Annotated in this window: 88 protein-coding genes, 1 other RNA gene and 1 pseudogene; 45 read left to right on the top strand and 45 right to left on the bottom strand. The window is 40.0% G+C overall.

Annotated elements, in window-relative coordinates; translation table 11 throughout:
• From J2746_RS10685 to J2746_RS10605, 17 genes and pseudogenes are all read right to left on the bottom strand, one after another.
• Positions 1-797: pseudogene (locus J2746_RS10685) on the bottom strand (hypothetical protein); the annotation flags it as partial.
• Between the two features lie 142 nt (positions 798-939).
• Positions 940-7,209 (bottom strand): cobaltochelatase subunit CobN, encoded by a 6,270-nt coding sequence (locus J2746_RS10680; RefSeq protein ID WP_209620431.1) that lies wholly within the window; start codon positions 7,207-7,209, stop codon positions 940-942.
• Positions 7,210-7,321: 112 nt separating this feature from the next.
• Positions 7,322-7,696 carry a DUF2149 domain-containing protein gene (locus J2746_RS10675; RefSeq protein WP_209620428.1) on the bottom strand — a complete coding sequence of 125 codons (375 nt, stop codon included), beginning with the start codon at positions 7,694-7,696 and terminating at the stop codon, positions 7,322-7,324.
• On the bottom strand, positions 7,693-8,316 hold the full coding sequence (locus tag J2746_RS10670; protein ID WP_209620426.1) for a MotA/TolQ/ExbB proton channel family protein: 624 nt from the start codon (positions 8,314-8,316) through the stop codon (positions 7,693-7,695). The genes J2746_RS10675 and J2746_RS10670 overlap by 4 nt, the downstream gene beginning before the upstream one ends.
• Before the next feature lie 2 nt (positions 8,317-8,318).
• Positions 8,319-8,993, bottom strand: coding sequence for a DUF2162 domain-containing protein (locus J2746_RS10665; protein ID WP_209620423.1), 675 nt, complete (start codon positions 8,991-8,993; stop codon positions 8,319-8,321).
• A 405-nt stretch (positions 8,994-9,398) separates the two neighbouring features.
• On the bottom strand, positions 9,399-9,548 hold the full coding sequence (locus J2746_RS10660; RefSeq protein ID WP_209620420.1) for a 30S ribosomal protein S27ae: 150 nt from the start codon (positions 9,546-9,548) through the stop codon (positions 9,399-9,401).
• Between the two features lie 2 nt (positions 9,549-9,550).
• Positions 9,551-9,883 (bottom strand): 30S ribosomal protein S24e, encoded by a 333-nt coding sequence (locus J2746_RS10655; RefSeq protein ID WP_209620417.1) that lies wholly within the window; start codon positions 9,881-9,883, stop codon positions 9,551-9,553.
• On the bottom strand, positions 9,864-10,457 hold the full coding sequence (locus tag J2746_RS10650) for a GTP-dependent dephospho-CoA kinase family protein (protein ID WP_209620416.1): 594 nt from the start codon (positions 10,455-10,457) through the stop codon (positions 9,864-9,866). The genes J2746_RS10655 and J2746_RS10650 overlap by 20 nt, the downstream gene beginning before the upstream one ends.
• A complete protein-coding gene (gene spt4 / locus J2746_RS10645; RefSeq protein ID WP_209620414.1) occupies positions 10,458-10,643 on the bottom strand; it encodes a transcription elongation factor subunit Spt4 in 186 nt (61 codons plus the stop codon).
• A 20-nt stretch (positions 10,644-10,663) separates the two neighbouring features.
• Entirely contained in the window at positions 10,664-11,230 is a 567-nt protein-coding gene (locus J2746_RS10640) for a DNA-directed RNA polymerase (RefSeq protein ID WP_209620412.1), read from the bottom strand.
• A 75-nt stretch (positions 11,231-11,305) separates the two neighbouring features.
• Entirely contained in the window at positions 11,306-11,674 is a 369-nt protein-coding gene (locus J2746_RS10635; protein WP_209620410.1) for a PIN domain-containing protein, read from the bottom strand.
• The gene (locus tag J2746_RS10630) at positions 11,671-12,897 is read right to left on the bottom strand and encodes a translation initiation factor IF-2 subunit gamma (protein ID WP_209620408.1); all 1,227 of its coding nucleotides are present in this window, start codon (positions 12,895-12,897) and stop codon (positions 11,671-11,673) included. The genes J2746_RS10635 and J2746_RS10630 overlap by 4 nt, the downstream gene beginning before the upstream one ends.
• 238 nt (positions 12,898-13,135) lie before the next feature.
• Entirely contained in the window at positions 13,136-13,891 is a 756-nt protein-coding gene (locus tag J2746_RS10625; RefSeq protein ID WP_209620406.1) for an RAD55 family ATPase, read from the bottom strand.
• A 172-nt stretch (positions 13,892-14,063) separates the two neighbouring features.
• Complete coding sequence (gene tnpB / locus J2746_RS10620; RefSeq protein ID WP_209620404.1) at positions 14,064-15,176, bottom strand: IS200/IS605 family element RNA-guided endonuclease TnpB; 1,113 nt, start codon at positions 15,174-15,176, stop codon at positions 14,064-14,066.
• Positions 15,177-15,360: 184 nt separating this feature from the next.
• The gene (locus J2746_RS10615) at positions 15,361-16,518 is read right to left on the bottom strand and encodes a formate--phosphoribosylaminoimidazolecarboxamide ligase family protein (RefSeq protein WP_209620401.1); all 1,158 of its coding nucleotides are present in this window, start codon (positions 16,516-16,518) and stop codon (positions 15,361-15,363) included.
• Positions 16,519-16,601: 83 nt separating this feature from the next.
• Positions 16,602-17,207, bottom strand: a complete 606-nt coding sequence (locus J2746_RS10610; RefSeq protein WP_209620398.1) for a stage II sporulation protein M — start codon at positions 17,205-17,207, stop codon at positions 16,602-16,604.
• Positions 17,208-17,210: 3 nt separating this feature from the next.
• Positions 17,211-18,059, bottom strand: a complete 849-nt coding sequence (locus tag J2746_RS10605) for a DUF63 family protein (RefSeq protein ID WP_245250102.1) — start codon at positions 18,057-18,059, stop codon at positions 17,211-17,213.
• Between the two features lie 236 nt (positions 18,060-18,295).
• Here J2746_RS10605 and J2746_RS10600 point away from each other — a divergent pair, with 236 nt between their 5' ends.
• The 8 genes from J2746_RS10600 to mpgP all read left to right on the top strand — a co-directional run bounded on the left by J2746_RS10600 (position 18,296) and on the right by mpgP (position 26,501).
• Positions 18,296-19,330: an NAD(P)-dependent glycerol-1-phosphate dehydrogenase gene (locus tag J2746_RS10600; protein WP_209620451.1), complete on the top strand. Its 1,035-nt coding sequence runs from the start codon at positions 18,296-18,298 to the stop codon at positions 19,328-19,330.
• Between the two features lie 43 nt (positions 19,331-19,373).
• On the top strand, positions 19,374-19,820 hold the full coding sequence (locus J2746_RS10595; RefSeq protein WP_209620395.1) for a UPF0179 family protein: 447 nt from the start codon (positions 19,374-19,376) through the stop codon (positions 19,818-19,820).
• 101 nt (positions 19,821-19,921) lie between these two features.
• On the top strand, positions 19,922-20,545 hold the full coding sequence (locus tag J2746_RS10590) for a DUF2150 family protein (RefSeq protein ID WP_209620394.1): 624 nt from the start codon (positions 19,922-19,924) through the stop codon (positions 20,543-20,545).
• A gap of 136 nt (positions 20,546-20,681) precedes the next feature.
• Entirely contained in the window at positions 20,682-22,058 is a 1,377-nt protein-coding gene (cfbE, locus tag J2746_RS10585) for a coenzyme F430 synthase (RefSeq protein ID WP_209620391.1), read from the top strand.
• A 158-nt stretch (positions 22,059-22,216) separates the two neighbouring features.
• Positions 22,217-23,347, top strand: a complete 1,131-nt coding sequence (gene cfbD / locus J2746_RS10580) for a Ni-sirohydrochlorin a,c-diamide reductive cyclase catalytic subunit (RefSeq protein WP_209620388.1) — start codon at positions 22,217-22,219, stop codon at positions 23,345-23,347.
• Positions 23,344-24,138: a Ni-sirohydrochlorin a,c-diamide reductive cyclase ATP-dependent reductase subunit gene (gene cfbC, locus J2746_RS10575; RefSeq protein ID WP_209620448.1), complete on the top strand. Its 795-nt coding sequence runs from the start codon at positions 23,344-23,346 to the stop codon at positions 24,136-24,138. The genes cfbD and cfbC overlap by 4 nt, the downstream gene beginning before the upstream one ends.
• A gap of 6 nt (positions 24,139-24,144) precedes the next feature.
• The gene (cfbB, locus tag J2746_RS10570; RefSeq protein WP_425342648.1) at positions 24,145-25,614 is read left to right on the top strand and encodes a Ni-sirohydrochlorin a,c-diamide synthase; all 1,470 of its coding nucleotides are present in this window, start codon (positions 24,145-24,147) and stop codon (positions 25,612-25,614) included.
• Positions 25,615-25,697: 83 nt separating this feature from the next.
• On the top strand, positions 25,698-26,501 hold the full coding sequence (gene mpgP / locus J2746_RS10565; RefSeq protein ID WP_209620382.1) for a mannosyl-3-phosphoglycerate phosphatase: 804 nt from the start codon (positions 25,698-25,700) through the stop codon (positions 26,499-26,501).
• Positions 26,502-26,620: 119 nt separating this feature from the next.
• On the opposite strand, the gene J2746_RS10560 is transcribed toward mpgP, so the two are convergent.
• On the bottom strand, positions 26,621-27,223 hold the full coding sequence (locus J2746_RS10560) for a nitroreductase family protein (protein WP_209620379.1): 603 nt from the start codon (positions 27,221-27,223) through the stop codon (positions 26,621-26,623).
• 301 nt (positions 27,224-27,524) lie between these two features.
• Between J2746_RS10560 and J2746_RS10555 the strand changes: the two genes are divergently transcribed.
• The 4 genes from J2746_RS10555 to glgP all read left to right on the top strand — a co-directional run bounded on the left by J2746_RS10555 (position 27,525) and on the right by glgP (position 32,386).
• Positions 27,525-28,055, top strand: coding sequence for a hypothetical protein (locus J2746_RS10555; RefSeq protein WP_209620376.1), 531 nt, complete (start codon positions 27,525-27,527; stop codon positions 28,053-28,055).
• Positions 28,056-28,078: 23 nt separating this feature from the next.
• Positions 28,079-29,320, top strand: coding sequence for a glycoside hydrolase family 15 protein (locus tag J2746_RS10550; RefSeq protein ID WP_209620373.1), 1,242 nt, complete (start codon positions 28,079-28,081; stop codon positions 29,318-29,320).
• Positions 29,321-29,393: 73 nt separating this feature from the next.
• Complete coding sequence (locus J2746_RS10545) at positions 29,394-30,605, top strand: glycosyltransferase family protein (RefSeq protein WP_209620370.1); 1,212 nt, start codon at positions 29,394-29,396, stop codon at positions 30,603-30,605.
• A gap of 107 nt (positions 30,606-30,712) precedes the next feature.
• Positions 30,713-32,386 (top strand): alpha-glucan family phosphorylase, encoded by a 1,674-nt coding sequence (gene glgP / locus J2746_RS10540; RefSeq protein ID WP_209620367.1) that lies wholly within the window; start codon positions 30,713-30,715, stop codon positions 32,384-32,386.
• A 60-nt stretch (positions 32,387-32,446) separates the two neighbouring features.
• Here the strand turns inward: glgP and J2746_RS10535 are convergent, their stop codons facing one another.
• From J2746_RS10535 to J2746_RS10525, 3 genes are all read right to left on the bottom strand, one after another.
• Positions 32,447-33,655, bottom strand: coding sequence for a glycosyltransferase family 2 protein (locus J2746_RS10535; protein ID WP_245250101.1), 1,209 nt, complete (start codon positions 33,653-33,655; stop codon positions 32,447-32,449).
• Between the two features lie 2 nt (positions 33,656-33,657).
• Positions 33,658-33,876: a DUF5652 family protein gene (locus J2746_RS10530; protein WP_209620363.1), complete on the bottom strand. Its 219-nt coding sequence runs from the start codon at positions 33,874-33,876 to the stop codon at positions 33,658-33,660.
• Positions 33,877-34,047: 171 nt separating this feature from the next.
• The gene (locus J2746_RS10525) at positions 34,048-34,431 is read right to left on the bottom strand and encodes a VOC family protein (RefSeq protein WP_209620361.1); all 384 of its coding nucleotides are present in this window, start codon (positions 34,429-34,431) and stop codon (positions 34,048-34,050) included.
• 95 nt (positions 34,432-34,526) lie between these two features.
• Here J2746_RS10525 and J2746_RS10520 point away from each other — a divergent pair, with 95 nt between their 5' ends.
• From J2746_RS10520 to J2746_RS10500, 5 genes are all read left to right on the top strand, one after another.
• The gene (locus J2746_RS10520) at positions 34,527-35,603 is read left to right on the top strand and encodes an RNA-guided endonuclease InsQ/TnpB family protein (protein ID WP_209620357.1); all 1,077 of its coding nucleotides are present in this window, start codon (positions 34,527-34,529) and stop codon (positions 35,601-35,603) included.
• Between the two features lie 141 nt (positions 35,604-35,744).
• Positions 35,745-36,803 carry a tRNA-intron lyase gene (gene endA / locus J2746_RS10515; protein ID WP_209620354.1) on the top strand — a complete coding sequence of 353 codons (1,059 nt, stop codon included), beginning with the start codon at positions 35,745-35,747 and terminating at the stop codon, positions 36,801-36,803.
• Between the two features lie 67 nt (positions 36,804-36,870).
• Positions 36,871-37,263: a DUF2209 domain-containing protein gene (locus tag J2746_RS10510; RefSeq protein WP_209620350.1), complete on the top strand. Its 393-nt coding sequence runs from the start codon at positions 36,871-36,873 to the stop codon at positions 37,261-37,263.
• 24 nt (positions 37,264-37,287) lie between these two features.
• Positions 37,288-38,538 carry a GTPase HflX gene (hflX, locus tag J2746_RS10505; protein WP_209620347.1) on the top strand — a complete coding sequence of 417 codons (1,251 nt, stop codon included), beginning with the start codon at positions 37,288-37,290 and terminating at the stop codon, positions 38,536-38,538.
• Between the two features lie 253 nt (positions 38,539-38,791).
• Entirely contained in the window at positions 38,792-39,463 is a 672-nt protein-coding gene (locus J2746_RS10500; RefSeq protein ID WP_209620341.1) for a CehA/McbA family metallohydrolase, read from the top strand.
• Positions 39,464-39,547: 84 nt separating this feature from the next.
• Here the strand turns inward: J2746_RS10500 and J2746_RS10495 are convergent, their stop codons facing one another.
• The 4 genes from J2746_RS10495 to J2746_RS10480 are packed head-to-tail and all read right to left on the bottom strand — an operon-like array spanning position 39,548 to position 43,031.
• Complete coding sequence (locus J2746_RS10495) at positions 39,548-40,252, bottom strand: dihydromethanopterin reductase (acceptor) (RefSeq protein ID WP_209620338.1); 705 nt, start codon at positions 40,250-40,252, stop codon at positions 39,548-39,550.
• Positions 40,253-40,298: 46 nt separating this feature from the next.
• Positions 40,299-40,886, bottom strand: a complete 588-nt coding sequence (locus tag J2746_RS10490; RefSeq protein WP_209620335.1) for a DUF447 domain-containing protein — start codon at positions 40,884-40,886, stop codon at positions 40,299-40,301.
• Positions 40,886-41,842, bottom strand: a complete 957-nt coding sequence (locus J2746_RS10485) for a triphosphoribosyl-dephospho-CoA synthase (protein WP_209620332.1) — start codon at positions 41,840-41,842, stop codon at positions 40,886-40,888. Before J2746_RS10485 ends, J2746_RS10490 begins: the two co-directional genes overlap by 1 nt.
• 46 nt (positions 41,843-41,888) lie before the next feature.
• Positions 41,889-43,031, bottom strand: a complete 1,143-nt coding sequence (locus J2746_RS10480; RefSeq protein ID WP_209620329.1) for a methanogenesis marker 9 domain-containing protein — start codon at positions 43,029-43,031, stop codon at positions 41,889-41,891.
• Positions 43,032-43,278: 247 nt separating this feature from the next.
• Between J2746_RS10480 and J2746_RS10475 the strand changes: the two genes are divergently transcribed.
• Positions 43,279-43,485 (top strand): hypothetical protein, encoded by a 207-nt coding sequence (locus tag J2746_RS10475; RefSeq protein WP_023846116.1) that lies wholly within the window; start codon positions 43,279-43,281, stop codon positions 43,483-43,485.
• Positions 43,486-43,552: 67 nt separating this feature from the next.
• Here J2746_RS10475 and J2746_RS10470 read toward each other — a convergent pair whose 3' ends face one another.
• The 4 genes from J2746_RS10470 to J2746_RS10455 all read right to left on the bottom strand — a co-directional run bounded on the left by J2746_RS10470 (position 43,553) and on the right by J2746_RS10455 (position 47,073).
• The gene (locus J2746_RS10470; RefSeq protein ID WP_245250100.1) at positions 43,553-45,073 is read right to left on the bottom strand and encodes a glutamate synthase-related protein; all 1,521 of its coding nucleotides are present in this window, start codon (positions 45,071-45,073) and stop codon (positions 43,553-43,555) included.
• A gap of 427 nt (positions 45,074-45,500) precedes the next feature.
• Entirely contained in the window at positions 45,501-45,941 is a 441-nt protein-coding gene (locus J2746_RS10465) for a universal stress protein (RefSeq protein WP_209620324.1), read from the bottom strand.
• A 63-nt stretch (positions 45,942-46,004) separates the two neighbouring features.
• Positions 46,005-46,376 carry a branched-chain amino acid transporter permease gene (locus J2746_RS10460; RefSeq protein WP_209620321.1) on the bottom strand — a complete coding sequence of 124 codons (372 nt, stop codon included), beginning with the start codon at positions 46,374-46,376 and terminating at the stop codon, positions 46,005-46,007.
• Positions 46,366-47,073, bottom strand: a complete 708-nt coding sequence (locus J2746_RS10455) for an AzlC family ABC transporter permease (RefSeq protein WP_209620318.1) — start codon at positions 47,071-47,073, stop codon at positions 46,366-46,368. The genes J2746_RS10460 and J2746_RS10455 overlap by 11 nt, the downstream gene beginning before the upstream one ends.
• Positions 47,074-47,162: 89 nt before the next feature.
• Between J2746_RS10455 and J2746_RS10450 the strand changes: the two genes are divergently transcribed.
• Together J2746_RS10450 and J2746_RS14895 are read left to right on the top strand one after the other, a co-directional pair.
• The gene (locus tag J2746_RS10450; protein WP_209620315.1) at positions 47,163-47,714 is read left to right on the top strand and encodes a TMEM165/GDT1 family protein; all 552 of its coding nucleotides are present in this window, start codon (positions 47,163-47,165) and stop codon (positions 47,712-47,714) included.
• A gap of 173 nt (positions 47,715-47,887) precedes the next feature.
• Positions 47,888-48,019, top strand: a complete 132-nt coding sequence (locus J2746_RS14895; RefSeq protein WP_280921234.1) for a hypothetical protein — start codon at positions 47,888-47,890, stop codon at positions 48,017-48,019.
• Between the two features lie 26 nt (positions 48,020-48,045).
• Here the strand turns inward: J2746_RS14895 and J2746_RS10440 are convergent, their stop codons facing one another.
• Entirely contained in the window at positions 48,046-48,270 is a 225-nt protein-coding gene (locus tag J2746_RS10440) for a hypothetical protein (RefSeq protein WP_209620312.1), read from the bottom strand.
• Positions 48,271-48,437: 167 nt separating this feature from the next.
• Here J2746_RS10440 and rnpB point away from each other — a divergent pair.
• Positions 48,438-48,820: RNase P RNA component (gene rnpB / locus J2746_RS10435), an RNA gene on the top strand.
• Between the two features lie 166 nt (positions 48,821-48,986).
• Complete coding sequence (locus tag J2746_RS10430; protein WP_209620309.1) at positions 48,987-50,198, top strand: RNA-guided endonuclease TnpB family protein; 1,212 nt, start codon at positions 48,987-48,989, stop codon at positions 50,196-50,198.
• A 69-nt stretch (positions 50,199-50,267) separates the two neighbouring features.
• On the opposite strand, the gene J2746_RS10425 is transcribed toward J2746_RS10430, so the two are convergent.
• The 4 genes from J2746_RS10425 to J2746_RS10410 all read right to left on the bottom strand — a co-directional run bounded on the left by J2746_RS10425 (position 50,268) and on the right by J2746_RS10410 (position 53,626).
• A complete protein-coding gene (locus J2746_RS10425) occupies positions 50,268-50,888 on the bottom strand; it encodes a DUF116 domain-containing protein (protein WP_209620306.1) in 621 nt (206 codons plus the stop codon).
• Positions 50,881-51,519 carry a DUF116 domain-containing protein gene (locus J2746_RS10420; protein ID WP_209620303.1) on the bottom strand — a complete coding sequence of 213 codons (639 nt, stop codon included), beginning with the start codon at positions 51,517-51,519 and terminating at the stop codon, positions 50,881-50,883. The genes J2746_RS10425 and J2746_RS10420 overlap by 8 nt, the downstream gene beginning before the upstream one ends.
• Positions 51,520-51,588: 69 nt before the next feature.
• Positions 51,589-52,833: a (Fe-S)-binding protein gene (locus tag J2746_RS10415; protein WP_209620300.1), complete on the bottom strand. Its 1,245-nt coding sequence runs from the start codon at positions 52,831-52,833 to the stop codon at positions 51,589-51,591.
• A 1-nt stretch (position 52,834) separates the two neighbouring features.
• Complete coding sequence (locus J2746_RS10410) at positions 52,835-53,626, bottom strand: disulfide reductase (protein ID WP_209620297.1); 792 nt, start codon at positions 53,624-53,626, stop codon at positions 52,835-52,837.
• Positions 53,627-53,885: 259 nt separating this feature from the next.
• Here J2746_RS10410 and J2746_RS10405 point away from each other — a divergent pair, with 259 nt between their 5' ends.
• The 6 genes from J2746_RS10405 to J2746_RS10380 all read left to right on the top strand — a co-directional run bounded on the left by J2746_RS10405 (position 53,886) and on the right by J2746_RS10380 (position 60,091).
• The gene (locus tag J2746_RS10405) at positions 53,886-54,617 is read left to right on the top strand and encodes an RNA methyltransferase (RefSeq protein WP_209620295.1); all 732 of its coding nucleotides are present in this window, start codon (positions 53,886-53,888) and stop codon (positions 54,615-54,617) included.
• Between the two features lie 84 nt (positions 54,618-54,701).
• The gene (locus J2746_RS10400) at positions 54,702-56,792 is read left to right on the top strand and encodes a minichromosome maintenance protein MCM (protein WP_209620292.1); all 2,091 of its coding nucleotides are present in this window, start codon (positions 54,702-54,704) and stop codon (positions 56,790-56,792) included.
• Between the two features lie 19 nt (positions 56,793-56,811).
• Entirely contained in the window at positions 56,812-57,102 is a 291-nt protein-coding gene (locus tag J2746_RS10395) for a DUF424 domain-containing protein (protein ID WP_209620289.1), read from the top strand.
• 18 nt (positions 57,103-57,120) lie between these two features.
• Complete coding sequence (locus J2746_RS10390; RefSeq protein WP_209620286.1) at positions 57,121-57,795, top strand: hypothetical protein; 675 nt, start codon at positions 57,121-57,123, stop codon at positions 57,793-57,795.
• Positions 57,792-58,715, top strand: a complete 924-nt coding sequence (locus J2746_RS10385) for a coiled-coil protein (protein WP_209620283.1) — start codon at positions 57,792-57,794, stop codon at positions 58,713-58,715. The genes J2746_RS10390 and J2746_RS10385 overlap by 4 nt, the downstream gene beginning before the upstream one ends.
• 164 nt (positions 58,716-58,879) lie before the next feature.
• Entirely contained in the window at positions 58,880-60,091 is a 1,212-nt protein-coding gene (locus tag J2746_RS10380; protein ID WP_209620279.1) for an RNA-guided endonuclease InsQ/TnpB family protein, read from the top strand.
• Positions 60,092-60,153: 62 nt separating this feature from the next.
• Here J2746_RS10380 and J2746_RS10375 read toward each other — a convergent pair whose 3' ends face one another.
• From J2746_RS10375 to J2746_RS10355, 5 genes are all read right to left on the bottom strand, one after another.
• A complete protein-coding gene (locus tag J2746_RS10375) occupies positions 60,154-60,738 on the bottom strand; it encodes an S-layer protein domain-containing protein (RefSeq protein ID WP_209620277.1) in 585 nt (194 codons plus the stop codon).
• Between the two features lie 6 nt (positions 60,739-60,744).
• Positions 60,745-61,728: a biotin--[acetyl-CoA-carboxylase] ligase gene (locus J2746_RS10370; RefSeq protein WP_209620267.1), complete on the bottom strand. Its 984-nt coding sequence runs from the start codon at positions 61,726-61,728 to the stop codon at positions 60,745-60,747.
• 56 nt (positions 61,729-61,784) lie between these two features.
• Complete coding sequence (locus J2746_RS10365) at positions 61,785-63,266, bottom strand: acetyl-CoA carboxylase biotin carboxylase subunit (RefSeq protein ID WP_209620264.1); 1,482 nt, start codon at positions 63,264-63,266, stop codon at positions 61,785-61,787.
• Between the two features lie 10 nt (positions 63,267-63,276).
• Complete coding sequence (gene oadA / locus J2746_RS10360) at positions 63,277-65,004, bottom strand: sodium-extruding oxaloacetate decarboxylase subunit alpha (RefSeq protein ID WP_209620262.1); 1,728 nt, start codon at positions 65,002-65,004, stop codon at positions 63,277-63,279.
• A 254-nt stretch (positions 65,005-65,258) separates the two neighbouring features.
• A complete protein-coding gene (locus J2746_RS10355) occupies positions 65,259-66,692 on the bottom strand; it encodes a PAS domain S-box protein (RefSeq protein ID WP_209620259.1) in 1,434 nt (477 codons plus the stop codon).
• A 93-nt stretch (positions 66,693-66,785) separates the two neighbouring features.
• On the opposite strand from J2746_RS10355, the gene J2746_RS10350 reads away from it, so the two are divergent.
• The 6 genes from J2746_RS10350 (at position 66,786) to J2746_RS10325 (ending at position 76,564) form a co-directional block, all read left to right on the top strand.
• Positions 66,786-70,397, top strand: coding sequence for a methyl-accepting chemotaxis protein (locus J2746_RS10350; protein WP_209620254.1), 3,612 nt, complete (start codon positions 66,786-66,788; stop codon positions 70,395-70,397).
• A 15-nt stretch (positions 70,398-70,412) separates the two neighbouring features.
• Positions 70,413-70,925, top strand: a complete 513-nt coding sequence (locus J2746_RS10345) for a chemotaxis protein CheW (RefSeq protein WP_342451835.1) — start codon at positions 70,413-70,415, stop codon at positions 70,923-70,925.
• 207 nt (positions 70,926-71,132) lie between these two features.
• Positions 71,133-74,888: a methyl-accepting chemotaxis protein gene (locus J2746_RS10340; protein WP_209620251.1), complete on the top strand. Its 3,756-nt coding sequence runs from the start codon at positions 71,133-71,135 to the stop codon at positions 74,886-74,888.
• 12 nt (positions 74,889-74,900) lie between these two features.
• On the top strand, positions 74,901-75,392 hold the full coding sequence (locus J2746_RS10335) for a chemotaxis protein CheW (protein WP_209620248.1): 492 nt from the start codon (positions 74,901-74,903) through the stop codon (positions 75,390-75,392).
• 198 nt (positions 75,393-75,590) lie between these two features.
• A complete protein-coding gene (locus tag J2746_RS10330) occupies positions 75,591-76,190 on the top strand; it encodes a CheR family methyltransferase (protein WP_209620245.1) in 600 nt (199 codons plus the stop codon).
• Between the two features lie 35 nt (positions 76,191-76,225).
• Entirely contained in the window at positions 76,226-76,564 is a 339-nt protein-coding gene (locus J2746_RS10325; protein ID WP_209620242.1) for a GNAT family protein, read from the top strand.
• A gap of 59 nt (positions 76,565-76,623) precedes the next feature.
• Here the strand turns inward: J2746_RS10325 and tnpA are convergent, their stop codons facing one another.
• Complete coding sequence (gene tnpA, locus J2746_RS10320) at positions 76,624-77,040, bottom strand: IS200/IS605 family transposase (RefSeq protein ID WP_209620239.1); 417 nt, start codon at positions 77,038-77,040, stop codon at positions 76,624-76,626.
• A 53-nt stretch (positions 77,041-77,093) separates the two neighbouring features.
• On the opposite strand from tnpA, the gene J2746_RS10315 reads away from it, so the two are divergent.
• Positions 77,094-78,230, top strand: a complete 1,137-nt coding sequence (locus tag J2746_RS10315) for an RNA-guided endonuclease InsQ/TnpB family protein (protein ID WP_209620237.1) — start codon at positions 77,094-77,096, stop codon at positions 78,228-78,230.
• 72 nt (positions 78,231-78,302) lie between these two features.
• Positions 78,303-79,556, top strand: a complete 1,254-nt coding sequence (locus J2746_RS10310) for a CYTH domain-containing protein (RefSeq protein ID WP_209620234.1) — start codon at positions 78,303-78,305, stop codon at positions 79,554-79,556.
• Here the strand turns inward: J2746_RS10310 and pap are convergent.
• Positions 79,550-81,052, bottom strand: coding sequence for a polyphosphate:AMP phosphotransferase (gene pap / locus J2746_RS10305; protein ID WP_209620231.1), 1,503 nt, complete (start codon positions 81,050-81,052; stop codon positions 79,550-79,552). The two genes, J2746_RS10310 and pap, sit on opposite strands and share 7 nt — an antisense overlap.
• A gap of 63 nt (positions 81,053-81,115) precedes the next feature.
• Positions 81,116-82,393, bottom strand: a complete 1,278-nt coding sequence (locus tag J2746_RS10300; protein WP_245250099.1) for an MgtC/SapB family protein — start codon at positions 82,391-82,393, stop codon at positions 81,116-81,118.
• 160 nt (positions 82,394-82,553) lie between these two features.
• Between J2746_RS10300 and J2746_RS10295 the strand changes: the two genes are divergently transcribed.
• The 6 genes from J2746_RS10295 to J2746_RS10270 all read left to right on the top strand — a co-directional run bounded on the left by J2746_RS10295 (position 82,554) and on the right by J2746_RS10270 (position 90,883).
• The gene (locus J2746_RS10295; protein WP_209620228.1) at positions 82,554-82,898 is read left to right on the top strand and encodes a 4Fe-4S binding protein; all 345 of its coding nucleotides are present in this window, start codon (positions 82,554-82,556) and stop codon (positions 82,896-82,898) included.
• 86 nt (positions 82,899-82,984) lie between these two features.
• The gene (locus tag J2746_RS10290) at positions 82,985-84,898 is read left to right on the top strand and encodes a CHAD domain-containing protein (protein ID WP_209620225.1); all 1,914 of its coding nucleotides are present in this window, start codon (positions 82,985-82,987) and stop codon (positions 84,896-84,898) included.
• A gap of 169 nt (positions 84,899-85,067) precedes the next feature.
• A complete protein-coding gene (ppk1, locus tag J2746_RS10285) occupies positions 85,068-87,122 on the top strand; it encodes a polyphosphate kinase 1 (protein WP_209620222.1) in 2,055 nt (684 codons plus the stop codon).
• 14 nt (positions 87,123-87,136) lie between these two features.
• Positions 87,137-88,030 (top strand): Ppx/GppA phosphatase family protein, encoded by an 894-nt coding sequence (locus tag J2746_RS10280; RefSeq protein WP_209620219.1) that lies wholly within the window; start codon positions 87,137-87,139, stop codon positions 88,028-88,030.
• A gap of 205 nt (positions 88,031-88,235) precedes the next feature.
• Entirely contained in the window at positions 88,236-89,297 is a 1,062-nt protein-coding gene (locus J2746_RS10275) for a rod shape-determining protein (protein WP_209620216.1), read from the top strand.
• Positions 89,297-90,883, top strand: coding sequence for a coiled-coil domain-containing protein (locus tag J2746_RS10270; protein WP_209620213.1), 1,587 nt, complete (start codon positions 89,297-89,299; stop codon positions 90,881-90,883). The genes J2746_RS10275 and J2746_RS10270 overlap by 1 nt, the downstream gene beginning before the upstream one ends.
• 116 nt (positions 90,884-90,999) lie before the next feature.
• Here J2746_RS10270 and pyrF read toward each other — a convergent pair whose 3' ends face one another.
• Positions 91,000-91,653, bottom strand: coding sequence for an orotidine-5'-phosphate decarboxylase (gene pyrF, locus J2746_RS10265; RefSeq protein WP_209620210.1), 654 nt, complete (start codon positions 91,651-91,653; stop codon positions 91,000-91,002).
• A 70-nt stretch (positions 91,654-91,723) separates the two neighbouring features.
• Complete coding sequence (locus tag J2746_RS10260) at positions 91,724-92,677, bottom strand: deoxyhypusine synthase (protein ID WP_209620207.1); 954 nt, start codon at positions 92,675-92,677, stop codon at positions 91,724-91,726.
• 373 nt (positions 92,678-93,050) lie between these two features.
• On the opposite strand from J2746_RS10260, the gene J2746_RS10255 reads away from it, so the two are divergent.
• The 3 genes from J2746_RS10255 (at position 93,051) to J2746_RS10245 (ending at position 94,920) form a co-directional block, all read left to right on the top strand.
• Entirely contained in the window at positions 93,051-93,527 is a 477-nt protein-coding gene (locus tag J2746_RS10255; RefSeq protein WP_209620204.1) for a DUF2798 domain-containing protein, read from the top strand.
• A gap of 239 nt (positions 93,528-93,766) precedes the next feature.
• Complete coding sequence (fpoB, locus tag J2746_RS10250) at positions 93,767-94,312, top strand: F(420)H(2) dehydrogenase subunit B (protein ID WP_209620201.1); 546 nt, start codon at positions 93,767-93,769, stop codon at positions 94,310-94,312.
• A gap of 113 nt (positions 94,313-94,425) precedes the next feature.
• On the top strand, positions 94,426-94,920 hold the full coding sequence (locus J2746_RS10245) for a MarR family winged helix-turn-helix transcriptional regulator (protein WP_209620198.1): 495 nt from the start codon (positions 94,426-94,428) through the stop codon (positions 94,918-94,920).
• A gap of 152 nt (positions 94,921-95,072) precedes the next feature.
• On the opposite strand, the gene J2746_RS10240 is transcribed toward J2746_RS10245, so the two are convergent.
• The coding region (locus tag J2746_RS10240; protein WP_209620195.1) for a helix-turn-helix transcriptional regulator at positions 95,073-95,557 on the bottom strand (485 nt) is incomplete at its 5' end.

Genomic DNA, 95,557 nt, shown 5'->3' with positions numbered 1-95,557 from the left:
TCCTGTGCAGACTTGAAACTATCATTTATGGTACCGTTATAGGCGTTGAATGTCTTGCTGCCCATCATATCACAGAAGATGACATCCTGTGTTTCAAGGAAACCACTCTCAGCAGACATCAGCAACTCCTGACTTGCACCATAGGTTGAGTTACCGTATTCAATAAAAGTGTATTCGATCATGTCACTTTCATCGGAAGACTGCATTGCAAGCTCAAAAGCCTCGTTCTCAGAATACGCATCAGAATATGCTATGTAAGTAATCCTCTTTTTCATTGTGAGGTACATCAGAAAGTTTTCAGCATTCTCGATTCCTTCCTCTGTAGTGTCGATTGCCTGATAGTATGTACAGATTGGATCAGGATAGGCAGCGCCTGAGATGATATAATCGAAGTAGGATGGAGTACTGCTAGTACGGATACTGTAAAGTTCAGCCCCATTATCCTGTGCAGACTTGAAACTATCATTTATGGTACCGTTATAGGCGTTGAATGTCTTGCTGCCCATCATATCACAGAAGATGACATCCTGTGTTTCAAGGAAACCACTCTCTGCAGCCATCAGCAACTCCTGACTTGCACCATAGGTTGAATTTCCATATTCAATAAAAGTGTATTCGATAAGATCACTGTGATCACAGCTCTGACTTGCAATCTCCAGTGCCTCGTTCTCAGAATAAGCATCAGAATATGCTATGTAAGTGATCTTTGTTTTCTGTTCAGAACCTGCAGCAACACCTGTTAGTGCTACCATTAACAATATACTTAATACTAATATCGATTTCATTTTTGTTTGCATGTTATCCCCCGATAACGTGTTGTGACACTCCCATTTTTTGCTTGGCGGCTTTCTGGGAGTGTCTAAATATTTCTCGTTCTATACTCTGTTCATTATTTCGTAAATGTAAAAAAAGGCGTAAAAATACGCCTAATTGTTGTCTTTAGAATTTTCTTCTCCTCCAGAATCCCATATAAATAGCTCCAACAGTTCCCAGCACGAATACTGATGCAAGAATATCAGAACTTGAGAATGTCGGAGTGTTCGCACTATTGGCATCATTTACCGTCTCTTGTGTCATCTCATAGCCTTCAACATAGCTGTCCTGGGTTGACCTTGATGAATCATCAACAGGTTTTGCAGAATTTACCCCGGCTCCTCCGGATTCAGACATCGTAGTCTGGTTAGATGTACCACTAGCCATGGCTCTCTGGACTGAGTTTAGAGAGTCATCTGTTGTTTTTAATGAACTGGAATCAGCCTGTTGCTGTTGCACAAAGTTGTCCTGAAGAGTTGCTTCGTACATCAATTCATTGTATTGTCTCTGCACTTCCGGATTGATTCCTGCCACCTGCATCTGTCCTTGTACAAATTCAGCAAGCTGCATATTACCACAAGTGTGATGACAGCATGTAACACCGTTATTTACAACTGATTCGACATAGTCCTTCACAAGGTTCTGAATCACCTCATCAGAGACATCCCAGTAATCTTTTCTTGCAGATTCCAGCATCCTTGCGGCCATGGATTGTTTGGCCCATGGGTTTTCCTGATCGAACCATTCATCCAGACCAAGGTCATATTTATCCTGGACGTAGACATCATAGAATTCATTCCACATATCATCCGTTACTTCGTCAGGAAGCATCACCGTCAGTCCCCAGAAATCCTCAAGCATCCTGTCAAGCTCACCAGCACCTGTGTAACCGTGGCCCATCATACCTTTGATATATTCCGGATTCCAGTACTGTGAACGCAGTTCTCGTGAAAGATACTTCCCAAGGGTCTCGGTAACAGCCAGATTAGGATCCTTCAAGTTAACAATAAACATTTCAGGTGTATATCCGGATATGTTTCTCACAGCCATACCGAATCCTCCGAAGAATTCATATGTGTGATCAAAAATTACACTGCTGCTTCCCCTTCCGGAATTACCGCTTCGGCTAAACAGGACTGCTTCTGTATTTGCAAGAACATTCCTGAAAATTTCAGTATTCTTCAATGCCCATATATTATCACCGTATGCGTACCCAAGAGAGTCGATATAGAGATTTGCAAGTTTCTCTTCATCGTCCCAGCTGCCACTGGCATCTACAGCGTTAGTTAGCCCGCCGACTCCCCAGCTTCCGTCATCCGGACCGAAAAGCCTGCACATGGAAAGTTCTCTGGCTTCTGCAGGACCATAGTTGCCTGTATCCATAAGAGCATCGTATATTTGGTCAGAATGATCTTTGACAAAGTTCTCATATGAAGAACTCTCTTCCCGGGCGGCCAGCCTCACAGCCCTGTCCATGAGTTGTACCTGCCATTTCCAGTTGTCACGGTACACACCTGTCATGGTGACCACAACATCTATTCTGGGCCTGCCAAGAATTTCTTCATCAATAATTTCGACATCCTCTACCTTGCCGGATGAACCCCATACAGGCTTGACTCCCAGCAGGTACATAATTTCAGATTCCATTACACCCTTGTGTCTCATGGATTCTGAGGACCAGAGAACAAAACCTACCTTTTCAGGATACTTACCATCATTGTTTTCCTTCCATTCTTCAAGGAACTCTTCAGCAAGCTCTTTACCCATTTCCCAGGATTCCTTTGTTGGAACAATATTCGGGTTGAATGCGTAGAAATTCTTTCCTGTAGGTAATACCTCATCGGGACTTCTGGTTGGGTCGTCTCCAAGTGCCGGTGTTATGTATTTACCATCCAATGCATTGATCATGCTTTCCAGTTCTGCATCCGTAGACTCATGAATACCATCGGAATATTCTATTGCATTGTAAAGGTCCTCTACAACTGTAAGCTGGTCATCTGACATGCGTCTGATCAAAACAACATTACAATTCGCTGCAAAATTCAGGCTTTCATCCAGACAAACCCCGGAAACTTCACCAAGAAGAGAGTTAAGAGCTGCTCCTGCATTGTTATCTTTGTTCATACCAAAGTCTATATTGAAACTGACCGATCCGGCTGAACTGATCTCAATATGTTCGGTTTTAAGATACCAGTTTCCACTACTGCTACGATACAACGCTGTAATGTCATATTCTCCCTCGGGTATTCCTGTAAATGAGTAGTTGTACGCTGAATCAGATAATTGAACATCTATAACATCATCATCCTGCTGGAGTATGACAGTTACATTGTCTTTAAAAATAGGATATCCCATTGGTGAATAATAGGTCTGCCCATAAATCTCTCCAGGACCCGATAGCTCTACTGATGGATTTGCCTCCAGAAGATCAAGAACATACTCCAATTCAGGGTTTGCTGTTCCTGTCATATTCTTTATGAGATTCAACTGGACTCCGGAAATAACCTCACCATTTTCGACTGTGATGTATTCTTTTCCTGTAAGCCACCCGTCATTTTCCTCTTTCAGCGCATAGACAGCATATTTTCCATCTTTAACAGTTGATAGCCCATATTCGCCCACTACACTACTTGTGGTGTTTGCATAATACTGGCCGGAAGAATAGTCGATATTGAAATTTTCAATAACAACATCCATTGGGTCCGTTCCATTTACAAGAACATCTGCCAGTAATTCATCAAGAACATTGGGTGAATGTGCCGGACTCAGTTCGTCAGGATCTTTACAAAGCCCGGTTGCATTGACATGCTCTCTGAAATCATTACCAAGCATTGACTTGACCATTGCAATAAGTCCCTCGGCACTCATATCTTCACCGAGAATGTGAAGACCATAAGGCATGTAGGAATCTGCTATCTCATGTAAATAGTCATGCACAGGACCATAAAGTATGAAATTGTCAAATGATTCATTGTCCATTGCATACAAATCTTCTGAAGAGTTACCAAGCTCTTGTTCGAGATTCAGGTCTTCGTAATAAGATATTATGGAGTCCTTGTACTTTAGTTTCAGAGAACCTTCTGCCTCTTCATAATTATGCATTGTATCATGAAGCAGAGTAAAGTTACCGTAAAGGCCGGAATTAACAATAGGAGCTGTAAGATGGTCTACCATTACAGCATTGCCTCTTCTTTTTGCAGTAATACCTTCTCCTATGCCACCAACATCATAGAGATAAACCACTGGTATATCCTGTATAAGGATAGCAGGCCAGCACTCTTTGACTGAAAGACCTACACCTTTACCTTCAAGCCATTCCTGCGTACCGTGACGTCCGAAGTGAACAATGGCATCTGTACCGTATCCTTCATCTTCAACTTCTTCGTTCAGCCAGAGATAAAATGCAATGTAATTATGTGATGGCGGAACTGACTGATTATGATACAACATGCTGTCATCGTTGGATAGACCCCTTGTGGGCTGTGGTGCAATAAGCACATTACCAACCTCTATCTTCGGAAAAACGAAGTATTGTCCTGATTCATTTTCATAAACCATTCCTTCCCCCGGAGCTTCACCCCAGGTTTCAATTACACTCTGGCTTGCATCAGGTTCCAGTTCAGCGAACCACTCGAGATAGGTTCCAACAGGAAGAAGTTCAACTTCATAGTTTTCGACCATCTTTTCCAGTTCCCCAGGAGCCCATGTTCCTATGTTTCGTCCCTGCTGAAGAACAAGTTCAGTGAACTCGGACCTGTTAAGCTGCATTCCATCCAGATTATAACCGCTTTCGTTCATGGCAGTCAAAAAGTTCGGAATACTTGGTGCGACATCAAGGTTTGCTGCTACCATAGCTTCCTGCTTTCCATGATTGTAATAGATAATTGCAACTTTCTTATCCTTATTTTCAATGCGTTGAAGATCCATCCATCGAACAGTACGGTCCACCAGCCATTCCATCTGATAGTCAATGGGCTGGAAAGTCCAGGCATCCATTTCTTCGTTGTATACTTTTCCACCAATAACAATGGATTCGATCTCACCACCAATCTCCATGATAGGGATCTGATACTGGAATCTGCCATCCTGACCACTCACAGATTCTTCCCATTCTTCAACAGTTCCCTGATACTGGATACCGTTTATTACCGGAACATTCATTTCCTGCAGAGCCTCTGTGTGGAATACGGAAGATGACATGCTTGAAACTCCCATTCCAATATCAATGAATGCATCTGCTTTCCATTCATCATCAGCCTGGAAATACAATTCAGCGTCTTCCATTTCATATATGGTTCCCGGCCGGAATGCAGGAATGACATTTATTCCCCTGGATTCCAGTTCTGTTATCAGCCCTTCGGTAACACCATCACACATATCACCATCATGGCTTGCAAAGAAAGTTATTCCTACAGTATAGTTTTCAGGGTTGTACACATGGTGTGTTCCAGCATCATCCGAATACCATTCAAGATATGACTCAAGATTTTCAAAAATCTCATATCCGGCATCAGGATGAACAATTCCATTCGTTGGAGTCATAGACGGTTCTTCTATTCTGACGGAACCATCGTATTCTTCGAAAGTTCTGGAAAGATCGACTACTGACAAGTAGGTTATCAGACGGACAATGTTGTTGTCATATTGTTCCATCCAGTAATCTTCAAGATACGGATGTTCCGTATGGTTAACATAATTTATGTTATCAAAATCTTCCAGATCATAATTGTGATCGTAAACAAAAGTTCCCGGATTAGTCTCATTTATCATTTCATGTACCTGGGACCTGAGATTCGCACCGAGGAAACTCATTCCACCTTTCCATGTGATAAAAACAGTGTCATACTTGCTCATTGTGATGTTTTCATCAAAAGGTGTGTACAGAATTTCCACGTTGTTCTCACGCCCACTGCCATAGACATCCACCCAGTCATCCATACCCATATCTTCTACAGCCTTCTTTACCATGAATGTCTCTTCATCTCCAATAACAAGGAAAAGTATTTGTTGAGTCCTGTTATCTTCCGGCAGATTACTTGTAATAAGATGGATGCGTCTTTCAACATCACTTCCTTGCGAATTACTTGCTTTGAGTTTCACATTGAAGAAACCGACACTATCATATGTATGAACAGGATTCTGCTCTGTTGAATTTGTCCCGTCACCAAAGTCCCAGTACCATGAAGTTGCATTCTCTGACATATCATTGAATTGCACTGTTAAAGGACAATCTCCGTTAGTAGTATCAACTGAAAAGTTGGCAAACGGAGGATACAGACTGGATTTTTCTTTAAGCAGGAAAACCATCGTGTCGTTGATAACACTGTTACTGTATTTTCCTTTCTTGAATGTAGTACCTGAAATATCACTTATTTCCAGTAAGTAGAGAACTGAATCTGTATCTACAGATGTATCTTTGCTGCTGATAATAGGATTTATTGACACATCATCATTGTTAATCTCTACATAGCTTGTATTGGTGTACCATACATGTTTTGTACTCATTGAAGAATACAGGTTATTGAGTGAGGCAAGAGTATAATTCCCTTGTGGGATCTCACTGAAGCTGAAGTGCCCATTCACATCACTAGTTGTATTAGCAATTAATTCTCCTCTCTCGTTCATCAAAATAAGAGTGGTGTTGTCAATTACAGTATTGGTAGTTCTTCCTTTCTTAAAAGTCGTGCCTGAAATATTATTTTTAATAGTTAAACCGAGAACTGAATCTATATTTACTGATGTATCCTTGCCGCTAATAACAGGGTTTACAGAAACATCAGATCCTGAGACCAAAACCTGACTTGTGTTGGTATACCAAACAAAGGTTTTACTCATTGCAGAATAAAGATTATTCAGAGAAGCAAGACTGTAAACTCCATTTGGAACTTCATGGAAACTGAAATTTCCATTTTCATCGCTTATTGTACTGGCAACTAATTCTCCTGTCTGACTCATCAAAACAAGAGTAGTATTGCTTATAATAGTGTTAGTGCTTCTTCCCTTTTTGAAAGTCAGACCTGATATTTTATTTCTATCAAGTAATGCAAGAACTGAATCAACATCTACCGAAGTATCAAGTCTACTTATGAGAGGATCTATTAGATGGTCAGAACCTTCTATTTCCAGAGTACTGGTATTCGTATACCAGGTATAACTTTTAGTCATTGGAGAATACAGATTATTTATGGAAATAACTGTGTATTCACCATTCGGAACATCTGTGAAAACAAAATTACCGTCCACGTCACTCGTAGTATTGGCAACGAGTTCCATGTTGTCATAACTTCCAGCCGATACTACTGTTGTTAATAATGCAAACAACAGCATACATCCTATAAATGTTAGTATTTTCACTAAACTTGTATTATTCATACCAATTGATTCTTTTTCGATCACATCGACCACCATCTAGTATGTCCGATTTGTTTTGCGCACACCACTCATATAACACATAAACAAATATAATTGGATTTAAAACAACTATACTTGATTAATCGTAAGAAAAAAATTAACCTGAAGTCGTATTACCTCCTTCTTCGTCTTCAGGTACGTAAACAACCCTTCCGTCAGCTAGTTTGTAGGCAGTTCCCAGAGCTTCACCCTGGCCGCCACCGATCTGGTCGGTCATGTTCAGGACTTCAAGGGGTTTGCCTTCTTCCTTTATGATAATCTGCATATCTTTCTGACCGGGGTTTTTCACAAGAGTTATGTCCTCCGTAGGATTGAGAAGCTCAGGCATCTGGTAGGACATAACAAGTGCTACAAGTAATGCAACTGAGAAAACCATGGCAATATCAAAAAGGTTGGCAACCCCGGTTAAGGGGTTCTGTTCATCCTCATTGTTTATGAGTCCGGTTCGCCTGTACCTTCTCCTCCCTTTCACTCTCCAACCTCCAGCGTGTCAAGGATATAATCGATGTCAGCCATGTCCTGCCAATACCATCTTTTTCTGACCTGGGTAAGAACATAACCGATGCTTCCTGCGAAAAGACCGATAACGGTTGTAGCAAAAGCAATCATAAGATTGTTTGCAAGCTGCTCGATGTTACCCTGGGAAAGACCGATAAGTGCAGGACCCAGTGGGATAAGTGTACCCATAAGACCAAGCATTGGTGAGATCGTTGCAACGATCCTTGTCTGTTCCAGCCTTTTGGCCATCCTGATCTCGTATTCCTGGGAAAGCCATTCAATGGCTGGTAACATGTTCTTTTCCAGATGGCCGGCCGCAGATTCTGCAAAGCTCATGACCATGAAGTTCTGTTTTAGATTTCGAAGTGAACCTGCTGCTTTTCCAAATTCCTGAGAACTTATATGTTCCCCTACATCATTGCAGCAAAGTTCAAGGTTTTCAATATCTCTATGTCTTTTTGCATACTCTGAAAGGAATTCCCCTATCAGCATCAAAGAAAATACCACCAGTAATATGAGAATAATAATTACCGGGTACAGCAATGAAGCTGAAAACGTGTATAAAATACCAAACAACGTAGAAGTAGCATCCATTTTTATTGACCTCTTATGCTATTAAGTGCATAGCCTCCAATTATGAATAATGATAATATCAACAGAGGAACTATCTCAAGCTCTCCACCAGTGTTCAATGCCATGCTGAGTTTCTTTGCTTTAATGTAAGCAGGAACTATCATTGCTCCGAGCAGGTAGAAAAGTCCGAGGAACATCATTGCAGTTCCAAGATCCTCAGGAGTTCTTTTCATTTTCCTGAAGACAAATGTTGATGATATTACTGAAATGAAGAATACAAGTCCTACAATAACCCCAACCTTCCAACCGCTTATTTCAAGGGTTGAGGCAAGTATCATACATGATACGAAAAGAGCTGTAAGACATACCGGACAGGGAACTGATATTACAAGAAAGGTCTTTTTAGAGACATCGAGACCACAATTCCATTTTTTCTGTGTGTAGATTCCTGCACCAATAAGAACCAGTGCTATAAACACGTGCAAAGTCATTCCAAGATCTGCAATGCTTTCCAGATATGACTGGTCAACCATTTCAACTAAGCTACCAAGTATTATGGAAATAAGGAAATAACCGCCTGCGAGTACCAGTACTTCTTTTTTCTTTACCGTTGAAAAGCCACATCCAACTCCTGTCTTTAATCCGAATATGAAGATTCCTATAAGTATGCCGGTTACGGCAGCATATACATAGCTCATTGTATCCCCCTATGATCAGGTATTATGTATCAACAAATAACTAATTATCATATATTATTCAATAAATCACATATTTAATTCATTCATGCAAGTTATGATTTGATTTATTTATATTTGTTTAAACACTAATATATGCAAACATGGTACCTCCTATTAAACCTTTCGGATTATATTTGTATAAAATACGCATCAGAAGCTGCAAGAATTTACGAGGTGTCCACTAATAATGTATAAATTTAATAAAATAAATTCATACTAATTATTTAAATGAAAAGATTAAATAAGAACAAAAAATGATGATCTTTTAAAATATGAGAAGAAAACCATTATATCCCAAGCTTACAGCTAACAGATATTTACTGTTAAAAGAAAAAAGACAACCCAATGGGTTGTATAAAAATGAGATTATTTCTTGAACTCTGTGTATCCACACTTACCACATGAACGTCTGTCCTTGTGTTCTGCAAGGAAAACTCCCTCACCACAGCGTGGGCAGGACTGGTGCGTGCGCTCAATGGAATCGCCATTTACTTTATAGAAGTCTTTTACTGCCATAATTATTCCTCTACAGCTTCTTCTGCGGCTTCCTCTTCCTCTTCTACCACTTCTGGCTCAGGGAGCTTGTTCCTTTCAAGAACGTATGATTCCTCAACCTGCTTCATGCGGGCTTCGTCTTCATAGATCTTTACGTATACTTCAAGTTCCTGTTTACCAAACTCGTTCTTGATCTTCTGTATGATCACAAGTTCCAGTGGTACATTAAGCATAGCTGCAAGTTTTGATCTTACATCGTTTCTTGATGGTGTTGCACCATCGTATGTAACTATGAGGTTTAATTCACGCCTGTTAAGAAGCGCATTATTTTTGTCTTTAATGATTTTGATATCCATTCAGTTTCCTCCGAATAGTCTCTAATTCGTGATTACTACAGGCCTGTGAGTCGAGAATCTCTGTCAACAGGTCCTTCATTTGTTCCTTCTTATCTGATGTTATCTTGACAAGTACAACACCTTCATCCGGCTGTCCGTAAAGAACAGCTGAACCTTCTGGTGCCATTAGTATTGCAGGTACAGCCGCAAGGTCCTCCTCGCCGCGCACAAATATCCTGACATGTTCATCTGTTTTCAACGCATTTCCTACAGCGTCTATCAGATCTTCGGTTATGACCCCTGCTGGATTGTCAACGGATATTTCGGTGAACCCTTTATGCTTGGTACCCACCACGACCCGATCTGATGCCGGACCGCGTTTTGTACGGTCATCCACTACCAGGATGTCCGGAATAATTTCATGATTGAGCAAGTGGAAGGTAGTAACATCACCCACGGATATAAGTTTTGTGGGACTGCCAAGGTCTACGGAAAGTTTTTCAATTGTATCGTCCCCCTTACCTCTGTAAAGGCACCCAAAAATTTCCCGAAAACGCGGGCGTAGTGTCTCTGGCAAAGTAAGCTGAAGGCCCAATTAGCGCACCTTCAATGCATACTTGTCCGCTACTTTCACATCGATTTTCTTTGCAATTTCAGAGCGCTCCGGATCAATAATAATAACCATACCACTCCAGTCAGCACTGAGATTGCTTGAACCGCAAATAGGACATGTCTGGCCGTTGATGATCCTGTGGCATTCCCTGCAAACCTGTTCACTCATCTAATGCACTCCGGTATATCTTACTCTTCTTTCTCGGCGGATGGCTTTCTTGCCTCTTCCAGCCACTCGAACCTACCCAGGGAATGCTGACGCATTGTAAGTCCAATCTTACTTTCCCGTGGTTCTCTCTCATTGATGCTCACAGCAACGATACGTGCCCTGACCTTGTCACCCTCTGAAAGAGATCTTCCGCCATTCTTACTGACAAGTCTGCCATTCTTCCCATCGTATGACATGAAATCATCAGTTACCTGACTTACGTGAAGAAGTCCATCCATTGCTCCGATACTTACAAAAGCACCAAAATCAACGGTCTCCACAACTTCTCCCTCGATTACTTCCTGGATTGTTGGCACGAATACAATTGCCTCAAAAACAACATCATAGTAAACTGCACCGTCACCTACAAGGATATGGCCTTCACCAACTTCATTGATCTGGGTGATAGCAACAATAGCACCAATTTCCTTGTCTATCCTACCCTCGAGTTTATGCTTCAGAGCATTATTGACATTTTGATTAACATCCTTGCCTAAAAGATCGGGCGCAACACGAATAGTATCGGCAAGCTTCATCTTTTTATACATATGACAAACTCCAATAATCCTGTATAGTATAATTATATAACAACTTATATGATTTTAAAGTGATCTATGATCGACCTATGATACAATTTCAAGCCTGTTCCTTTGCCTCAGACAGATCACCGGAATATTCATTTCTTCCAGCCTCTTTCTAAGCCCTGCATCATTTGTCAGTACAGCCGCTTGAATATCAGTAGCCAGTTCAAGAATAACGTCATCAGCATGTCCATCTGCACAAATGGTTTCGCACCTCTGAGCCATTGACTTTGCAACTTTTGCCGCAATCCTGTCCTGTCCTTTTAGATTTTTGATCAGGTTGTCCAGTTCAGTGATAACAGCTGTAGGGACAAGGTAAATATCAAACCCAAGTCTCCTTAGCTCTTCAAAAATATCAACATTGAACTGAACAGGTATCATCAATGCGTTAGTATCAATAATTACCTTCAATCCTTGATAACTCCTACACCGATAAGTCTCCAGCGTGAGCCCACACGTCTGCTTATCGCTACCATGGAATCTCCTTCCGCACAGACCGGTCTCTTCAACTTAACCTCGGCAATATTCTTACGGGCACTTGTAACAACACCGACAGTAGTTGCAGTACCTACATTCAACATCAGTGGTTCACTGGTCTTTATAGCTCCGATCTCTTCTTCATCGGAAACTCCTACTACTCTTTCCAGCAAATGAAGCTCAAGTTTGAGATCATCACGTGTTGGTGGCAGGGTTCCGGGAAGGCCTGCAACCTGGCCTGTCAGAGAATCACTCTTGGTAAGTGTCGGATCAAGAGTAGTACCAACTGCAAGAAGTCCACCAGGCGTTGCTTCCTCAACATTGTCCTTTCCTGCAACGATCTTTGAGACTTTGGTAACAATAGGTTCCCATCTGGTCATTCCATCGCTTTCAACCTTTCTGCCCGGCTTGACCTCAAGTTCTTCTCCGGAATGCAATACACCTTCTGTCAGTGTACCACCAATTACACCACCTGTGATTCCTTTAATTGGTGTTCCCGGCTTGTTGATATCAAATGACCTTGCAATAAGCATGTGAGGTGGTTTATCCATTTTATGATCTGGTGTCGGGATCATCTCCTCCATTGTCATAATAAGAGCATCAACATTTATGTTCTGCTGTGCGGATATTGGCACAATAGGAGCATTTTCAGCAACTGTACCTTTCACGAATTCCTTAATCTGATGGTAATGCTCAATGACCTTCTCTTTTGGTACGAGGTCAATTTTGTTCTGCACGATAACAATGTTCTCGATTCCGATAATATTCAGTGCCATCAGGTGTTCCTTTGTCTGTGGCTGCGGACATTCTTCATTTGCCGCAATAACAAGAATAGCACCGTCCATAATAGCTGCACCGGACAACATAGTAGCCATCAGTGTTTCGTGGCCCGGAGCATCTACAAATGAAACTGTCCTGAGCTCTTCGGATGGTTCGCCACATTCTGGGCATTTCTTCTCTACTGTATAACACTGAGGTTCCGGACAATTCGGACACTTCCTGAAAGTAGTGTCCGCATAGCCCAGTCTGATAGATATTCCACGCTTCATCTCTTCGCTGTGTGTATCTGTCCATGTTCCTGACAGTGCGCTGACAAGTGTGGTTTTTCCGTGGTCGACATGTCCTACCATGCCGATATTAACACAAGGTTGACTCAATTTTTGATTTCCCTCCCGGTTGGGCAATATTCTAAAAGCGTAATAAGTTCAAGTATAAGTTTTAACGGTTTACATGTTTAGATTTGTGGTCTATCATTCGATTAATCATATTTAAATGATTTCGAACAAACCAGAAAATGCAAATACCTGTTGGTATCGCAAACCATGCCTTATTCTTTTAATAAGGTATATAATTAACTGTAAGAAGGAGTTAAAAATAAGAACGCTGATCCCATATTTAAATTATTGAACTTACAGCATCATTTACAATCTCATCCCTCTGGAAGATCTTCTCTATATTAATGCCCTGTTTGCTTATCTTAAAATTAAGAGGTTCAAGGGAAAGATAAGTGCATCGCATCTTTGGAATATACATTTGTCTCATTCCCCTGCCTGTTACGCTATCCTTAATAACACTCATTTCAATGTTACCAAAAGAAGTATGCTGCGCGATTGCAAGTTTCTCCCCGCTTTCTTCCTGTCCAATCAAAAAGAGAGTGGTACATTTCTTGTCAAAAAGGATATCATTTATAGTAAAGAACTTGTCAGCAAACTCTTCCATGTTATGATAGAGAGAAAGCATATCCAGATTGTCGATCACTACAACTTCCACGTCATCAGGAATATCCTGTACACTCTGAACACAGTCCTTTTCCAGAAATCCGATTCCTGTACCATGTCTTGCAGCATTGTAGATCTTGTTTGTTCTTGTCTCAAAAGATTTGGTAATCTCCAGGGTTCCTTTTTCTATGCATGAAGTGAAATCTATACCTATACTCAAAGCCTGCTCAAGAAAACTTTCTACATTGACCTGAGTAAGCATAAGTACACACTTCTTTCCATCCAGACATGATCTGTGGAGAAAATGCGTTGCAAGAATACTTTTTCCTGACCCTGGCGGGCCACTCACAAGAATACCCTGTTGTGCAGGATAACCGCCTTCGAGTATTTCGTCCAGTTCTTTGATTCCCGTAGGAACTCTGTCGATCTGCATGTTAATTGTATTATGCAGCCAATTATATAAAAAGACTATTATTGCACAGGAGATATGATATTAGTGAGATCAGATTAAGTGAACTACACCACGCTTACGCATGGTGCTTCTTGCTTCATTCTTTTCTCTTTTGAGAACAAGTCCACAAGCTCTTCCCGTAGTTCCTACGGTGCTAAATACCTATTAAGTTCTGCTTATCTAAAGCAAACTTTTTGATATTAATAGCGGCATTAATATCTCTGTCGTGATTGGTTTTACAATCAGGACATTGCCATTTTCTATCTGCAAGTGTTAACTTTCCGTTGTGGTAGCCACAAACATTACAGATTTTTGTACTTGGCTCGAATCTTCCGATACGGAGGATGATTTTTCCGTACCATTCGGCTTTATATTCGAGTTTTTTTACGAAAGAACTCCATGATGCATCTGCTATACTTTGTGCAAGACAGTGGTTTTTCAACATACCGCTAACATTCAAAGTTTCCAATGCTACCGCTTGATTCTCGCTTATGAGCTTAGAGGATAACTTATGTTGAAAATCATTTCTTTGATTGTTTATTTTTTCATGGAGTTTTGCTACTGCTAATTTTGCCCTTTGTCTATTAGCTGAACCTTTTTTCTTTTTGGAAAATCTTTTCTGCAAAACTTTCATTCTTTTCATCGAGTTTTTAAGATATTTCGGATTATCAATTTTCTCACCAATTGAAGTAATGGCAAAGTCTTTGATTCCAACATCAACACCAACCGTTGTATCAATATTAAATGATTTATTTACAGGATTTTCTTTTTCATCATCGATGAGAATACTAATATAGTATTTTCCAGTAGATATTCTACTTACTGTTGCTGTTTTCTCTTTACCTTCATATCTACGATGTAGTTTCGCATTTATCCATCCAATCTTAGGTAATTTAATTTTATTATTTTCAAAATCTATTTTATAGTGTTGAGGAACAGAAAATGATTGAACTGGATTTTTCTTTGATTTAAATTTAGGAAAACCTTTCTTTTCCCTGAAAAATTTTGTAAAAGCATTATCGAGATTGAGAGTAGCACCCTGTAATGATTGAGAATTAATATCCTTCAACCATTCGTGTTCTATTTTCAATTCAGGTATCATTTTGTTCAATGCAAACCTTGATATTGATTTACCTTCTGCTTCATATGATTTTATCTTATTTTCCAAAGCCCAATTATAGATGAATCTACTAGCACCAATATGTTGTGATAATATTTCTTCATGTTTTTTATTCGGATACAATCTATATTTGTAGGCTTTCAACATACACTTTATCTTATGTCTTTAACGTTATTAATAACTTATGTTAAAAAGATGATACTTTTTCATTATTACGCATTCATCTCCTAGCTTACGCAAGGAGTCTTCTGCTAATTAAGAAAAAAGAGATCCGGCCAATAAGCCGGAAATCCATCAGATAAAAACCTGATGAAGTTTTGAAAATAGAAATTTATGTGATGATCTTATCAAGCTGATCGGTCTCAATTGCTCTTCTGATCTCAAAGGCAACACGGCGACCTGTGCTCATTGGTTTTCTCCATGTGGTATTTCCATATGGATGACCAACTGACATGTGAACATTTGTTCCACCACCAACACGTGGTGCTACATCATATATATAGAAGTTAAGGTCTTTGTCAACACAGGTCTGCAGACAGAACGGACCGATTACTCCTGGGTCATAATGTTTCTTTGCGGCCTTTATGTATTTCTCGGAAAGCTCGAAGACCTTCTCAAGAAGTGATTCTCTAAGTGTTGCAGAGTTGTGACCGCAAACAGTGTATTCAGGTGTAAGCTGATGTTCTGCAAGTGTTATCTGCTGTGGTGCAGGAAGACGTACGTGTCCGTCCAGACTTGTCTCAAAGCGCCAGTCGATACCAAGGATCTCAAGTTTATTCATTTCAGTTTCGATTGGTGAGTAGAACATATCAAAATTGAAAACCGGACCAATGACATAGCGTTCGATCCTTGCGTTATCAAGTGCATCCTGTGTGATAACACCCTGTTTGAGCAGTGACTGTGCTTTCTCCTGATATTCCTCGTAAGTTCCTGCTGTGAAGAAACCTCTTTCCAGTTTCTTAACTGCGTGAGGAAGCTTTACCATTACAAGTTCATCGATGTCCTGCGGATCATTGATCCTTTCAGGGAATGGCAATCCTGCTTTCTCAAGGAGCCAGTAATAATCCTGGTCCATACCTCTCTCTTCACTGCGGAGCATGTTCCTGCTTCCTACAAGAGGTACTTTAAAGTCATTCTCTACTTCATCGATACCACAGTATGATGTGAATGAACGGTTAGGAATGAAAAGAACGTTCTCTTCTACGAGCTTTTTCTGGACATCTGCACTTGTAGTTTCGCTGAACTTGTTAAGCATTATGTGCTCATCCACAATTCCACGGACAACGTTACCATTGCTATCTCTCTGTGACTTGAAATAATCCGTATAGGTTTTTTCACGGCCCTGCTGGCAAACAGCAAAGGTCCTGAAATCTTCTTCAATTGCACCGTCAAAGACATCAAGTGCTGAGTGTGACGCCACTGCACCGATCTTGACCTTATCTAAATCATAATCTTCAATGATCTCTGAGATCTCGTTTCTGTCAATCATTATTTACCCTCGATTTTGCCCAGACATTGTATTTACTATTAATAAACCTGTTTACGTCTGTAGTATATAAAAATAATTTAAGTTCAAACCCCGCTTACAATATAGATAATAACAGGTGTTACAAATGTCTCTATTAATGCTGCCAGGAATATGAGAGGGAGCAACCAGTGAAGATAAAATTTAATCCCCCTGATTATTTCAGTTTTTAGATCAACGGGTTGCGAACGAAGTGCCTGCAATGCAACGTATCCTATTTTCATCCCCACAGCAGAGGAGATGATAAGCATGGGAACCTCAATAATTCCATGAGGGGTAAGGCCGGCAATCACAAAAAGAGCTCCGCTTTCAACACTCTGATAATGTGCAAAAATACCGATTACAAATCCGTTCAACACAAGAAAACCCAGGGGAATTATACCAAGGGCAACTCCCAGAAGAACCGAGAAGAACATTTTCACAGCATTGTTCACAAAGATAAGCAACATTATTTCAACGGCAGAAAGACCCTGGAGCATTTCTGCGAGTTCTTCCAGTCCTCCAAGCGAGTTCAATGCATAAGACGGATTGGTAGCATAATACGCATAACCTGTAATTGCTGATAATAAAAACATCACAAGGCTAAAAATTATAAAAGGTTTTAGCTCACTGATATATGTCCTGAATATCTCTTTTACATTTTCATCGTGCATTGATCAGACTCCAAATGCCATTCTGATAGTGTTCCTGCATGCTGGTGATAATCCAAGTACTATGATTACCAGTTTAAGGAATGTCTTTAATGTATCTGATTCCTCATCCTCATCAAAATGATTATCCAGTATATATAACACCGGAATGAATATAAATAGTTTTAAAGGATACATCACAAAAGCAGTTCCTGTAAGCTCGATCAGATATGAAGGAACTACATGTTTTTCATAGTATCCCAGAAAATCAATTCCTGCAATCGTAGAGGATGCATCCATCAGGTGAACCCATAGAATAGCCATGTTAACCTTGCTTTTGAGAAGATCGAAACCGATATGGTCAAATATTGCCTTTAGCAAGATAAGTATCAGACTGGACGCACCCAATACAAAGACCGGAACCCATGGAAGCGTCAGATCTTCAAGATAGAATAATAATGAAAGGTTCAGGACAAACCAGGCAAGTCCGAATCCTGCAAACATTTTTCTGTAGTCACCCGTTCCTTTTAACCTGACTATCCATCTGGAAAGTACAAGGAAGAATACTGTGATGAGAAATACCACAAAGTAAATGTTTGGAGTTATGAGAAGATAACTAAGAGGATGAGTAAGGAAACCCGTATCCTCCAGAACCCTCATTGATGAGCCTGCAAGGATAAATGGAACCACAGATATTGTAAATCTGTCATCTATCTCGATATCCAGTTTTTTCAATAGCTTCACAACGCCGAAAATACAGATTCCCAGCACGATTGCCCATGTGATAGTATTAACGATATTGTAGCCACTATCATGTAATATGGGGTCTATATAATATTCGTTAATGAATTGGGTAACTTTATCTATGAATGGCATTATAATCACAGCAGTAACATAATATAGGAATATCCTAATACGATTAACATTTAATAGTTTATGGGAAATGCAGAGGGTATCAAAAGAATTTTACTGCTTCAAGGGCAGGTCATCTGAGACCTTTACTCATTTGATATGATTTATTACCCCTATACCGATTTCCACATACAAAAAACAAACTATCCAGTTTCTGGCAGGTATATTAAGTGATTCCCACACAAGGCAAAAAAAAATGGATGCAGCTACCAAGAGATGTTGTTGTCGGTCCTGATGTCATCTATGATCTAAAGGATATCTGTAATGACCTGAAACTTAATGAAGGGGCTTTTATTGTCACGGGATACAACACTAAAAAGATAGCCGGAGATATTGTATACAATATACTCAATGACTGTGATTATAATCCGGCAATTGCTTCTTCAAAAGAAGCTTCCATGACAGAGGTCAATAAGGTTGTTACCCAGGCAAAGGAAGCAAACTCCAGATATTTGATAGGTGTTGGAAGTGGTAAATCCATTGATGTGGCAAAACTTGCAGCCACACAACTGGATCTGCCTTTTATAAGTGTTCCAACAGCTGCATCGCATGATGGCATTGTATCTTCAAGGGCTTCAATACACGACAAAGGAAAAAAATCATCCATAGAGGTTAATACCCCAATTGCTGTGGTGGCAGATACCAGCATCATAGCAAAGGCACCTTACCGTTTGCTCGCTGCAGGATGCGGAGATATTATTTCAAATTATACAGCAGTTCTTGACTGGGAACTGGCTCACAGACTGAGAAATGAATCATTCAGCGAGTATGCCGCAGCTCTTTCCAGAATGACAGCGCAGATTCTCATGGATTGTCCGGAGGATATCAAACCGGAACTGGAAAGTTCAGTCAGGATCGTCGTGAAGGCACTGGTATCCAGTGGGGTTGCCATGAGCATAGCAGGTTCTTCCAGACCTGCGTCAGGTTCCGAGCATATGTTCAGCCATGCACTGGACAAAGTCGCACCAAATTCTGCACTACACGGCGAACAATGTGGCGTGGGAACTATCATGATGATGTACCTGCATGGTGGTGACTGGAAGAAGATAAAAGAATGCCTGGAAATAATCGGAGCACCTACAACTGCCAGTGAGCTGGGAATAGAAGATAAATATATATTAGAGGCGCTTCTTGTTGCACATGAGATACGTCCTGAAAGATATACGATACTTGGTGCGGGTCTGACACCCGAAGCTGCCGAGAAAGTGGCCCGTTTAACAAAAGTTATTTCATGATTATTGGAAAAATATTCAATATATGTTAGATCAAGGTGATTATATGACAAATGATACTACCATTACACTTATTGGCTCAAAGCTTGCAAAAGAAGGCGAAGACTTTGTATTCATGGGTGAGTCCAGGGAATGTAAGAAATGCAAGCTGAGGAAGACATGCCTGAACCTCGATCCCGGCAGAAAGTATCGTGTTGCGAAGATCAGGAATAATACTGTTCATGATTGTTTCATACATGACGATGGAGTACTGACAGTTGAGGTTGAAACTGCTCCGATACTTGCAGCCATTGAATCACGTAAAGCTGTTGTAGGTTCAAAAGTAAGCTATGAACTTCCCAAGTGTAAAGAATTCGATGACAATGTCTATGATATCCTTTTTCCGGAAGGACTTAAGGAAGGCGACAAATGTACTGTCGTGAAAGTGCTCGGTCCAATGGATGACGAAATGGTATCAGGGTGTTCTCTGAAGAAAGTTGAATTAAAACTATAGTTTCATTGCGAACATCTTTTATATAAAAAGGAAATCGTAAGTGTAAGTAAAAATATCAAATTAACTATTTAACTATAATACTATCACATAGAGGTAATTGAATGTCAGGGACGGAAGGTGATGTATTCCATCATGATTTTTATACAGCAGAACGCTGGAATAACTGGGTAAACCAGGTAAAAGAAAGTGATTTCAAGTTCGACGAATCCGATGAGCCACAGGGAAAGGAAGGTGCTATCTTCGTAAATATGGAAGATGATATCATCCTTGCATGTCTGAAGATCATAGCAAAGTGTGAAAATGGCCAGATAAACCCGGAAACTGCAATGCAGTATATTGGTGATATAAGGGATATTGCACTTGCTGAGATCGATCCCATATCAGATGATGCAGATATGATGATACTCTCACTCCAGACTTCCCTTATGGGCAGCTTTGCAGCATGTGAAGCATATCTGAGTGGAAATTACGATGAAAATGCTGATGTAGGGGACCTTATAAAGGTAGCTCTTGAAGCTGAAGCTTCAGAAGATATCGAAATAGCACTTGGCACTGTAGCGGAAATTGGTGCTCTGGTCATTAGCGGAAAGGAACTTCCTGACAAAGCAATGGAAGATGTCCCATTTGGTCTTGTTGCGGAATGGCTCGATGGAATTGATTCCATAGCAGCTGCAATGGTAGGTTCTGACAGTTACAAGGATGATGAAGAAGACGATGAGATGTAAGGGAAATTAATCCCATTCTCATTTCTGACCTCACATTCCTGATCTATCCTAAAAACAGTCTTTTTTTCTAATTCTGATATTTACCATGTCGTCTAAACATGATTATATGAATATTTCCCTGATTAGCTTTCAGGACATGTCAGAAATTATTGTTCTTGACCTTACACACGCCGGAATTGTCATTGCCACAAAACTTTCAGAGCTTGGATTTTCGGTAACCGCTGTGGATGTTTACGGAACTGTTGATGAAAAAGTTCTGTTGGAAATGGAAGAAATTCACGGAATAAAGACATCAAAGAAGCCTGTGCAGATTGATAAGCATGACATTGTAATAAGTCCTGCACATCTTGACCCTGAATACCCTGTACTTGCAGAAGCAAGGGATAAAGAAGTCAGGATAATTACTCATCATCAGGCAGTTGGAAATATATTATCCATGATGAACTGGCCTGGAAAAGGAACAATTATTGAGATCACTGGTTCAAAAGCTAAAACAAGTTCTGCGTCACTTCTGGCTGAAATGCTTTCACAAAAGATGAAAGTCGTACTGCATACATCCAGAGGTCTGGAACTCTGGGTAAATGGACATGCAAGAGTACTAAATCTGGGACTTAGCATTGCCCCTGGAAGCATACTGCTTGCAGTTGACAAACTGACCGAACTTGATGTTATAGCGGATTGCTGCATATTTGAGGTTTCCATCGGCCTGACAGGTTTTGCAGATATAGGAATTATTACCACACTGGAACCTGACTACGGAATAGCTGCATCTACATCAAATGCCAGTGATGCGAAAATAAGGGTTTTATCCTATGCTAAACCGCAAGAGGTCTTTTTCCTTAATGTAAAAGACAGAAAAGCTCAGGATATGGCAAAAGAATACGGAAAGACATTTTTCACATTTGGAGATTCTGAATATTCCGGTGCTGATCACAATAATGCAGATGTAGTTGCTGATATTGAAAACAAAAATGTCATTTTCAAACATCAAGATGGAACCTTCTCATCCGGGTTGTCTGAAAATTATAACTCAAAGTCATATTCAACAGCTTTTGCAGTATCAGCTGCAGTTGCTTTGAATATGGGAATTCCTGAACAGGACATCATTGAAGTTATTGGTTCTTTTGAAGGACTTCAGGGAAGGATGCAGGAAAAAGAACTCTCTGGCAGAATACTCATTGATAATTCCAACTCGGGAATGGATATTAGATCAGCAGAGCGTTCACTGGACTATGCTCTTAACAGAATTGAAGAGGAGAATTCATGCATAATTATGGTGCTGGGTGAAGAAGCTGAACAGGTATGCGAAGGACTTCCACCGGAACAGGTCTCTGAGTTTGTGATGAGACGAAGCGATGAACTTTCAGGACTAATACTTGTTGGAGAAAGGATGCAGAATATTGGAAATGGAAGATTCATTTATGCCGGTGGACTTGAAGAAGGAATGGAAATAGCTACAGCAATTGCATCTGAAAAAGACATAATTCTATCATGTGTTAAATGCTTCAGATGAGAGTCATCCATTCTTAGTTCAATCACTATGATTAGTCCTTTTATACAATAAAGATATAGATAGTGCAGAAAAACTGACTTGTAATAAGTATACTATTTATTACGAAATTACAAAATTATAATAATCTACCAGAATCAACCAAGTTTATCGGGATAAATATGGCTGAAAAAGATATTTCTATAATACACCCACGGCCCAGTTCTATTGTGGCTGCTTTATACACACTTCGTGACCTGAATGTAGATGTTGCAATACTCCACGGTCCGCCAGGTTGCTCATTCAAACATGCAAGACTGCTTGAGGAAGATGGAATTCATGTTGTAACAACAGCCCTTGATGAGAACGGTTTTGTTTTCGGAGGGCGTGAGGAACTGTCAACTCTGCTCTGCAAGGTCAATGAGATGTTCAATCCAAAGCTTATCGGCGTTGTCGGAACCTGTGCCAGTATGATCATTGGTGAGGAACTCAGCGAACCTGTACAGGATGCAAATCTTGATGTACCGGTGATAGGCGTGGAAGTACATGCAGGATACCCAAACAACACCAAAGGTGTCCTAATTGCACTGGAATCCGCATGTGATGCCGGTGTTATTGACGATGAGGAACTTGAGAGGCAGAAAGTCTTGCTTGAGGAAGCAACCAATGTTGAGAAACGCCATGGTGCAGCAAGTAAGGAATACCTTGTTCCATCCCGCGGTGACCTGAAGTACAAGGTTGCTGAAAAGGTGATCAATTATCTGAAAGAAGGCAAGAAATGTCTTACCATCATGAATGCCAAGAAGGAAACGGGTTACATGTTTGCAGACATCACCGTTGCCATCAACGAAGTAGCTGAACAGCTTGGTGTTTCTGACAATGTGATAAACATGGCAAATGTGGATGATACTCTTGGCCTGCCACGTGTTCGTCACCACGCAACAAGCATCATGAATGATTTCAGGGAAAAAGGAATTGAGATCCATGAAATAATCGGCGGCATGGACGAGTATCCAATAACTGGTGAAAAGGTCAGCGAGCTTATAGCCGAAAAGTACAACGATTTTGACTTTGCTGTAATTACCGGTGTGCCACATGCCATACCAATGGATAATCTTCAGAACATGGATGTTATTTCCGTAACAAACGGCCCAAGGCAGGTATACCCACTCAAGGACATGGGTCACTCAAATGTTATTGTGGAAATTGACCTGCATCCGAAAACACTTGGCGTAAGCAACATCGTTGAATCCGAATTCGGTGCAACAATGCGTGAACTTACAAAGGATATGCAAGACGCGGAGGAAGCCTGATGGAACAGAAAAGAATAGCTATCTATGGTAAAGGCGGGATTGGAAAATCCAGCACTGCTTCCAATGTTGCAGCAGCCTGTGCAGACGAAGGTTACAAAGTTATGATCATCGGATGTGATCCGAAGAGTGATTCATCCATTACACTTCTTGGAGGCAAGAGGATACAAACGATCCTTGATCTGCTGAGGCAGAAGATCGATGTCAAGGAAGAAGATATCGTCCATGAAGGTTACAAAGGAGTAAAATGCGTGGAAGTCGGTGGGCCGGAGCCTGGAATCGGCTGTGCAGGACGCGGAATCATCGTTGCCATACAGAGATTAAGAAAGGTATGCAAGTCCATTGATGATATGGATCTCATTATTTACGATGTGCCGGGAGATATCGTATGTGGTGGTTTCGTTGCACCAATACGCAAAGGGCTTGTTAATGAAGCCTATATTCTGACGTCCGGTGAATACATGCCACTTTATGCTGCAAACAATATCTGTAAAGGACTTGCCAAGATCGATACCCCGCTTTCCGGCATAATCTGCAATTCCAGAAGTGTCACAAGAGAAGAAGAGATTGTTAAGAAGTTCTCAGAAGAGATAGGTAGCAAGCTAATGGCCTTCATTCCAAAGGAACAGATAGTCCAGGACTGTGAAAGGGATGGATTCTCTGTCCTTGAAAAAGCCCCGGATTCATCAGTTGCAGGTGTCTATCGCGAGCTTGCACATGCTATTATGTCCAACGACAGTTCCGTATTACCTTCATCACTTGAAGATGAAAGACTTCGTGAGCTTACACGTTAAGGTTTGATGAAAATGTCAGACACTCCTCAACATTCAGAAAAGAAGGAGATTCCAAGGATACTTCTGTCAGCAGGAAGTTCGTCATCGGGTAAGACCACAATTACTATTGGCTTGCTTTCGGCACTTACCGAATCCGGCTATAAAGTTCAACCATACAAGGTGGGACTTGATTACATCGATCCGAGTTACTATTCTGAGATTACCGGCCGAAGGGCTCGCAATATAGATGGTTTCCTTATGGATGAGGAAAGTGTGCGGGACGTTTTTATTCATGGTGCAGAAGTTGATGAAGATGCCGATATCGCAATCATCGAAGGTGTACGTGGCCTCTATGAAGGTTTTGACAGCTTTACAGACACAGGCAGCACTGCACAGATTGCAAAAATCCTGAAATGTTCTGTTATCCTTATTGTCAATGCAAGAAGTATTACACGCTCGGCTGCCGCCCTTGTAAATGGTTTCAAGGATTTTGATAAGGATGTGAATATCGTCGGTGTTATTCTCAACAACATTGGTGGTCCAAGACATACAAAGAAGGCAACTGAAGCAATTGAGCACTACACAGGCATTCCGGTTATCGGTGTAGTCCACCGCAATAACTCAATGAAGATATCAATGAGGCATCTAGGTCTTGTTCCTGCAATTGAGGAACGTCGCCGTGCCGATAATTACGATGAGAGAATTGATTTTATCAAGAACAAGATCAAGGATGGCATACAGATAGACCGGCTTCTGGAAATGGCACACGCAGCTCCGGCTCTGGAGCGTCCTTCAAAGACCGTTTTCACTCCACGTGAAATCGAAGGGGAGAATCCTGTAATTGGTGTGGCCCTTGACGAGGCTTTTAATTTCTATTATCATGATAACCTTGAACTACTCCAAATGGCAGGAGCAGAGATCAAATACTTCAGCCCTATACATGACAGTAAACTGCCCCGTGTTGACGGACTCTACCTCGGCGGCGGCTATCCCGAACTTTTCGCCACCGAACTTGAGGAAAATGTCTCAATGCGTGAGGATATCCTTGATGTATCACGCTCCGGCATGCCAATCTATGCAGAATGCGGCGGGCTGATGTACCTTACCGAAAAACTCAGTACAGGAGTAAAAGGCAAAGGAGCACACAATATGGCAGAGATGCCTGAATCAACCCATGAAATGGTTGGCGCACTTCCAGGACATACACTTATGGGTCACAAGCGTGTTGTCAGTTACAACATTGGTGAACTTGCAGTGGATTCTGTTATTGGCAAAACAGGAAACTCTTTCCGTGGCCATGAATTCCATCATTCCGAAGTTACAGAACTTCCCAAGGATGCAAAGTTTGCTATCAAGCTCTCCCGCGGCACCGGTATAATCGATGGCTGGGACGGGCTTACTGTTGATAACACACTTGGATGCTATGCACATCTGGTTGCAAGCTCTTACAGGGAATTTGCAGGTAGTTTTGTGGATTTTGTGATGGAAAACAGATGATATATATCCTTTTTTTCCACACCCAATAATTTAACAATCATTTCCTACAAATTACTACTACCATCATTTCAGGGAGTAGTACAATGCAATACATCGTTTTTACAGATCTTGACGGAACACTTGTAGATCATGACACATACTCATATGAAGCTGCAATGCCGGCTATCAATATGCTGAAAGAGAAGGAAATACCACTCGTATTCTGTACCAGCAAGACCAGGGCTGAGATCGAGGTCTATGTGGATGAACTGAATACAGGCCATCCTTTCATATCTGAGAACGGCGGTGCCATTTTTATCCCGCATGACTATTTTGATGTTGACTATGTATCTTCCAGATCAACCAAAGAATATGATATAATTGAGCTTGGTACGGATTATAATCTGCTGAGAAATGTCCTTCTGAACATTGCAGCATCAGAAAACCTTTCAATAACCGGCTTTGGAGATATGACAAACGAAGGGGTAAGTAAAGATACCGGCCTTGATATTGAATCCGCCTGTCTTGCAAAACAAAGGGAATATGATGAGGCGTTCAAATTGGATGGTGACGAAAAGGACGCTGAAACACTTATTGATCAGATCCAGGCAAACGGCTTGAACTACACCCGTGGTGGCAGATACTGGCACATCATCGGGGAGAACGACAAAGGTAAAGCCGTGAACATCCTCACACAAATTTATCGCAAGCAATACGGAGAAGTGAAAACAGTAGGTCTTGGAGATAGCCTTAATGATTACCCAATGCTTAAAACAGTTGATGTTCCATTCCTCGTTCAGAAGCATAACGGGAAGCATGATCAAAAAATAACAGATGCGAAAGTCAACAAGATTGAAGGCATTGGTCCTGTTGGGTGGAACATGGCAATTTCAGGGCTGCTGAAATAAGAATTTCATATTCATTTTATTTTTATCCTTATTTTTCAGAAACGACCTGGTTATTATTCTAAATAAAAAATGATTCAGTAGAGCAAACTCAAAATAAAAAAAGGAGATCAGCAGTTTATTCAGAAGAATATTGCATCTTCAGGGAGTCTGCTCTTTGGTGTCGGACTGTCTGCGGCATAACCCAGAGTTACTATCAATGTTGGTGTAATATTTGATGGCAGATCAAAGATACTGATTATCTTATCCACATCAAATCCCTGTATTATGCATGAGTCAATACCCAGTGATTTAGCTCCGAATGCAGCAGATGCTGCTGCAATATAAACATTCTTTTCCGATTCTGCAAGTTTTTCATCAGCAGAGATACGACCGAACATACCATCAACTGCCATCTGATAATATTTTATGTTCTGTTCCGGCACTTGTGCCTGCTTCATGTACTCTATATTTGCTTCAATATGGCTGTCCCAGTCAGTATTTGCACATAAGATCATCAAGTGTGAACAACTTGGGACCTGTGTCTGTCCGCCAAATACGTATGGAGCAATTTTGCCTTTGAGTTCACCATCATTTATGATTTTGATTTTCCATGGCTGGACATTAACAGCAGATGGACTGTTCCTAATCATTTCTTTTATGAGTTCTATAGACTCATCATCTATCTTTCTGTCACTGTATTTTCTGCTGGCATACCTTGCTGTTGTCAGTTCTTTGAACTCCATTTTCATACCTCTTTTAATTAACCCACATTCTCATAGAATGATTTTGTATTAACTGAAGTTAATAAAAGTATTGCATGTAATCCTGAATTAAGATTACTATTTCAGGACTGTATAAATTAGTGATGGCCACAACGTATTTTTTACCGGGACTTAAAACTATTAACTTAAAATTATTTATACCCTCAAAACCAACTATGTAGTTGGGAGACGCAAAAAAACTGGACATGGAATAAGTATCATGTTATTGCTTTAACTTTAGAAAAACATCGCGTCACAATCATCAAGGAGTGTGGGATGAGACATGATCCGATTAAAGAATATACTGCCAAAAGCATTTTTATTTGGAATAGTTGAAATGGTGGACATCTCAGGGGTTGAAAAGACCTATGAATGGATCACTACCCTTGGAACAAAACTGGCTGAGATAGAAGGCCCGGGATTTGAAGGAGCATGGGAAGATGATGTCAACTATTTGCCCATCTGTCCTTTTGGCAACGAGTTAATAGATTTCATTCACATCCATGGTAGTGAGATTCCATCCCAATTCACCGAACTGATGAATTACGTCAACAGACAGAAAGATGAATCAGATGAACCGTGGAATTATCCAGCCCTTGTAAGTGTTCTAGGTATACTGCGGCATAGTTATGTCACACGCCGGGCTAAGATGGCAAAAGCACAGGTTTACAATGTAGGCAGTAAATCAGTGGTCAACAACATCAAGGTTTATAATGAAGAAGCAATAGAAAAAGCAAGGATGACAAAAGAACAGGTCAGCAAAATACTGGACCGCGCCTTCTGTGTATACAAAGTGGAATACCTTGAAGATTAAGACCCAAAAATGGAGTGATTTTTTTGAATTTCCCGGAAGCGGCTAAAATTTATGAGAATAGTGTCAAGATCTTAAAAGAGAACCAGCATGAAAAAGGAGGATATTATGCAAGTCCTCCCGGCACCCGTTATCCTTTCATATATCCGAGAGATCATTCTGTGGACATTCTTGGTGCTATTGATGCAGGACTGCTTGATGAGGCTAAAAAAGGACTTGAATTCGTTCTCAATGCCCAGAAGCCCCTTGGTGAATTTTCCCAGAGATACGACGTAGATGGAAATGATGCAAGCTACAAGGATCTTCAGATAGATGGAAACGGTCTTGTGCTCTTTGCAATGGGTAAATATTTTGAAGCCACTGGAGCCTCTTTTTTTGATGAAATGGCAGACAGGGAATTCGTAGAGAAATACTGGGAGCAGGTCAGTAAGGCTGTGGACTTCATACTCATGAACAAGAATGAGGAAGTGGATCTCATTCACACCATTAACAGTATTCATGAATATCCGGCATACGAGCATGGTTTTGAGATCTATGCAAACTGTGCATGTTGTGCAGGAATCCTTGCAGCAGTAAAAATGGGCGAGTCAATTGGCAAGGATGTCTCTGAATGGAAAGTGGAAGCAGAAAAGATAAAAGAATCCATCCTAACCCGTCTTTACAGTCCTAGAAGAAGATCTTTCATAAAATGTATTAGAGTAAAGGACCGTAACAGCAAACCAATAGGTTATGATGCATTTGCTTCTACTGTTATTGATGTAGACGTGGTTGAATACTCACCGGCATATTTCGAACTTCTGAGTGACCACGACGTTAAGATCAGGTCCACAGTGAAAAGAATACATGAAAAACTCTGGGATAAAGAGATTGGTGGACTTAACAGGTACCCGGAGTACTGGGGAAGGAACAATGGAGGATACGGACCATGGTGCCATTTCACATGTCAGCTGGCCAATCACTATGCTGAGGTTGACAATCTGGATATGGCCGAAATGTATCTTGGGTGGGTTGTGGACATGGCTCACAACCAAATGTTGCCTGAACACGTTTCAACCATTGAGAGGTTTGAACTCTGGCTGGAGGACTATTCCAATGCTAAGATACTCAGGGACAGTAAACTGACCATGATAGAAAATGTTCGTTCCCATTCTAAATGGAAAGACGGGCTGGCATATGTGACAATACCTCTTATATGGCCACATGCGGAATATATCAGGGCCTACAGGAATTTTGTCAATAAGTTCGATAACGAATATTCATTCAAGTGATATAAAATCACAAAAGAATTTACAATATCATTTATTTTACTTTCTGATCAAGATACTCAAAGGGTGAGGATTTATGGATTTCTATCAGGAGAAAATAACTACTATACATGACTTTGCAACCGATGATGGTGAGGTTGTACGGCATTTAACTGAACTTTCCAGGTTCAGACCAACAGCTCTGATCATCCCTATGTTATACAAGGAAATAAAAAGCCCAAGCCTTGCAAACATAGTCAATGAACTAAACAAATGTGAATTCATAAATGAAGTCATCATTTCACTGGCTGCGGATAACAAGGATGAATATGAAGATGTTATTAATTTTTTCGGAGAACTAAAACTTAATCACCTGGTAGTTTGGTGCAATGGTCCAAATGTTACAAAAGTTGTTTGTGATATGAGGGATAAAGACCTTGATATCACCCAATTCAAGGGTAAGGGAAAGGATGTGTGGCTTGCCATTGGTATTGCAAGCCTGAATTCATTTGCTATTGCACTGCATGATGCAGATGTAAAAACATATTCCATGGATTTCCCTGCAAAATTATTATACCCGATACTTAATCCCAGACTCAATTTCCTTTTTAACAAGGGATTTTATGCCCGCATCAACAAGGAAGAAAAAACAATGCATGGAAGAGTATTCCGTCTTTTTGTACGACCTTTCCTTGCAGCTTTACAAAGGGATGTTAAGTATGAATCCTACGTACTTGACTATTTAAGTGCTTTCAGATATGCACTTGCAGGTGAATTTGCCCTTACATCCGATATTGCATTGCATCTGAGAATTCCTTCAGACTGGGGACTTGAAGTGGGTCTTCTTGCTGAGGTTTACAGGAACAGCTCCCTGAAGCGGACATGTCAGACAGATCTTGGTATTTATGACCATAAACACAAAGATACAAGAGAAAATGTTTCTGAGGGTCTCTGCAAAATGGTAAATGATATAGTACTGACCTTGCTGCGCATAGCCAATGAGACAACCAGTGTTCATATATCACAGTCCTTTGTTCAGGGAGTGTATGTAAAATACATAAGATTCGCCCAGGATCTCATCAGACAGCACCACGCCGACGCCATATGTAATAACCTGAAATACGACAGGCATGCAGAAGAAAGATACGTTGAAGTCTTCTCCCAGATCCTGTTGAATACAGGTAACTCATATCTTGAAATACCTTTAAGTATTCAGATGCCTGACTGGAAAAGAGCATTATCGGCAATACCTGATCTTCGAGAACAGTTAAAAAGCGCAGCATTAAAAGACCTTGATGCTTTGCAATAACAACTAAACTGCAAGTCCAAGATCCTATCAAAAAGTCTTTTTACTTCTTAAAAGCAATTATATATAAACTTTTAAATGATATATATGATGCAAAGGTGTTAATCAACATGGACAATGTTATTGGTACAAGTGGGCGCAGGATTGCCTATTTTTCAATGGAGATAGGATTGAAAAATGAAATGCCAACATACAGTGGCGGTCTGGGTATACTGGCCGGAGACACCATAAGAGCAAGTGCTGATCTTGGTCTTCCTTTAATAGGTGTCACCCTCCTTAACAAAAAAGGTTATTTCATGCAGAAACTGGATGATGAAGGCAGGCAGACCGAGCATCAGCATGAATGGGCACCTTCAGATTATATGCAGCTTTTGCCTTATGAAGTGAAGGTAAGGATACAGGGAAGAGACGTAAGGATAAGGGCATGGATTTATGAACACCACAGCCTGACCAAGGAAAAAGTTCCTGTAATTTTCCTGGATACGGATATTGAAGAAAATGCCCCGGTGGACAGGCAAATTACTTACAGTCTTTACGGAGGAGACAGCAAATACCGCCTGAAGCAGGAAATGGTTCTTGGGATCGGTGGTGTAAGAATGTTGAACAGCCTTGGTTGTTCAATCAGTAAATATCATATGAACGAAGGGCATTCCAGCCTTCTGGCTATTGAATTGCTACGCCAGAACAATATGAATGAATTATATGTAAAGGAACATTGTGTTTTTACCACACACACACCAATTGAAAGCGGACATGATGTCTTTCCTTACGAGATTGTTTTTGAATTGATGGGAGATTATGTTGATTCGGAGACTCTCAAAAAATACGGTGGAGAGCATGAGCTTAACATGACCCTTCTTGGATTGAATTTATCACATTACATCAATGGAGTTGCAAAGAGACACAGGGAAATTTCTGAGAAAATGTTTCCCGGTTATAAGTTCAATTCCATTACCAACGGAGTACATTCTTATACATGGGTCTGTCAGCATTTCAGGGAACTTTATGACAAGTATCTTCGTGGTTGGGCTAATGAACCTGAACTCCTTGTGAGGGTCAGAAGCATTCCGGATAATGAGATATGGGATGCACACCAACTTGCCAAAAAAGAGCTTCTTGATTATGTTAACAGCAAGTGCGGAACAAATATGGACCCCGATACGTTGACAATCGGTTTTGCAAGACGTATTACTGAATATAAGAGGCCTACGTTCATTTTTTCTGATCTCAAAAGACTGAGAAAAGTAAATGAAGCCGGAAAGATCCAGTTGATCTTCGCAGGAAAGGCCCATCCCAGGGACATACAGGGAAAGCAGTTCATTGAAAGAATTTTCCAGTACAAAGAAGAACTTAAGGGTGAAATAGAAATTGCCTATCTTGAAAACTATGGTATAGACCTTGCGATGAAGATCGTTTCAGGTGTTGATATCTGGCTGAACAATCCTAAGAAACCTCTTGAAGCTTCAGGTACAAGCGGAATGAAAGCAGCCCACAATGGTGTTGTGAATTTCAGTGTGCTTGACGGATGGTGGCTTGAGGGTTGTGTGGAAGGTGTTACCGGCTATGCAATCGGCCCTATGCCTCATGTGGAAAAATCACCTGAGGAAATTGAAATGATGGAGCTTGATGATCTGTACAATAAACTGGAATATATCATGATCCCTAAATACTATTGCAGAAAAGATGAGTGGATAGGTCTCATGAACAATTCAATTGAAATGATAGCTTATTATTTCAACAGCCACAGAATGATGCATCGTTATGTTACCGAAGCTTACCTTTAAAGTAAGCTTTGGTATTTTACATTTTTGAGATTCAGGAAATATTTTGTCTGTACTTCACTCTTATTTTTGCCTTAATATCTCACATTTGAGGTCTTCAAATACCTCTGCATTTTCACGAATGGCTGTTTCTGCCTCAATAAAGTTCATATCCTTGCATTCGTTATAAAACTCTACAAATCTGGCAAGCCACAACACACGCAGTGCATCTATTAATGTACCATCCTTTGTTTTAGAATATTCTAAAAACATATACCAGACACATTTTGCCCAGTTATTTGCATCAAGGGAAGCATGGCCTTGCGGGAATTTCTGTGTTATCTTCAATATATCCGCAGGTAATACCTTTTCAAATATATCATGATATTCTTCGTAACGTGTTGCCACGGTTTCAAGCATCTTATCTCTGTTAACTTCAACAGGAATAGGTATTGGACCGTAGTAATCAGATAATATAATATTTGTTTTTGCAGGTCGTTCATTTTTGTGTGAGTAATATACTGCAAGGTCAAACATAGTTTGTACAACCTGCCTGAACATGGGTATAAGTGATGATTCCGGATCCAGATACTTAGTTGTTGATTCATGGAGTTTTAATCCAAGCATTGCTTCCCTTATTCTTGTCCTTTCAGCTGCAGCTACAGTAGTAATGAATATATCTATGCCAAAGTTAGACGGGAAGAGAGGGTGGTCCCGGAGTATTTCCATCAATTTTCGGGAAATACAGAACTCTCCACCAATCGGCTGTCTTATATCACTTCCATAGTAAGCTTTTGTAAACGGATATGCCAGGTTGTTTGTGATAACACCGTCAAACTTGTCCCGTACGTAAAAAGGAACTACAAGGTCAGTTCTTCCGTAAAGTACAGGCATGGCCATTTCCTGTATCCATTCTTCCTTTATGGATAGAAGATCCCCATCAACAAAAGCAACTGCTTTTGAATTTAATTCGTGGGCAATTTCCATAACAGTGTGTATGCCATCTCCTTTTCCCGGAACCCCCATCTGCTCGACAACCAACTTCTGCACAGGTTTAATTTCAAACATACTTGCAAGTTCTGCCGTCCTGTCTGTAGAAAAACCATCAGAAACAACGATCAATGTCCTGTACTGAGAAAGGTATTGTAATATTCCCTCCCTTACAACGTTCATTACATGAAGTATAGTAGGTTCTACATTTTTGGTCAATATACCTACAACAACATCCACTTCACCTATTTCCTCAAGTTTATCCAATATTCCGTGACTTAGTTCCATCTTATCCGCTCCCATGATTAGATCCTCTTCTTACTTTTCCGGAAAAAATAGATATACAGTATGGGCAGAATTCCCAGTGAATTGATTAGTAATATAGCAATAAACCAGTATCTATCATCATTTCTTGCAGCTTTCCATAATCCGACACCTTTCCAGAGAATTTGCCACAGGACCAGTACTATAACAAAAGCCATGAATGCCGGACTTTGATATGATAATGATTCTATCCCTATCATATTTTACACTCCCATACAAAATGGTGTCCTTGGCCTATAAAAGGTTGTTCATAATTATAGATAAATTGTTTATTAATATGATATGGAATTCATACCCAGCTTCTTCTCTTGATTTCTTTTTGGAACTTATTAAATTTAATTTACTCTTTGAACAAGCTGGATGCAATTACCCTAGGGATCATACAAAACCACCATATAGTCTCCGGGTCTACTAAGCGGACATTTTTCTATTAGAGTTGCTCCCTTGTCTACAAGGTATTCAATATCTTCATCAATATCATTACTTTTAGCAGCAATATGCAACTGCAAATGATGATCGGTTCGCGTGGTTAATGCTTTTACATCGGGTATCTGTGCCAGCTCCAGCATTACCCTGTCGACCGGATCAGTAACAAAAGCCACTGACTTTTCATCATCCTTTGCCTTGAACTTGATGTTGAAACCCATTACATCATGATACCACTTTGCCATTTCAAGCGGTTTCTCTACAATGAGACCTATGTGCTCTATATCAAATCTCTTAATGGCCAGCCCTCCTTTGTCACATTTGTTCACCTAATTAGAGCAAGATGCCACCGTATTCATACGGTGGAGGAATGCGTCAAACCCCATAATACCCTTTTTATATCAATGAATCTTATGTTCAATAGATGCTTTTAACTATCAAAGTAAAACTGTACCCAAATGAGCAACAAGAAAAAGCTCTTTTAGAAACGATAGAACGCTTCAATGAAGCATGTGACTATATTTCTAAAATTGCATGGAGTACACGTACTTTCGGAAAGGTTGGTATTCAAAAAATCGTATATTATGACGTTAGAGAAAAATACAATCTTTCCGCACAAATGGTAGTTAGAGCCATAGGAAAAGTAGCAGAATCATACAGAGTAGATAAAACTTGCCAACATGAATTCAATAAACACGGTGCAATAGTCTATGACCAGAGAATTCTAACTTTCAAAGCATCCGATGAAGTTTCAATCCTAACACTCGAAGGCAGAGAACGTATTACCATAAAATACGGAGAATACTGTCCTCTTGACATGGAACGAGTAAAAGGACAAGCAGACCTCATCTACCATAATAATACCTTCTATCTCATGGTAGTTGTAGATGTTCCCGATGCAGACCCAATAGACCCTGATGGAGTCATGGGTGTGGATATGGGAATAGTCAACATAGCCACGACCTCAGACGGTGAAGTATTCTCAGGAAAGAAATGCACCGAAGTAAGACAACGCTATTCTGCTCTAAAAGCAAGACTTCAAAGTGTGGGAACCTACTCCGCTAAGAAGCATCTCAAGAAAATAAGTGGTAAGGAAAGACGTTTTAAAAAAGATACCAATCACTGTATAGCTAAAGCAATTGTTCAAACTGCAAAAGACACAAACAGAGCTATTGCCATTGAAAATCTCAAAGGCATTAGAACTAACAGCACGGTTAACAAAGCAGTAAGAACAGCTATCGGTAAATGGGCTTTCGATGAATTAGGAAACTTCCTCAAATACAAAGCTACCCTTGCAGGCATTCCAGTATTTGAGATAGACCCTAAGAACACATCAAGAGAATGCTCAGTATGTGGACATATAGATAAGAAGAACAGGAAAACTCAAGCAGAGTTTTGTTGTGTTAAGTGTGGCCACCAAGAAAATGCCGATATTAACGCTTCAAAGAACATATCATTAAGGGGCATCTGTCAACTGTCCCATCGTCCTCTGGCCTATTAAAAGGAACATAGAAGGACAAGCCACCCTATTTATAGGGTGGTAGTTGACTCCAGTCCACCATGATTAAATATATAATACAATATCTGAATCACTATTATTGTAAAATTGTAAATACATTCTTATTTATTCCAGGTGAATTTTTTGATCGGAAAACTTGTCAAAGAAAAGGTAAAATCCGGGAAGCAGGCAATCAACGAGCTCTACAATACCGGATACTATGGTCGTCCAAAGGGCGATGTTCTTGAGCTTACGCTGGTTGAAGCGGCATATCTGCTTTATAAGAACAAACTAGAGATAAGTCTGGATGAAAAGACCCTTGAATTTGAAGAGTTTTTCACAGAAGCATCAAAAAGACAGCAATTTTTTGAGCTGAAGTATATCGTATATAAGGACCTCCGTGAAAGAGGTTATTATGTCCAGCCCAGTGTGACGGATTTCAGGGTATATCCAAGAGGTGGACATCCAGGCAAAACACAGGCAAAGATGTTCGTCTATGTCAGGTCTGAACGTGTACCAATGTTACTGAAAGATCTGCTCAGCCAGCATAATGCCGCACTGAATGTGCGAAAACAAATGATACTTGCCATTGTTGACGAGGAAAGTGACATCACATACTATGAAGTAAAGAGATTGGATATTAAAGGCAATATGGATGAAGCTCTTTCCCTGGCTCAGCCTGCACCAGTAACAATGCTTGAAGATCGTGTTCTTGTCTGGGATGAAGGAACCTCAAAACTTCTTTATGAAAATGGATTCTACGGCAAACCCCTTGATAACGAACGCCTTCAACTGTCTCTTGTGGAATCCGCATATTTACTTGATAAGGGAATAATAGAGATAAAAGACAGCAATAACAGGATAATTCCTGATATCTCTGCATTTTCCGAAATTGCAGCTTCAATTGATCCTGACTTCCCACTGAAGTACATAACTTATGTTGACCTTCGAAGCAGGGGATTTATTCCCAAGACCGGATTTAAGTTCGGTACGCATTTCAGGGTTTACAATGAGATACAATCACTCAAAAAACTGCCCCATTCTAGCTATCTTATTCATGCAATATCCCATGAGCACAAATTCTTACTGCCGGTTATGTCCAGGGCCATAAGACTTGCGAACAGTGTAAGAAAACAAATGCTCTATGCAGTTGAGATTGCAGGGAAGATCGAATATGTTGATGTTGGCAGAATAAAGATGTAATGCTATTATGAAATGACTATCATGAACTACTCAGACTTATATAATATACCCTACTTTGCTTTAGCAGATGTTCGATATTATTGCAGTTGATATTTCCGGAAGACACAAAACAAATGATGGATACCTTATGGTATGCGCAGCAGTTGCTGCTTCTGTCACTGCAGATCACATAGAGAAGGTCAATCAGATAGTTGTCAGGTCATTCAGAGATAGTTCTGCACCTGATGTTCAGGATGTTGTTAAGATTGTAGAAGAGACGGTTTCAGAACTGAAATTTAGTGGCACAATTGTTACAGAAGCAGGTGATTTCTATAATAAACCCCAATGGTTAATTGACAGTATGTTCTCTTGTGATCTCAAATATCAGGAATCACTGAGTGAAAGAAGGTGTATTGAGATTGCCCATCATGTTTCACTCAGTTCAAGAAAGCTTCTACTCAAAGAACTGGATATCCGCTGAAAGCCCGGAAAGCAAGGAATTCACATGATGCGTGCAATTTTAGTTAAAAGGAACGATCCAAGATCAGATGATGACAGAAATGAGCTTCAGATGAATGAGCTCAGGGAACTTGCCGGAGCTGCAGGTTATAATATCATTGCCGAAATGACCCAGATGCGACATCCAGACCGCAAATATCACCTTGGAAGAGGAAAAGTGGAAGAACTTTCACAGATAGTCACTGACCTGAAGCCTGATAAGATTATATTTCACAACCCACTCAGCACAATGCAGATATACAATATCTCAGAAACATGCCGCTGTGAGACCATTGACAAGTTCCAACTTATCCTTGAGATATTTGCAACAAGGGCAACAACTCACCGTTCCAAACTACAGGTAGAGCTGGCAAGACTGGAATACGAACTGCCCCGTGCCAGAGCTGTTGTATCTATCCTGAAAAAAGATGAAAGACCCGGTTTTATGGGACTTGGTGGTTATGAGGATTCCTACGCCCAGGATATTAAGAACAGGATGGCTCGAATCAAAAACGAGCTTGAGACCATACAAAAGGATAATGAATCCCTGAGAGCACACCGTCATTCAAGAGGCTTCTCGCTGGCAGCACTCGCAGGTTATACCAATGCAGGAAAAAGCACTCTTTTCAATGCACTTGTAGATGAGAACGTAGAATCAAAAGATATGCTTTTTACAACATTGCTACCTACAACCAGATCACTCAAAGTGAAAGGACGAGACATTCTTGTGACAGATACTGTAGGATTTATAGAAGATCTTCCGCACTGGATGGTGGATGCTTTCAAGTCAACTCTTGATGAGATATTCCTTGCAGACGTCGTCCTCCTTGTTGTTGATTCTTCAGAGCAGATGGAACTTATACGTAAAAAGTTACTCGTTTGCCACGAAACGATGTGGGACCAGTTACAGGAAGTTGCCATTGTAACGGTGTTCAACAAGATCGACCTGATAACAGATGATGAATTGCAGGAAAAAATGGCGACTCTTGCATATCTTGCTCCACATTCTGTTACTGTATCTGCAAAAACCGGTTTCGGATTTGAAAAATTGAAAGAACAGATTCAAAGCCTTCTGCCGGAGTGGAAACGAATAAAACTTTCAATACCACAATCAGAAGAAGGTATGGCACTAGTAGCCTGGATATACGACGAAGGGCTTGTACACAGCATAAACTACACAAATACTATTTCAATTGATTTTGAAGCAAGGGATAAAGTTATAAATAAAGCCATATCTCTAGCAAATGGACTATCATGACATGTATATACAGCCGTATAAAATAAATTATTTTATTCACAGCGTTATATATATATGCGATAAGGTAGTTAGTATGTATGCGAACGGGTAAACACTCTAATGTACCACCAATCCTATCCAACCACCCAACCACCATTTTTATCCCGTTCGCATAACATTCTGTTTTTTAGCTGATTTCTGGTTGGTTCTCAATACAATATTAGAAAAGTGATTTTAAAATATCTTTATAAACTCTGAAAACCAAGGTACATCTATGAAGTTCGATCTTCACGTTCATTCCTGTTATTCAAAAGACAGCAACGCCAGTCTGGATGATATTATTAAACATGCTGAAGCTAACGGACTGGATGGATTTGCAATATGTGACCATGACCGCATAGAAGGTGGATTCGAATGTGTTAAAAGAGCACAGGAACTTGGCTCGAAAATCATAGTTATACCTGGTGTGGAAGTGAGTTCCTCGAAAGGACACATCCTTGCACTTGGTATTCGCAAACCCATAGAACCGGGATTAAGCCCTGAAGAAACAATAAAGATTGCACGTCAGCAGGGGGCAGTTGTTATCATTCCTCATCCATTCAAACTGACATCCCATGGAATAGGTTATATTGAAGGACTTGATGCTGATGCGATAGAGGTGTTAAACTCAAGATGTGTGACCGACGGTCCTAATAACAAAGCCAGAAAAGCTGCACAGGAACATGGATATCCTATGGCAGGAGGAAGCGACGCACACGAAGCGGAAATGGTTGGGCGGTCTTATACTGAGATAGACACCGATGCCACAAAGGCAGAAGACGTACTTGATGCCATCAGGGAAGGAAAGACAAGTCCTGGTGGTGAAAAAACACCGGTTTCATTTGTAGTAAAACAAATGTTCATAGGACATATCAATAAACTTAGCAGACGTTTTGGAATGAGATAATTGTGAGCTACCACTGATTAAAACCAGTGGCTTTTTGCTTTAAACCGATAAAACGTAAACCAGTTAAATCTGATGACACGGGATTTATATTTCATCCAGAATTAAAGGTATATCTTCCGGTTTTTCCAGTATGGTGATGCCTTCAAGCTCTCTGACAAGCTCTACATTCCTGGAGTCAATATCCCTTACTTTCAGCTCCACTGGACCACCTTTTATCGCATTGAAATTGCAGAGTTCCTTGCATATACCGCAACCGCTACATTTGAGAAGATCTATCTGATCAGTTATTGCCTCATTAGGGCAATTATCCCTTGGAGGACATGGGTCACATTTCTGACATTTTTCCCTGGCAATACCATAGGGAAGTTCAGATACAACTACACCTGCAATATCAACAGGAACCACATATACCGGCACACTTCCTTTTACTGCCTGGGCAACAGCGTTGCTCACCAGAGTATCGGCTGTGCCGTATGCTATCTTTGAAACAGTATTGGATGTGGCAGGTGTGACAACAAGAGCATCATATTTGTCAAGCAGAAAACGTCCTGTTTTTGGCCAGCTCTTTCCCTGTTGTGTTTCAAGAAATATCTCTTCAAGGTATTCACCGCAGGATATGTTTTCCAGTTCCTTCTCGAGTCCATACATCCTGACAACTTCTTCGGCAGCACTGGAAAGGAAAGAGTTCACTCTGATATCATGTTCACTTTTTATCTGCCCGAATATGCTGAAACTGGAAGACAGGAAATGTCCGGCACCTGTAATTCCCCATGCTATCGTTTTTGTCATAGGGAGAAAATAGTCGTTTTCTTATTATATTCTTTGCATTGAATGGTCAAAGATAACCATAAAGCAGCTTCATAGCTTCCTTTTCAGTTTCACCGCCACACTTGTCAACGATGTCCCCGTAGGCCTTGATGAGCTTGAGGTATTTTTCATCTCCTGTTAATTGATATCTGGTTCCGTGGATGCATGCTTCAATTACACCTAAAAAACCACGATTTGGTGCCCTGATAAGACATTTGTTGACATGGGTCCTGATTGGTATAAGTTCAGCAACAAGAGCATCCGAAGTAAGTTTTGTATTGGTGCATTCAAAAGCCACCCAGCTTTGGGCTTCTTTGAGGGAAACAATAGTCCTTCCGTTGCAGTTTTCGGATTCGAATTCGGAATCATTAAGATCAGAAAAAGTAGAATTTACAAATGTGATTGCATTCCATGTGGTATTTGCAACAAGGATTTTTTCAGACAACACATTATCATAGGTTGTAGAACCCTTGAACAGGCGCAAAAATAGCTTGTCCTTACGGCGAATTATCCCCATAGGTGCAGCATTTATAGACCAGCCCCTGCTAGTTGTAACAATGGTTTCAGAAATGCCTTCATATATCCCGTAATCCTCAAGATCTAATTTCATTTTCATTAAAATCGGACTCCGGCAAGCAATGAAATAAACAGGCCTGCAATGGTTATGTCTGCTGTTGAACCCGGATTTATCTTCTTTTCAAGGAGTTCCTGGTCCAGTTTATTGATCAAAGGTAATATACTATTAAAATCCTCACCAGACTTATACATTTCCTCAATTATCCCTCTGGCTTTACCTGATACATAAGCAGCCGTATCAGTATCATACTTGGTACTTATGAAAGTGTCTTCATTATCAGAAAGAATCTTCATAAATGCATAAACAGTAACATTATTGATGTCAGCATTCAGTTTCGGAGCCTCCAGACCATTCATACCATCGATTATCAGTTCTGCACAAAGGGCACATCTTTTAAAACCGGTTACCCATTCATTGGCTATTATGTCATAACCTCTGGCAATATCCATGAGCTTGTAAAGGCTCATATCCTTTTCATGGAGCTCATCAATAGCAGCACTACTCTTGAGATCGAACTCATCAACTGAATTGACCTTGACACCTGCTGCGTCAAAACAACTGTAAAAGTTCACGGAATCCTCAGTTGTAGTATTCTTGACAATCCTGTAAGCAGATTCTATGAGCTGCTGGATTGTAAAAGTCTCATCTTCCTGAAATATCTCACCAGCAGCCATTGCAAATGGTACCAATAACAGGAAGGCTCCAAAATGAGTGTTGCCGCCTTTCTGCCAGCGTACACTTTCACTAACTGCATTATAGATAAGTCGCCCCACACCATTTTCACAGGAAACAGCTTCTTCAATAACAGGATAGACAGCACTTGCAGATGCAAGAAAATGCTCATAGCGTGTGTCATGGTAATCACTGTACCTGTCAATATTCCCCGGTTTAGGAGAAGAGGAAACTTCAAGGCACATTGCAAGCTGTGCACATCTTGCAATGTGTGCCGGGAGAGGATAATTACCCCGGTCAACATTGTATAGTGAATCGATCATCTGTATCTTTTTAGTTTTAGTGAAGATAGGATATTACTTTTCCCGGTCATGCTTTAGCATTTACAGGTTTTTTGGCCTGGTCAATTATGTAGTCTGCAAGTTCCTTTTTAAGACGCATGTATTCTGAATCCGAAAGACCAAGGGTCTCCAGGACACCATCTCTCAGGAAGCATGGTTTTGATATCTTACAACACCAGACAAGGCTTCCAAAACATGTACTGTCACCATATTCAAGCATTGTGCCCTTTGCAAACTCGTTCTTTATATCTGCAAATTCCTGCGCAGAGTAACCAAGTTTGCCTATCACGTTATGAACAGGACATGGTTTTACAGGCAGGCAGCAGAATGCAAGTCCTCTGAGGTCACCTTCTCCTCTGCAAACATGCTTTGGTGCGTTGTACCAGCCCATATCTTCCTGCTGCATTGATATCCTGTTGACAAGCTGGCTTATTATTTCCGGTTCATCCATAACAGCACGTGCTACAGAAACCATTTCTGCTCCTCTTGAGAACATGTTCTTTGCAGTTTCCACATCCGTAACAGAATTATTGCAAATAAGGAACATTCTGGTTGAGTCACGCACCTCTTTTATTAGTTTGAGATCTGCTCCCGAACCTTCTTTCATTGCATCAAGATGAAGGATATCCGCACCAGCAGCTTCAATGACCTGAACAAGCTCGATGTCATCCACAACATTTGCACGTACTTTTACAGAAAGTACCACACCTGTTTCCTTGATCCTGGAGATCCATTCGCTGAGTTTTGGCAGATCACTTAGTAATGCCTGTCCTGCGCCTACGTCAGTTATTTCCTGCTGTCTGCAATGGGCATCGAGTTCAAGGATTGCTCCTGCATTTTTTACAAGCTCTGCTGTTTTAATAAGAGGGGCGATCTTTGAACTTCTTACATTAATACCAATAACAGGTCCTTTATTAACAGCCTTGATCTCATTTTCTATAATTTTGAAGGGTTCATGGGTTTCAAACTCCTTCCTGCCACGGGTGACCATTTCCGCCGCAGCTTTCTGGGTTGCGGAATCCAGATTGTATCCTCCAAGGATCACAAGTCCGGCATCATTTGCCCTTTCGTTTGCAAAAGTACTGTTTGTAATTCCCCCCATGGGTGCAAGCGCAATTGGATTTCTAAAACTGAAATTTCCTACATTAATATCAAAAAGATTATCAGACACGTTTTTACCTCAGGTAAATTTAACATCTATTTTAGATTGATTTTAATTTATCTTTTATGCCGCTGAATAATGAGAGTTTCTGATATTAATATAACGCTATTTTGAGATTTATTCCATAAATTTAGTAATATAAATCAAATGAAAATAAGATGCTCAAAACCTATATACTATCAGCACACACATTTAAAATAACCATAGATTCACTTAGATAGGAGTCTATGAATAATGTAAATGTGGAGGTAAATTTATGAACTGTATTGTTTGTGGTATTGAAAGTGATACAAAATATTGTAATGAGTGTGGAAAAGTAATGGATGAGGTAATCAGGACTGTAGGTGAAAAGCGCTGGAATGCAATTGATGATTGTTCTTTCATATATCCAATGGTACTCAGGGTTGCACGGGGAGAACTTACTGTGCACGATATAATTCAGGCCCTGGAAGTTGAAGACTGATCAACTTCTTTTTAAAAAAAACAGAACTTAAATAAAAAAATAAAAGTAAGCATTACGCTTACTTTGTTTATCCGTCAAGTATCTCTTCTGCAATGTCCCTGTATGCATCCATTACATAATCGATGCCTGAAACCTTTGCTGCCTCTTCTGTAAGTGCCATAAGGTCCTTACGTGCGAGCGTGGAAGTGTTGAACCTTCTGGAACCAGCCATCAACTGCTGAAGTCCGACCTTTGTCTTTTGAGCGTAGGAATAAATACCGATGGCTCCCAGTGGAATCTCGTCAATGTCGCTTCCATAGCGCTCTTCAAGTTCCTCATAGTGAACAAATATCTCTTCCTTCCTGTGGCCAAATTCGGAAACAGTCTTTGGTAGGTTTTCTTCCTCAAGCCATTTTCCGATATTCTTACCAACCATTCCGGGAATCATAAGGCCACGACCCATGCATACTGCCTTAAAGTAAGGTGCACCCATTGCAAGTACCTTGTAGATGCCGTCCTCTGTTGAGAATCCACCAGCCATTGCAAGGTCAGGTACTCTCTTGCCCTTGGAGTTCAATTTTTCTGCAAATTCATATACCAATGACTGTAGATAGAATGTCGGTGTACCCCATTCTTCCATCATTGGCCATGGGCTCATTCCAGTACCACCTGGTGCACCGTCATATGTGAGCAGGTCTATTTTTGCATCTGAACTGTATTTGAGTGCCATTGCAGTTTCGGCCATGGAATAAGCACCGGTCTTTAAGGTTATACGCTTAAATCCGAGATCTCTGAGCCTGTCACACTCTGCATGGAACCCTTCCTCTGTAACAAAACCAAGCCTTGAGTGTCTCTCGAATTCTCTTATGGCTCCAACCTTGAAGGCTTCCTGCACAGATGCAAGTTCCGGATCAGGAGTTACAATGTATCCTCTTTTCTTAAGTTCGATAGCGCGGTCAAGGTCTCTTACCTTGATCTCTCCACCAATACATTTTGCACCCTGTCCCCATTTGAGCTCGATGGTATCCATTTCATGCTTACTGGAGAGATATTCCGCAACACCAAGGTTAGTGTCTTCTACGTTCATCTGAACCAGCATTTCACCATAACCATCATAGAATTTCCTGTAAAGCTCAATCCTGCGGTCCATTTCCGGGGATTCTGTTACAAGTCCGTCACTACCTCTTTTAAGTTCAGGATCCACACCACAAACATTCTCACCACAGACAATGGTGACACCTGAGATGGCTGCACCAATTGCGAAGTGCTCCCAGTTCTTTCTTGCAATATCTGTAGAGCCAAGTGCTCCTGTAAAGATAGGTACTCTCATCTTTACTTTCTTGTCCCAGCCGTATTCTGTTTCAGTGCTTACATTCGGGAATCTTGCAGTTTCAGGACCAGGTACCATATCATCCGGCATTCCGACGGCTCCAACGGCATATCCCTGAATATTCAGATGTGAATAGTCGATAGGATAGTCTTTGTCTGCACCGGCTGTGACCTCTCCGAAAGGTCCGGGATAAAGTACTTCTCGTCCTCTGAATGTAGACTTGAATATTTCACAATTTCCACGACATCCGTCCACGCAACGTGTACAGATTCCTGACATCGGTACCACGCTCTTTGACCTATTAAAGGTCTGAGTAGCGTCATTTGAGTTTGGTTGCCTAAGGTTACCCATTTTTAGTCACTTCCTCTATTAATACTATTATTTTACAGATAGGTCTTCCTAGCTCCTACCTGTACTAACCATGCGGAAAGTAATAGTAGGCTAACGGTTGGCTTATGCTTATATATAAAACTTATTGTCTATCCCTGAATTTTGATATGTTATACCCCTATAAAGCAACCTTGTGCCTATTTTTCATACTTAAGGATATTTAGATATTTAATAAAGAATAGAATTAATCAATTAATAATTAAAAATATGATGAAATCATGTCAATAGCGATAAAAAAGAATAAAAAGATGGAATGAAAGTGGTTTTTGCTAAAAATCAAATTATGCATGCCTGTTAATTCCAGTTCTCCATATCTTCAAGGAACAACAAGTACCTGCCTCTTTGCGTGGCGCACAACATTCTCTGCAACACTTCCAAGAAGGATGTGGCTGAGCCCTGTTCTTCCCTGTGTTCCCATCACTATCAGATCTGCATTGTTATCTTTGGCAAAATCCACAATCGCATCTGCTGGATTTTTGTCCTCTATAATCATTCTGTCTACCTTAACTCCTTCATTTTCACCGGTATCAACAACATATTGAATAGCATCCTTACCTTCTTCTTTAAGATGCTCATGGAGTCCCTTTACCCAGTTTTCCCCGCGCATTGCAAGTGTGACACCCGGATTCGGTAGCACATAAAGAGCAATAATTTCTGCATCATTGGTTTTTGCTATCTCTATACTCCAATCTATTGCATTCTTTACATTTTCAGAACCATCGGTAGCCAGAACTATCTTATTTATTTCCACACTCATTTTATTTCCCCAATTCATTATTGATGTTCAAAGGTAAATCATTTTTGGATGGTTTTAACTCAATTAAATCCTTATGATTTCTGTTAATAAAACCGTAATAATGCCTGAATTGGTGAAGTACATATAAATTATAGTTCCGGTAAAGATACTCAAAAGGGCATTACCCTTCCATATATGGAGACATGCCACTACAAAAATGCACAGTAATTCAGGAAGGCCGTATGGCACCATTCCCCATGATACACTGTTCAGACAATAGAAAACAAGAAGGAGCATTATCATTGCCGGGAAATCCCTTTCTATTACTTTTAGACACTCTGGTTGTTTCCTCCTCCTGAAAAAGATAAAAGGCAAAGCTCTTGTAAATGCTGTTATAAGAGCAGTAATCACTATGATCCATATAATATCTATTGAAGATACGTCCTCAGCGATCATCTGTTTGCACCCCATTATTTATTTTTTCATATACCAACAAAAGGAAAGTACCAATTATTATCGACACAAGAAGCATGTTCTGACTTCCTGCAAATAACATGGCAATTATCCCTGATACTATAGCCGCTATAAATGGGAATCTCGTTTTTGCTGAACGGTATTTCTCTATACTGAGAACAACAAAAAGTGCGGTCAGTGAAAATTCCAGGCCGTTGAGGTTCATATTCAGAACCTTTCCAAGAAGAGCACCCATAGCTGTTCCGGTTACCCAGTACAGGTGATCAAGCCCTGTAACATATGCATAAAAACGGGATGATGAAACTCTTTCAGGAACATTATGACCTGTAATGAGTGCATACGTTTCATCAGTAAGTGCAAGAACCAGATAAGCTTTGATCCTGCCGATACCTTCAAACTTGTTTAGGAGTGAAAGTCCGAAAAAAGAATGCCTGAGATTCAGGAACAACATTGTCAGCACAATTTCTATAGCTCCTGCGCCACTTACTGCCAGAGCTACAGCAATGAATTGCGCTGCACCGGAAAATACCACAATGCTCATTAACACCGAATATAGCCAGTTAAATCCATAATGTGTGACCAGCAAACCGAAAGCTATTCCTATCGGAACATAACCGAACATCACGGGCATTGTAATTCTGATAGCTTCCAGTAATGGATCTGTTTTCTGACTTTCCATTGATTAATAAAATGCACTTTAATACTTTAGTTTTTTTACAGCATTGATTTGTGAAAACTTATTATAGAGAAGGTGCTTTTCCTATCTGTATGATACAGGATATTCTTATACCATTTCTGCTTGTAGGCCTTGCAGAACTTGGAGACAAAACACAGATAGCCGTTCTTGTACTATCTACAAAAACAAAAGAATATGCCCGCTTACTTGCCGGTGTCATGCTGGCCTTTATCTTGACTGATGGTCTGGCAATTCTTCTTGGAAATTTAATAGCAAATAGAGTCCCTATGGACTATGTGCGTATTGGTGCCGGAGTCATGTTCATTCTTTTCGGTTTAATGACATTATTGAACAAAGGCGACGACGATGAAGAAGGATCATATGAATTGAAAAGTCCTTTTATATCTGGTTTCGCGCTTATACTGGTATCTGAAATGGGAGACAAGACCCAGCTTGCTTCTGCACTTTTTGCAACCCAGTACAATCCAATACTGGTATTTGCTGGCGTTATACTTGCATTGTTCCTGCTATCTTCAATGGCAATATATGTTGGTAAGATCCTGATGCAGAAAATAGATAAGAATACTATTTCCAGAGCTGCAGGAATACTTTTCATTGTAATCGGCATTTCATTTTTCTTTTGAGGTACGATTATAATTACCTTATTTTTAGCAGTCAAAACAAAAATTAATAAGGCAGGAGTTTTAATTTTAAGAAGGGAGGTTTTAAAATAGTACATATACTCAGATGCAGAGACCTTGGTTTTAATGATGATTTCATAGTCGTTGACAATGACCCTAAAAAGGCAAAGGAAAAAATGATAGAACATGTCAAAACAGAGCATAAGGACGAGTTTGAAGGGCTGTCTGACTTTCATCAGGAAGAGATCATTTCCAAGGTGGATTACCTTCTGAACCGTGGCTGTGGCTGTGGTGTGCTTAAACTTTAAGCCATCGTTTTTTACACTATTTTATTTCATTGATGGATTTCTTTTTTCATTCTGGATGCCACGTATATGAGTGCAAACACAAGAGGAACTACCATGCCTATTAATAATACACCGTAACCATCCTCCTCAACATTGAATCCATTTGCACTGAACAGGTTAGTCTCAGTTTCAGAAACCGCTCCTGAGAACATGAACAAAAATAGCACCGTCAACAGTGTAATACCTACTATGAGATATCTGTTATATTTCATACCAACCATCTTAGTTGTTTAATTAGATTGTAAATAAATGTTATGATTTACACCTAATTATTTTAAGATGGTTTGTAAAATTGTAATGTCATATGAAATTAAAAAGGCATTTAAAGATTTCAGTATTTATCATAAGCTATATATTATTTGATTTCATCTCAATCACTGAGAGAGGAAGGACGGCCGCCGGGTCATTTGACCTGAGGAAAGTCTCCCCACCTTCTAAACACACGAATACCTGTAAAGGGTATCGGGCGAGAGCCCGGGCAGTTGCTTTGCAACTCATGTGCTCTGCACATGCTGGCACAGAAACGATATCGCACCATGTTAATGCAATGATGCTGAAAAGTTGAGATCGCATGGAATGCGGATGGAACGGCGAATCCTCGTGGGTGCAAGTCAGAAGTAGGGGGCAATGGTTGTTTAGACCATTCCCGAAGTTTATGGACGCGTAGCCGAATGCCGTCAATGCAGCTCTAATGAGCACATCATCCTGCCAGATCGGGATGAATGTATTGCATCAACAGAAGGGAGCTTACTCTCCTCACTCAATTCCATAGAGAACAATAAAAAAAGTACAAAAACTTTATCCTTAAGGAGCAAGAAGACCACCCATTTCAAGGGGTGGATGAATTGCGTCCACAACAAAAAAAGGCATATATTCTATGCAAACATACAACATCTTGCTAAACTAACTGTTTTGAATAGTGATTACAATGAAAAGAGGTTATAGATACCGAATCTATCCAAACAAAGAGCAATGTTCTCTTTTAGAGCAACATTTCGGAGGAACTCGATTCATCTACAATCGGTCACTTTTCATCAAGAATCTTATGTATTCTAAGTTCAAGATCAACATTAGTGAGATTGACCTGAACAACAATCTGACATCTCTTAAAGAGCTTCATCCATGGATGAAAGATCTAAACTCACAATCATTGCAACAGGCTAACAGGAACTTGTTAACTGGATTCAAGAACTTCTTTGAAGGAAATGGAGCATATCCTACAAGGAAAAGTAAGAAGGACAACATTTTCTCATTTCAAGTTCCTCAGAATTATCAAATCAATTTAACCTCATCGAAAATATATCTTCCAAAAATAGGATGGATAAAGATAGTTCTTCATAGGGATTTCTTAGACAAAGAGTTCATTGAGAATGAACTTGTTACAAAGGAAGTCAACGGAGAACTTATCCTTGACCAGAAACTTAACAAGAAGTTCGATATCCTTAAGACCTTAACTGTTTCCAGAACATCAGCTGGAAGGTATCATGTAAGCATCCTGATAGATGACCATGTACTCAATCCAAAACGTGTTGAATTCGATGAAAACACAACAATTGGAATAGATATAGGTCTCAAATCATTTGCTGTTCTCTCAACCGGAGAGATAATTGAAAATCCAAGGTTTCTGAAGACATCTCTTGATAGATTGAAGAAACTGCAGAAAGATGTTAGCAGGATGAAGAAAGGTTCTAAAAACAGAAAAAAAGCAGTAATGAAATTAGCAAAACAACATCAATTAATATCAAACCAAAGAAATGACTTCCAGCATAAGATATCCATGAAGATAATTAGCGAAAACCAAGCAATCGGAATTGAGGATCTTAATGTCAAAGGAATGGTCAAAAATCATAATCTAGCTCAAGCAATCAGCGATGTTGGATGGTCTGAATTCATAAGGAAACTTACTTACAAAGCAGAATGGTATGGTAAGACCATTCTTCAAATAGGTAGGTTTCACGCATCATCAAAACTCTGTAATGTTTGTGGATATAAGAAGGATGATCTTACTCTTGACATAAGAGAGTGGAAATGTCCTTCATGCAAGACATTACATGATAGAGACATAAACGCAAGTCTCAATATCAAACAAATTGCATTGAATAACTTAAGCACTGCAGGAACTGCAGGAAGAGCCTGTTGATACTTAGTAGACAACTACTATTGAGCAGGAAGCCACCGGATTTATCTGGTGGTAGTTCACCTTTTGCAATTAGCTTGAGAGCATTTCCAGCGTTTCGAGTACTTTCTCATAATCGACTTCTGTATTAAAACATCCATCATTAAGCATTGGGACACCATATGTCACAATATTCTTGCCTTTAAGCCCCATCATAACCTTATTTAACTCGTAATCACATGCAACTAACAAAGCTGCATCATAATTCTTTTCTTTAATAACATGTTTCACGAAAGATGAACCCGTGACAATGTAAAGATCATATCCGTATTTTGGAGCATCTTTTTTCAATTTACTGAAAACACATTTACCACAAGCAACACATTGGATTCCCGTTCTTTTGGAAGAAGCCGGGCAATCCATGGAACGCATGCAATGAGGAGCTATGATCATACGTCTTTTAGACTTTTTGAAAGCGTTCCTGTTAGCTATGTTTTTCAGGGAAACCATCCATTTGTCAAGTATCCTCGGATCGGAAAATTTGAAGAAGAAATATTTCAGAGGCATGTAAAAAAAATCAAGTACACCTGCAAAGAATCCTGCCAGCCACACATGCCTGTTAAGACTTATACGGCTTACAGCCAATGCAAGAACTGCAAGTATAAAGGATACTAGTAAAACAATGGTTACCAATAATCCGATTGTCCTATACATCACATTCCTCCATCTTTCTTATGACCTCATCCACATCTACTTTAGTATTGTAGCATCCATCCTGGAGCAGTGAAACGCCCTGTACAACCATAAAAGGTGATGCACCTTGCATGGATTCTGCGAGTTCGGGATAACAAGCTACACCGATACAACTTTCAGGCCGGTGTGCTTTGATGATCTTCTTTACAAAACTACCACCGGGAATAACATAAACTTCAAATCCCCGCTCTTTGGCAGCTTTACATATAGTTCCGATATCACACAGGCCACACAATTTGCATTCATATCCTATTAATGGGTCACAACGAGCTTTGCAATTTGGATGTCTGAGACATTGAGGAAGGAATACGACCCTTCCATTCTTAATCTCTTTGAATTGTTCGAGCATCACTGCATTACGAACCTCTACGAGAATCTCATCTACAAGTGTATCTTTTATACCGAACACCCTGCAAATCCATTTTGCAGGCCCATAGAACAGATAAAGAATGAAAAGAACAAAATTTGGAAATAATATTTTGTGATTCTTAAAACTGTAAGCTCCAACCAATAATGCTATTGATAACACTACAAGTGCAGTCACAAATATAAGAATAAAGACTTTTCCAAGTAATTCATAAGGGATTTGCATGAGAGAAGTAAATTGTACGAATAAGTATATTCAGTTTACCCTAAAAATAAAAAAAGAAGAGTGATTTAATCACTCTGGTGTGTCACTTAGGTCGATTCCCATTGCTTCTGCTGTCAAAACAATGACATCCTCAACCTCAAGTTCCTTTGCACCAATTGCGTCTCTTCCATCACTTAGGTTCCTCTTACAGAACGGGCATGCACTTGAAAGAAGATCTGCATTTGTTGCCAGTGCATCTTCAACACGGGTTGAAGCAACACCGAGTGCAAGGTCAGGAATACCTGCTTTCACACCACCACCTGCTCCACAGCAGCGTTGATTATCTTTTATTCTATCCATCTCTATGAACTCGATTCCAGGAATTGCCTCAAGGACAGCCCTTGGTGGTTCGAAGACACCTACGTGACGTCCCATGTGGCATGGGTCATGGTATGTGACCTTCTTGTCTATGGACTTCTCCCACTTGATCTCACCTTTCTCTATAAGATCCTGCAGGAACTCAGTAATATGAACAACCTTGAAAGGAAGTTCTTTTCCTGTGAGTCGGGGCCAGTCAATGATCGAAGCTCTGTAACATCCTGCACATGCGTAAAGCACGGTCTTTGCACCCTTTGCTACAATGTTGTCGATGTTCTTCTGTGCATTTACCTTTGCAACGTCATTTACATAATACTGACCTGTTCTGATAAGTGCTGAACCACAGCAGATCTCATCTTCACCAAGCATTGTGAACTTAATTCCAAGCTTGTTGAGTACACGTGCAGTTGCAAGTGCAAGTTTTCTCTGCCTGAGTTCTGCGGTACATCCTCCGAAGTAAAGAACTTCTGCTTTATCCTCGATCTTAACATCTTCAGGGAACCAGTTGGTCCTGTCTTTGTTGTCAGCCATGTATGGGTTCTTGTATTCGCCGATGAGTTTAAGGAATGCCCCTTGCTTACCAAATGGACCATTTCCACGCTTTACAAGGTTTGCACGCATGGATTCCCAGAGTTCCACAGTATTGATCGCGGATTCACAGACCGTTGCACACATACCACAGGTTGTACAGCCGTATACATCATCCTTGAACTGCTCGATTTCTTCCTCAGGAATCTCTTTTGGACCGAAGAGTTTTGCACGAAGTCCGTAGGACTTGTTCATGTATTCCCTCCATCTGAGGATCTTATCTCTTGGTGCAAGTCCCGGATCTTTTCCTGATGCATCATATGTCGGACACCAGTCCACACATTCGCCACAGCGACTACATGAGTCAAGTTCCATAAGCTGGACTGCTGTAAAGTTCTCTGTATTAATAGAAGGTTCACGTTTTGCCATTTTATTCTCCTCCCTTGTTTGCAAGGAGTGCAAGTGGAATTGCTATCACATGTATATACTTACTGAACGGGATATATGCTATACAGAACAGAAGTGAGATAACTACGTGGAAAAGCGCCATTGGTGGTGCGATTTCAGCGTCAATTCCGAATCCCCAGAACCTTCCTGTTCTGATACCATCAGCAACAAATCCTGAGATTGTAATGATAGTAAGTCCGATAAGAAGAATAGAATCGTATGCTATAGTTGCTTCTCTTACCTTTGCAACAAAGAGCCTTCTGTAGATTGCAATAATGATACCTACGAGCAAAATGTAACTGAATATGTCGTTTGGTACTGCAAGGAGCTCTCTGAAGATTTCGGGATACATGAATTCCGGAAGGGAATGTGCATATCCTACCTTCTCACCGATCATGTGGACCATTTCAACAAAGAACATTGCAAATGAAAGCGCAAAAAGGGTCATCCAGCCAACAAAAATGGTGAAGTGCATAAACCATCTGAGGGGACTTCTTCTCAGAATCCTTCTCTGGAAAAGGATGTCAAGAACGAATGTTTCAAGAACGGACTGATTGTGAACGTGTGCATGCTCATTCATCTGGTACATAAGCATTTTAGGGAATGCTAATATACTTTTAGAAGGAGTGTCTCCATATCCTGTGGAGCCCATACCCCATTTCTTTAAGTTCATGTACATTCCTACAACGAAAATACCCATGGCAAGAGCGGAAATGAGCATCATCTGCACAAAGGTCACCCTTAGTGCATCGGTTACACCTGCAAAATAATCCATATTTTTCTTCTCCTGATATTATTATAAACTCATAATTATTATAAAGATAAACTGTTCTTTACTCTAAAGTAACCAGTTTGGTTTGCATGATTGTAGCGCCGATATTATTTAAAGATTGTCATCAACAAAATCTATATCAGTAGGCGTATTGTTGTGCCAAATTCCCACACAATTGATGAGCAATAATTAATTAACCTTATATGCCGTCACATGCTTTAGAACCTAAAAAACAAAAAGAAGCAATAGGTTGTCTTGATAAATGAACCTAAGAATAGTACTCGTAGAACCTCTATATCAGGGAAATGTAGGTTCTGTTACAAGAGCAATGAAGAATTTTGGTTTCTCTGACCTTGTACTTGTTAATCCCTGTAAGCTTGAGGGAGAGGCAAGGGCAATGTCTTCTCATGCAAGGGATCTGCTGGAAAACGCAAAGATAGTCTCCACTTTAGAAGAAGCTATTGAAGACTGCAGTATTATAATAGGTACAACAGGTATAGCAGGTTCTAGATTTGATCTGCATCTGCGTGTACCTGGTTATACCCCTGAGGAGATGAAAGAACGTCTTAGCGGGGTAGATGGAAAAGTAGCAGTTCTCTTTGGCAGGGAAGACAACGGCTTTACCAGAGAGGAACTCAAAAAATGTGACATGATCATGACAATCCCTACATCTGAAGTTTATCCGGTCATGAACCTTTCTCACGCAGTTACGGTTGTTCTCTACGAATTCAGTTCAATCAAATCCGGAGAAACACCATTAGCTGATCCATTTGACATCAGGCTCCTGTATGGCCATTTGTCAGAACTTCTGGATGATATTGATTATCCCGAACACAAAAAAGAAAAGACAGATCTTATGCTAAAAAGGATATTCGGAAGAGCATGTCTTATGCCCCGTGAAGTCCAGACACTTAGAGGAATTATCAGAAAGATCCAGAGAAACTGCAATAATGAAAACGGAAACTCTAATGTTTTTGAAAATGAAGAGAAATGACAGTGAGGGATGTTTCGAAATGTTCATATCATTTGAAACCCATGTTGCATTCCTAAACGATTTTTAATTAATTATTGTGTAAACATGACTGAAGGTAAATGGGACGAAAAATTCATAGTGTTCCTTAAAAAGTACTATTGGGATGATATTCTACAGCTTGCTAATAACTATCCCGATCAGCGTAGTCTTGAAGTTGATTTCTATGACCTTGATGTTTTTGACAGGGAGATTGCAAACGAGCTGCTTGTAAACCCTGATGAGGTATTGCCAAGTTCTGATAATGCACTTCAACAGATCGATCTTCCGGTTGAAAAGACCCTTATTGACGCAAAAGTTCGCTTCGTAAAGATACCAAATAAGATACCGAACCGTGATCTACGCAGCAAACATCTCCTGCAGTTCGTTGCAATTGAAGGTATGATACGTAAGGCAACGGAGGTTCGCCCGAAAGTTCTTAATGCTGCTTTCCAGTGTCTTCGTTGTGAACATGTAACTATGGTTCCCCAAAATGAAATAAAATTTGTAGAACCCGTGGAATGTGAAAACGAGACATGTGGAAGGAAGGGGCCATTTAAGATAGTTGTAAATCAATCTGTTTTTGTTGATGCCCAGAAACTTCAGATACAGGAATCACCTGAGAACCTCAAAGGTGGTTCACAGCCACAGAGTCTTGATGTTGATATTGAAGATGACCTTGCAGGTATAGTGAAACCCGGTGACCGCGTGATTATCAATGGAGTGCTCCGCTCTCACCAGAGAACCACAAGGGAAGGAAAATCTCCTTTCTATGATCTTGTCCTGCACGCAAATTCTATCGAATATATGGATCTGGAGTTCGACGAGCTTGAGATTAGTCCTGAAGAAGAGGAAGAGATACTTACTCTTGGAAAGGATCCTGAGATATACCAGAAAGTTATCGGATCCATAGCTCCTTCAATTTATGGTTATGATGATGTGAAAGAAGCACTTTCACTTCAGTTGTTCTCCGGTGTTGCCAAGCACCTGCCGGATGGCTCAAGAGTACGCGGTGACATTCATATGCTCTTTATGGGTGACCCGGGTGTTGCTAAAAGTCAGTTGCTGAGGTACATGGTCAAACTATCACCAAGAGGTGTTTTCGCATCCGGTAAAAGCGCATCATCAAGTGGTCTTACCGCTGCAGCCGTGCGTGATGAACTGGGAGACGGCCGCTGGACACTGGAAGCCGGTGCACTTGTAATGGCAGATATGGGTATTGCCGCGGTGGATGAAATGGATAAGATGAGCACTGAAGATAAGAGTGCACTCCACGAAGCAATGGAACAGCAGACCATCAGTGTTGCAAAAGCAGGTATTCTTGCCACACTAAAATCCCGTTGTGCCCTGCTTGGTGCTGCCAACCCGAAATACGGACGTTTTGACAGATATGAAGGCATAGCTCAACAAATTAACATGCCACCAGCCCTCATTTCAAGGTTTGATATGATATTCGTTCTTCTTGATACTCCAAATGAGGACATGGACTCTAAAATAGCAAAGCACATCCTCAAATCACACTATGCAGGTGAACTTTCAGAACAGCGTAAGAATCTGCCAACCAGTAATGTCACTCAGGAACAGGTCGAAAATCATATGGAAGTTATCAGACCTGTGATAAATCCGGATTTCTTAAGAAAATATGTTGCATATTCCAGGAGAAATATTTTCCCTGTCATGGAAGACGATGCACGTGACCATCTTGTAAAATTCTACATGGACATGAGAAGAATGGGAGATGGAAAAGATGCACCGGTCCCTGTTACAGCACGTCAGCTTGAAGCCCTTGTAAGACTTGCGGAAGCCAGTGCACGACTGAGGCTCAGTAACGTTGCAACCCTTGACGATGCTAAAAGGACAACAAGAATTGTATATTCCTGCCTGAGACAGGTTGGAGTTGATCCGGACACAGGTGCATTTGATGTTGATGTTATTGCCTCCGGTACAAGTAAGAGTCAGAGAGACAGGATAAAAATCATAAAAGATATCATAAAATCAGTCGGAGAAAAACATCCCGGTGGAAAAGCCCCACTTGAGGAAGTCTATGCAGAAGCTCAGAACCAACAGATAGACAGGCAACATGCAGAGGATCTGATTGCACGCATGAGACGCTCCGGTGACCTCATTAAACCCGACAAAGAACATGTTAAAGTAGTATAGAACCAAATGGAATGGTCCCATGTATCTGAAGATTCATAAATCCGGTGATAATACCATTGTTGCTCTCTGTGACAAAGAATTAATTGGAAAGACACTTAAAGAAGGTAACATAAATGTTACTATATCTGAAGAATTCTACAAAGGAGAACTGATATCCAGAGAAGAGGCAATTGATATCCTTTCAACAGCTGGCAACGTTAATATCTTTGGTGAAAAGTCAGTATCCTGTGCCATTGAATGTGGGGTTGTAGATAAAGAAAATGTAAAGATCATTAATGAAGTAGCACATGCCCAGATATTCCGGATATAATTGCTACGAGGTATAGTTATGAATAACGATACGGTGGATCAGGGTGCGAGTAACAATGCACCACATACCTATGACAGGAAAGAGCTTATTGAAGGAGTTGTGCAGAAACACAAAAAATACATTGCTGAATATACTGCCGAATTCAATGAGCTGGACAATAAAATGAAAGAACTTCAGGAGAATATAGATACTTCAAACAAGAACAAAGTTGAAGCTCAGGAAAAAATAGAGATACTTGCTGAAAAGAGACAATTGTTCTATCATCAGGCTGAAAAGTTGCTTGATGAGCTCGTAGATTCAGCATCTGACAGTGATATTTCCAGGGAAGTTACCCAGATAAAAGAAAGGCTTGGAAAGGTCAAGGGTTCACTGGCTCCTGAAGATGAGCAAAAGCAAGTAGATGAGATTGTGCAGAACATTACTTCACTTGGTTCAAAAGTATCGGGAATTGAAGACCGTCTTGCAAATATCTCTAACAGGATAAAAGATGCAATAAATTCAAAAATAGAACTTAGTTCCATTGACAGCTCAGAAGAAGTTTACAGTGACAAAGTATCTTCAAGTGAAGAAAATATCAAAGAGATCGAGCCCAGGTACAAATGGCTGGAAAACAGGATCAAAAGTCATCAGGATGCTCTTGAATACTGGGAAAAGCAACCACTTGAAAGTGATAAGCAGGGGGCTGAGGCATGAGTGATATAGACATATCCTCTATGAGTGAAAAAGATCTCAAAAACAAAGTTAATGAACTTCGTACCCAGATAGGACATCATGACCGTGAGCTTAAGGGAATTTATCGTGAGCTGAAACTTCATCGTACAAATACCGATGAACTGAAAAAGAAAAGAGACAAACTTAACGCCGAAGTTCGGGAACTGGTTTCAAAAGCACGTGAAGCAAAGGCCAAAAGAGATGATATAAATGCAAAGATCGCATCACTTAAATCGGCCCGTAATGCTGCCAGTGAAAAGAGCAAAGAGTTCTCAGACAATATAAGTGACCTTAAAGCTAAAAGGGACAACCTTAACAAATTATCCAAGGGAAGTGTTGAAACTCTCTCTAAAGCCTATGCCGCTGACCTTGAACTTTTCCTTAATGCTGATATTCCTCTGAAACACGAGATTGATCTTTTCAGCAGACTTCTCAGTCTTAAAGAACGCCTTGGAGCTGCTTTTGACGCAAATTCAATGCATGAAAAACTCATGGAAACATATGAAGAATCAAAAGATGTATTTGAATCCAGGGAAGATTTCAACAGCGAGATCACCAAACTCGCAGAAGAGTCACAGAAGTACCATCTTGAGATGATAGACCTGTACAACCAGGCAGATGAACCAAGAAAAGCAGCAGACACTGCTCATTCACAAATATCTGAAAATTATGCAGTAACTGCCCCTATCAGAGAGAAAATAGATCCTCTTAAAAAGAAGATAACACTTCTCAGGGAAGAACTTGATGTCTACCTTAGTAAGCTCAATGATATACAGGTTGAAAAGGATGACAAAAAGAAAGAAGAACATCTTGTTGTTGCTAAAGAGAAACTTGAGAAGAGCGGCCGTCTGAGCCTTGAAGATCTTAAAGTTCTTATGGACAAGGGAGACCTGAAGTTCTGATACTTCAAATCTTCCTGATCATACTTTTTTTATTTTATCCTTAAGGAGCAAGAAGACCACCCATTTCAAGGGGTGGATGAATTGCGTCCACAACAAAAAAAGGCATATATTCTATGCAAACATACAACACCTTGTTAAACTAGCTGTTTTGAATAGTGATTACAATGAAAAGAGGTTATAGATACCGAATCTATCCAAACAAAGAGCAATGTTCTCTTTTAGAGCAACATTTCGGAGGAACTCGATTCATCTACAATCGGTCACTTTTCATCAAGAATCTTATGTATTCTAAGTTCAAGATCAACATTAGTGAGATTGACTTGAACAACAATCTGACATCTCTTAAAGAGCTTCATCCATGGATGAAAGATCTAAACTCACAATCATTGCAACAGGCTAACAGGAACTTGTTAACTGGATTCAAGAACTTCTTTGAAGGAAATGGAGCATATCCTACCAGGAAAAGTAAGAAAGACAACATTTTCTCATTTCAAGTTCCTCAGAATTATCAAATCAATTTGACCTCATCGAAAATATATCTTCCAAAAATAGGATGGATAAAGATAGTTTTTCATAGGGATTTCTTAGACAAAGAGTTCATTGAGAATAAACTTGTTACAAAGGAAGTCAACGGAGAACTTATCCTTGACCAGAAACTTAACAGGAAGCTTGATATCCTTAAGACTTTAACTGTTTCCAGGACATCAGCTGGAAGATATCATGTGAGCATTCTGATAGATGATCATATTCCTGAACCAATACCAGTTGAATTTAATGAGAATACAACAGTTGGAATTGATGTAGGAATTAAATCATTTGCTATTCTTTCATCCGGAGAAGTTATTGAAAATCCCAAGTTCCTGAAGAAGTCTCTTATGAAGTTGAAGAAACTACAAAAAGCAGTTAGCAGGAAACAAAAAGGTTCTAAAAACAGGAAAAAAGCAATTGCTAAATTGGCAAAACAACATCAATTAATATCAAACCAAAGAAATGACTTCCAGCATAAGATATCCATGAAGATAATTAGCGAAAACCAAGCAATCGGAATTGAGAATCTTAATGTCAAAGGAATGGTCAAAAATCACAATCTAGCTCAAGCCATCAGCGATGTTGGATGGTCTGAATTCATAAGGAAACTTACTTACAAAGCAGAATGGTATGGTAAGACCATTCTTCAAATAGGTAGGTTTGAGGTATCATCAAAACTCTGTAATTTTTGTGGATATAAGAAGGATGATCTTACTCTTGACATAAGAGAGTGGAAATGTCCTTCATGCAAGACATTACATGATAGAGACATAAACGCAAGTCTCAATATCAAACAAATTGCATTGAATAACTTAAGCACTGCAGGAACTGCAGGAAGAGCCTGTTGATACTTAGTAGACAACTACTATTGAGCAGGAAGCCACCGGATTTATCCGGTGGTAGTTCACTCTCATCTACTTTTCCTTATGAACGATCTGCATAGTATAACTGCAGTGAAACATGATAGTACCTGGAATATTGTAAATCCTTCTGTCTGTGAAGGGGAATTATCACCCGATACTGCATCCTCATTTTCCTGACTGGAGTTACCAGCAGTTTCTTCAATCTCAGGTTCAGGATACTCGTCGTCCAGATACTGATACACAGGTTTGAAAGTGATCAGCTCACCACCCGGACTTATGTATATTGTATCTACAGTAATATTGAGTATCTCAGTATTTTTGGAAAATACTATGACCTCGCCTTCACCCAGTATGCCATCCTTGAGAAGATCACCATCATGATAAAGCTTTACCCATACCTGTTTATTATCCTGGTTGACACTCATGACATGCAATGAATAATTCTGGTAGAAATCCCAGGAATCACCTGTTGTAAGAAATATCCCGGTGCCATTGATCAATACAGAATCCCTGTCATTATTCATGCCCAGAGCCTGATCTATATGCAGAGATTCAGCATTAACTGTCATCAGCATGAAAAAAGAAAAAAAGAAGATGCAGAACGCATAAAAGGTTCTTTTCTGAAAGTTCATGAAAGGTCACTTCAGTAACTGATCACTGTAGCGGCAATTACCGGCAATAATCTCATGTTTTTTGTTATTTTTGTCAAGAACCACAAGTGCACCTTTTTCAGTAATACCTACTGCCTTTCCTTCAATGATAACATTAGGTGTTGTAACACGAACATCTTTTCCAATGGTGTCTGAAAGACTTATCCATTCATCCAGAATCTCAGTAAATTGTCGGGTCTTAAACCTTATGTATTCCTGTTCCATTTCATAGAGAAGTGAAGCAAGGAAAACTGTTCTATTAACAGACTTTCCAACTTCATTTGCAATACTGGTAGAGTTTTTCCTGATTCCATCTTTCAGTTCGGAAAGCTTGATATTTGCATTAATACCAATACCAAGAATAACGTGATCAACTTTTTCAACTTCAGCACTGACTTCCGTAAGGATTCCACATATCTTTTTGCCTTTCACAAGTACATCATTAGGCCATTTTATATGTGCATCCACACCTATTCCCCTAAGTGCATTCGCTACTGCAATACCTGCAATAAGAGTTATTTTTGAAAGATTTTCAAGAGGAATAGAAGGTTTAAGAATCAGGGAAAACCATATTCCTCCGGGAACTGACTGCCATTCTGTTCCCATCCGGCCCCTTCCGCTTCTCTGGGTTTCTGCCACTATGACCGTGCCTTCAGGCACCCTCGGAGCAATTTCCCTTGCAGTATTATTAGTAGAGTCCAGATCCAGATGATAACGAATATCATTCCCTATCAGACTGGTTTTTAAAATACCTCTCAGTTCATCAGGATCTATCTTGTCAGGACAGGAATCCAGAATATATCCGGTTTTGGGTGAAGAACGAATATCATATCCTTCTCTCCTGAGAGCCCTGACGTATTTCCATACCATTGCCCTTGTAATGCCGAGCTTTTCCCCTATCTCCTGCCCGGATACAGGGTTCCCTTCTGAGTTTTTTAATATCTTTATAATTGATTTCTTATTATCATTCACAGGTATTCCACCGTACGAATGTTTGCTCCCAATTAAAGATACGCTGCCAAAGTTTATTACCTTGTCTGTTTTTTAGCAGCTTCCACATATGAGTTGACAGCAGCAGTAACAGCAGCAACCTTCTGATCCTTATTAGCAAGAGCAGATGCCAGTGTGGATCCTTTAGTGGATTCTTCTTTTACAACCTTTTTAACATCTTCTATGATGTCATAGTCATCAATGAAATGGGTTGTAAGCTTTCCTTCCCTGAATGCAGGATGACGCAGGACAGCCTTATGGAAAGGTATGTTAGTGGTTACTCCCACAACAACATACTCGTAAAGCGCACGTCGCATCCTGTCAATCGCTTCATTCCTGTCACTTCCCCAGGCACAAAGCTTTGAGATCATTGAATCATAATATGGTGATATCGTGTATCCCATGTGAACTCCGCTGTCAACCCTGATGCCAGGTCCGCCTGCAGAGCGATATCTTCTGATCTTACCAGGCGAAGGTGCAAAGTCATTCAATGGGTCCTCAGCATTGATACGGCACTCAATTGCCCATCCTCTGATGCTGATATCTTCCTGTTTGAATGGTAGCGGTTCTCCACACGCAATGTGAAGTTGTTGTTTTGCAAGGTCGATACCTGTTATCATTTCACTGATGGTGTGTTCTACCTGAAGTCTGGTGTTAACCTCGAGGAAATAGAAATCTCCCTTGGAATAAAGGAATTCAACAGTACCGGCATTTTCGTACCCAATTGCCTTAGCAGCCTTAACAGCGGCCTCGCCCATCTGTTTACGTAATTCCGGAGTCATTACCGGGGAAGGAGCTTCTTCTATGAGTTTCTGGTGTCTGCGCTGGATGGAACATTCCCTTTCCATGACATACACAGCATCCCCATATTTATCAGCCAGTATCTGGAACTCTATGTGTCTTGGTTCCTCAACATATTTCTCGATAAATACCGTAGAGTCACCAAAAGCCGATTCTGCAACAGACTGTATGGAACTGAGAGAATGCTGAAAATCATCCCTGGAATGAACGATCTTCATACCTATTCCGCCGCCACCGGCTGAAGCCTTTATCATTACAGGATACCCAATGCCATCTGCAATATTCATAGCTTCTTCCGGATCGGATATTGCCTCGTTGGTTCCGGGGACGACAGGAACACCGGCCTCTATCATTGTATTTCTGGCAGCGATCTTACTTCCCATCTGCTCAATGGCCTTACTTGAAGGACCGATAAAGGTTATACCAGCTTCTTCGCACTTGCGGGCAAATTTTGCATTTTCAGAAAGGAAACCATATCCAGGATGAATTCCCTCAGCACCACATTCAAGTGCGACTTCTATGATCCTGTCAATATTCAGATAGCTCTGACTGGAAGGAGCAGGACCTATATTGTAGGCTTCATCTGCATACTTTGCAAAAAGAGCATTCTGGTCAGCTTCGGAGTAAACTGCAACAGTCTGAACGCCAAGTTCACGACATGCACGCATAGCGCGTATTGCGATCTCACCCCTGTTGGCTACAAGTACTTTCTTGAACATTCCTGTTCACCTACTCAACACTCAACAGCACATCACCTGATTTCACAGCATCGCCCTCTGAAATCAGAATAGCTTTAACAGTTCCGCCATGTGGTGCATGGATTGCATTCTCCATCTTCATGGCCTCAATGACACAAACAGTGTCTCCTTCTTCAATGGAGTCACCCACATTTACTTTAATGGAGAGAACCATTCCCTGCATGTGACTTGTAACAGCCCCGGCAACGGAGTCAGAACTTGTTTTCTCTGCTGTTTCAACAACCTGTACCGCACCTACGGCAGGATTCACCTTTACATTGAAAACCTCACCATCGACTTCAACATTATATTCTGTTGGTATACCTGTCACATCAGCAGTTGCACATGGATTTTTCTTTTCCATAATTGGCGTAAGCTGTTCCTCTTCAAGCTCACCCTTGAGGAATGCAGGAGCAATAGCAGGATATAGCGCATATGTCAGAATATCCTCTTCCTTTTTGACAAGTCCCATTTCCTCTGCTTCCTTTTTAGCTTTCTCGTATTCAGGATCGATAAGGTCAGCCGGTCTGCATGTGATAGGTTCTTCATCACCAATGATCTTTGCAATGATCTCATCACTGATCTTCTGAGGTGGTCTTCCATAGAGACCACGTACATAATCCTTTACCTCTTTTGGAATGACCTTGTATCTCTCACCCATAAGTACATTGAGAACCGCCTGAGTACCTACTATCTGGCTGGTCGGGGTTACAAGAGGCGGATAACCGAGTTCTGCACGTACGTGTGGCATTTCCTTTAGCACATCGTCAAATTTGTCAAGTGCATCCTGCTCTTTAAGCTGTGAAACAAGGTTTGAAAGCATACCACCCGGAATCTGATAGAGCAGGACATTGGTATCGATCTGTTCTGATATCGGATCGAGTATACAGCGATATTCCTCCTTGATATCCTTGAAGTATTTTGATATCTCGGAAATAAGCTCAAGATCAAGTCCTGTAGCCCTTTTTGTTTCTGAAAGTGATGCTACAATGGACTCTGTTGGTGGCTGTGATGTTCCCCATGCAAATGGAGAAAGTGCAGTATCCAGTATGTCCACACCTGCTCTGCATGCAGCCATATAACTCATTGGAGCCATACCTGATGTACAGTGGGCATGCAGGTCAACTGGCAGATTGACCTCTGTTTTAAGAGCTTTTACAAGATCATATGCCTGCTGTGGTGAGATAAGACCTGCCATATCTTTTATACAAATAGAATCGCATTCAAGTTCGGCAAGTTCGGTTGCCAGCTCCACATATTTTTCAATGGTATGTACAGGACTGATGGTATATGCAATTGTACCCTGTACATGTGCCCCTTCCTTTTTAGCCACAGTGATGGCTTTTTCCATATTGCGGATATCGTTAACAGCATCAAATACTCTGAAAATGTCGATACCGTTCTCATAAGCTTTCTTTACGAACTTTTCCACAACATCATCAGAGTAATGCCTGTATCCTACCAGGTTCTGTCCCCTGAGCAGCATCTGTGCAGGAGTTTCCTTCATGTGTTTCTTGAGTTCTTTTAGTCTTTCCCATGGGTCTTCATTAAGATATCTGATAGAGCTGTCGAATGTTGCCCCTCCCCACATCTCGAGTGAATAGTATCCGACTTCATCAAGTTTGTCAACTATCGGGAGCATGTTGCGTGTGCGCATCCTGGTAGCAATGAGGGATTGATGCGCATCTCGAAGAATAGTTTCAGTTATTTTTACTTTCATGTGAATCCTCCGGGAATTTCCTAATAATGATAAAATGCCGTAGCATTTCTGGTATTATAATAGTGAAGCATCTAACTTCATGTCATATGAAATGAAATTGTAGTCTATATATCATGTTCTTTTATGTAGTTTCTGGTGAGCATTTATATATCACCTAAAAAAACCAAACGTTTTGAAAAAAAACAACTAAGGACTAATAATATTGTGTAACATATAATTACTATGAAATATAATATTCAAAGGTCTATTTACTTTTAAGCCTTGTTTGAATTGACTCTTTTTGTCGTTCCCTGAAAACCGGAAAAAGTCCCTTCTTCGTCAAATAGCATTTTAGCATAGATCTCTATGGGAACAAGATTTTTGCTTTTGTCATAAATAACTGTCTCTATCTTAGTGTATTCATCATCGGACCCATTCTTTAATCGATAGCTCATAATCTTCATCATCTTTTCAATTTCGCTATCCGGGAAATGGTCCTGAATATTTGTCCCGATAAAATCATCAGCTTCCAGATCAGTTATGTTAACTGAGGCAGGATTGGCATAGGTGAATACTAAATCTTTATCCAATTGCCAAATGCTGTCAAAGGTATTGTCGGCAAGCAAACGATATTTCTTCTCGCTTTCTTTTAATTCCCTTTCAATTTTTCTCTGTTCGGTGATGTCCTGTCCGGATGCTACAATTCCTACAACGTTTCCATCTTTGTCCTTAAAGCTCACATTTGTCCATTTAATTAGCTTTTTTTTGCCACCTGGTGTGACAATATAGCTTTCGAAGTTGGCCTCTCCTTCCTCATTTAAAATCTGTGCACATAGGTTCTTTGCATCTTTTCTATCGGATTCGAATATGAAGGCATCTACAAGGTTCTTTCCAACAGCTTCTTCATTCGTACAGCCGAGAATCTCAAGACCTTTTCTGTTAATGTTTTTTATATTATTATGTTTATCAGTTACTGTAATCAGAACACCCGCAATATCAAGGTATTTTTGCGCTTTTTCATGCTCTTCATGGAGTTTTTCTTCGATCTGCTTTCTTTCCATTATCTTCTTTTTGAGCATTTCATTTGCTTTTTCAAGTTCAGAGGTTCTTTCAGAAACCAGTCTTTCCAGTTTTTCCTGTTCTTCTCTTAAAGAATTCTGTTTTCGGATCTCTTCTGTTATATTCTCCATAATGAGAGTTACACCAGGCTGACCGTCATCAAATCTTGAAGGAATTATCTTTGTTTTCAGGAACCACAATTCGTTATTGATAATAATATCCAGCATTTCAACAAATGATTTTCCTGTAAGCTCCTCATCGATTTTTTCCATTAATGTTTTATTGGATATCATCGGAGGCAGGATATCAGCTATTTGACTGCCAATGAGGTCCTCTTTTGTAGTTTTTGCAATATCGGAGAACTTGTTGTTCACCTGAACGACCTTAAGATCAGTGTCTATTACTAATATATAGTCAGAGGAAAAGTCGAGTAGAGTGGAAACTGGAATTCTTTGTGAAAGGAAATAAACTTTTGCGGTACCGACATTCTCCATCTCTACATGGCCACTGATTCTTAGAAGTTCCAGATATTTTGCGACAGTATTCCTGTTCACACCTATTTTTTTAGAAATATCCGTTACACTAAGTCCCCGGGGATTTTTTTTCAGGATTGCTTTGATCCTGGAAGCTTCTTCCTTGTATAATTCCATTAATATAAACTAATATGATTTGCTCTAAAAAACGAACTTACGCAAAAAAGCAGCATCATTGATTTAAAAGAAGCAGAGGACTTCCACAATCAAATGCTTGCAGAGCAGGTCCTTGATCTTATAGATTCTGTTGTTGAGGGAAAACTTGATGCCCGTGGTGACACTTCTGAGCTGACAGGAAATTGTAAAAATGTTCTGGAAGGTGTTAACCAGCTGCTTGATGCTGTAATGGGACCACTTAACGTTTCTGCGGAATATATAGACCGCATATCCAAAGGAGATATTCCTGAAAAAATTACAGATGAATACAAAGGGGATTTCAATGAGATTAAAAACAATCTCAATATGTGCATTGATGCCATAAACGCCCTGGTTGAAGATTCTATAATGCTGGCTCAGGCAGGTGTTGAAGGCCAGCTTGACAGACGTGCCGATACCAGCAGACACAATGGAGATTACCGTAAGGTTGTGGAAGGTGTCAATGGATGCCTGGACGCATTCATCGGCCCACTGAATGTTGCAGCTGAGTACATCGATCGCATATCTAAAGGAGACATACCCGAAAAGATCACAGATTCTTACAGTGGGGACTTCAACGAAATAAAGAACAATCTCAACCTTTGTATCGATTCTATCAATTCACTACTAGAAGAGGCTGAGTTCCTTACTGACGCTGCAATCGAAGGAAAGCTGAACACAAGAGCAGACAGTTCCAGGTTCAGCGGAGAGTATGCAAGACTTGTAGAAGGTATGAACGATGTAGTGGAAACACTTGTCGGACATATAGATAGTATCCCTGTTCCTTTCATGATCATTGACAGGGAATACAATATTAATTATGTTAACAGCAAGGCTGCAGAAACTGCAGGTCTTACAACCGATCACATGGTTGGAACTAAATGCTACGATCATTACAAGACAAATGTCTGTAAGACTGACAATTGTGTATGTACAAAATCAATGATTACAAATAATATCGAACACGGTGAAGCCGTGGCAAACCTGAATCAGGATGTATCTATTAAGTGCAGTGGTGTTCCACTGAAAAACAGAGAAGGTAAAATAATAGGTTCACTTGAGATATTCATGGACCAGACCGAGATCAGGAATGCTCTTGAAGATTCCGGATCCAAAGTAGAACTCCTAAACAGGATTCCGGCACCTGTAATGGCTGTAGATAAAGAATTCAATGTATCATTCATTAATCCTGCCGGTGCTAATGCAGTAGGGAAAACTGCCACAGAATGTAAAGGTATGAAATGTTACGAGCTGTTCAATACCCCACACTGTAACACCGCAGAATGCCGTGTTGCCAGAGCCATGAAAGAAGGTAACACTTCTTCTGCCGATACTGTTGCAAATCTTCCTGCAGGAGAACTTCCGATCCGTTATACTGCAACCCCGCTAAAGAACAGTGAAGGGGAGATAATCGGAGGTCTTGAATATGTTATGGATATGACCTCTGAGATAAATGTCACAAAGGAAGTACTCAAACTTGCGGATGCAGCAGTTAACGGAAGACTGGATGCACGTGCAGATATAAATCAGTTTGAAGGTAACCCGAAGGATATTGTCAATGCGGTGAACGAAACCCTTGATGCATTTATTGGTCCGTTGAACGTAGCAGCAGAGTATATTGATCGTATCTCAAAGGGCGACATACCGGAAAAGATCACCGACGAATACAGAGGAGATTTCAATGAGATCAAGAACAACCTCAATATGTGTATTGATGGATTGGGAGCCCTTATTGAATGTAACGAAGTGTTACATAAAATGTCAGTTAACGACCTCACAACCCGGGTTTCCGATGAGTACCAGGGAATCTACGCTGAGATTTCCGAAGGTACAAACAAAGCTCTTGACCACAACAAAGTGGTGCTGAGTACAACTCAGGAAATTGCCAGTGGAAATCTGAGAATGCTTGAAACATACAGGGAAATTGGAAAGAGATCAGAAAATGATGAATTCATTCCTGCATACATAAAAATGATGGAAAGTATACAGGGTCTTGTGGACCAGTTCGTTGAACTTGGATCTGCAGTTGAAGAAGGAAAGCTCGATTACAGAGCGAGCCCTGATGGTTTCGAAGGTGTCTACAATGAAGCAATACAGGATGTTAACGTTGCTTTTGATGCGGTAATATCACCACTGAACGTAGCAGCAGAATATATTGACAGAATATCAAAAGGTGACATTCCGGAACCTATTACAGATACATATTATGGTGACTTCAATGAGATAAAGAATAATATCAATGTCTGTATTGATGCCATTAATTTACTAATAAGGGATTCACAGCTACTTGCACAGGCAGGAGTTGATGGCCAGCTGGAAACACGTGCTGATGTATCACAACATGGAGGCGATTTCTCCAGGATAATCGAAGGCTTTAACAATACACTGGATGCGATTGTCACACCACTGAAAGTAAGCTCTGATGTTATCACAGCATATGCAGAAGGTGACCTTGATGCCAGGATCACCATGAAGATGAATGGTGATTTTAACGATCTGGCAAACACATTGAACTCTTTTGGAGACAACCTCCAGAAAATGATGGGAGATGCATGTGAAGTATTATCAGAAATGTCCAATGATAATCTCACCCGGGCAATATCCGTGGAATCTGTGGGAGAGTTCAGGAAACTCACCGATGGTATTGAAAGTGCCCGTTTATCCCTTAATGAAGTAGTATCGAATGTGATAAATGTTGCTGACATGGTAGTCAGAACTGCCGAAGACATGTCCGCATCAACCACACAACTAAATTCTTCAGCAGTAGAAGTTTCAGGAACTGTTGAGGAAATTTCCAGAGGATCACAGGATCAATCAACCAAGACCGAGGAAGTTTCCAGAACCATGCAGCATATGACCCAGAGCATACAGGAAGTGGCCTGCAATTCACAGAATGCTGCAACCCATGCACGCGAATCCAATGAGAAAATGACCGAATTGGGTAAAACAAGTAAGGAATTGCTCAGAATGATGGACAGCATAAAGGAAGCTGTATCGGGCTCTGCTACTGTAATCAATGACCTGGAAGAAAAATCAAACCGTATTGATGAGATAGTCAATCTTATCACAAATATTGCTGACCAGACAAACCTGCTTGCTCTTAACGCTGCTATTGAAGCAGCACGTGCAGGAGAACACGGACGTGGTTTTGCAGTTGTTGCAGATGAGGTCAGAAAACTTGCGGAAGATTCAGGAAATGCTGCAAAACAGATCGCAGACCTTATACATGAAATACAGGATGGAACCTCAGAAGCTGTTACTTCTATGGAAATGGGTACAACTGAAGTTTCAAAGGGTGCTGAATCACTTGGTGCCGGTGTTGAGGAGATCGATCAAGTAATAATTGCTGTTGATGACATTACAAAAATGGTTGTAGACATTGCTGCTGCGGCAGAAGAACAGTCTGCTTCGATTGAGGAGGCAGCATCGTCCATTCAGGAAGTTGCAGCAATTTCAGAAGAAACTGCAGCAGGTACTGAACAGACAGCTGCTGCCGTTCAGGAACAAACTTCTTCAACACATGAAATTGCAAATTCTGCAGATGAATTATCATATATTGCCCAGGATATGAAAAAGGCTGTAAGCAGATTCAAGACGTTCTGTTCGGAAAACAGGCAGACTAATAACAAAGGCACAGGAAATCCGGAGATTGCCGAATCTGCAACTGAAAATTCTGCACTGGTGTAAATAGGAGGAATTTAAGTGGAAGAAACTTTTTCAAACTCAGCTACAAGTGCAGAAGATGTTCTTCAGGTAGTTGTTTTTCAACTGGCAGGTGAGGAGTTCGGAATGGATATCATGAATGTAAAAGAGATAATTAGAATTCCTGAAATGACACACATGCCGCAAGCACCCGATTACGTTGAAGGTATTGTCAATATCCGAGGTGATGTAATAGTTGCAATAAATATGGCAAAGCTCTTTAACGTGCAATTCAGAGAACAGGACCACAATTCTCGTATTATTGTCACAGAACTTGATGATATTATAGTGGGTCTTATGGTTGAATCAGTAACTGAGGTTCTCCGAATTCAGAAATCTGAAATTGATCCTGCTCCCGACATGTTAGTATCTCGCAATGAATCAGAGGCTGTAAAGGGTGTAGGGAAACTGGATGAGCGTCTCCTTCTTCTGATTGATTCTAAGAAAGTGTTGGGAAAGGATGAGCAATTGAATATTGTAGAATCCGGCTATAAGGAAGCAGTTTCTTCCTGATCGATTTTTAAAAACCAACAGTATTTAACATAGATGTGCATTTGTGTACATCAATCTTTTTTCAAAGATATATTTTTATATAATTATCTACATCTTTAAAGTTGCATAAATATAATTATATAGATGTGTTTATATTTTATAAATAGGCAGCAGATATGCAACAGTTGAACTTGGTTGGTTTAGCTTTTGTTACTGCAGGGTGAAAACATGTTAGGGAAAAACACTAAATTATATACAGAGATAATCGATGTTCTGGATTCATTTAATGAAGGAAATTCAGATGTCAGACTCAGTACAGAATTAACTGGAACTGAGAAAGAGATGACAGAAGCACTGAACGCTTTTCTTGAAAAAGCTTCTGGATGGAAAAATGAAGCTGAGCAGCAGCATGAACTATCAAAGCAGGTCAACAAGATGGTGAATGCAACAGTTGAAGGTCAGCTTGATGTGAGAATGCAACCTGAAGACTTTGAAGGTGAATTCAGGGAACTTGCGACCGGAATTAACCAAATGATCGACGCAATAGTTACTCCATTCATGGCTGCGTCAAAATATGTAACTCGCCTATCTAACGGAGATATTCCACCAAAAATAACAAAAGAATTCAAAGGCAGTTACAATGATTTCAAAAATAAACTCAACGTTTGTGTCGATGCGATCAATGCTCTTATTGAAGATTCTGAAATGCTGGCAGAAGCAGGTTCTGAAGGAAAAGTGGATATTCGTGCAGATGCCACAAGACATGGCGGAGAATTCAGAACCATAATAGAGAACCTGAACCATACACTTGATTCGATTTCAAAACCTTTGAACGAAAGTACCGATATTCTGCTAAAACTGGCTGTCAATGATTTTGAGAATGGTGTCGAAGGAGAGTATGACGGAATTTTCAAAGACAATGCATATGCAGTTAACGAAGTCCGCAACAGGCTCCTTAATATCCAGCGTACGTTCGAGTTTATGGCCAGAGGTGACTTCAGTGACCTTCCAAGGTACAAACAGGCAGGAAAACGGTCAGATAATGACAAACTATTACCATACACAATCAGGCTCATGGAAACAGTCAAGGGAATGGCTGATGAGTTCATTGAACTCGGACAGGCCGCCGAAGCCGGAAATCTGGACTACAGGGTAGATTCTTCAGAGTTCGATGGTCTTTTCCAGGAAGCGGTTGGTACCGTAAACGGTGCATTTGATGCTTTGATCGCTCCACTCAATGTAACTGCAGAATACGTTGATCGAATCTCCAAAGGTGATATTCCTGAAAAGATCACTGATGACTATAACGGTGATTTCAACGAGATCAAGAACAACCTCAACCAGTGTATAGATGCAGTAGGGGCGCTTATTGAAGATGCAGAGATGCTGGCAGAAGCAGCCACAAACGAGCACTTTGATACCCGTGCTGATGCGAGCAGGCACAACGGTGACTTCCGTAAGGTTGTAGACGGAGTGAACAATACTCTTGATACTGTTGTGAATAAAGTATATTGGTATAATTCAATTCTTGACAGCATTCCTTTCCCAGTATCAGTAACAGATAATGATCTTAACTGGACCTTCCTTAACAAACCAGCTGAAGAAGCAACAGGTCTGAAGCGTGAGGAGGTCATCGGTCATCAATGCAGTGAATGGGGAGCCAACATATGCGGCACAGAAAAATGTGGTGTCTGCAGGTTAGAGAATGGTAATCCAATTACGTTCTTCGAACAACCCGGGGAAGATGGAGAGAAGAGCCACTTGCAGGTAGATACCTCATACATATATGACTCCAAGGGTAAACAGATCGGTCATATCGAGGTAGTTCAGGATGTCTCAGCTTCAAAGGTGAACGCAATTTACACTTCAAAAGAGATTACGCGCCTGGTTGCTAACCTGGAGAATATTGCATCTGGTAATCTGGAGATCGACTCGAACATAACCGCTGCCAGTGAACACACTGCTGTTCAGTATGAGAATTTCTCAAAAATATATGAATCGCTTGATGATGTGGCAACAGCAGTTTCCAGTCTTATCACAGATGCTAACATGCTTGAAACAGCGGCAGTTGAGGGGCGTCTCGATACCCGTGCAGATGCTTCAAGACATGAAGGCGACTTCCGTAAAGTCGTGGAAGGTGTAAATAACACACTTGATGCTGTAATCGATCCGCTCAATGTCGCCGCAGATTATGTAGAGCAGATATCTAAAGGAGAAATACCTGAAAAGATAACTGATGAATACCAGGGTGATTTCAACATTCTCAAGAACAACATCAATGATTGTATTGATGGTCTTGGTGGTCTTGTAGAGGCAAATGAAGTCCTGCAGCTCATGGTTGACAACGACCACACAAGAGCTGTTGAAGGCGATTATCAGGGAATCTATGAAGAAGTGGCAAATGCTACAAACGGAATCCGACAGAGAATCCTTACAGTTATGGGTGTCAATAAAAGAATCGCAGTAGGCGACCTTAGTGACCTTGAAGGACTCAAGAAAACCGGTAAACGTTCAGAGAATGACGAACTGATTCCATGTTACATTACCATGATGAGCAATATAGAGAGCCTTGGTAATGAATTCGTTAAACTTGGTAACGCTGCAAAGAGCGGTAATCTTGACTATAAGGCCGATTCATCACAATTTGAAGGGGCATACAGAGATGCAATGGATGCTGTTTCAGAGGCAATCGAAGCACTTGTAACACCTATGAATGAGGCAATGCGCATGGTCAATGAGTTCTCTGGAGGTCATCTCGATGCAAGGTTCAGCTTTGAAACAGAAGGTGACTTTAAGGTATTTGCCGATACTGTCGATGCATTTGGTAACGACCTGCAATCAATTATTGAAGATTCCGCAAATGTTCTTGAAGCAATTGCAAATAATGATCTCAGTCAGGCAGTCTCAGTCCATGGTGTTGGAGAGTTCAAAGTACTAACTGATGGTATAGAGAACACCAGAAGATCACTTAATGAAGTTGTATCCATGGTACATGACAGTTCAAGAAATGTTGCATCAACAGCCGAAGAAATGTCTGCTTCAGTTGAGCAAATGTCATCATCATCATATCAGGTAGCAGACACTGTTTCTGAAATATCAAGAGGTGCACAGAGCCAGGCTTCTAAGACAGAAGAGGTATCTCGTGCAATGGTTGATATGACCATGACAGTCCAGGAAGTTGCAACTAACTCACAAAAGGCAGCAGAGAACGCTAAGGATTCAAATGAGATGATCAATAGTCTTGGTGTTAATGCCAAGGACCTCCTTTTAAAGATGGATTCAATCAAAAAGGCAACAGGAGAATCATCAAACGTTATCATGGAGCTTGATGGTAAATCCAAGCAGATCGGTGAGATAGTAAACCTCATTACTAATATTGCAGACCAGACAAACCTTCTTGCACTAAATGCAGCAATTGAAGCAGCACGTGCAGGGGAACATGGTCGGGGATTCGCTGTGGTTGCAGATGAAGTCAGGAAACTTGCAGAGGATTCTGGTAATGCAGCTAAGCAGATTTCCACACTTATCAGTGAGATACAGGAAGGAACACAGAATGCTGTAACATCAATGCAGCAGGGTTCAGAGGAAGTAGAATCTGGAGCAACTGCCCTTCATGAAGCTGTATCAAGTATTGAGCAGGTGGTTGAGTCAGGAAACCTCATAGCAAATATGGTTCAGGATATTGCTGCTGCTGCCCAGGAGCAGTCCGCTTCTATCGAAGAGGTCACTTCCTCGATCGAAGAAGTTAGTGCCATTTCAGAAGAATCCGCAGCAGGAACTGAGGAAGCATCAGCAGCTGTTGAAGAGCAGAGTGCAACAATGCAGGAACTTTCAAGGTCTGCAGAAGACCTGTCAACTCTTGCAGCAGATATGAAAGTTGTAGTTGACAAGTTTATATTAGACTCCATTTCCATGGCAAGTGGAAATACTTCTGGCCCCGGGAAAAGGGAAGATTCAGACAAAGAGGAGCAGCTCCTCGTATAATGAGATGAGAATATGAAAGATGTTTCAATAGCCGGAAATGGACCGACTGAGGAATTATTACAGATGGTAGTCTTCCAGTTGGGAGGCGAGGAGTTTGGCGTAGAGATCATGAAAGTTCAGGAGATCATCAGGATGCCTGAGATCACCCAGATCCCCCAATCTCCTGACTTTGTTGAAGGTGTAATCAATCTTCGTGGCAGGATAATTGTTGTCATCAACCTTGACAAACGCTTCAATCTTGCTTCCAAGGAAGCAGATGCACATTCCCGTATCATTGTAGTTGAGATAGGTGACAATGTTGTGGGAATGATCGTAGATTCTGTCAATGAGGTACTCAGAATTCCGGAATCAAGTGTAGATCCGGCACCGGATCTGGTAATGTCCAACATTAGTAAAGAATATATTACAGGTGTTGGAAAGCTCGATGAGCGTCTACTGATATTCCTCGACCTTGCAAAGATCATGGATAAAAAAGAAGTTGAAGAAATAGCAGAACTTGCCTGAGAATACAGACATCTGCTCTTTTCTTTTTTTGATTTTTATCCATCCAAAATTTGTATTATATATTTATTTATTTATTTATTTATTTATTTGTTCTTTATATTAGTATAATCAGTAAGCATGTACATGAATTACCTACTTTTGAACATTATATATATATTTATGTACATTGAATTCTTTTCAATACAGGAGAGGAAAATTATGGCATTCACTTATTTCTTCAGAGACATGCAGACACTGGAAATGATCAGAGACTACGTAATTCCTGAGCTCAGAAGCAGAAGGTACATCCACATATGGGACGCAGGATGTGCAATGGGTCCTGAACCATATTCACTGGCTATTGTGTTAAGAGAGAACATGGGAATGATCTTCAGGAACGTGAAGATACACGCAACTGACATTGATAACAGTAATCTTTTCGGTGATATCATCAAAGAAGGCATCTATCCCAGAGAAATGGTGCAGAGAATACCAAAACCAATATTTGAGAAATACTTCTCACCTGCTGACGAGCCTGATCACTTTAAAATAGACGATGAAATAAGAAGAAGTGTCGAGTTCACCAAGCACAATCTTCTGGACATGAAACCGATCAGAACAGGGCTGAACCTTGTTCTCTGCAAAAATGTTCTCCTGCATTTTAATGAAGCTGAAAGGGTTGAAGTAATGCGGATGTTCCATGATTCTCTTGATGGTGGTTATTTTGCAACCGAACAAACCCAGAAAATGCCTGATGAACTTCGGGGTCATTTCGAACCGGTAGTTGCAAATGCACAATTATATCGCAAGCTGAATTAATAATACAGTGCATACAAAAAAGAGAGATTATAAATATGCCCCAGGAACTTAAATTCACCTTGCTCCCTCCTGCACAGGGTTCTGAGTGCAGGTGGATGAATATAGACAGAAGAGGTATCAGGGTGGGAAAAGCCAGAGGAAAGGCAGATGGCAATGTTCTTACAATCTACTCAATTAACATCTTCCCGGAATTTGAAGGAAAGAATTATGGCAGAAGGACAGTTGACCTGTTCAAATCCCAATTCAATACCATTATTGCCGACAGGGTAAGACCCACTGCAAAAGGTTTCTGGGAAAAGATGGGCTTTGTAAGCATGGAAGACGGTTCTTACATATTCAAAAAGAAAGGATCAATTCCAAGATACTGCCATTGATGAAACTACATGGCACTCTTTTTTATTTTATCACCGTTGGAGTAAGAAGCCCACCGTTTTCAAACGGTGGATGAATTACGTCCCTTATTGGAACTACCGTCAATGTATTTCTTAATCGTTTCAGCAGATACTTGACCATGAGTACCAATATAATAGCTTGGTGACCAAAGATGATTTCCCAAAAATTCCTTTTTTCGTAATTCGGGAAACTTCTGGAAAACCCTCTTAGCAGTAACTCCTTTCATAATTTTAACAATATCAGTCGGTGCTATGAATGGTGGTGCAGATATGAAAAGGTGGATGTGTTCAGGCATAACTTCAAGTTCAAGTATTTCCCATTCCTTAGAATCAGCAATTGTTCTTATCTGGTCATCAAGAAACTCCTTCAATTCATCATTCATAACCTGTTTCCGGTATTTAGTACACCATACAATATGATAATTAATTTCATACACAGCAGAACTTGAATATGACATGTTATCCTATAGGTACGAAAGGTATTTAAACATTGTGAACCTATAGGTATTTAATGCAGAAATCTTATAAGTTTAGATTGTATCCTACCAAACAACAGGAAGTAACTTTAATCAGGACAATTGATGTTTGTAGACATATCTATAACGAATTTCTTACAGACCGTAGAAATGCCTATGATAGATGTAATCAAGGATTATCTACTATGGAACAGTTGTATCAGGTTCAGTATCTTGAATTTGATACAGACGTACATTCTCAGGTAAAACAGGATGTAATCAGGAGATTAGGTAAATCATTTGATGCTTTTTTCAGACGATGTAAGAACGGAGAAGCAAAAGTAGGTTATCCTCGGTTCAAAGGAAAGAGACGATATAACAGTTTTACCTATCCCCAATCTGGTTTTAGTATCTCTGGAAAGAAGTTGAAGCTATCGAAGATTGGAGAGATCAAGATAGTTCAGCATCGAGAGATTGAAGGCAAGATCAAGACCTGTACTATTCGCAAAGATGGGAAACAATGGTATGTTACATTCTCTGTAGTCGTTGAGAACAATGTTACACCTGTTGAACCTGTTACCTTTGTAGGTATTGACGTAGGACTCAATTCTCTGGTTACTTTGAGTGATGGTACTCAGATAGATCCTCCGAAATATTATCGCAATACTGAAGGCGAATTAAAAAGACAACAACGTAACCTTAGTCGTAAAAAGAAATTCTCTAACAATTGGAAGAAACAATGTGATAAGGTAAACACCTTGCATCGTAAAATTCGCAATCAGAGAACCGATTTTAACCATAAACTAAGCAGGGAACTCATTAATGCTTACGATTACATAGCTTTTGAAGATCTGAATGTAAAGAACATGGTTAAAAATTCAAGACTATCAAAGTCAATACATGATGCATCATGGAGTGATCTAATTCAGATTACAAAATACAAAGCGGAAGAAGCTGGTAAGTTTGTAGAATTAGTTAATCCATATAACACATCTCAACTATGTAGCAACTGTGGTCAAAAGGTAGAAAAATCATTAGCGGTAAGGACACACAACTGTCCTCACTGTGGATTAGTTCTTGACCGTGACCATAATGCTGCTATCAATATTCTCAATCGTGCTGTAGGAACTACAGTTAAAGCCTGTGGAATTGAGTCGTTGGATTCGATAATGAAGCAGGAAACCACCCTATGAATAGGGTGGTAGTTCACTTTGTTCTACTTTCAGTGGTGAAAGACTTTTTACTCTTAAAACATATCTTCCATTATGGAGATTGAAGCTAAATTCCTCATATCAGAACCTGACATCTTTGAAAAACTTAAAGGTGTAGCCGCTATTAACGGATTCAGTGTAGGAGACAGAAAAGACAAAGTTTTCACAGACACCTATCTTGATACACTTGATATGGCAATTTATGCTTCAGGTTTTTCATTCCGCTGCCGTGAGAAAGCTGACAAGGTGACATATACACTAAAATCACTCTCAAGTTCTGATTCTCTTGTACACATGAGAGAAGAAGTTGAGTTCACACTTGACGAGAAACTGCCTGTAAAAAAGTGGAATAATTGTGTTCTCAGGCACAGAGTGCTTTCAATTATAGGCGAAGGTGAACTATTCCCTCTTTTTACTGTAATGCATAAAAGAGCGGATGTTCAGATAGATAGCAACCAGAGAAATATTGCAGAGATGAGTTTTGATGATGTAGTCATTGTATGTGAAGACAACAAAAAAAGCTATCTTGAACTGGAAGTTGAACTTGCGGGAGATGGAACTGAATCAGAACTGCACCAGATAGTCTCAAATCTGAAAGACATGGAAGGACTGGTTCCTGGAACTAGTTCAAAGTTCGATAACGGTCTGGAACTCTTCAGAGAAAATATGCAAAAGGACGCCAGCATATTAAACTACGGCATAAAAACAGGATATGATGATATTTCATTTGTTCCTCTCAGTGACATGATAGATGAATATGGGATAGAGGTTGAACATTCACGAAATGTTGCTGAAAATTCCTTCCACCTTTTTGATGAACTGAAAAGTATACATCTTCTGCCGGATGAGCTTCGTCAAACACTTAGAGTAGCTGCGGTTGTTCACGATATAGGCGTTATGACAGATGCAAAAAACCATCATAAAGTGGGCCGTGATATACTCTTGGAGACATGCCCCGATGAACTTCCATATCCTCTTTGCACCTTTCTGCCATGGATGACTTTTCTGCACAAAAAAAGAATAGACAGGAAGAAACTCCACAAATTATCCCTGAAAAAGAAATTCTTTGAGCTGCCGAGCCAGATGCAGGAAGATATTCTCAAGCTCTCAGCATTGCTGAGACTTGCCGATGCACTGGACTATAGCAGAATGGATAGCGAAATCTCCGAAGTTGATCTTGCAAAAGAAGATATCATAATTAAAATTAAAGGCCCTGGAGCCAGTATCGATGCAGATAGAGCAGACACCAAAGCCGATCTCTGGCGCTTGCTGTTTGAACGGGATATCTACTTCAGGGAAGATTACTGAAGCCCGCGTTCTCTCAGTTCTTTTTCGATACTGTCGACGACAGTGTTCATTATTTTGATCCTGGAATAGTACTTGTCATTGGATTCAACAATTGTCCAGGGAGCCCATGAAGTACTTGTTTTCGTCAGCATTTCATCGGCAGCGTCAAGATAGAGGTTCCATTTTTCACGGTTCCTCCAGTCGTCAGGAGTTATCTTCCATTGCTTGTGTTCGGTCTTTTCACGCTGCTTGAATCTTTTCAGCTGCTCATCCTTATCAATATGCAGCCAGAACTTAATGATTATAGTACCATAGTTGGAAAGAGTCTCTTCGAATTCATTGATCTCCCTGTATGCGCGTTTCCACTCTTCAACATTACAGAGATTCTCCACTCTTTCTACCAGCACTCTTCCATACCAGCTCCTGTCAAATATTCCAATATGGCCTGCTTCAGGGATCTGATTGTAGAATCGCCAGAGATAATGGTGTTCAAGTTCATTCTGATTGGGCACACCCACAGAAGTTACCTGATATAGCCTTGGATTCAGATCTTTAACAAGTCTTCTGATACCGCCACCTTTCCCGGAGGCATCCCATCCTTCAAAAACAATAATAACTGGTATCCTGTTTCTGAAAAGATCATACTGGAGTCGTTTCAGTTTTTTCTGATACTTTTTTTTCTCTTTTTTGTATGTGTCATGTGTGAGACTCTTATCAGGGTTGACTTTTTCAAGTATTGAAGAATCTATATTAGGAATTATACAATCATCTTTTTCCTGATTTTTTTCCATCAATGTTTTATTTTCGATATCCTGTATCTTGTATTCAATAGACTCCATCACCTTTGCAAGAATTTTAACCGTTGCGAAATTCTTATCATCGGATTCTATGATAGTCCATGGAGCAGAAGAACGATCTGTTTTTTCAAGTATTCCCTCAATAAGAGGCAAATATTTGTCATAACCTTTCAGATAATCCCTTTCTTCCTCTTCAATGATGAACTGGGGTATTCCCGTTTTTTTCATTTCAAGATATCTATTATCCTGTTCCTCCTTACTTATATGAAGAAACAGTTTGATCATCAGATAGCCACCGTCTGTTAGTTGTCTTTCAAAATAGGTCAGATTTGAAAGGCACCTTTGCATATCCTTATCAGTTTTACCTTTCTTGTTATTTTCAATAATTATCCTGCGATACCAGCTTCTGTCGAAGATGGCAATTCTGCCATTCTGAGGGATCTTTGTCCAGAAACGCCATAAAAGAGGTTTCTGTTCTTCCTGATAACAGGGTCTTCCGGTTGTATAAAGATTAAAGCCCATAGGACTTAATGTCAAAAGAAAACGATTTATGATCTCTGACATACCTGAAGCATGCCAGCCCTCAAAAACAATAATAATAGGAATGTTCATTTTCCAGGCTTTTCGCTGCAGTTCTCCCATTCGTATCTTCAGGTCATCCATTATTTTCTTGTACTCATCTTTGGGAAGACTCTTGGAAAGGTCTACATTTTCAAGCATGATATCCCGTTAAATATAGTTAATCTTTGTATATATAGTTATATTGATACAAATATTTAATAATCAATTAATGTAGAAGTTCCAGATAAGCAAGGTTATTGAACCTGAAAATACTATTGCCAGAAATGAGAGAAGGGATGTTTTGAAAAATTCAGGAGAGCCACTTATTTTTATATAAAACGGTTTGCTGAGAGTGCTGACAAGACCCGCAAGTATAGCTGTTTCTGCAGCAGTATGTGCAGAAAGGTTACCTGAAAAAGCAAGGGCTGCAACTGAAGCAGTTACAGCAGAACTGCTGACGATACCACCAAGTGCAGTGATATATGCACCCTCAGCTCCTCCATATTCGTTAGCAAAATTTGCAACAATAAGCAGGATCGTAAATACTGCACCGAACTTAAAAGCAGGACCAAGGGCAAAGGGAGATCCTATTTCTATGTTCTCTTTCGGAGTGATGGTCTTTTTCCATTTAAAAGCAACAACTACCAGTGCCACTGCTCCCATTACAAGGAACGCAGGAGCCATCAGAGTTACGGTCTGCATTGTAGGGTCTGCTATGAATGCAATAATACTGTTGCTTATTATCATGGACACCACTGCAAGTATGGAACCTATGTGAACGGAATCTTTTAACAATGGTCCCTTTTTAGAGAGACCTGCAAGGGCTGCAACTGTGGCTTCACTGCTTATGAATCCTCCAAAGAAACCGGAATATGGAATGCCACCTTTTGGACCCATTTTTTTCAGTGATACATAACTCACAAAAGTTATGAAAGAAACAAGTACCACAATAAGTATAGCTTGTTTAAGCCTGATTATTCCGTAAATGGGTTCTTCAGGCACTATTGGATATAACACAAAAGCAACTGCAAGGAATTTGAGTGCACTGCTTATATCATCTTCAGAGAGATTTTCTGCAAAAGAGTGAAGAGGTTTTTTCTCAATGAGCAGGAAGGTCATTAGCAGTCCGGTAACTATTGCTATCAGGTACAGACCTTCAGCCACGATGATTCCCAGAAGATAAGTACAAAACAATGCGATTGAAGTGGTTAGTCCGGATTTTTCCTTAATGATATTTACCAGATATATCAGGGATGCAGAAGCAAAAAGAACAAGCAATGTACTTAATATTAGTATCCACATACCAATGTAGTCTGCAAGAAAGGTTGCAAGGGTACCTGCAATACAGGTAATGGAAAAAGTTCTCACACCTGCGAATATCTTCTTATCCGAACGCCAGTGTTCTCTTTCAAGACCTATCAGTATACCTATCATCATTGAAAGTACTATTTTTTCCAGAATTGAAGTGTACAAAGGGTCAATACCCAGTTGAATATCCATATATCTTCATCCTTTCCGAGGAAATAATCCTGATGAATATCTGTTCAGCAAATGGTAAATTATACCATCTGTACAAATAGTAACATTGGTGTTATCTAATACATATATTGCTATATATTTTTATATCTGCTTGACCGATTAGTAATGAGGATTGATTATCATGCCGTGGGTTAATAAAAAAAAATGTGTGTCATGCAAGAAATGTGTTAAGAAATGCCCGGTTGATGCAATTGATATGGTAAAAGGTAAAGCCCTTATCAAGGAAGATAAATGTATCAACTGCGGAAAATGCATTAAGATCTGTCCTGTAAAAGCAATCCTCAAAGACAAAGAAATTGTAAAATCCGGTATTGCTTCAAATATTAAGGATGCAAAGAAATCACTCTCGGAATATAAGAGTAAGAAAGCTAAGAAACGTGTCATCAAGAGTCAGATGAGACAGCTAAAGCGCCAGCAAAAGATCCTTTGGGGAACTATGAAGGAACTGAAACACATTAAGCTTTAATTTCCAGAGAGAATAACAATCGTAAATATAGATAAGTGTAATTGAAGCAATTATTGAACAGGGCAAAAGTTGTCAAAGGGAGAATAATGTCATCTAGTGTATTTATCAGAAAATATTCCTTAGTAGCATCACTTGGTTTTCTCACAGGCCTGGTATTTTGCATGACAGGTCTGCTTTTTGCCATAGTCAGCAGACTGAACCGCGGTTCCGGCCCTGAAGTTATTCTGACGGTTTGTATGCTCCTTGCTTCCGGCATAGTGTTCATTCTTGCTGGCATTAATATTGCAGGAATAAGCCAGAGACTTTCACGCAGCTATTCTTTCCTTGCAGGTTTGCTGTTGTCTGTTTCAGGACTTCTTGTGTTCATGTTCTCTTTTCCCGATAACTGGATATATCCCATAGTAAGTTATGCAATTATTTCATATTCTCTTGGAATATTCCTGCTATTGATCAACATTTTTGTAAACTACTTCCTTCAGGCACAGGGAGAAAATGAGCTCTGTGAAGACAGGGATATTGATTCTGACACATTGCAAAATGAAACAAAGCAACAAGAATGCTCTGTTCTGACAACTTTTGCAGGCATAATGATGACAAATATCACATCAGGTTCCTATGAACCTGCCATTATTACAGGCACAGGTACCAGTGATGGTGAGAACAATTATATTGTAAATAATACAGTTTCCGAAGAAAAATTACCGGAGACCCTGATCATGGAATCCTATGAAGAAAAAAGAGAAACGGAAGAAGATGCTGAAAATGTAACTGAATCTTTCAGCATTGAAAATACTAAAGTTTGCAATACAGATGAAACTCATGAAGAGCCCATTGCTCTTGAAACTACACAATTCCCGGAAATCGTCGATGTTCCTGAGCCGGAAATTACCGAGTCTCCTGAAAATGACTTAGATGAAAAAAAGACAGAGGAACCGGAACAGAAAGAAGCTGAATATCAGGATAAAACTGAAGAAAAAGCATTGATAACTCCTTACTCAGAGTTCCGGTCAATCAAAAAGACGGACATAAAGGCTGATGATACAATGCGTGGGGCTGCACGTAAGATACTCATGTATCATTTTGGTCAGATGATAGAGCATGAAAGGGGCACAAAAGTTGGAAAAGATATTGAAGAGCTCCATGACATGCGTGTTGCTGCTATGCGTATGCGTTCAATCATCGAAGTTCTGGAAGACTATCTTAACATGAAGGAAATGTCTTCCCATTACAAAGATATAAAATCCATAAGGAAGACGCTAGGAACCGTGCGTGACCTGGATGTGTTCCTTGAGAAGATAGATCATTATCTTGAGGCACAAGCACCGGAAAGTGTTCCTGAAATGGATCCACTTACAGATTCCATTCTTATAGAAAGGGCAAAACATCGTGGTACGATGCTTGTGTACCTTGATGATCCACGTTATAATAAGTTCAAGAAGAAATTTGCAGACTATTTGCTGCATAAGAAATCATGGAAGATGAAATCATCAAAGAAAAACGGCGAGCCTGTTCCTGCCAGAGTTGTGGATGTATTGCCTGTGCTTCTCTACTCCCAGCTTGCAACTGTAAGGGCATATGGTGATGTACTCACTAACGATATATCCATTGACCCTTACCTTGAAAAATATCATCAATTAAGGATAGATGTGAAGATACTGCGTTATACCATTGAGTTCTTCAAAGAAGTTCTTGGTTCAGAAACAAAGAGCCTTATAAAGGACCTGAAAGCTCTCCAGGATAATCTCGGAGATATGCATGACACTGTGGTTGCACTTGAAATGCTTGAGAATTTCGAGAGATATGGTGTATGGGGAGAGACACACGGAAAGAAGAACTCTGCCAGCATCAGGGATTATCCGGGAGTTGATGCCTATATCGAGTACAGAAAGAAAGAACTTGCATCGCTGCTGGAATCATTCCCTGATGCATGGTCAAATGTTATTGACCCTGATTTCAGTGTCAGGTTCTCACAGGCAATAGCAGGATTATACAATTCCTGAAGAATTGCTGATAATATGGCCTGGAAAATTGTATCGACTACGTAAGACTATATTGTGCTATATATTACTATATATGAATCTGTATGAAGTGTTATATAATAGAATTACTGTTGTTTTATCAAAACACGACAGTATTCTGGCGTTTTTAAGATTGAGAAATATGAATTTTATGTCCAATGAAGTAAGTGATTATATAAACAGGGAAATCAGCTGGCTTTCTTTTAATGAAAGAGTCCTTCAGGAAGCAAAGGATCCCACTGTCCCTTTACTTGAACGTTTGAAATTCCTCGGGATATTTTCATCCAATCTGGATGAATTCTTCAGTGTGAGAGTTGGCACCCTGCAAAGGATGATAGATGCAGGAGTTAAGTCCAAAGCCATGGTTGGGGTTTCACCGAAAAAAGTGATGAAACAGGTACATAGCATCGTGCTTGATCTCAGGGATGATTTCGATAAGGTTTTTGTTGAGCTTACAAAAGAACTTGAAGCCCACAACATTGTCATTCTGGATGAAACCCAGCTTAATGATGAACAGAAAGATTTTCTGAGAGTATATTTCCAGGAAAAAGTTCGCCCACGTCTCATACCTGTAATGTTGAAGGACATTCCCGATTTTCCATACCTTAAGAATCAGGTAATTTATCTGATGATTGATGTAAGGAAAAAGTGGGACCCTCAAAGCTCAAAATTCGCAGTGATAGAAGTCCCTGCTGATGTTCTTCCACGTATTATTAATCTCCCGGATTCAGAAGGACGTAAGTGTTTGATAATGCTTGACGATGTTATCCGTTTTGGCCTGGATGATATCTTCTCTACCTTTGATTATGATTCCATAGGTGCATACACCATCAAACTCACAAGAGATGCGGAACTTGATATTGACGATGATGTGACCAAGAGTTTCTTTGAAAAGGTTTCCGAAAGCCTTGAAGAAAGGAAAAAAGGTCAGCCTGTACGCTTTGTGTATGACAGGGAAATGCCGTATTATCTGCTTGATTTTACTCTCAAAAGACTTGATATACAGAATTTTGAAAATCTGGTGCCCGGTGGAAAATATCACAATGCAAAGGACTTTATGAATTTCCCCAAGATCGGGCCGGAATCATCTTATTATGAAAAGAAACCTCCTTTACCACACAAAGACCTGAGACGTTACAAGAGTATGCTTGCTGCCATCAGGGAAAAAGATATTCTGCTTCATTACCCCTACCAGTCCTTTGACTACTTCATTGATCTTTTAAGGGAAGCGGCAATTGACCCTAATGTTGCAAGCATCAAAGTTACTCTGTACAGGGTTGCACGTAACTCAAATGTCATTAACGCACTTATAAATGCGATAAAGAATGGAAAAGATGTTACTGTTGTTATCGAACTTCAGGCACGGTTCGATGAAGAGTCAAACATTTACTGGACACAGAAACTTGAACAGGCAGGTGCCAGGATCATTGATGGAGTGCCGGGTCTGAAGGTACATTCTAAACTGTGCCATATCACCAGGAAAGAAGAAAATAAGATGGTACATTATTCTTGTATCGGCACAGGCAATTTCAATGAGTCAACTGCAAAACTCTATTGTGACCACATGTTGATGACAACAAATCCTGACATTACATATGAAGTTGACAGGATTTTTAATTTCTTTAATCACAATTATAAGGTCTACGATTATGAGCACCTTGTGGTTTCTCCTTTGCAAATGCGTAATAAGTTCACAAAACTCATTGACACCGAAATAAAGAATGTAGAGGAAGGTAAACCTGCATACATCCATGCCAAGATGAATAGTCTTGTAGACAGCGAAATGATCAACAAATTGTATGAGGCCGGTAAAGCAGGTGTAAAGGTCAAACTTGTTGTCAGAGGAATATGTTCACTTGTTCCAGGTGTCAAAGACCTCAGTGAAAATATAGAAGTTACCAGTATAGTTGATAAATACCTTGAGCATTCCAGAATATTCATTTTCTGCAACAACGGGGATGAGAAATACTTCATCTCATCTGCCGACTGGATGGTACGAAACCTTGACAGGCGTGTGGAAGTAGCTACACCAATATATGATCCTGCTTTGCAGAAAGAACTGAGACAACACATGGATATTCAGTTCGCTGATAACACTAAAGCCAGAATAATAGATGAAAAACAGGATAACAAGTATGTTCAGAACGAACACAAGCCCTGTCGTGCCCAGGAAGATATATACACTTTTCTTGAAAAACAACTTTAAAACGAGGACACTGGATGAAATTCGCTGCCATAGACATTGGTTCAAATGCTGTCAGGCTTCTTCTGTCAAAGGTTGATTCGGAAGGTATCGAACCTGTTTACGAAAAAGTCTCTTTTATACGCATGCCCATAAGGCTGGGTGAGGATGCATTTATCCACAATAACATCCCGCCGGAAAAAGTTTCCAGGCTTTTGAAGACAATGATGGGATTCAAATACCTGATGGACGCCTATGAACCCCTTGATTATATGGCATGTGCAACTTCAGCCATGCGTGAAGCTGATAACAGTGATGAGATAGTTGCTAAGATAAAAGAAAAAAGCGGCATCGACCTTAATGTAATAAGCGGAAGAAAAGAAGCTAAGATAATCTATTCCAACAGAATAGAAAAGATAATCGGAAACGGTAATTCAACTTATCTTCATATTGATGTTGGAGGCGGTAGTACTGAGATTATCCTCTTTAAAGGTAAGAAGGTGTTTGCATACAGGTCTTTCAATATCGGTACAATCAGGATGCTTGAAGGTATTGTGACAAAGGATGACTGGAATGAGATGAAGAAATGGGTCAAAAAGGTCACCAATGAACATAAGCCTGATTATGCCATCGGAAGTGGCGGCAACATCAATAAGCTTTACAGGATGTCGGGCCGAAAGGATGGGACACTTCTAATGAGAAAAGACATCAAAGAACTGAAAAAATATCTTAAAGGATTCACACTGGAGCAGAGGATCACAAAACTTGGTCTGCGTCCTGACAGAGCTGATGTTATAGTCCCTGCATCAAGAATATATCACTCGGTCATGAAATGGAGCGATATCGGATACATGCATGTACCAAAACTTGGGCTGGCAGAAGGAATAGTTCACGTCCTGTACAAAAAACATATGGATAATTATATTAATTGACATCCATAAATATTGTATTTCTTGAACATGACATGATTGCGTAGTAATACATCATATTGATACCTTTTTTCAATTAGTTATGAATTTATTTAGTGATATCTGTCGCCATAGATGCAGATCTCATGTTCATAATATATAAATACTGATTTAATAGAACCTTCTATTATTAAGAAAAATGGATCCCATGTATATTTGTTATAATTCCATGTGGGTCTTAATAACGATAACAGTTGATTACATGGAAGGGGAGATAACCAGTGATAAATGTCTCTACATCGGTATAGATGCAGGGATGTACAAAACATCTGTTTGCAGCAGTGAAGGAAAAAAGTTCTCAGAACGGAGTTTGGTTGCTTTTTCCAGTGAAAATGGTAACGACCTTGAGAAAGTACTGGCCGGAAAAGATGCACTTGAACTGGAAGACGGGAAAAAAGTGGAACTCTTTAACGGGGAACTCAAAAGTGAAGAGAATACAGATGCTTGCAGACGATTCCTGAAGCATGTACTTGAAAAGAACGAAGTCGTGGAAAAGAATACCTATGCAATAATAGGTGTTCCTGCAAATGCTGACAAGGCATATAAAAAGAAACTTCTGGAGCTGGCCAATGAAGTATTTACAGGAGCTATGCTGGTTGATGAACTTTTTTGTGCAGCTTACAAAAACAATCTTCCTGACAGATCGATAATAGTGGATATTGGCTACAGTAAAACCGATATATGCATAATCGACAGTGAGGTTCCCAGGGAAAATGATTGCCTGAGACTTTCCTGTGCAGGAAAAGACATTGATTCGGAGATAGTCAAACTTGTCAATGACAGATGGCCGGATTCAACAATAAGTGAAGAACTTGCAAGGGAATGGAAAGAGAAATACGGTGCACTTGATCCGGGTTCGGATACATGCGTTGTTGATGTACCTCTTGAAAATGGACATGTTCAGGAATCCATTATTGAAGAATTGCAGCTTGCATGCGAATTTGTTGTAACTGACATTGTATCAGGAATTACCAGGATCCTGTCAGATCATGAGCCGGAACTTCGTGAAAAACTAAGAAATAACATTCATATATTGGGGGGAACCAGCAATCTCGATGGCATTGACAGCTTTATCGAGAACGAATTAAAAGTACTGGGTGGCGGAAAAGTATTTTCTGACATTGATCCTGAGTACGGGATCTCAGAAGGTGCACTGGAGATCGCAAAGAATATGCCAGCTGACTTCTGGAATCAGCTAACTACTGAAAAAGATACTGAGGAAATGATATAATGAATCCATTGAACTTATCAGGCAGGGGCAGGAAAGAGGAAAAATCATCATCTTCATCGGTATTCACCCCTAATATTTACCGTAAGCCCGTTATTAAAGAAGAAGAAGCAGAAAAAGAAGTAAATGAAGACACTTCTTCAAATCCTCAGAACTATGTACCTTCAGCCGGGAAAATGCCAGACCCTGTTCCTGAACAGAGGACAAGTACATTCAATATACCGGATGGATTCAACTTTGACATAGATGATTTTATCCAGAAAGAGGCACAGCTTCTTCAGATCCGTGAACGCTATGAAGCTGACATTAATGAATTTGAGAAAAAGCAGAAAGAGCTTGATGAACTGAAAACTAATTTTGCCGAAGAGGAAAAAAAGCTCAATCAAAAATGTGCCATCCTGAAATCAGCTATTGAAAAGACTGAAAAAGCCATACCTGAACATCAAAAAGAAGAGCTTGATAAGGAAATAGCCGAGTTCGAAAAGAAACGTGCAGATTTTGAAAGTCGTGTTGAAAAGCTTGAAATCTCAAAGGAGAAGCATGAAAAGGAACTGGCCGAGTATGAAGACAAAAAAGAAGAACTTGAGTCTCTCAGGTCTGCTTATGAGACCGAAATGGAACAATACAGAAGTAAGAGATCTGAACTTGATGAGCAATGCAAGCTTCTTGAAGAACAACTGGCTAAAGGTGAAGAGTTATCAATTGAGATGACAGATGCTACATCACCTGCCGCAGTTGAGGTTATTAAGGCTGGATTTTATGCAGAGCTGAAAGAACTTAACAGGAAAAGAGCAGATATCCAGACGATCAAAACACAATTAGAAGATGATAAGTCACTTCTGGCTGAGAAGCGTTCTTCCATTGAAAAGATGAAAGAACATATCCAGGCCGATATTTCTGACATCGGAAGCAAAGCAAAGGAGCTTGAGCAGACAGTCGTCAGCTACGAGGAAAGACTGAAAAACCATCAGGAAAAGGAGCTTTCTTTTGAGGAGAAGATTAAGGCTTTTGATGAAAAGAAAAATGGGTTCAAAGCTGAGCAGGAAAGGATCAAGCTGGAGCATGAAGAGAAAATCAAAGCCTATGAGAAGACTTTTGAAGAAATGAAAGCGGGGTTCAAGGCTGAGCGCGAACAGCTCAAATTGAAGCATGAGGAAAACCTGAAGACCCACGAAGAAAAAGAACGTGCTTTCCAGGAAGATATGAAAGCTCTTGAAACAAAGAAAGCAGAGATCAAGGCTGAGAGCGAGAAACTCGACCAAAAACGTGAGGAGAATTCAAAGTTCGAGACTGAGATGGAAAAAGTGCTGGCTGAAATGGAAGAGAAGAGAAAAGAACTGGATGAGATGATCGAAAAGACAAATAATGAGATCGGTAACCATGTTACTATCCATCGCCAGAACCTTGATATCAAGAAACTCAATAATAAACTGGAGCAACAGACCATCTATATACAGAGCCTTGAAACATCAGTTGCAGAACTTAAAAGGAACCTTGAAGCAGCAAAGTGTGATATGAAGAAGAACGAAGTATTCTCACAGATACTTAAATCCAACATGGAATTGATGGACAAGCCGCAGTCCATCTAATTTGATATTAAATGTGTGCCTCAGAACTCATAGGGTTCATCACAAGTCAGATGTGATTTATCATCATTGGCACACAGATTTATTATTTTTGTTTTTTGTTTATTAGTATAGTGCTTTCAGATGAACTCTTTCATCTCATCAACTAACTTTTTTGCAGCCATTGAAGGATCTTCATCCTGGTATATGGCTCTGCCAACAATTACCCAGTCAGCTCCTGCTTTTATGACATCGGAAGCTGACCCTCCCTGAGCACCTACACCAGGTGAGATTATGGAAAGTTCATTTCCGATTATTTTCCTGATCTCTGCAACCCTTTCAGGACGTGTTGCCGGAGCGACCACACCTGATGCTTTTGCATCTGCTGCCATCTTTGCAATTCCTTCCCCGACCTGCTGCATGAAATCAAGAGCACCGGGGTGGCTCATTTCAGTGACCACGTAGATGTCCTTGTTCTGTTCATTTGCAAGTTTTACGGCAGCTTCAAGGCTGTCATGTCCTGTGAATCCCTGAACGATTACAGCATCTGCACCTGCCTTGAAAACCTGCTCGCATATCAGGCGGTTGGTGTTCGGGATGTCGGCAACCTTAAAGTCAGCAATGATAGGTGCAAATTCAGAGAGCTTGCTTATCATGTCCATGCCGGTTGAAAGTACAAGTGGATAGCCAATTTTGATGGCATCTACATATCCTGCAACCTTTTCGGATATTTGAACGGCTTCTTCCCTGTCAGTTACATCAAGTGCAAGTATAAGTCCTGTCTTTCTTTCCATGTGATGACTTCCTTTATCTAATATGATTATGACTTATGATTTATTCAGTTTGCAACTATCTGCTTCGGACTTACATTTTTGAAAGTCTGCTTCTTGCTGCTGCAACCATGATCGGAAGTGTGATGGTGGCATCGGAGTGTACTGTTACTGAGCGTGCTGTTTCGCTGACCTTACCCCATGAACGTGCTTCGTCAAGTGTTGCACCACTTAAGCCTCCTGTTTCGGGAGTGTCCATTGTGAGCTGGATAGCGTACTCGAATTCCTGGTGTGTTATGAGCATGGACTGGAAGATGTAGTTTTTTGGGACTCCGCCGCCGATGAGTACTGCGCCAGGGTCTTTTGCCTCGTAGCAGATGTCTATTATCTCCTTCATATCTGAAAAGGCATCGACATTGAGTGGATTTGTCTGCTTGTAGAGCCATGCCTGAAGACCTATCATTGAGTCCTGAATGGCAGGACAGTATACTGGAACGTTCATATCTGCTGCTGCTTTTAAGATCGAGTCCCTGTCATCGATGTTGTTTCCGAGGTGTGTCATGAATTCCCTGATGGATATGGTGTCAGTTCCAATATCAGAAAGAATGGCTTTGAGCTTTTCCTCAAAGTCTACAAAATAAGGTTCCGGAAGGTATACATCGTATATCCTGTTTATCTCATCGTGTTTCAGTTCGATGTCGTCACATTCTGCACAGCCTTTGTAGTGATGCAGTCCCATGGATTCCACTATTTCGTGAACCATGTTGGCACCGGTTGTTACAAGTACATCGATGTAGCCATCATATATGAGATCGGTTACTATCTGGCGCATTCCTGCCGGAACCATGGCACCGGCAAGTCCGAAGAAACTGGTTGACCCGTTTGCAAGCATATCAGTGTAGATGTCAACGGCATCTGCAAGTTTTCCTGCACCAAAGGCACAGCCATCGATTGCATGCACCAGTTCGTCAACGCCCATATTCTCTGTGATCTTCGCCTGTCTGACAGGATTTTTCAGTTTTTCTTCATGTGAATGACAATGTTCCATTTGAAAGCCTCTTTAATATAAGCAGAGTTAATGGCGAGGTTGTTCTTTAAGGTTATTATGGGAAGATTGTATGTGCGGGAGAAAACAATGATCCAAACTGAATACCGATGTGTTTAAATATGGAATATAGCTCACATTCAAAAACATTATCATTCTAAAAAAATAGCTGAATATGCTTGAAAATATAGCAAATATCGAATAAGAATAAAAAAATGATTTAAATTACAATTGAAACACTGGTCGTTAAGTTTATCATTAATCTGTTACTATTGCGTCGCTGCTATAAGAAGATGTCAAACGTTTTTGATACATATAAACACTCCTTGTGTTAAACTTTCTTATATAATAAATTTCACATGCACAAGGTGAGAATTTGATTAAAAATAGAAAAGAAAATCTAATTCATACATTTATGTTTGTTTGTTTTATGGCATTTGTAATGACAGCATACAACATAACGATTCAACAAGGATTTACTGCAGATATAATTAAAATGACTTGGTTAAGTTTCCCTCTTACTTTTGTAGTGGCATTTACACTTGAATATTTTATTGTAGCAAAGTATGGGATGAAATTAGTATTCAAATTACACAAAAACCATCATACTTCGTTTCAGAAGAGAAGTCTAACTGCATTAGTTTTTGTTGGTTCAATGGCAACTTTAATGTCCTTATTTTTTTCAATTTTAGCAGTTGGTTTTTCAAAAAATCTACCTTTAACTTGGATTTATAATCTTGCTATTAGTGCTATATTTGCATATCCGTTGGTAGTTTTTGTTGCAGCCCCACTAGTTGGGTTTGTATTCAGAACAATATTCCCAGAGGGTTCTATTGTTGATATTGCAAAATGATTTTCGTAACTTGAACTCCTCTTTTTTTATGTACCCTACTTCTCAATACAATTAGATTCTTACAAAAATTAAGAATTTTCATTGATTCGAAAATAGTTCCAGGTTCAAGATTCCTTGTTCTAAAATAAAGCAATATCCTTAAATATTACATTTTATGAAATACATGTTGCAACAATTATTGTTTTAACATATATTGTCATGACAAATGTATAATATAAACTTAAAAAAGGAGATTCAAAATGGATAATGTAGAGGAAAATAATCCAGAGCTAGTGACATACGATGATATTCCCTCGATAGCACTTACTGATTCAAACAGCATCGCAGATTTTATAAAAAAGACAAAAATACAAGATATTATCAACTGGGGTCGTAAAAATTCATTGTGGTTTACAGTAAATGCAATGGGTTGTTGTGGTGTTGAGTTAATCGCAGTAGGTATGGCTCATTTCGACACTGATCGTTTTGGAATTCTTCCGCGTAATTCTCCAAGACATGCAGATGTACTTCTCATCAGTGGATATGTAACAAAGAAGTATCTTCCTGCATTGAGAAGAATATGGGATCAGATGCCTGCACCAAAATGGGTGATAGCCATTGGAGATTGTGCTATAAGTGGTGGCCCTTTTTACGAATCCTACAGTACCCACCAAAATATGGACGAAATATTTCCAGTAGATGTTTATGTTCCTGGATGTCCTCCAAGACCTGAAGCAATCATTCAAGGTTTTGTTGAACTACAGAAAAAGATAGAAGCAAAAAAAGACAAAGCTATTGATTATTGATAAGATTGACAGATAAACAAATAAATGTACAGTTCCATGAAAAAAGAACTACAAACAATATCGTTAAATATCGATTCCAATATTATTGCTAACACTGTAGCTAGGAGGAAAATATGGACACTGTACCTGTCGGAGCATTCATCGCAATAGCCTATCGCAGCGGATTTGTAAGACTAAATCAAAAAATGAAAGAACTCGGTCTTTCCGCAGGCCAGTTCTACGTACTCCTAATTCTTTCTCATGAACAGGGACTAACACAGGATACACTTTCCCGACAACTACTGATAGATCAGGCAAGCATTGCAAGGGCTGTCAATGTCCTTGTAAATAAAGGCTTTGTCAAACGTATTACTGATGAAACTGACCGTCGAGCGGTGCGTATTTATTTCACAGAAGAAGGTGAGGAACTTATTCCTAAAATATCTCAAATAGACGAGGAAATGGAAGAAGATTCACTCTCAGGACTTACTATAAAAGAAAGAAAAGAGGCAAGAGACTTACTTCGAAAAATATCACAGAATATTTATGAAAAAGCATACGAAAAAGATGATAAGAAAAGAACTGCTTTTCCTTTGAAGGATCATTGGAACATTCGTGGCAAAAATTGAAATCTTACAAAAAAGGACCTTGTTATTCAAACATTACTTGCGTTTTAACAAATTTGGAAATATATATTAGAATAAAAACTTTCTTCTTTATTTCCATGAAGGAGCATGTCCTTTTCTACAAGCTTCTGCAAGTAAAAGAAGAACAATACCAATTAAATCTCACTCACCACTATTGAATCTTCAAGAATATGATCATAAAGCTCTTTTGTCCAGTCGACTGCGCTCTGACCTGTGCAGAGCATGAACTTATGGTCAAAATCTCCTTTCTTATTAAACGCACTTATTATAGAATGGACACTATCAAATGTAAAATATAAAAACTTCATTTCTTTATTGTAAACATACATATGGAAGAATTCACTGCTAATGAAACCTGCAAATTCTTTTTGATATTCCGTCCTTAGTTTTTTAAATAGTTCCTGAGAAACTACATAATGGAAATCAACATTATTCTCAATCAGTTCTGTAATTATAGAATCAAAATTTGGGTAGAGTGTAGTAGTAACCACATAAACATGAGGAGATACCTTATAGTCTACATTAAATGATTTATGCATAGAAAATAACTCTGTAATGTGAGGAGTTATTATTTCGCAATTCTTAAGGTGACCTATTTTTTCTAACAGGTGAGGGGGAA

Origin of the sequence: Methanolobus bombayensis (genome assembly GCF_017873415.1) — an archaeon.
GTDB lineage: Archaea > Halobacteriota > Methanosarcinia > Methanosarcinales > Methanosarcinaceae > Methanolobus > Methanolobus bombayensis.
Note: the sequence above shows the minus strand (reverse complement) of the source record. Positions and strands in the feature narration are given on the sequence as shown.

Bases quoted from the DNA above. Each gene is read 5' to 3' on its own strand.
- J2746_RS10670 (WP_209620426.1), bottom strand. From the start codon at position 8,316: ATGGATGCTACTTCTACGTTGTTTGGTATTTTATACACGTTTTCAGCT.
- J2746_RS10665 (WP_209620423.1), bottom strand. From the start codon at position 8,993: ATGAGCTATGTATATGCTGCCGTAACCGGCATACTTATAGGAATCTTC.
- J2746_RS10660 (WP_209620420.1), bottom strand. From the start codon at position 9,548: ATGGCAGTAAAAGACTTCTATAAAGTAAATGGCGATTCCATTGAGCGC.
- J2746_RS10655 (WP_209620417.1), bottom strand. From the start codon at position 9,883: ATGGATATCAAAATCATTAAAGACAAAAATAATGCGCTTCTTAACAGG.
- spt4 (WP_209620414.1), bottom strand. From the start codon at position 10,643: ATGAGTGAACAGGTTTGCAGGGAATGCCACAGGATCATCAACGGCCAG.
- J2746_RS10640 (WP_209620412.1), bottom strand. From the start codon at position 11,230: ATGTATAAAAAGATGAAGCTTGCCGATACTATTCGTGTTGCGCCCGAT.
- J2746_RS10625 (WP_209620406.1), bottom strand. From the start codon at position 13,891: ATGCAGATCGACAGAGTTCCTACGGGAATCAAAGAACTGGACGAAATA.
- tnpB (WP_209620404.1), bottom strand. From the start codon at position 15,176: ATGTTGAAAGCCTACAAATATAGATTGTATCCGAATAAAAAACATGAA.
- J2746_RS10615 (WP_209620401.1), bottom strand. From the start codon at position 16,518: ATGATTGACAGAAACGAGATCTCAGAGATCATTGAAGATTATGATTTA.
- J2746_RS10610 (WP_209620398.1), bottom strand. From the start codon at position 17,207: ATGCACGATGAAAATGTAAAAGAGATATTCAGGACATATATCAGTGAG.
- J2746_RS10605 (WP_245250102.1), bottom strand. From the start codon at position 18,059: ATGCCATTCATAGATAAAGTTACCCAATTCATTAACGAATATTATATA.
- J2746_RS10600 (WP_209620451.1), top strand. From the start codon at position 18,296: ATGCAGCTACCAAGAGATGTTGTTGTCGGTCCTGATGTCATCTATGAT.
- J2746_RS10595 (WP_209620395.1), top strand. From the start codon at position 19,374: ATGACAAATGATACTACCATTACACTTATTGGCTCAAAGCTTGCAAAA.
- J2746_RS10590 (WP_209620394.1), top strand. From the start codon at position 19,922: ATGTCAGGGACGGAAGGTGATGTATTCCATCATGATTTTTATACAGCA.
- cfbE (WP_209620391.1), top strand. From the start codon at position 20,682: ATGTCAGAAATTATTGTTCTTGACCTTACACACGCCGGAATTGTCATT.
- cfbD (WP_209620388.1), top strand. From the start codon at position 22,217: ATGGCTGAAAAAGATATTTCTATAATACACCCACGGCCCAGTTCTATT.
- cfbB (WP_425342648.1), top strand. From the start codon at position 24,145: ATGAAAATGTCAGACACTCCTCAACATTCAGAAAAGAAGGAGATTCCA.
- mpgP (WP_209620382.1), top strand. From the start codon at position 25,698: ATGCAATACATCGTTTTTACAGATCTTGACGGAACACTTGTAGATCAT.
- J2746_RS10560 (WP_209620379.1), bottom strand. From the start codon at position 27,223: ATGGAGTTCAAAGAACTGACAACAGCAAGGTATGCCAGCAGAAAATAC.
- J2746_RS10555 (WP_209620376.1), top strand. From the start codon at position 27,525: ATGATCCGATTAAAGAATATACTGCCAAAAGCATTTTTATTTGGAATA.
- J2746_RS10545 (WP_209620370.1), top strand. From the start codon at position 29,394: ATGGATTTCTATCAGGAGAAAATAACTACTATACATGACTTTGCAACC.
- glgP (WP_209620367.1), top strand. From the start codon at position 30,713: ATGGACAATGTTATTGGTACAAGTGGGCGCAGGATTGCCTATTTTTCA.
- J2746_RS10535 (WP_245250101.1), bottom strand. From the start codon at position 33,655: ATGGGAGCGGATAAGATGGAACTAAGTCACGGAATATTGGATAAACTT.
- J2746_RS10530 (WP_209620363.1), bottom strand. From the start codon at position 33,876: ATGATAGGGATAGAATCATTATCATATCAAAGTCCGGCATTCATGGCT.
- J2746_RS10520 (WP_209620357.1), top strand. From the start codon at position 34,527: ATGCTTTTAACTATCAAAGTAAAACTGTACCCAAATGAGCAACAAGAA.
- J2746_RS10510 (WP_209620350.1), top strand. From the start codon at position 36,871: ATGTTCGATATTATTGCAGTTGATATTTCCGGAAGACACAAAACAAAT.
- hflX (WP_209620347.1), top strand. From the start codon at position 37,288: ATGATGCGTGCAATTTTAGTTAAAAGGAACGATCCAAGATCAGATGAT.
- J2746_RS10500 (WP_209620341.1), top strand. From the start codon at position 38,792: ATGAAGTTCGATCTTCACGTTCATTCCTGTTATTCAAAAGACAGCAAC.
- J2746_RS10495 (WP_209620338.1), bottom strand. From the start codon at position 40,252: ATGACAAAAACGATAGCATGGGGAATTACAGGTGCCGGACATTTCCTG.
- J2746_RS10490 (WP_209620335.1), bottom strand. From the start codon at position 40,886: ATGAAAATGAAATTAGATCTTGAGGATTACGGGATATATGAAGGCATT.
- J2746_RS10485 (WP_209620332.1), bottom strand. From the start codon at position 41,842: ATGATCGATTCACTATACAATGTTGACCGGGGTAATTATCCTCTCCCG.
- J2746_RS10475 (WP_023846116.1), top strand. From the start codon at position 43,279: ATGAACTGTATTGTTTGTGGTATTGAAAGTGATACAAAATATTGTAAT.
- J2746_RS10470 (WP_245250100.1), bottom strand. From the start codon at position 45,073: ATGTCAGGAATCTGTACACGTTGCGTGGACGGATGTCGTGGAAATTGT.
- J2746_RS10465 (WP_209620324.1), bottom strand. From the start codon at position 45,941: ATGAGTGTGGAAATAAATAAGATAGTTCTGGCTACCGATGGTTCTGAA.
- J2746_RS10460 (WP_209620321.1), bottom strand. From the start codon at position 46,376: ATGATCGCTGAGGACGTATCTTCAATAGATATTATATGGATCATAGTG.
- J2746_RS10455 (WP_209620318.1), bottom strand. From the start codon at position 47,073: ATGGAAAGTCAGAAAACAGATCCATTACTGGAAGCTATCAGAATTACA.
- J2746_RS10450 (WP_209620315.1), top strand. From the start codon at position 47,163: ATGATACAGGATATTCTTATACCATTTCTGCTTGTAGGCCTTGCAGAA.
- J2746_RS14895 (WP_280921234.1), top strand. From the start codon at position 47,888: ATGATAGAACATGTCAAAACAGAGCATAAGGACGAGTTTGAAGGGCTG.
- J2746_RS10440 (WP_209620312.1), bottom strand. From the start codon at position 48,270: ATGAAATATAACAGATATCTCATAGTAGGTATTACACTGTTGACGGTG.
- J2746_RS10430 (WP_209620309.1), top strand. From the start codon at position 48,987: ATGAAAAGAGGTTATAGATACCGAATCTATCCAAACAAAGAGCAATGT.
- J2746_RS10425 (WP_209620306.1), bottom strand. From the start codon at position 50,888: ATGTATAGGACAATCGGATTATTGGTAACCATTGTTTTACTAGTATCC.
- J2746_RS10420 (WP_209620303.1), bottom strand. From the start codon at position 51,519: ATGCAAATCCCTTATGAATTACTTGGAAAAGTCTTTATTCTTATATTT.
- J2746_RS10415 (WP_209620300.1), bottom strand. From the start codon at position 52,833: ATGGCAAAACGTGAACCTTCTATTAATACAGAGAACTTTACAGCAGTC.
- J2746_RS10410 (WP_209620297.1), bottom strand. From the start codon at position 53,626: ATGGATTATTTTGCAGGTGTAACCGATGCACTAAGGGTGACCTTTGTG.
- J2746_RS10405 (WP_209620295.1), top strand. From the start codon at position 53,886: ATGAACCTAAGAATAGTACTCGTAGAACCTCTATATCAGGGAAATGTA.
- J2746_RS10400 (WP_209620292.1), top strand. From the start codon at position 54,702: ATGACTGAAGGTAAATGGGACGAAAAATTCATAGTGTTCCTTAAAAAG.
- J2746_RS10395 (WP_209620289.1), top strand. From the start codon at position 56,812: ATGTATCTGAAGATTCATAAATCCGGTGATAATACCATTGTTGCTCTC.
- J2746_RS10390 (WP_209620286.1), top strand. From the start codon at position 57,121: ATGAATAACGATACGGTGGATCAGGGTGCGAGTAACAATGCACCACAT.
- J2746_RS10385 (WP_209620283.1), top strand. From the start codon at position 57,792: ATGAGTGATATAGACATATCCTCTATGAGTGAAAAAGATCTCAAAAAC.
- J2746_RS10380 (WP_209620279.1), top strand. From the start codon at position 58,880: ATGAAAAGAGGTTATAGATACCGAATCTATCCAAACAAAGAGCAATGT.
- J2746_RS10375 (WP_209620277.1), bottom strand. From the start codon at position 60,738: ATGAACTTTCAGAAAAGAACCTTTTATGCGTTCTGCATCTTCTTTTTT.
- J2746_RS10365 (WP_209620264.1), bottom strand. From the start codon at position 63,266: ATGTTCAAGAAAGTACTTGTAGCCAACAGGGGTGAGATCGCAATACGC.
- oadA (WP_209620262.1), bottom strand. From the start codon at position 65,004: ATGAAAGTAAAAATAACTGAAACTATTCTTCGAGATGCGCATCAATCC.
- J2746_RS10355 (WP_209620259.1), bottom strand. From the start codon at position 66,692: ATGGAATTATACAAGGAAGAAGCTTCCAGGATCAAAGCAATCCTGAAA.
- J2746_RS10350 (WP_209620254.1), top strand. From the start codon at position 66,786: ATGCTTGCAGAGCAGGTCCTTGATCTTATAGATTCTGTTGTTGAGGGA.
- J2746_RS10340 (WP_209620251.1), top strand. From the start codon at position 71,133: ATGTTAGGGAAAAACACTAAATTATATACAGAGATAATCGATGTTCTG.
- J2746_RS10335 (WP_209620248.1), top strand. From the start codon at position 74,901: ATGAAAGATGTTTCAATAGCCGGAAATGGACCGACTGAGGAATTATTA.
- J2746_RS10330 (WP_209620245.1), top strand. From the start codon at position 75,591: ATGGCATTCACTTATTTCTTCAGAGACATGCAGACACTGGAAATGATC.
- J2746_RS10325 (WP_209620242.1), top strand. From the start codon at position 76,226: ATGCCCCAGGAACTTAAATTCACCTTGCTCCCTCCTGCACAGGGTTCT.
- tnpA (WP_209620239.1), bottom strand. From the start codon at position 77,040: ATGTCATATTCAAGTTCTGCTGTGTATGAAATTAATTATCATATTGTA.
- J2746_RS10315 (WP_209620237.1), top strand. From the start codon at position 77,094: ATGCAGAAATCTTATAAGTTTAGATTGTATCCTACCAAACAACAGGAA.
- J2746_RS10310 (WP_209620234.1), top strand. From the start codon at position 78,303: ATGGAGATTGAAGCTAAATTCCTCATATCAGAACCTGACATCTTTGAA.
- pap (WP_209620231.1), bottom strand. From the start codon at position 81,052: ATGCTTGAAAATGTAGACCTTTCCAAGAGTCTTCCCAAAGATGAGTAC.
- J2746_RS10300 (WP_245250099.1), bottom strand. From the start codon at position 82,393: ATGGATATTCAACTGGGTATTGACCCTTTGTACACTTCAATTCTGGAA.
- J2746_RS10295 (WP_209620228.1), top strand. From the start codon at position 82,554: ATGCCGTGGGTTAATAAAAAAAAATGTGTGTCATGCAAGAAATGTGTT.
- J2746_RS10290 (WP_209620225.1), top strand. From the start codon at position 82,985: ATGTCATCTAGTGTATTTATCAGAAAATATTCCTTAGTAGCATCACTT.
- ppk1 (WP_209620222.1), top strand. From the start codon at position 85,068: ATGTCCAATGAAGTAAGTGATTATATAAACAGGGAAATCAGCTGGCTT.
- J2746_RS10280 (WP_209620219.1), top strand. From the start codon at position 87,137: ATGAAATTCGCTGCCATAGACATTGGTTCAAATGCTGTCAGGCTTCTT.
- J2746_RS10275 (WP_209620216.1), top strand. From the start codon at position 88,236: ATGTGGGTCTTAATAACGATAACAGTTGATTACATGGAAGGGGAGATA.
- J2746_RS10270 (WP_209620213.1), top strand. From the start codon at position 89,297: ATGAATCCATTGAACTTATCAGGCAGGGGCAGGAAAGAGGAAAAATCA.
- pyrF (WP_209620210.1), bottom strand. From the start codon at position 91,653: ATGGAAAGAAAGACAGGACTTATACTTGCACTTGATGTAACTGACAGG.
- J2746_RS10260 (WP_209620207.1), bottom strand. From the start codon at position 92,677: ATGGAACATTGTCATTCACATGAAGAAAAACTGAAAAATCCTGTCAGA.
- fpoB (WP_209620201.1), top strand. From the start codon at position 93,767: ATGGATAATGTAGAGGAAAATAATCCAGAGCTAGTGACATACGATGAT.
- J2746_RS10245 (WP_209620198.1), top strand. From the start codon at position 94,426: ATGGACACTGTACCTGTCGGAGCATTCATCGCAATAGCCTATCGCAGC.